This is a genomic window from Ruegeria sp. HKCCD6428 (genome assembly GCF_013110595.1).
In the GTDB taxonomy this organism is placed as follows: domain Bacteria; phylum Pseudomonadota; class Alphaproteobacteria; order Rhodobacterales; family Rhodobacteraceae; genus Ruegeria.
In genome coordinates, this window is the sequence record NZ_WVQX01000002.1 from 57,672 (window position 1) to 173,014 (window position 115,343).

The 115,343-nt window shown below is 57.7% G+C and carries 95 protein-coding genes and 1 pseudogene (2 of these 96 cut by a window edge); 41 read left to right on the forward strand and 55 right to left on the reverse strand.

What is annotated here, in order from left to right:
* The 3 genes in view from GS620_RS05645 to GS620_RS05655 are tightly spaced (each overlapping or abutting the next) and all read left to right on the forward strand, a layout consistent with a single transcriptional unit that may run on beyond the window.
* On the forward strand, positions 1-559 hold the final stretch of the coding sequence (locus GS620_RS05645) for a TolC family protein (RefSeq protein ID WP_171614552.1). Its footprint begins 785 nt before the window's first position; 559 of the gene's 1,344 nt are visible here — the last part of the coding sequence; its start codon lies off the left edge, out of view; the stop codon is at positions 557-559.
* Positions 556-2,703, forward strand: a complete 2,148-nt coding sequence (locus tag GS620_RS05650; protein ID WP_253283807.1) for a type I secretion system permease/ATPase — start codon at positions 556-558, stop codon at positions 2,701-2,703. Before GS620_RS05645 ends, GS620_RS05650 begins: the two co-directional genes overlap by 4 nt.
* On the forward strand, positions 2,687-3,997 hold the full coding sequence (locus GS620_RS05655; RefSeq protein WP_171614554.1) for an HlyD family type I secretion periplasmic adaptor subunit: 1,311 nt from the start codon (positions 2,687-2,689) through the stop codon (positions 3,995-3,997). Before GS620_RS05650 ends, GS620_RS05655 begins: the two co-directional genes overlap by 17 nt.
* Positions 3,998-4,139: 142 nt before the next feature.
* On the opposite strand, the gene GS620_RS05660 is transcribed toward GS620_RS05655, so the two are convergent.
* The 3 genes from GS620_RS05660 to GS620_RS05670 all read right to left on the reverse strand — a co-directional run bounded on the left by GS620_RS05660 (position 4,140) and on the right by GS620_RS05670 (position 8,397).
* Entirely contained in the window at positions 4,140-4,841 is a 702-nt protein-coding gene (locus tag GS620_RS05660; RefSeq protein ID WP_152460491.1) for a response regulator transcription factor, read from the reverse strand.
* Positions 4,841-6,706, reverse strand: a complete 1,866-nt coding sequence (locus GS620_RS05665; protein ID WP_371809784.1) for a PAS-domain containing protein — start codon at positions 6,704-6,706, stop codon at positions 4,841-4,843. The genes GS620_RS05660 and GS620_RS05665 overlap by 1 nt, the downstream gene beginning before the upstream one ends.
* A gap of 158 nt (positions 6,707-6,864) precedes the next feature.
* Positions 6,865-8,397 (reverse strand): alkaline phosphatase family protein, encoded by a 1,533-nt coding sequence (locus GS620_RS05670; protein WP_171614556.1) that lies wholly within the window; start codon positions 8,395-8,397, stop codon positions 6,865-6,867.
* A 260-nt stretch (positions 8,398-8,657) separates the two neighbouring features.
* Between GS620_RS05670 and GS620_RS05675 the strand changes: the two genes are divergently transcribed.
* The 4 genes from GS620_RS05675 to GS620_RS05690 are packed head-to-tail and all read left to right on the forward strand — an operon-like array spanning position 8,658 to position 12,574.
* On the forward strand, positions 8,658-9,782 hold the full coding sequence (locus GS620_RS05675; RefSeq protein ID WP_171614558.1) for an MlaE family lipid ABC transporter permease subunit: 1,125 nt from the start codon (positions 8,658-8,660) through the stop codon (positions 9,780-9,782).
* Between the two features lies 1 nt (position 9,783).
* Entirely contained in the window at positions 9,784-10,599 is an 816-nt protein-coding gene (locus tag GS620_RS05680; RefSeq protein WP_171614560.1) for an ABC transporter ATP-binding protein, read from the forward strand.
* A gap of 5 nt (positions 10,600-10,604) precedes the next feature.
* The gene (locus GS620_RS05685) at positions 10,605-11,921 is read left to right on the forward strand and encodes an MlaD family protein (RefSeq protein WP_152460494.1); all 1,317 of its coding nucleotides are present in this window, start codon (positions 10,605-10,607) and stop codon (positions 11,919-11,921) included.
* Positions 11,918-12,574 carry an ABC-type transport auxiliary lipoprotein family protein gene (locus GS620_RS05690; protein ID WP_152460495.1) on the forward strand — a complete coding sequence of 219 codons (657 nt, stop codon included), beginning with the start codon at positions 11,918-11,920 and terminating at the stop codon, positions 12,572-12,574. Before GS620_RS05685 ends, GS620_RS05690 begins: the two co-directional genes overlap by 4 nt.
* Before the next feature lie 86 nt (positions 12,575-12,660).
* On the opposite strand, the gene GS620_RS05695 is transcribed toward GS620_RS05690, so the two are convergent.
* Complete coding sequence (locus GS620_RS05695; protein WP_171614562.1) at positions 12,661-14,241, reverse strand: FMN-binding glutamate synthase family protein; 1,581 nt, start codon at positions 14,239-14,241, stop codon at positions 12,661-12,663.
* Between the two features lie 249 nt (positions 14,242-14,490).
* Here GS620_RS05695 and GS620_RS05700 point away from each other — a divergent pair, with 249 nt between their 5' ends.
* Together GS620_RS05700 and crcB are read left to right on the forward strand one after the other, a co-directional pair.
* A complete protein-coding gene (locus tag GS620_RS05700; RefSeq protein ID WP_171614564.1) occupies positions 14,491-14,859 on the forward strand; it encodes a CrcB family protein in 369 nt (122 codons plus the stop codon).
* Entirely contained in the window at positions 14,856-15,218 is a 363-nt protein-coding gene (crcB, locus tag GS620_RS05705) for a fluoride efflux transporter CrcB (RefSeq protein ID WP_171614566.1), read from the forward strand. The genes GS620_RS05700 and crcB overlap by 4 nt, the downstream gene beginning before the upstream one ends.
* Here the strand turns inward: crcB and GS620_RS05710 are convergent.
* From GS620_RS05710 to GS620_RS05735, 6 genes are read right to left on the reverse strand one after another with little or no spacing between them, the layout of a single operon-like run.
* Complete coding sequence (locus GS620_RS05710; protein WP_171614568.1) at positions 15,215-16,738, reverse strand: DHA2 family efflux MFS transporter permease subunit; 1,524 nt, start codon at positions 16,736-16,738, stop codon at positions 15,215-15,217. The two genes, crcB and GS620_RS05710, sit on opposite strands and share 4 nt — an antisense overlap.
* Entirely contained in the window at positions 16,735-17,718 is a 984-nt protein-coding gene (locus GS620_RS05715; protein ID WP_171169921.1) for an HlyD family secretion protein, read from the reverse strand. The genes GS620_RS05710 and GS620_RS05715 overlap by 4 nt, the downstream gene beginning before the upstream one ends.
* A 34-nt stretch (positions 17,719-17,752) precedes the next feature.
* Positions 17,753-18,079, reverse strand: a complete 327-nt coding sequence (locus GS620_RS05720; RefSeq protein ID WP_224856200.1) for a cytochrome o ubiquinol/quinol oxidase subunit IV — start codon at positions 18,077-18,079, stop codon at positions 17,753-17,755.
* On the reverse strand, positions 18,072-18,704 hold the full coding sequence (locus tag GS620_RS05725) for a cytochrome c oxidase subunit 3 (RefSeq protein ID WP_171614570.1): 633 nt from the start codon (positions 18,702-18,704) through the stop codon (positions 18,072-18,074). Before GS620_RS05725 ends, GS620_RS05720 begins: the two co-directional genes overlap by 8 nt.
* Entirely contained in the window at positions 18,701-20,791 is a 2,091-nt protein-coding gene (locus tag GS620_RS05730) for a cbb3-type cytochrome c oxidase subunit I (RefSeq protein WP_171614572.1), read from the reverse strand. The genes GS620_RS05725 and GS620_RS05730 overlap by 4 nt, the downstream gene beginning before the upstream one ends.
* Positions 20,788-21,747 carry a cytochrome ubiquinol oxidase subunit II gene (locus tag GS620_RS05735; RefSeq protein WP_371809774.1) on the reverse strand — a complete coding sequence of 320 codons (960 nt, stop codon included), beginning with the start codon at positions 21,745-21,747 and terminating at the stop codon, positions 20,788-20,790. Before GS620_RS05735 ends, GS620_RS05730 begins: the two co-directional genes overlap by 4 nt.
* A gap of 184 nt (positions 21,748-21,931) precedes the next feature.
* Between GS620_RS05735 and GS620_RS05740 the strand changes: the two genes are divergently transcribed.
* From GS620_RS05740 to GS620_RS05755, 4 genes and pseudogenes are all read left to right on the forward strand, one after another.
* Complete coding sequence (locus tag GS620_RS05740) at positions 21,932-23,167, forward strand: lytic murein transglycosylase (protein WP_371809785.1); 1,236 nt, start codon at positions 21,932-21,934, stop codon at positions 23,165-23,167.
* A 661-nt stretch (positions 23,168-23,828) separates the two neighbouring features.
* Entirely contained in the window at positions 23,829-24,722 is an 894-nt protein-coding gene (galU, locus tag GS620_RS05745) for a UTP--glucose-1-phosphate uridylyltransferase GalU (protein ID WP_171614575.1), read from the forward strand.
* 63 nt (positions 24,723-24,785) lie between these two features.
* A pseudogene (locus GS620_RS05750) lies at positions 24,786-26,201 on the forward strand (mannose-1-phosphate guanylyltransferase/mannose-6-phosphate isomerase).
* A 170-nt stretch (positions 26,202-26,371) separates the two neighbouring features.
* Positions 26,372-27,442: a DUF2793 domain-containing protein gene (locus tag GS620_RS05755; RefSeq protein ID WP_171614577.1), complete on the forward strand. Its 1,071-nt coding sequence runs from the start codon at positions 26,372-26,374 to the stop codon at positions 27,440-27,442.
* A gap of 256 nt (positions 27,443-27,698) precedes the next feature.
* Here the strand turns inward: GS620_RS05755 and GS620_RS05760 are convergent, their stop codons facing one another.
* The 4 genes from GS620_RS05760 to GS620_RS05775 all read right to left on the reverse strand — a co-directional run bounded on the left by GS620_RS05760 (position 27,699) and on the right by GS620_RS05775 (position 31,606).
* The gene (locus GS620_RS05760; RefSeq protein WP_253283808.1) at positions 27,699-28,445 is read right to left on the reverse strand and encodes an outer membrane protein; all 747 of its coding nucleotides are present in this window, start codon (positions 28,443-28,445) and stop codon (positions 27,699-27,701) included.
* Between the two features lie 17 nt (positions 28,446-28,462).
* Entirely contained in the window at positions 28,463-29,572 is a 1,110-nt protein-coding gene (locus GS620_RS05765) for an HlyD family secretion protein (protein WP_171118017.1), read from the reverse strand.
* A 143-nt stretch (positions 29,573-29,715) separates the two neighbouring features.
* On the reverse strand, positions 29,716-31,380 hold the full coding sequence (locus GS620_RS05770; RefSeq protein ID WP_171614579.1) for a sulfatase-like hydrolase/transferase: 1,665 nt from the start codon (positions 31,378-31,380) through the stop codon (positions 29,716-29,718).
* Between the two features lie 4 nt (positions 31,381-31,384).
* Entirely contained in the window at positions 31,385-31,606 is a 222-nt protein-coding gene (locus GS620_RS05775) for a hypothetical protein (protein WP_171614581.1), read from the reverse strand.
* A gap of 57 nt (positions 31,607-31,663) precedes the next feature.
* Between GS620_RS05775 and GS620_RS05780 the strand changes: the two genes are divergently transcribed.
* A complete protein-coding gene (locus tag GS620_RS05780) occupies positions 31,664-32,611 on the forward strand; it encodes a helix-turn-helix domain-containing protein (protein ID WP_171614583.1) in 948 nt (315 codons plus the stop codon).
* Positions 32,612-32,771: 160 nt separating this feature from the next.
* Here the strand turns inward: GS620_RS05780 and GS620_RS05785 are convergent, their stop codons facing one another.
* The 8 genes from GS620_RS05785 to GS620_RS05820 form a co-directional block, all read right to left on the reverse strand.
* A complete protein-coding gene (locus tag GS620_RS05785) occupies positions 32,772-33,761 on the reverse strand; it encodes a HupE/UreJ family protein (protein ID WP_171614585.1) in 990 nt (329 codons plus the stop codon).
* On the reverse strand, positions 33,758-34,588 hold the full coding sequence (locus GS620_RS05790) for a peptidyl-prolyl cis-trans isomerase (RefSeq protein ID WP_171614587.1): 831 nt from the start codon (positions 34,586-34,588) through the stop codon (positions 33,758-33,760). The genes GS620_RS05785 and GS620_RS05790 overlap by 4 nt, the downstream gene beginning before the upstream one ends.
* Before the next feature lie 157 nt (positions 34,589-34,745).
* Entirely contained in the window at positions 34,746-36,668 is a 1,923-nt protein-coding gene (locus GS620_RS05795; RefSeq protein ID WP_171614589.1) for a DUF3604 domain-containing protein, read from the reverse strand.
* Positions 36,669-36,867: 199 nt separating this feature from the next.
* Positions 36,868-38,016 carry an energy transducer TonB gene (locus GS620_RS05800; RefSeq protein ID WP_171614591.1) on the reverse strand — a complete coding sequence of 383 codons (1,149 nt, stop codon included), beginning with the start codon at positions 38,014-38,016 and terminating at the stop codon, positions 36,868-36,870.
* Positions 38,013-38,390 (reverse strand): biopolymer transporter ExbD, encoded by a 378-nt coding sequence (locus GS620_RS05805; protein ID WP_152460515.1) that lies wholly within the window; start codon positions 38,388-38,390, stop codon positions 38,013-38,015. Before GS620_RS05805 ends, GS620_RS05800 begins: the two co-directional genes overlap by 4 nt.
* A gap of 4 nt (positions 38,391-38,394) precedes the next feature.
* Positions 38,395-38,760, reverse strand: coding sequence for a biopolymer transporter ExbD (locus tag GS620_RS05810; protein ID WP_253283809.1), 366 nt, complete (start codon positions 38,758-38,760; stop codon positions 38,395-38,397).
* Positions 38,753-39,418, reverse strand: coding sequence for a MotA/TolQ/ExbB proton channel family protein (locus GS620_RS05815; RefSeq protein WP_152460517.1), 666 nt, complete (start codon positions 39,416-39,418; stop codon positions 38,753-38,755). The genes GS620_RS05810 and GS620_RS05815 overlap by 8 nt, the downstream gene beginning before the upstream one ends.
* Positions 39,415-39,843 carry a hypothetical protein gene (locus GS620_RS05820; protein ID WP_152460518.1) on the reverse strand — a complete coding sequence of 143 codons (429 nt, stop codon included), beginning with the start codon at positions 39,841-39,843 and terminating at the stop codon, positions 39,415-39,417. The genes GS620_RS05815 and GS620_RS05820 overlap by 4 nt, the downstream gene beginning before the upstream one ends.
* Before the next feature lie 654 nt (positions 39,844-40,497).
* On the opposite strand from GS620_RS05820, the gene GS620_RS05825 reads away from it, so the two are divergent.
* Complete coding sequence (locus GS620_RS05825) at positions 40,498-41,325, forward strand: FecR domain-containing protein (protein WP_253282476.1); 828 nt, start codon at positions 40,498-40,500, stop codon at positions 41,323-41,325.
* A gap of 57 nt (positions 41,326-41,382) precedes the next feature.
* Positions 41,383-43,614 carry a CHASE2 domain-containing protein gene (locus GS620_RS05830; protein ID WP_253283810.1) on the forward strand — a complete coding sequence of 744 codons (2,232 nt, stop codon included), beginning with the start codon at positions 41,383-41,385 and terminating at the stop codon, positions 43,612-43,614.
* A 108-nt stretch (positions 43,615-43,722) separates the two neighbouring features.
* Here the strand turns inward: GS620_RS05830 and GS620_RS05835 are convergent, their stop codons facing one another.
* From GS620_RS05835 to GS620_RS05860, 6 genes are all read right to left on the reverse strand, one after another.
* Positions 43,723-44,718, reverse strand: coding sequence for an ABC transporter ATP-binding protein (locus GS620_RS05835; protein ID WP_171169942.1), 996 nt, complete (start codon positions 44,716-44,718; stop codon positions 43,723-43,725).
* Complete coding sequence (locus GS620_RS05840) at positions 44,715-45,749, reverse strand: Gfo/Idh/MocA family protein (RefSeq protein WP_152460520.1); 1,035 nt, start codon at positions 45,747-45,749, stop codon at positions 44,715-44,717. Before GS620_RS05840 ends, GS620_RS05835 begins: the two co-directional genes overlap by 4 nt.
* The gene (locus GS620_RS05845; protein ID WP_171118042.1) at positions 45,746-46,585 is read right to left on the reverse strand and encodes a carbohydrate ABC transporter permease; all 840 of its coding nucleotides are present in this window, start codon (positions 46,583-46,585) and stop codon (positions 45,746-45,748) included. Before GS620_RS05845 ends, GS620_RS05840 begins: the two co-directional genes overlap by 4 nt.
* 10 nt (positions 46,586-46,595) lie before the next feature.
* Positions 46,596-47,510, reverse strand: coding sequence for a carbohydrate ABC transporter permease (locus tag GS620_RS05850; protein WP_171169949.1), 915 nt, complete (start codon positions 47,508-47,510; stop codon positions 46,596-46,598).
* Between the two features lie 63 nt (positions 47,511-47,573).
* Positions 47,574-48,824, reverse strand: a complete 1,251-nt coding sequence (locus tag GS620_RS05855) for an ABC transporter substrate-binding protein (protein WP_171614593.1) — start codon at positions 48,822-48,824, stop codon at positions 47,574-47,576.
* Entirely contained in the window at positions 48,821-49,744 is a 924-nt protein-coding gene (locus GS620_RS05860; protein WP_171614595.1) for an N-acetylmuramic acid 6-phosphate etherase, read from the reverse strand. The genes GS620_RS05855 and GS620_RS05860 overlap by 4 nt, the downstream gene beginning before the upstream one ends.
* A gap of 158 nt (positions 49,745-49,902) precedes the next feature.
* Between GS620_RS05860 and GS620_RS05865 the strand changes: the two genes are divergently transcribed.
* From GS620_RS05865 to GS620_RS05885, 5 genes are all read left to right on the forward strand, one after another.
* A complete protein-coding gene (locus GS620_RS05865; protein ID WP_171614597.1) occupies positions 49,903-50,790 on the forward strand; it encodes a BadF/BadG/BcrA/BcrD ATPase family protein in 888 nt (295 codons plus the stop codon).
* A complete protein-coding gene (locus GS620_RS05870; protein ID WP_171118052.1) occupies positions 50,777-51,532 on the forward strand; it encodes a GntR family transcriptional regulator in 756 nt (251 codons plus the stop codon). Before GS620_RS05865 ends, GS620_RS05870 begins: the two co-directional genes overlap by 14 nt.
* A gap of 12 nt (positions 51,533-51,544) precedes the next feature.
* On the forward strand, positions 51,545-52,573 hold the full coding sequence (locus tag GS620_RS05875) for an SIS domain-containing protein (RefSeq protein ID WP_171614599.1): 1,029 nt from the start codon (positions 51,545-51,547) through the stop codon (positions 52,571-52,573).
* Positions 52,570-53,703 carry an N-acetylglucosamine-6-phosphate deacetylase gene (gene nagA / locus GS620_RS05880; RefSeq protein ID WP_171614601.1) on the forward strand — a complete coding sequence of 378 codons (1,134 nt, stop codon included), beginning with the start codon at positions 52,570-52,572 and terminating at the stop codon, positions 53,701-53,703. Before GS620_RS05875 ends, nagA begins: the two co-directional genes overlap by 4 nt.
* Positions 53,704-53,884: 181 nt before the next feature.
* Positions 53,885-54,757: a bifunctional allantoicase/(S)-ureidoglycine aminohydrolase gene (locus GS620_RS05885; protein ID WP_171614603.1), complete on the forward strand. Its 873-nt coding sequence runs from the start codon at positions 53,885-53,887 to the stop codon at positions 54,755-54,757.
* On the opposite strand, the gene bhcR is transcribed toward GS620_RS05885, so the two are convergent.
* Complete coding sequence (bhcR, locus tag GS620_RS05890; RefSeq protein ID WP_170345222.1) at positions 54,735-55,583, reverse strand: HTH-type transcriptional regulator BhcR; 849 nt, start codon at positions 55,581-55,583, stop codon at positions 54,735-54,737. The genes GS620_RS05885 and bhcR overlap by 23 nt on opposite strands.
* Before the next feature lie 169 nt (positions 55,584-55,752).
* On the opposite strand from bhcR, the gene bhcA reads away from it, so the two are divergent.
* From bhcA to bhcD, 4 genes are all read left to right on the forward strand, one after another.
* Positions 55,753-56,943: an L-aspartate--glyoxylate aminotransferase BhcA gene (gene bhcA / locus GS620_RS05895; RefSeq protein WP_171614605.1), complete on the forward strand. Its 1,191-nt coding sequence runs from the start codon at positions 55,753-55,755 to the stop codon at positions 56,941-56,943.
* Positions 56,943-57,911 (forward strand): beta-hydroxyaspartate dehydratase BhcB, encoded by a 969-nt coding sequence (gene bhcB / locus GS620_RS05900; protein ID WP_171615285.1) that lies wholly within the window; start codon positions 56,943-56,945, stop codon positions 57,909-57,911. Before bhcA ends, bhcB begins: the two co-directional genes overlap by 1 nt.
* Positions 57,912-57,938: 27 nt before the next feature.
* A complete protein-coding gene (gene bhcC / locus GS620_RS05905; protein WP_171614607.1) occupies positions 57,939-59,102 on the forward strand; it encodes a 3-hydroxy-D-aspartate aldolase BhcC in 1,164 nt (387 codons plus the stop codon).
* 116 nt (positions 59,103-59,218) lie between these two features.
* Positions 59,219-60,184: an iminosuccinate reductase BhcD gene (bhcD, locus tag GS620_RS05910; protein WP_171614609.1), complete on the forward strand. Its 966-nt coding sequence runs from the start codon at positions 59,219-59,221 to the stop codon at positions 60,182-60,184.
* Positions 60,185-60,350: 166 nt separating this feature from the next.
* On the opposite strand, the gene GS620_RS05915 is transcribed toward bhcD, so the two are convergent.
* From GS620_RS05915 to puuE, 3 genes are read right to left on the reverse strand one after another with little or no spacing between them, the layout of a single operon-like run.
* Entirely contained in the window at positions 60,351-61,775 is a 1,425-nt protein-coding gene (locus tag GS620_RS05915; protein WP_171614610.1) for a uracil-xanthine permease family protein, read from the reverse strand.
* Positions 61,776-61,828: 53 nt separating this feature from the next.
* On the reverse strand, positions 61,829-62,314 hold the full coding sequence (locus GS620_RS05920) for an ureidoglycolate lyase (protein ID WP_171614612.1): 486 nt from the start codon (positions 62,312-62,314) through the stop codon (positions 61,829-61,831).
* Positions 62,311-63,723, reverse strand: coding sequence for an allantoinase PuuE (gene puuE, locus GS620_RS05925; protein ID WP_371809775.1), 1,413 nt, complete (start codon positions 63,721-63,723; stop codon positions 62,311-62,313). The genes GS620_RS05920 and puuE overlap by 4 nt, the downstream gene beginning before the upstream one ends.
* Positions 63,724-63,869: 146 nt before the next feature.
* Here puuE and uraH point away from each other — a divergent pair, with 146 nt between their 5' ends.
* Positions 63,870-64,223, forward strand: a complete 354-nt coding sequence (uraH, locus tag GS620_RS05930) for a hydroxyisourate hydrolase (protein WP_171118073.1) — start codon at positions 63,870-63,872, stop codon at positions 64,221-64,223.
* Positions 64,224-64,228: 5 nt separating this feature from the next.
* Here the strand turns inward: uraH and GS620_RS05935 are convergent, their stop codons facing one another.
* Positions 64,229-65,149 (reverse strand): LysR family transcriptional regulator, encoded by a 921-nt coding sequence (locus tag GS620_RS05935; protein ID WP_152460538.1) that lies wholly within the window; start codon positions 65,147-65,149, stop codon positions 64,229-64,231.
* Between the two features lie 100 nt (positions 65,150-65,249).
* On the opposite strand from GS620_RS05935, the gene GS620_RS05940 reads away from it, so the two are divergent.
* Complete coding sequence (locus GS620_RS05940) at positions 65,250-66,482, forward strand: urate hydroxylase PuuD (protein ID WP_171614615.1); 1,233 nt, start codon at positions 65,250-65,252, stop codon at positions 66,480-66,482.
* A 53-nt stretch (positions 66,483-66,535) separates the two neighbouring features.
* Here the strand turns inward: GS620_RS05940 and GS620_RS05945 are convergent, their stop codons facing one another.
* Positions 66,536-67,438: a LysR family transcriptional regulator gene (locus tag GS620_RS05945; RefSeq protein WP_171229400.1), complete on the reverse strand. Its 903-nt coding sequence runs from the start codon at positions 67,436-67,438 to the stop codon at positions 66,536-66,538.
* Positions 67,439-67,593: 155 nt separating this feature from the next.
* Between GS620_RS05945 and xdhA the strand changes: the two genes are divergently transcribed.
* The 8 genes from xdhA to GS620_RS05985 all read left to right on the forward strand — a co-directional run bounded on the left by xdhA (position 67,594) and on the right by GS620_RS05985 (position 79,992).
* A complete protein-coding gene (gene xdhA / locus GS620_RS05950; protein ID WP_171614617.1) occupies positions 67,594-69,057 on the forward strand; it encodes a xanthine dehydrogenase small subunit in 1,464 nt (487 codons plus the stop codon).
* 15 nt (positions 69,058-69,072) lie between these two features.
* Positions 69,073-71,391, forward strand: a complete 2,319-nt coding sequence (xdhB, locus tag GS620_RS05955) for a xanthine dehydrogenase molybdopterin binding subunit (protein ID WP_171614619.1) — start codon at positions 69,073-69,075, stop codon at positions 71,389-71,391.
* A 3-nt stretch (positions 71,392-71,394) separates the two neighbouring features.
* Positions 71,395-72,273 carry a xanthine dehydrogenase accessory protein XdhC gene (gene xdhC / locus GS620_RS05960; RefSeq protein ID WP_171614621.1) on the forward strand — a complete coding sequence of 293 codons (879 nt, stop codon included), beginning with the start codon at positions 71,395-71,397 and terminating at the stop codon, positions 72,271-72,273.
* Between the two features lie 43 nt (positions 72,274-72,316).
* Positions 72,317-73,918, forward strand: a complete 1,602-nt coding sequence (locus tag GS620_RS05965; protein ID WP_171614622.1) for a xanthine/uracil/vitamin C permease — start codon at positions 72,317-72,319, stop codon at positions 73,916-73,918.
* 515 nt (positions 73,919-74,433) lie between these two features.
* Positions 74,434-76,530, forward strand: coding sequence for a hydantoinase/oxoprolinase family protein (locus tag GS620_RS05970; RefSeq protein WP_171614623.1), 2,097 nt, complete (start codon positions 74,434-74,436; stop codon positions 76,528-76,530).
* Complete coding sequence (locus GS620_RS05975; RefSeq protein ID WP_171614624.1) at positions 76,530-78,194, forward strand: hydantoinase B/oxoprolinase family protein; 1,665 nt, start codon at positions 76,530-76,532, stop codon at positions 78,192-78,194. Before GS620_RS05970 ends, GS620_RS05975 begins: the two co-directional genes overlap by 1 nt.
* The gene (locus tag GS620_RS05980; protein WP_171614625.1) at positions 78,191-79,258 is read left to right on the forward strand and encodes a histidinol-phosphate transaminase; all 1,068 of its coding nucleotides are present in this window, start codon (positions 78,191-78,193) and stop codon (positions 79,256-79,258) included. The genes GS620_RS05975 and GS620_RS05980 overlap by 4 nt, the downstream gene beginning before the upstream one ends.
* Positions 79,255-79,992, forward strand: coding sequence for an Asp/Glu racemase (locus tag GS620_RS05985; protein WP_171614626.1), 738 nt, complete (start codon positions 79,255-79,257; stop codon positions 79,990-79,992). The genes GS620_RS05980 and GS620_RS05985 overlap by 4 nt, the downstream gene beginning before the upstream one ends.
* 191 nt (positions 79,993-80,183) lie before the next feature.
* Here GS620_RS05985 and GS620_RS05990 read toward each other — a convergent pair whose 3' ends face one another.
* On the reverse strand, positions 80,184-81,539 hold the full coding sequence (locus tag GS620_RS05990) for an MmgE/PrpD family protein (protein ID WP_171614627.1): 1,356 nt from the start codon (positions 81,537-81,539) through the stop codon (positions 80,184-80,186).
* A 246-nt stretch (positions 81,540-81,785) separates the two neighbouring features.
* Here GS620_RS05990 and GS620_RS05995 point away from each other — a divergent pair, with 246 nt between their 5' ends.
* Both GS620_RS05995 and GS620_RS06000 read left to right on the forward strand, forming a co-directional pair.
* Complete coding sequence (locus GS620_RS05995) at positions 81,786-82,673, forward strand: LysR substrate-binding domain-containing protein (RefSeq protein WP_171614629.1); 888 nt, start codon at positions 81,786-81,788, stop codon at positions 82,671-82,673.
* A 373-nt stretch (positions 82,674-83,046) separates the two neighbouring features.
* Entirely contained in the window at positions 83,047-84,351 is a 1,305-nt protein-coding gene (locus GS620_RS06000) for a UDP-glucose/GDP-mannose dehydrogenase family protein (protein WP_171205842.1), read from the forward strand.
* A gap of 72 nt (positions 84,352-84,423) precedes the next feature.
* Here the strand turns inward: GS620_RS06000 and GS620_RS06005 are convergent, their stop codons facing one another.
* Complete coding sequence (locus GS620_RS06005; protein WP_171614631.1) at positions 84,424-85,425, reverse strand: sterol desaturase family protein; 1,002 nt, start codon at positions 85,423-85,425, stop codon at positions 84,424-84,426.
* 107 nt (positions 85,426-85,532) lie between these two features.
* Here GS620_RS06005 and GS620_RS06010 point away from each other — a divergent pair, with 107 nt between their 5' ends.
* Positions 85,533-86,423 carry a LysR family transcriptional regulator gene (locus GS620_RS06010; RefSeq protein ID WP_171614633.1) on the forward strand — a complete coding sequence of 297 codons (891 nt, stop codon included), beginning with the start codon at positions 85,533-85,535 and terminating at the stop codon, positions 86,421-86,423.
* On the opposite strand, the gene GS620_RS06015 is transcribed toward GS620_RS06010, so the two are convergent.
* The 3 genes from GS620_RS06015 to GS620_RS06025 are packed head-to-tail and all read right to left on the reverse strand — an operon-like array spanning position 86,396 to position 88,781.
* The gene (locus GS620_RS06015) at positions 86,396-87,484 is read right to left on the reverse strand and encodes a helix-turn-helix domain-containing protein (protein ID WP_371809397.1); all 1,089 of its coding nucleotides are present in this window, start codon (positions 87,482-87,484) and stop codon (positions 86,396-86,398) included. The genes GS620_RS06010 and GS620_RS06015 overlap by 28 nt on opposite strands.
* A gap of 38 nt (positions 87,485-87,522) precedes the next feature.
* Positions 87,523-88,260, reverse strand: a complete 738-nt coding sequence (locus tag GS620_RS06020; protein ID WP_171614637.1) for a hypothetical protein — start codon at positions 88,258-88,260, stop codon at positions 87,523-87,525.
* Positions 88,257-88,781 carry an RNA polymerase sigma factor gene (locus GS620_RS06025; RefSeq protein WP_216597837.1) on the reverse strand — a complete coding sequence of 175 codons (525 nt, stop codon included), beginning with the start codon at positions 88,779-88,781 and terminating at the stop codon, positions 88,257-88,259. The genes GS620_RS06020 and GS620_RS06025 overlap by 4 nt, the downstream gene beginning before the upstream one ends.
* A gap of 96 nt (positions 88,782-88,877) precedes the next feature.
* On the opposite strand from GS620_RS06025, the gene GS620_RS21940 reads away from it, so the two are divergent.
* Positions 88,878-89,816 carry a cytochrome c family protein gene (locus GS620_RS21940; protein WP_253283811.1) on the forward strand — a complete coding sequence of 313 codons (939 nt, stop codon included), beginning with the start codon at positions 88,878-88,880 and terminating at the stop codon, positions 89,814-89,816.
* Positions 89,817-90,245: 429 nt separating this feature from the next.
* A complete protein-coding gene (locus GS620_RS06035) occupies positions 90,246-92,030 on the forward strand; it encodes an ABC transporter ATP-binding protein (RefSeq protein WP_171614639.1) in 1,785 nt (594 codons plus the stop codon).
* Between the two features lie 338 nt (positions 92,031-92,368).
* Here GS620_RS06035 and GS620_RS06040 read toward each other — a convergent pair whose 3' ends face one another.
* The 10 genes from GS620_RS06040 to GS620_RS06085 all read right to left on the reverse strand — a co-directional run bounded on the left by GS620_RS06040 (position 92,369) and on the right by GS620_RS06085 (position 107,458).
* Positions 92,369-93,322: an ABC transporter ATP-binding protein gene (locus tag GS620_RS06040; protein ID WP_171170018.1), complete on the reverse strand. Its 954-nt coding sequence runs from the start codon at positions 93,320-93,322 to the stop codon at positions 92,369-92,371.
* Complete coding sequence (locus GS620_RS06045) at positions 93,319-94,296, reverse strand: ABC transporter ATP-binding protein (RefSeq protein ID WP_171614641.1); 978 nt, start codon at positions 94,294-94,296, stop codon at positions 93,319-93,321. Before GS620_RS06045 ends, GS620_RS06040 begins: the two co-directional genes overlap by 4 nt.
* 4 nt (positions 94,297-94,300) lie before the next feature.
* Positions 94,301-95,203 carry an ABC transporter permease subunit gene (locus GS620_RS06050; RefSeq protein WP_152460560.1) on the reverse strand — a complete coding sequence of 301 codons (903 nt, stop codon included), beginning with the start codon at positions 95,201-95,203 and terminating at the stop codon, positions 94,301-94,303.
* Positions 95,203-96,210 (reverse strand): ABC transporter permease subunit, encoded by a 1,008-nt coding sequence (locus tag GS620_RS06055; protein WP_152460561.1) that lies wholly within the window; start codon positions 96,208-96,210, stop codon positions 95,203-95,205. The genes GS620_RS06050 and GS620_RS06055 overlap by 1 nt, the downstream gene beginning before the upstream one ends.
* On the reverse strand, positions 96,210-97,304 hold the full coding sequence (locus GS620_RS06060) for a Xaa-Pro peptidase family protein (protein WP_171331520.1): 1,095 nt from the start codon (positions 97,302-97,304) through the stop codon (positions 96,210-96,212). The genes GS620_RS06055 and GS620_RS06060 overlap by 1 nt, the downstream gene beginning before the upstream one ends.
* A gap of 68 nt (positions 97,305-97,372) precedes the next feature.
* Positions 97,373-98,956: an ABC transporter substrate-binding protein gene (locus GS620_RS06065; protein ID WP_171614643.1), complete on the reverse strand. Its 1,584-nt coding sequence runs from the start codon at positions 98,954-98,956 to the stop codon at positions 97,373-97,375.
* Positions 98,957-99,254: 298 nt separating this feature from the next.
* Entirely contained in the window at positions 99,255-101,312 is a 2,058-nt protein-coding gene (locus GS620_RS06070; RefSeq protein ID WP_253283812.1) for an adenylate/guanylate cyclase domain-containing protein, read from the reverse strand.
* A gap of 185 nt (positions 101,313-101,497) precedes the next feature.
* The gene (locus GS620_RS06075) at positions 101,498-103,474 is read right to left on the reverse strand and encodes a DEAD/DEAH box helicase (RefSeq protein ID WP_171614645.1); all 1,977 of its coding nucleotides are present in this window, start codon (positions 103,472-103,474) and stop codon (positions 101,498-101,500) included.
* Positions 103,475-103,862: 388 nt separating this feature from the next.
* Complete coding sequence (locus GS620_RS06080) at positions 103,863-106,244, reverse strand: 1-deoxy-D-xylulose-5-phosphate synthase N-terminal domain-containing protein (RefSeq protein ID WP_171614647.1); 2,382 nt, start codon at positions 106,242-106,244, stop codon at positions 103,863-103,865.
* Positions 106,245-106,258: 14 nt separating this feature from the next.
* On the reverse strand, positions 106,259-107,458 hold the full coding sequence (locus GS620_RS06085; RefSeq protein ID WP_171614649.1) for a methionine gamma-lyase: 1,200 nt from the start codon (positions 107,456-107,458) through the stop codon (positions 106,259-106,261).
* Between the two features lie 115 nt (positions 107,459-107,573).
* Here GS620_RS06085 and GS620_RS06090 point away from each other — a divergent pair, with 115 nt between their 5' ends.
* Positions 107,574-108,026: an Lrp/AsnC family transcriptional regulator gene (locus GS620_RS06090; protein WP_171229376.1), complete on the forward strand. Its 453-nt coding sequence runs from the start codon at positions 107,574-107,576 to the stop codon at positions 108,024-108,026.
* A 326-nt stretch (positions 108,027-108,352) separates the two neighbouring features.
* Here the strand turns inward: GS620_RS06090 and paaZ are convergent, their stop codons facing one another.
* From paaZ to GS620_RS06120, 6 genes are all read right to left on the reverse strand, one after another.
* Complete coding sequence (gene paaZ, locus GS620_RS06095) at positions 108,353-110,383, reverse strand: phenylacetic acid degradation bifunctional protein PaaZ (protein WP_171614651.1); 2,031 nt, start codon at positions 110,381-110,383, stop codon at positions 108,353-108,355.
* Positions 110,384-110,502: 119 nt separating this feature from the next.
* Positions 110,503-111,690 (reverse strand): cytochrome P450, encoded by a 1,188-nt coding sequence (locus GS620_RS06100; RefSeq protein ID WP_171614653.1) that lies wholly within the window; start codon positions 111,688-111,690, stop codon positions 110,503-110,505.
* Positions 111,690-113,042 (reverse strand): TRAP transporter large permease, encoded by a 1,353-nt coding sequence (locus tag GS620_RS06105; protein WP_171614655.1) that lies wholly within the window; start codon positions 113,040-113,042, stop codon positions 111,690-111,692. Before GS620_RS06105 ends, GS620_RS06100 begins: the two co-directional genes overlap by 1 nt.
* Positions 113,042-113,545, reverse strand: coding sequence for a TRAP transporter small permease (locus GS620_RS06110; RefSeq protein WP_152460571.1), 504 nt, complete (start codon positions 113,543-113,545; stop codon positions 113,042-113,044). The genes GS620_RS06105 and GS620_RS06110 overlap by 1 nt, the downstream gene beginning before the upstream one ends.
* Positions 113,546-113,602: 57 nt before the next feature.
* Positions 113,603-114,622, reverse strand: a complete 1,020-nt coding sequence (locus GS620_RS06115) for a TRAP transporter substrate-binding protein (RefSeq protein WP_171614657.1) — start codon at positions 114,620-114,622, stop codon at positions 113,603-113,605.
* 70 nt (positions 114,623-114,692) lie between these two features.
* A protein-coding gene (locus GS620_RS06120) for an FAD-dependent oxidoreductase (RefSeq protein ID WP_171614659.1) crosses the window boundary here: on the reverse strand, positions 114,693-115,343 show its 3' end. It continues 1,383 nt past the right edge of the window; 651 of the gene's 2,034 nt are visible here — the last part of the coding sequence; its start codon lies off the right edge, out of view; its stop codon occupies positions 114,693-114,695.

Genomic DNA, 115,343 nt, shown 5'->3' on the forward strand with positions numbered 1-115,343 from the left:
CAGCCCTCAGATCCGCAGGGCGGATGCCGGCTTGCTGGCAGCCAAAGCCGAATGGTCGGCCGCGCAGGCACGGCGCAAACCGAACGTTCGGGTCGCCGCATTTGCCAACCAGGATGACACTCGGGACGCAAATTTTGGCGTGGATCTTTCTTTCAACTACGAGCTTGACAGCACCGGCCAACGCCGCGCCGCCATCGCAGCAGCAGAAGCCAAAGTAAAAGAAGCGGAGTTCGCGAGAGAGCAATTGGTTCGCGAAATCATGCGGGAGCTGGGCTTTATTCGATCCGATCAAAAAGCAGGCGCAGAACGGCTGCGCGCGGCCCGTATTGCGGCAACTGCCAATGCCGACAGTGTTACTGCATCCCGCGCACAGTTCTCGATTGGGCGTCGCAGCCTGATCGAAATTCTGGACGCTCAACGCGATTACGTAAATGCGCAAGAACGCCTGATTCTGGCCGAACAGAGTTATTTTCTGACCAACTACGCGGCACTGAGCCTTACCGGAGACATTCTGGACCTGCTCGGACTTTCGCTTGGCAATTGGAACGAGGTGAAATGAGCACGTTGAAATCAATGCAGGACCGCGCTCGTTTGACATGCTACGAAGCCTGCCTTCTGAATATTGCCGCGACGCTTGAACGCCCTCTGACCCTTGCAACGATCCAGGCGTCGCAGACCGGTTCGGACGGGGATCTGACTGTTCGTGACATCCTCTCGGTGGCGGAAAACACAGGTCTACAGGCGGGCTATGGCGCGCGGCGCATCACTAGTTTTGACGAAGCATTGGCTCCGGCCTTGTTGCTGATGACCGAACACAAGGCGGTTGTGTACCACGGTCGCGCAAAAAACGGTGCCTTGCTGGTCTATGACCCGGAACTTGGTGAAGGAATCGGTGAAGTTTCAGAAGAACAGCTGGCCAAATCATACACCGGTTTCGCGGTCTTGTTTCGGCGAAATCATACAGATGAATTGGACACCGGTCACACGGCTTACCGAGGTCATTGGTTTCGCGCGGCGCTGTCCGCCAATCGATGGACTTACATACAGGTTGCTCTTGCTGCGGCACTGGCAAACCTTCTTGGCTTGTCGACCTCAGTTTTTATCATGGTTGTCTATGATCGCGTGTTGCCCAATGAGGCAACCGAATCGCTCATTGCCTTGACGGCGGGGGTGGCCTTGGCGCTGCTATTTGACTTCGCGCTAAAATTGCTGCGAGCAGCGTTCATCGACAAGGCCGGGCAAAAAGCCGACTTGCTCATGGGGCGGCGAATTTTCGACCACGTTCTGAACATCCAGATGAAGTCACGCGCGGGTTCCACCGGCGCCATGACAAATACCATCCGTGAGTTCGAGACCCTGCGCGAGTTCTTCACGTCCGCAACGCTTGTTGCCGTCGTGGATCTGCCGTTCATCGGGTTGTTCGTATTTGTGATTTACCTGGTCGGCGGACAACTGGCATTGGTCCCGGCTCTGGCCGTGCCTGTGGTTCTGCTGACAGGTTTGGCCGTACAGCCGCTTCTGTCCCGCATGGCAGAAAAGAGCCTGTCTGACGGACAATCCAAACAATCGGTCCTCGTAGAAGCTCTCTCGGGCCTTGAAACGATAAAGACAACGGCCGCGGGCCGACAAATGCGTTCCCGATGGGAGCAGGCGATAGAACGGCAATCCTCGCACGGTGCTCAGAGCCGGGCCGTTACACAATTTGCTCTCAACCTCACCGGTTTTACGCAACAAGCGGCACAGGTGTTGATCGTATTTTACGGTGTTTTTCTGATCACGGACGGTCAGACCAGCATGGGCGCTTTGGTTGCCTCGGTGATGCTGACAGGGCGGGCGCTGGCGCCTTTAGGGCAGCTGGCACAGACCTTGACAAGGCTTAACCAAGCCCGAAGTGCATACCGAAACCTCAACGCGTTGATGATGGCGGAAAGCGAACGCCCACAAGGCCGAACGTGGGTGAACCGGCCCCATTTCAAAGGGGCGATCGCCTTCAACAACGTGTATTTTTCCTACCCTGATCAGGGGGAAGATACCCTGCAAGGCGTTTCATTCACGATCAAACCGGGTGAAAAAGTGGCGATCCTGGGTCAGATTGGCTGCGGGAAAAGCACCATCGCACGTCTTTTGCTTGGATTGTACGCGCCGCGTGTAGGATCTGTCACATTCGACGGCCTTGATATCCGCCAGATCGATCCTGGTGATCTGCGACGCAATATCGGATCCGTCCTGCAGGATATATGGCTCTTTTCCGGATCAGTCCGGGACAATATCGCAAGCGGTGCAATCCGGCCAAAAGATCACGAACTGATCGAAGCAGGCCGCGCCGCCGGGGTTGAGGATTTCGTGGCTAACCATCCCGGGGGTTACGATCTTCAACTCGCGGAACGCGGCGAAGGCCTCTCTGGCGGACAGCGGCAAGCCATTGCTCTGGCAAGGGCACTCATAGGCCGTCCGCCGGTTCTCCTGCTGGATGAACCAACAAGCGCGATGGATGTCAAAACCGAAGCCCAGGTAATCCAACGTCTGAAAGAATGCACGGCAGAGTCCACCATGGTTGTCATTACACACAGAACCAGCCTGTTGGAGCTTGTTGACAGAGTCATCATCCTTGAACACGGGAAAATCGCGGCGGATGGCCCCAAAAGCATGCTGACGCAACATGTTCGTCGGACAGGGAGGCACCTGAATGTCGCAGCATCCTGATCTGGCCACCCTGGCGCGCGAGATGCAGGGACGCTCTCCTGTTCGGAGTTCCTTGCTGCTTTTGGTGATTCTGCTCTGCCTGATCGCCGCGCTATTGTGGGCGCATCTGACCGAACTGGACGATGTCACGCGCGTGGACGGCCGGATCGTGCCTTCCGGAGACATCCAGCTGATCGAAGCCACCGAGCCCGGCGTATTGCAGTCATTGCACGTGCGCGAAGGCCAACTGGTCGAAAAAGGTTCACTGCTGATGGAACTGGAAACAACCCAAATTGACAGTCAGCTCAGTCAGGAACAGCAACGCGCGTTTGGGCTGATGGCGCGCATCCAACGTCTTCGGTCCGAAATTGATGGGACACAACTGGATTTCGATGTTCAACTGATCAACGGCGCGCCTACCGTCGTGCAATCCGAAACTGCACTGTACCAAGGCCGGCAGGCTGAGTTGGAGGCAGAAATAGCCATCCTGGAGCGTCAGCGTCAGCAAAAACAGCGAGAGTTTGAGGAAGGCCTGGTCGATCAAGTGACGGCAGAAGAAACCCTGGTGGTCCTGGCCGAAGAGAGGGCCATCATGGCGCCGCTGGTCGAGCGTCAAATGGAGCCTGCAACAACATTGCTTGCGTTGCGGCGGAGTGAAGCCGAATGGCGCGGTCGCAAGGTGCGGGCAGAAGCTGTGACCAACAGGTTGCAAACGGGCTTGGACGAAATCGATGATCGGATTCAAGCGGTGCGAAGCCGGTTTCGCAGCGCCGCGCTGACGGATCTGGCGCTTGCTACTGCCGAGCTGGCTGCCTTGCAACCCGCCCTGCCCGCTTTGCGCGACCGGGCGTCAAGGGCACAGGTTCGGTCTCCGGTACGCGGCATTGTAAACCGGATTCATCGCTCCACCATCGGCGGTCTCGCCCGCAGTGGAGAGGACCTTGTTGAAATCGTGCCGCTGGACGACACATTGCTGGTTGAAGCCTATGTAAAGCCTGAGGATATCGCGTTTTTGCACGCTGGTCAGCCTGTGAAGGTCAAAATCACGGCTTATGACTTCGCACGATACGGGGCGCTGGATGGTGAAATCATCCGCATCGGTGCAGACACGGTCACACGATCAGAGCGGAATGACGAAGAGGTCTTTGTGGTCGAGATCCGAACCAAAAGCACCATGCTTGATGGGAATGGCATAGCGGTCGAAATCATACCTGGAATGATTGCCGAAGTGGACATTCTGTCTGGCCGCAAAACAGTGCTGGATTATATTCTGCAACCGGTTGTGAAGATAAAGGATCAGGCATTGCGCGAATGAGCGATAGGGTAATTGGGGACAGACGTGTCACTTCCGATACGGAAATCACGGTGTCAGCAGCTTCAGCACGGAAGGCTCGAAAGGGTTGAACAGGCATGGAAAACAACTCATCTGACCAAGTCTCGGCCGGTTGGATCTGCGTCTACTTCCAACCGACATCACCCAAAAATATATACCCCGCCCCGTAGATCGTCTTGATCAACCGCGGGTTCTTGGGGTCCTCTCCCAGCTTGGTACGCAACCTGGAAATCCGAACATCCATCGCCCTGTCAAAACTGTCTCCGGCTGCGCCGCCCAGGGACTCCTGCATTTGTCCCCTGCTGATCAGCCGCTTGGGGCTTTCCAGAAACAGCCGCAGGACTTCCCCCTCTGCATGGCTGAACGGCGTTTCGTCACCTGATTCACTTTCAAGCACGTATCGGTCAAAATGTGCGGTCCAGCCGTTGAATTCCGCCGTATCCGAATGAGAGGTCTGAGTGCGGGGTGTTCTTAATCTTGCCCTGATCCGCGCCACGACTTCCGCAGGGTCAAACGGTTTTGTAATATAATCGTCTGCCCCAAGTTCCAGCCCCGTAACACGGTCCTGCACCTGCGCGCGCCCCGAAATGATGATCACGGCCGCGCCTTGTTCCAACGCCAGACGATGAACCAACGCCAGCCCATCCGTATCCGGCAATGACAGGTCGACCAGACAGACATCGGGCGTCACACGGTTGAGCGCAGCCTCGAATTCTCGCGCGCGGGAAAAACTCTGCGTACGGAAACCGGCATCCTCCAGAGCGTCCGTTAGGATGCGCCGGATTTCGGGTTCGTCATCGAGGATGGTAACCAGCGGTTGCGTCATCAGGCGGCCTCGGTTTGGATCAGGGCTGACAATTGAGCCTGCGAAAATGGTTTACGCAACACCGGGGCCAAGGCAAGGGCGCGCTGGTACAACGGGTCCGAACTGGGCAGCGATGTCATAAGGATACATGGCAATCCCGGCTTCACCTGCCGCAAAATGTCCAGACCGGTACCACTTCCTTCGAGACGGATATCGGACAGGACCAGAGAAATGTCTTCAACGCTGTTTATCAACGCCAGCGCTTCATCTACCGAATTGGCCTCGATGACGGCGAAGCCCAGCTCTACCAGCATATCCCGAAACTGCCCCCGCAGATCTTCGCTGTCTTCGACCAGAAGTACCAGACCGTCTTGCACGGGCGGAGCTGGCCGATAGGGCAACCGCAAAACGACGGATGCGCCTGATGGCGTGTTCTTGAGGTTCAGATCGCCCCCGGCCAGCTTGACAGTGTCATACACCATGGGCAGTCCAAGCCCCGACCCGTCGCTTCCCTTGGTGGTAAAGAACGGGTTCAGCGCCTTTTCCAGCGCCTCAGGTGTAAAGCCCGGGCCGGTGTCCGATACGGTGATTTCAACCCAGATTTCTCCGATGGTATGCGCGCTGATTGTAATCTGGCCCGAACTGCCGCAGGCATCCCGCGCATTCAGCACCAGGTTCAGCAACGCATCCTGCACCATTCCCGGGTCCAGCATCAAAGCCCGGTCGGGCAAAGTGTTGACCACCGACAAACCGACGCCGCGCGGCAAGGAAGGCGAGGCCAATATTCTCAGGTCTTCCAGCAGCGCCTTCATGTCCGTGGCCTGAGGATGTGGCGTTCGGTTCCCGGTCATGTCCGCAATCCGATTCAGCAATTGCCCACCCCGACGCGCCGTTTGCTGTGTCGCGGCAACCAGCTCATGTGCTTCATCCGACAGGTCCATTTTGTTCAGTTTGGACTGCATCCCAAGGATGATCGTCAGCAAGTTGGAGAAGTCATGAGCCAACCCACTGGTCATCTGGGCGGCCATAGCTCGGCGGCGCGTTTGCTGCAAAACGACGCGCGCCTGCGTTTCTTCGGTGATATCAACCGACATTACATATACGCCACCGGCGTCATCCGGCGTGAATGAAACGCGGATACGGCGGGAATCCTGATCCTCGTTGAACTCGAATACGGAGGTTTCTCCGTCATAGGCTTTTGCCAGATGCGCTTTGACCCGCCGATACGCGGCGGCACCAAGCGCTTCGGATATGTGAAGCCCAAGAATCTCCGACGGACGTCCGGGCAGGACCGCGCTCAAACGGCGGTTGGAGTAGTCATATCGACCAGTGCGATCCAAATGCGCGATATGAGCCGGCATCATTTCGGTCATCATGCGTGTGCGGGCTTCGATTTCGGTCAGCTCGCGTTTGGCCTCTTCCAATGCCTTGATCGTGGCCGCAAGCTTTCGGTTGGTTGCTGACAGTTCTTCGGCGTGGCCGAGCAATTGTTCCGACAGTTCTTCCGATCGCGCCCGCAGCAGGTTTTCTGCACGCCGGGTGCCGGTTATGTCGGTATAGACCGCAACCCATCCACCCTGCGGCAGCGGCGCGCCTTCTATCGAGATAACCTGCCCGTTGGGCCTTACGCGTTCCATGTAATGAGGCTCAAACGCCAAAGCCTGCTCGACGCGCAGGTTCACCATTTCTTCCACACTTTCTTCGTCACCGTATTCGCCACGGCTGGCGAGAAAATGGATGGTATCCCGAAACAAGGCTCCGCGTTCGACCAGCTCGTCCGGCAGGTCGAACATTTCCTTGAACCGACGATTGCTCAGCACCAGTTTCAGGTTGCTGTCATAGATCGAAAGCGCCTGACCGATGAGATTCAGTCCGGCAGTCGTCATCGCCTTTATGCGCTGTTCGGTGATGTCCAGGTTCGTCTTCTCCACACCCCATGGGTACCATCAGAATTGATGCGCCGGTAGTGGAATTGATGAACGACAAAACGTCCCATGCAACTTGCCTGATCCAACTGAAAAGAGGACGAAAGCGGGCAGTGATCCTAATACCTGGAACGGGACTTCGCGCCTTCGGACGTGATGGAGTGCAACGACAAGGTATGATCCATGTTTCGCATCCGATGGCGCAGCATCTGTCTGCCCAACCGGGCAAGATCGTCCGCAAACTCGGGGTTTTCCGCAAGATTTTCGAATTCTCCCTGTCCCTGGTGGTCAAACAGGATCGGCGGGAGGTCAGCTGCAAATTCGATCAACGTGAATCGTTCGTCCCGCAATATTCCCAGACATGAATCACTGTTGCCCGTTCCCAACCGCTGTTGCCAGACGGTCGGTTCTTCGGGTTCCGAGAAATCCAGCTCGCTGAAGGAATAGCTGCGCCAGTCATCGGGAACGTCGCCATGCAACAAGGGTAGCAAAGACCTGCCATCCATGGCGTTTGGAACTGTCTGCCCAATCCAATCAAGGATTGTCGGCGTGACATCAATTGATTCGGTAGGAACGGTGACTTTTGCGCCGGCCCGTGCCTCGTTCCCCGGCAGGCGTATCATCAACGGTGTGTGATAGGCCGCATCGTACACAGTCATTTTCCCCCAGCTGTACCTATCGCCCAGCATTTCGCCATGATCAGCCGTTATGATCAGCATGGTATCGTCGTATTGCCCGCTGTCCTTGAGATACTGAACAACGCGCCCGATATGGTGATCGACCTCGGTCGCCAATCCCAGATAAACGGCGCGCAAAGTGCGTATATTTTCATCCGTTGGCTCAACATCAGCAAAGCCATGAACAAACTTTTCTGCCGTATAGGCGTCCAGCTTTGGCCCGAAAAACGGATGAAGCGCCTTCTCAGCGGCTTCGCTCGGCAATCGCTGCGGCAGCGGTATATCCGCCGGATCGTACATGTCGTTATACGGAGCAGGCGCAACCAAAGGTGGATGCGGACGGATGTACGTCAGATGAGCAAACCACCCCTGGCCACGATGAGGTGCAATACCGTCCAGAAACGCATCGGTCAGGAAGGCTGTGTCGCTGTGTTCCGCCCGATACATGGCCGGGTCGTTCAGCCTGGGCGTTTGACCATCCGGAGAGACAGGCTTGTAGACATCCCAATATGTATCGAACGTGTAGCCTTTCTTCATCAAATACGATTGCCAGGGGTATGACTCTTCCAGGCGCATTTCGACAACTTCAAGGAACCCGTTCATCGATTGCTCGTAAGATTTGAGCACGGGGTCGTTGGGATCATGGACTCGGGGGTCGGCAGACGTATCGGTGTACCCGAACAGCATCGGCATATAACCCGCCTTTCGCATTTCCGTGGCGATGTTCGGCGTATCATGACGCAGCGGCGTACCATTTCGCACGGAACGATGGTTCATCGCGTATTGGCCGGTCAAAATCGATGCGCGGGATGGCCCACAGGGGTTGGTGACAGAGAAGTGGCGCGTAAAACTCACCGCTTCGTCCATGAAAGCCCGCAGGTTCGGTAGCTTCACGTGCTCGGCCAGAGCGCCGTTCAGGCAATCTGCCCTCAATTGGTCGATGATGATGAACAGAACGTTCTTGGCGTTATGCATACCGACTTCTCCGAATTCCGCACCCAGGGTTCCGCAGCGGAATGTGTCCCGCTTCCGATCTTCGCGCAACCGATTAGTCGAGCAGCCCTGCGATTTCTTTTCCGGCCTGACTTGAACCGATAAAAAACGTTCCTGGTGTCCAGTTACGCTTGCTCCAACTCATGGTCCGGCGTGACGCCAAGACCATTCTTTGCGGCAAAAACCGGGTCACATGGCACAAAGTCATTGCGGGCATTGAATGTTTTACTTCACATGGCACCATGACGCAGCCAACGATAACATCAGAGCGCGACGCCAGCGGTAAACAAGTGCGCATTTCTGGTGAGTTGCTCACACAATCCCTGCAAACCGTGGAGCGTGATTTTGCGGCGGTCAAACCTTGCGGGGGCAATGTCATTTTTGATCTGTCCGGCGTCGAAGCACTGGACACGGGCGGAGCCTGGCTGGTTGCAGACCTGGGCCGGAGGTTCACGTCAAACGGTGCCACGCTGGAAATTCAAGGCGTGAAACCCGCGCATGCGGCGCTGATAGAAACCGTGACCCGCAGTATCCCGGACAAACCCGGCAAGCTCGAGGACCCTCGTGGATTTCTGGACTGGGTTGCTCATGTGGGTCAGGGCACATTCGGAGCCTGGAAGGATACCCTGTCGATCCTCGAATTTCTGGGCCTCACCCTGCACCGCTTGTTTCGGACCCTGATCATGCCGTGGCGCCTGCGCAAAGCGGCCCTTGTCACTCATATGGAGGAAACCGGGGTCAAAGCCCTTCCCATCGTGGCCCTGATGGGTTTTCTGATCGGTGTCGTGCTGGCCTTTCAGGGTGCGACACAATTGAAACAGTTCGGGGCCGAAATCTTTGTGGTCGAACTGATTTCGATCTCGATTCTGCGAGAGCTGGGAATTTTGCTGACCGCCATTATCGTCGCCGGCCGCTCGGGTTCGGCATTCACGGCCTCGATTGGTTCGATGAAAGTACAGGAAGAGATCGACGCCATGCGAACACTGGGCCTTGACCCGATCGAGGTTCTGGTTATTCCGCGTGTGTTGGCGTTGCTGATCATGCTGCCCATTCTTGGCTTTGTCGCAGATATGGCCGGCCTATTCGGCGGCGCCCTGATGAGCTGGATCGATCTGGGCGTAAGCCCGGGCATGTTTGTCACTCGTCTGAAAGAAAACACCGATGTCTGGCAACTTGCAGTTGGCTTGATCAAGGCACCGTTCTTTGCATTGGTCATTGGGGTCATAGCCTGCTGGCAGGCCTTGCAGGTCAAAGGGTCGGCCCAGAGTGTGGGGCAGCGCACAACCGCATCGGTCGTGCAATCCATTTTCATGGTGATTGCAATCGACGCATTGTTTTCGATTTTCTTTTCCGAAATCGGAATCTGACATGAACGATGGCGCTCAACACGAAACGGAACAGAACGCATCGCAGCGTGACGCCGTAATCCGCGTTCGCGGTCTCAGAAGCCAATTCGGAACGCAGGTGGTTCATGACGATCTGAACCTTGATGTCTGGCGCGGCGAGGTTCTGGGCATCGTTGGCGGGTCCGGAACCGGAAAATCCGTTTTGCTTCGTACGATTGTGGGTCTGAACAAACCAGCCGCCGGCAGTATCGAAGTGCTGGGCGTGGATGTCTTGAACGGCCCTGAAGAAGATCGCCGCAGGATCGAACGCCACTGGGGCGTGGCCTTTCAGGACGGCGCGCTGTTTTCATCGCTGACCGTATTGCAAAACGTGATGGCCCCACTTCGAGAACATACGGGCATCAGTGAAAAGCTGATGGAATCGCTGGGTGCGTTGAAGATCAGCCTTGTGGGTCTGCCCCAGCTGAGTTGCGGCAAGTTTCCATCGGAACTGTCGGGCGGCATGCGAAAGCGCGCCGCCCTGGCGCGGGCACTGGCGCTTGATCCCGAAATCGTTTTTCTGGATGAACCGACCGCCGGATTGGACCCGATTGGCGCGGCTGCATATGATGAACTGATCGGCGAGTTGCAGCAGGCACTTGGGTTGACTGTTTTCATGGTCACCCATGATCTGGACAGCCTTTACGCCATCTGTGACCGAATTGCAGTGCTTGCAGAAAAACGCGTGCTGGTTGAAGGTCCGATTGAGGATATGACCAAAGTGGATCATCCTTGGGTGCAGGAATATTTCACAGGCCCCCGCGCCCGCGCGGCGCAACAGAAGGGTCAGGACAGGTAAAGGCGATGGAAACCAGAGCAAATTACATCCTGATCGGCGCGTTCACCCTTGCGGGGCTGTTGGGCGTATTCGGCTTTTTCCTGTGGTTGGCGAAATTCGAAGTGACCCGCCAATACGCTTATTACGATGTATTGTTCGATAATGTCTCGGGGCTTTCGGCGGCGGGCGGGGTGAATTTCAACGGCCTTCCTGTTGGGCAGGTGATCTCTCTGAACCTGGACGAGGACGATCCCTCCAAGGTTCGCGTGCGAATAGAAGTGGATGCAGATATTCCGATCACCGAAGAAACGATCGCCCAGCTTCAATCGCTGGGTGTTACCGGCGTCGGTTACGTTGAACTTACCGGCGGGTCACCGACTGCCAAAAGGCTGCCGCAGGACAGCGTGATCAAAAGCAAGCGCAGCACCATCCAGTCATTGTTTGAAGGCGCACCAAAAGTGCTGGACGAGGCCGTTACACTTCTGGAAAGCCTGAACAAGGTCGTCGACGACAAGAACCGGCAAGCCGTGAGCAGCATTCTGGACAACCTTGCCTCTGCGACCGGCCGGCTGGACAAAACACTGACAAGCTTTGAATCCGTGGCCAGCGACATTGGCAGTGCAGCCAAGGATATTGGTGAATTTTCAAAACGTCTGGACCCTTTGATCGAAACGGCGGATACGACCCTCAAGACCGGCACGGAAACGCTCAATTCGGTCAAGTCCGCGTCCGAGTCAGCCAGGGCCGCGCTGGACGAAGCGAAAACGACGATCGAAACGGCAGACCGCATCTTGCAGCAAGACGTTCGACCTTTCATCGAACGCGGGTCCCAACTGGCCGAACGGTTGACCCTCTTGTCGGATGAAGGCAGCGTCACGCTGGGGATCGTGAACGAGACCGTGTTGAACGCCAACACGACACTTGGTTCGATCACATCTGCAATGGACACGGCCAAAGGTGCGCTGTCTTCGGCGGAAACGGCCTTTGAATCAGCCAACCGCGTCATGGAAGAAGACGTGGCGCCCGTTGCGGAAGATATCCGGAAAGCGGCCAACCAGGTCACCGAAACAGTCTCGAACATCACCGGTAAAATCGATCAGATTTCAGACGATGTCCTGAGCGCTTCGAACTCTGCCTCAGAGCTGTTGGGGACAATTGACGGCATCGTGCAGACCAACCGCCGGCAGGTGTCAGACTTCCTGCGCGTGGGTCTGCCGCAATTTATCCGCTTCGTCGAAGAATCCCAACGCCTGGTAATCAGCCTCGACCGTCTGGTGGACAAGGTCGAACGTGATCCTGCGCGGTTTCTGCTGGGCACCCAAGCATCGGAGTTCCGTCAATGATCAAGCCTGCAATTGCAATTCTGACGTTTGCATTGGTCGGTGGATGTGCCGGGTTGGGCACTTTGAAACAAGCCGCAAAACCCAACGATCTGTATCTGTTGACACCCAAAAGCACGTTTTCGTCGGCGCTGCCGCGAATACAGAAACAGATCGTTGTTGAAGAGCCAACGGCAACCGCCGCGGTGAACACGGATCAGATCGCCATTCAGCCCACCCCGTTTCAGGTTCAGTATTTGCCACGGGCGCGTTGGGTGGATCGCGCGCCTCTGATCGTTCAGACGCTGTTGATCGAAAGCTTTGAAAACTCTGGCAAAGTCGCTGCCGTTGGCCGGTCGACGGTTGGTCTGCGCGCTGATTACGTGATCGCACCGGACCTGCGCGAGTTTCAGGGCATTGTTGTCGCGGATCCCGAGAACGGAGACAAAATCCGTATCGAAGTGCGGATGAACATCAAGGTCATCGATGAATACGACGACAAGATCATCGCTTCGAATTCGTTTCAGGAAAATGTCGTTGCCGCAAGCGACCAGACATCAGATTTGATCAAAGCGTTTGATTTGGCCTTGGGGCGCGCGATGCGGGATTCCGTTGAATGGAGCATTCGCAGGATCAACACGCATGTGGCCAACAATCCCAGATCGAACCCCAGTTGAGTTAAGCCACATGTCAATACGGTGAGCGCGGGCGCAGTTCGCCCACGCCTGTTCTGGGTGAACGGTTGCTAGTAACGGATCGGGTCTCAGAAACGAGATGCCGAAGCGCGTTCCCAATCCGCCGCGAATTCCTCGGGAACCACATCTGCCAGCAACGCACCATCCTCCAGATAGGTGTAAAGCTCGCCATAGGTGCGCTCATGCTCGTCCGCCGTGCGCCGCAAAATGTCGCGCGGATGCAGCTCGGACACTTTTTCCTTTCCCATCGCACCCAAGAGTTCGCGGAAACTTTCCAGTGTCGCGTCGTGATACCGGTGAACGCGCCGCCGCTTTTGCGGGATGTTCACCGCCCGCCCGCGAACTGGATCCTGGGTGGCGACCCCGGACGGACAACGGTTGGTGTTGCAATGCAAGGCCTGAATGCAGCCCACCGCAAACATCATCGCCCGTGCCGCATTGCACATATCCGCACCAAGCGCGAATTTCTCGACCATGTCGTATCCGGTCGCCACTTTGCCCGCACAAATGATCCGGATCTTGTCGCGCAGCCCAACGCCACGCAGGCAATTGTTTGCAAAAATCAGCGCCTCGTTCAGGGGCATGCCCAGACGGTTGGTGAACTCGACCGGGGCCGCGCCGGTACCCCCTTCTGATCCGTCAATGGTGATGAAGTCCGGCAAAATTCCTGTCTCGAGCATGGCCTTGCAGATCGACATGAACTCGGACGGGTTGCCAATACACAATTTGAAGCCGACAGGTTTGCCGCCGGACATTTCGCGCAGATGCTGAACAAAATGCATCAACCCCGAAGGCCCTTCAAAGGCACTGTGAGTTGGGGGGGAAATCACATCCTGATGCTCGGGCACCCCGCGGATTTCGGCAATTTCGGCATCGACCTTGGCAGCGGGAAGAACGCCCCCATGCGCAGGTTTGGCACCTTGGGACAATTTGATTTCGATTGCCTTGACCACATCCTTTGTGGCCCTTTCGGCAAACTTGTCCTTGTCAAACCCGCCTTCCGGCGTTCGACATCCAAAATAGCCCGTCCCAATCTGCCAGATGATGTCGCCGCCTTCGGCCAGGTGGTGAGGAGACAACCCGCCTTCACCGGTATTGTGGGCAAAGCCTCCGTCCTTTGCCCCGCCGTTCAGCGCGCGGATGGCGTTGGCGCTCAGCGCGCCGAAGCTCATGGCAGAAACATTGAGACGCGAGGCGCTGTACGGCTTCGTGCATTGTGGCCCGCCCAACATGACGCGATCTTCGCTTTTGTCCACATGTTTGGGCGCAAGCGAATGATTTGCGCGGTGATATCCAACCTCGTTTATGTCGTATTGCGTTCCGAAGGCCTGCGTATCCATCTGGCCCTTGGCGCGGGAATAGACCAGCCCGCGTACGATCCGGTTGTAAGGTCGGCCGCTTTCGTTGGTTTCAACGAAATACTGTCGAATTTCCGGGCTGACGAATTCAAGCATGTACCGGAAATGCCCCAGAACCGGATAGTTGTTCAGAACATTGTGCTTGGTAGTCAAAACATCATAAAGGCCGATGACCGCGTAGGGCACCAAGATGACCAAAAGCCAATGTACGGGCGGCCAGAAGAACCCCAACAGCAACACGAGCGGCAGGCAGACATAGCTCAGAAAATAGTAGATCCTGCGTACAATCATGTTCCTGTCTCCTCGTGTTTCCGACCGGCAGTTGCGGGTTCCAACAGCACTCAACGTGAAACAGATTGATTTTTAATTGCAAGCTTTCGAGGGAATTTATCCGCCCAAAGACGAAAACGTGAAAGTGCGTTACGGTGGCTCAACAGTTGAACAGGGTGTCGCCAGTGGATATGCCACGCATACCAGAAGACGACAGGCATTCACTTGACCAAGACGCATTCCCAACACCGACGCGACCGAAAGAGCCTTATGTTTCTCGCCGTCTTTGCCGGAGGGGCGCTGGGATCGTTGTTGCGCGAAGTTTTCGCGCTGGAAATCCCCGGCCTCAGTTTCCTCACGTCGACCTTCGGCATCAACGTGGCGGCCTGTTTCGTCTTGGGGTGGCTGTATTCAATACGCCACAAGGTGCACGCGCATGTGCTACATCTGGGCGCGGTCGGATTTTGTGGTGGGTTGTCCACCTTTTCATCTTTTGTAGCTGATCTGGAACGTATTGCCGAAAGCGATCTGTGGGCCGTGCCGTTTGCTGTTGGGTTGGAAATCGCTTTCGGCATTGGCGCTGCGCTGGTCGGAGAGAAGCTGGGCAACCATTTTCATTCCGAGAGGTCACCGTCATGAATGACCTCTATCTTCATGCGATGTTCGGACTGGGCGGAGGCCTGGGGGCGGTCCTACGTCATTGGCTGGCTTTGAAAGTGCAGCACGATTTGCCCTTTTCAACGTTGATCGTAAATGTACTGGGCAGCCTGCTGCTGGGGATCTGGATCGGCTATCTGGGCGGCCCTGTCGACATCCCAGAGGATCAAAGACGGCTGGTCTTTGGATTCTGCGGCGGGTTTACCACCTTCTCCAGCTTTGCCTATCAGTCTCTTGAACTTCGGCGCGAGCGGACTCTGGTTCTGGCAGCTGGCAATATCCTGATCAGCCTGGCGCTGTGCTGGTTTGCCCTGTGGCTTGGGCTGACCTTGACGCGCTAATGCACATGAGCGGCAACATGTGACCCGGGCTTCGGAGCGCGACAAAAGAAAAGCAATGGAATAGTGGCCAAGGCAAGCAGACCCAGATTGTTGAACACGGTCAAATAGGAAATCATCTCGGCCTGCTTCATGATTTCCTGGCCCAGAATGGCAGCACCTTCAGCGCTGTCTGGCGCAATGCCAAGCGGGCTCAGATACGCCTGCGCTGCGGGGTTGTAGGGCGTCACATTCTGGCTGAGCACCGCCGTATTGGTCTGCAACCCGCGTACAACCCAGGTGCCGACCAGCGAGATGCCAACCGACGATCCCAATTGCCTTGTCACGTTGAACAGACCAGAGGCTTCGTCCTGCCGGCCTTTACTGATGCTCTCGAAAGCCAGTATCGACATCGGCACGAACACAAGACCCATCCCGAGGCCGCTGATGGCCCCCGGCCAAGCGAGCTCCCAAAAACCGGCATTGAGGTTGATGGCCCCCATCATGAGATTCCCGACCGCCGTCAGCAACAGACCGATGCCCGCCAGCAGGCGCGGATCAAAGCGGTTTACCAGAACTGCGCCGGTCAGAACCATGGACAGCCCTGCGGTCAGGCCACGCGGAATGAACAGATGGCCCGACGCGATGACTGGGAAATCCAGCAGACTTTGAACAAGCGTCGGCAAAATCGCGATGCCCCCGAACAGAGACACGGCAAAACCCGCGATGATCAGATTGCACAGGGCAAAGTTTCGATCTGCGAACAGACGCAGGTCCACAACCGAATTGCGAGAGGTCAACGCGTGAAAAATGAAACCAAACGCCCCGATAACTGCTGCGATCACGGCCACCTGGATGACGCGGGACGACATCCAGTCCAGTGTCTCGCCTTGATCCAGAACGAATTGAAGGCACCCGATTCCAAGAGCCAGCAGAGCAAGGCCTTTCCAATCGATCTGAACCTCCTCGGTTTTGTCTTCCGGCAATTCTCCGGCCAGCAGAAGTAGTGCAAGGGCCGCCACGGGAACGTTGACAAAGAAGACCATCCGCCAGGAAAAATATTCGGTCAGGATCGCACCGACCGTTGGCCCCAGAACCGGCGCCACCACGACGCCCAGACCGAAGATGGCCATTGCCTGTCCGCGCTTTTCCCGCGGGAAGGCATCGAACAGAATGGACTGGGACAAAGGGATCAGGAAAGCGCCGAACATGCCCTGAGCCAGCCGAAAGGCAACGATGACCTCAAGGCTCCAGGACATGCCGCACATCATCGACATGACGGCAAAACCAGTCACCGCCGTGAGGATCAACCGTCGTCGGCCCACGCGTCGGGCGACGAACCCTGTCAACGGCATGATGACCACCGCGGAAACGATATAGCTGGTCAGAATCCATGTCGCCTGATCGGTCGTCGCCCCGAATGCGGCCTGGATATGCGGCAACGCCACATTGACAATCGTACTGTCCAAGACTTCCAGAATGGCGCTGAGAACAACGGCGATCACGATCACCATGTTCACATGGCCGGACGCCGCAGGGGTCATTTGCCGTCCACCGGACCTGTTGTATCTATGACAACTTTGCTGCTGCCTCCGACACGCAAGGGCGCATCGGTCGGGTCAAGCTCGATCCGAACCGGAAATCGCCGGGTGACCTTGACCCAATTCCCGCTCGCGTTTTCCGAGGGCAACAAGGAAAACGTGTCCCCGGACCCTCGCCCGATTGACGCCACCTTACCTGTAAGCGTCGTCCCAGGGAGCATATCGACACGTATCGTGACTGGCTGCCCCGGACGAATGCGCGTCAATGCGGTTTCTTTGAAGTTCGCGTCCACCCACCAATCGGACGATTCGACAATCGAAAATTGCGGGGCATTGGCGGACACCGAGGATCCGGGGCGAAGGGTCAGATTGGCGATCCATCCGTCGGCCGCGGCATGGATCTTGGTCCAGGCAAGGTTGGTTTCCGCTATTTCAAGCTGTGCCCGCGCAGACAGGATATCATCCTGTTTCGCCTGCAACCCACTTTTCAATGCCAAAAGGCTGGACTGGCTCGTCGTCAACCTAGCAGAGGCTTGGGCGAAATCCGAGGCCGTCTGATCCAGCGATGCCTGTGCGACATCGCCTGATGCAAACAGGGCTTTCGCACGTTCAAAACTCTTCAATGCAGTATCGTAGGCCGATTGGGCGCTGTCCACCGAAGCCTCTGCGGCCGCAATCTGTGTGGAATAGGATTTGGCCTGTTGTATCGCACTGTCCAGATTGGCTTTGGCTGCATCCACCGAAGCCTTGAATTGAGTGTCGTCGATCGTGAAAAGCAGATCGCCGTTTTTCACTGGCTGGTTTTCTATCACATGTACATCGGCCACCTGCCCTGTCACCTGCGCAGCGACATAAATGATGTTCGCGCCCAGATATGCATCCTGAGTGGACGGGTAGCGCTCTTCGTGCCTCCAGAACAGAACAAGACCGACTGTAATTGCTGCAAGTATCAAAGCCACGGCTGCGATTTTGAGTGGCTTCATTTTCGTATCCCTTTCTGCACACGACCCATGAGCATCACATCACATGCATGTGCATTCGTATTGCCAGATTGCCCAGCACCCAGACCGTTCCAAAAATCATGATCAACAGAACCATCGTGGAAAACAGAACCAGATGCAGGTCTTCACGACTGCTGCGCCGGCGATCGATGTGCAGGAAATAAACAAGTTGCAGAACAAGTTGGGCCAGACCCAGCAATCCAATTGTCAGGTAAACACCGGGGGTTTCGATCCCAAACAGATGGGCCACGCCGAAGGTCGCAAAAGTCAACAGCAGCGAACCACCGTATCCGATCACATAGCGCCGACGCTCGCGACGGTGCATTTCAGAGCGCTTATCCATAGGTCAGACCTCCGAAAAAAACGATGGTGATGATCCCGATCCAGATCAGGTCCAGAAAATGCCAGAACAGTGCCAACCGCACCACACGCGAGATAATGACGTCCGTCATCCCTTTCACGCGCAGCTGAATACCCAGAACGATCAGCCACAGGCACCCTGCGGCGACGTGCAGACCATGCAGCGGAACAAGTCCGAAGAAGGCCGACAAGAAACCGCTGCGCTGCGGAATGCCACCTTGTTCCGCCATGGCCATGAAATCACGCACCTCCAGCACCAGGAAGCTGATGCCCAGAAAAAGCGTGACGCCAAACCACAAGACAATGCGAGCGCGCGACAGATTGTATTTCAGCGCCAGCATGGCAAGGCCAACCGTCAGGCTGCTTGTCAACAGGATGAGCGTCTGCGCAAAGACGCTTTTGAGATCAAACAGCTCGTGCGGGCCGGGACCACCGGCCTGTGCATCGATCATCGTGATGTAAATCGCAAACATCAGGCCGAAATAGACCAGGTCGCTCATCAAAAAGACCCAGAACCCGAAGGTGACGACCTCGGTCGCCTTGTGAGCACTCGCGTGACGTTCCCCCAGGTTGATACCCGGATAGCTGTGGGTGGGCGCGCGCTTCATGTCACCGCCTCCAGATCGGGGCGGGCGAGGCCGCGATTTTCCGGAGACGTCTCGAAATCGCGATCCACCGCCTTTTCACCGTGAACCAGTGCGAGCCAGGCTTCGTGATCCTTGCGCACTTCTTCCGCCGGTATGGTCAGCTCGGTACTGTCGTCGAACGTCCATACGATCACCGCCAGGATCATCAGAACCGTCATCAATGCAGCCAACCACCAGATCCACCAGACCAGCGCGAACATCCAGATACCACTCATGACACACAGAACGAAGCCAATGCCTGTATTGCGCGGCAAATCGATATCTTCATAGGCGTCAGGCTTTGGGTAGGCTGCCCCCTTTTCCTTTGCTGCCGCAAAATCATCCCGGTCCGTAACGGTTGGGATGATCGCAAAGTTGTACGGCGGCGGCGGCGACGGTATAGACCATTCCAACGTCCGCCCATCCCATGGATCTCCAACGGGAACGCGGGTCTTTTCGCGGTCGCGAATGCTGACCCAAAGTTGGATCAGAACCGAGAGCAACGCGCAGGTAATCACCAGCGCCCCGACGATCGCCACCATCATGAAGGGATGGAAAGATGGGTCATCATAGCTGAAAGAACGGCGCGGCATCCCCATCAGCCCGACGAAATAAAGCGGCATGAAGGTCAGCAAAAACCCTAAGGTCCAGAGGGCGACGGTCACACGGCCCCAGAATTCGTTCAGGCGAAAGCCGAAAGCCTTTGGAAACCAGTAGTTATAGGCGGCCAACAGCCCAAACAGCACACCCGGCAACAGTACGTTGTGGAAGTGGGCCACCAGGAACAATGTATTGTGCACCTGATAATCCACGGTCGGATTGGCCAGGATCACCCCGCTCAGGCCGCCAATCACGAACAACATCAAAAATGCCAATCCGTACAGCATCGGCACCGAGAACCGGATGCGCCCCCGCCACAAAGTCGCCATCCAGTCATAGACTTTTACACCGGTGGGAATGGCGATCAGCATCGTTGCGATACCAAAAACAGCGTTGATCAGGGCGCTCTGCCCCATGGTGAAGAAGTGGTGCAGCCAGACGGTAAACGACAAAACCGCGATAGACATCGTAGCGATGACGAGCGAGTTGTAGCCGTAGAGCCTCTTGGCCGAAAAAGTCGCAAAAACTTCGGAGTAGATGCCGTAAGCGGGCAGAACCAGCAGGTAAACCTCGGGGTGGCCGAACAGCCAGAACAGATTGGCGTAGTTCATCATATTGCCGCCGAGGTCATTGGTGAAAAAGTGGAAGTCCAAATAGCGGTCCGCAGCCAGCAAAAGCGCCGCGACGCCCAACGGCGGCATGGCAAAGACGATCAGGATCGAACTGCATATGATGGTCCAGCAATACATCGGCAGCCGCATGAAGGTCATGCCCGGCGCGCGCATCTTGTAGATCGTAACGGCAAAATTGATACCGGTAAGCGTCGTGCCGACGCCCGAAACAACGATCGCCCAGATCCAGTAGTCCGGCCCAACGCCGGGATTGAAGGCGGCCCCGGTATAAGGTGGGTACGCCGTCCAGCCGCCGGTCGAGAACCGCCCCACGACCAGCGAAACCATAAGCATCATGCCGGAGGACACCGTCAGGCCCAGACTGATCTGGTTCAAGCGTGGGAACGCCACATCCCGCGCCCCGATCATCAGCGGGACGACATAGTTCGCGATGCCAAAGACAAAGGGCACCGCGACAAAGAAAATCATGATCGTGCCATGGGTACTGAACAGCTCGGCGAAATGTTCGGCTTCCAGGAATCCGTCGCCCGGGCCGGCAGCCTGCTGCGCGCGCATGACAACGCCTTCCAACACGCCGCGCGCCAGCATGACGATGGCAAAGACGACATACATGATCCCTATCTTCTTGTGATCAACACTGGTCAGCCAATCGCGCCAGAGGGGCGTCCACAACCGAAACCAGCTGAGCAGGCTGACCACGACGACAACGCCAACCAAGACGATTGCGGCCGCGGCGTTGGCAACGATCTCATTCGCGTTCGGGTTCTGGATCAACCCTGTGATCGGAAGCGCATCCCAGTTGAGGCGGCCGAGGAATCCTGAATAGGACGGCGTCATTGCTGCACCTCCTGCCCGAAGGATGCCGTTCCCGGCTGTTGATCCACCGGCAGTGCTTTGCCGCTGTGATAGCGGTGCAGGATCATTTGAAACAAATCTTGTTCCATCGTGAAGTACAGCGCGTCCTTTGGCATCTTGTCGGTGCCCAGCGCCGCCTGCACCTCATCCCTGTCTGTCCGCATCGCGAGCATCTGATACGTTTCCGGGTCCAGTCGGATACCATTTTCGCGGACTTCCCGGGCCCAGCTTTCAAACTCATCACTGTGCATGGCAACGGTACGAAATTTCTGTTTGGTAAAACCCCGCCCGTTGTACTGCGTGTTCTCGCCTTGCATGACCTCGGGGACGTCCGCGACCAGATGCAGTTGCGTGGTCATTCCCGGCATCGCGTAAATCTGGCCTGCCAGCGCAGGGATCATGAAGGATTGCATGACGGTATCGGTGGTCAGCGTCATGGCCACTTGCCTTTTGGTGGGAATGCCGAACTCGCCCACACTGGCGATACCAAGATCGGGATAGATGAACAGCCACTTCCAATCCAGCCCGACAACCTGCACTCGCAAGGCCGGGTCTTCACCAAATGTCGACGCATACGGATCAAGCCGATGGGTGGCCTTCCAAAGGTAGAACGACAGGAGCGCCACAATCACAACGGGCACACCCCACATGAGGAATTCCAGTTTCGCGGAAAAATCCCAATCCGGTCGATAGGCTGCGTGACTGTTCCTTCGGCGGCGATATCGAAACGCGATCAACGGCACCAGTATCAGGACAGGGATAACAGCCACCATGATCAAAGCGGTCGCCCGCAGCAGATGCGTTTTCTGGATGGCGGCAATGGGTCCTTGCGGATCCATGAAACTGTCGCTGGCGGAAACCATGTGCGGCATCGACACAATCAGGATCACCGCCATCGCAAGCAAAGGGATTGGATTGGGCGTTTTTACTTGTGCCACAACTGACTGCCCTTTCCTCAAACAAATTTTATTCGACTATCCACAAGTGCGTGAATTTTCTCAAGAGTTTTTCAAACCACAAATTGCCCAAGTCTAACCCGATTCAACTTCGGGTATATAGAACCAAGGATGCGCGGTATCTTCCCGTTGACTTGCAAACCCAACCGGGACAGACAAAATGAAGATGCGTATTCTGGTATTCTCTTTCGGGTTGATCCTGCTCTTTCAGCCCTCGTTGGCGCAGGATCGTGCGGCGATCGAACGCCAGTTTCAGTCGTGGTTGCAGGAAACCGTTTGGCCCCGGGCAAAGGCCAAAGGTGTGACACGCGAGACGATGCAACAAGCCCTCTCTGACGTGACCCTTGACTGGAAATTGCCGGATCTGGTGCCACCGGGAAGCGCGCGCAAAACTCCGAAGGTCCAGAAACAGGCCGAGTTTGGCTCACCCGGTCGCTATTTCAATCCGGGGTCGGTACAAGGCGCAACGTCAGCAGGACGTAAAATGGCACGGCGCCATGGCGCAACTCTGGCGGCGGTCGAAGCCGAAACCGGCGTTCCTGCCCGCATTATTCTGGCGATCTGGGGAAGAGAGAGCGGATACGGACAGGTTCCGATCCGGCATGATGCTTTCAGGGTACTGTCGACCAAGGCCTTCATGAGCACCCGTGCAGACTATTTCACAACCGAACTTGTTGCCGCCCTGCAAATCGCAGAGGCAGGGCACCAGCCCGCCCGGCAAATGAAAAGCAGTTGGGCTGGCGCTTTGGGTCAGCCTCAGTTCATGCCGTCCAACTACTTGTCTTATGCTGTCGACGGCAACGGCGACGGGGCGGCTGATATTTGGGGGTCACCCGAAGATACGATTGCTTCAATCGGAAACTACCTCATGAAGCACGGCTGGGTTCCTGCACGGGACTGGGGATTCGAGGTTTTCGTACCCCAAAATGTCTCTTGCGCTTTGGAAGGCCCTGATCAGGGGCGACCTATTCAGGACTGGGTTGAGATGGGGGTACGTCGCTTCTCGGGCAAACCCTTTCCGGCCCATGAGCTGCGTGGTGACGGGTATCTGATGATGCCGGCAGGACGATATGGTCCAGCTTTTCTGGTTACGCCAAACTTCTACGTTCTGAAGGAGTACAACAAAAGCGACCTGTATGCCTTGTTTGTCGGCCATGTTGGCGACCGTATTCAATACGGAATCGGCGATTTCAATGACGCTTGGGGAAAGGTCGGCGGGCTGTACAGATCCGATATTGCCAAGATGCAGCAGGCGTTGGAACAAAAAGGGCATGATGTCGGAGGGATCGATGGGCTGCCGGGGTTCAAAACGCGTCGTTCGATAGGTCGATGGCAAGAGACCGTGGGCATCGAACAGACCTGCTTTCCGGATGCGCTGATGAAAACAAGCCTGGCCCCGTGAGGCAAACCAAGGTGTCCAGCCGACTCTGACATCCGGCCTGCTCATCGATCCGATGTGCAACAATCAGGCGTTCCCAGAACCTATCTATGGAACCGCGTGACAATTGTTGCCCATTCGAGAACAGAATTTGAAAGGGCAAATCAAAAACTCGGATGCGTTGAACAAGGCGGTCAGCCGCCCTTTTGCCAAGGAAGATACTCTGTCCGTCTGCACCCTTTGACGCGGCTTGTCCTTCAAGCCGTTTGCTTCCGAAAAGAGGGTTGTGGGCGACTTTGGGCGGGTTGCGGTTTTCCGCATGGGAAAACCACGCAAAAATAACATGATACGCGGCGCGGCAACCCGGTCGGGTCGGTTCGTGGAACGCCATGATCTGCAAGACACGTCGCGAAGAACAAGCCTACGAATTTTTTCTTGATGGACCGGTGGTGATGTGTCCCGCTTTACACTGTGCAGTCAGCCAATGATCCAAGCGCGTCGTACATAAAGGTTATATTGATACCGCATCAGACCGGGCTTTTGACTCCTCCTTGGCAAGGTGGCACGATTTGACTGATAGCAGCCTGATCCATCAGGCATCATTGATTGACAGGGTATTGCAGCCTATGAGGACATTCCGGACATTTCCTGTACTGCTGGCAAAACTTGATAATTGAGAGGCACCATGACACGCAAAGTTACCAAAGCGGTTTTTCCAGTAGCGGGCATGGGAACGCGTTTTTTGCCAGCAACCAAATCCGTTCCGAAAGAAATCATGACGCTGGTGGATCGTCCGCTGGTGCAATATGCAATTGACGAGGCCCGTGCAGCCGGGATCAAGGAGTTCATTTTTGTAACGTCGCGCGGGAAATCCGCGCTGGAAGATTATTTCGATCACAACCTGGTGCTGGAGCAGGAGTTGAGAGCCAAAGGCAAAAACAAGCTTCTGGACGTGCTGAACAAAACGAATATGGAAAGCGGCGCGATCGCTTATATCCGCCAGCACAAAGCTCTGGGGCTGGGACACGCGGTCTGGTGCGGCCGGCGGCTGATCGGCGACGAACCATTTGCCGTCATGCTGCCTGACGATGTCATCGCCGCCGACAAACCCTGTCTGCAACAGATGATCGAGGCCTACGAAGAAACCGGTGGCAATATGGTCGCAGCGATGGAAGTTCCGAGGGAAAAGACAAGCTCTTACGGCGTGCTCGATGTTGGCGACAATATCGGGTCTGTCGTCCCCACCAGAGGCATGGTTGAAAAGCCTGACCCATCAGAGGCACCATCCAATCTGGCGGTCATCGGCCGGTATGTGCTTCGGCCGTCCGTTTTGAACAACCTCAACGCAAAAAAAACCGGAAGCGGCGGCGAAATCCAGCTGACCGACGCCATCGCCCAGGACATTGCCGCCGGAGTGCCGGCCTACGGTTATAAATTCGATGGTCAGCGTTTTGATTGCGGTTCAAAATCAGGCTTTTTGCAAGCCACCGTTGCTTTTGCTCTTGCCCGCGAAGACCTGCGCGATGATCTGAGCCAATATCTGAATGACATTGTCGCCACGGGGAAAGCTGCTCAGTAGTCACAGATTGTTTTACTTGACTAAAAACAAGGCACGTGCGTGACCAGTACAGTCTAACCCGTCATTCTTTGCGGAGGCTCGGGAACACGTTTGTGGCCCCTGTCACGCAAAAGCTATCCCAAGCAATTCGTTCCTCTGGTCGGCGAAACAAGCCTGTTGCAGAATTGCGCGGAACGGATGCTCGGTCCTTCTCAGGCACCGTAAGCAAAGCCACTTGTTCTGACCAACGAGGCTTTTCGCTTTATTGTCCCGGAACAATTGATGGCCGTCGGAATTGACCCCGGGCCAATTCTGATCGAGCCCGAAGGTCGAAACACCGCCCCCGCTGTTCTTGCCGCAGCCTTGTATCTGGCGGCGCGAGATTCCGATGGCATCATGCTGGTGGCGCCGTCTGATCACGTGGTTCCGGACATGGACGCCTTTCATCAAGCCGTTGCCGAAGGCGTACGGGCAATAAGTGAACGGCGCGATCTGGTAACTTTCGGCATCACTCCGACGCACCCGGAAACCGGATACGGCTATCTCAAACTCCGCCATCCGCCGGATACGACCCATGAGGCTGTCCCATTGGATCTTTTTGTGGAAAAACCTGACCGCAAAACGGCCGAGGCGATGCTGTCGGATGGCAGCTATCTTTGGAACTCGGGGATCTTCCTGTTTGCAGTTCGCGATATCCTGGCAGCCTTTGAACAGCACGAGAGCGAACTGATCCCGCCGGTTCAAAAGGCCGTTTCCGAGGCAAAAACGGATTTGGGATTTCTTCGACTGGACCCAGCGGCATGGGCGGGTGTGGAAGACATTTCAATAGACTACGCAGTGATGGAAAAGGCCCTGAACCTGAGCGTGGTGCCTTATTCCGCTGGCTGGTCCGATGTCGGAAGCTGGACCGCGGTTCAAGAGCTGTCGAACCCCGATGAAGACGGTGTGGCGACCAACGGAGAAGTAACGGCAATCGACTGCCGCAATGCACTGATACGGTCCGAGTCGCCGGCGCAGGAAGTCGTGGCAATGGGTCTTGAAAACGTAATCGCCGTTGCGATGCCCGATGCGGTTTTGGTCGCGAGCATGGACAAGGCCCAGGACGTGAAACAGGCCGTTGCAGCGCTGAAGGCCAAGGGGGCGAAGCAGGCAGAATCCCTGCCGGTGGATCATCGTCCGTGGGGCTGGTTCGAAAGCCTTGTGATCGGAGATAGGTTTCAGGTCAAACGCATCCATGTTCATCCTGGCGCGTCGCTCAGCCTGCAATCTCACAATCATCGTTCCGAGCATTGGATCGTGGTTGAAGGCACGGCCAAGGTCACCATCGATGATCAGGAGCGTTTGGTAACCGAAAACCAATCCGTCTATATCCCACTGGGAGCGACACACCGAATGGTAAACCCCGGGAAAGTTCCCATGGTTTTGATCGAAGTTCAGACTGGCACCTATCTGGGTGAAGACGACATCATCCGATACGACGACATCTACGCCCGAGATTGACTCTCGGGCATTGCTCTGCACGGGAACGCCCATCGGCGGGTTTCCCGCAGACATCAGAATCTTACCAAAATCTTCCCTGGGCGGTCGGCCCGGTCAGACAGGATTGACGCGCTTTGCGGCAGGGTAGCGCGCAACCGAAGCTTCGGACCGACGCCACAGGAGGACCCCCCGTGTCACAAACATCCCCCCGATTGAACCTGCCCTTGCTGCAACCGGCACAAGCGCAAAAACACGTTACCCACAACGAAGCCCTGAGACAGCTCGATCTGGTCGTGCAACTCTCGGTACGGTCAACAGATTCTGGGACACCTCCTGTTGTTCCCGCGCAAGGCGAAGTTCATGCTCTTGGAGCCAACCCGACCGGGGACTGGGCAGGACATGCCGGTGAACTTGCCGCCTGGCTGGACAACGCCTGGCATTTCGTTACCCCCGACATTGGCTGGCGCGCCTGGGATGAAGCGGCCGGAGATCTGAAATTCTGGACAGGAACAGCCTGGGCCCCCCTGCCTGTCAGCACTCAGAACCTGGACGGAGTCGGGGTTGCGACCAATTCAGACAGTACGAACCGTTTGTCCGTTCGCAGCCCGGCGACCTTGCTGAGCCACGAAGGCGGCGGGCATCAGCTGAAGATCAACAAAGCCAGCGCAGGTGATACCGCGTCGCTGTTGTTCCAATCGAACTGGACGGGTCACGCGGAAATGGGACTGTCTGGCTCAACCGAATTTTCCATCAAAGTGTCTCCTGATGGAGGCAAATGGACTGAAGCGATGACCTTTGATCCCGTAGCCGGAACCGTGTCGGGGGCAGCTGTTCAGGCCGATGCCAGCGATACGACTTCGGGCCGACTGATGCGCGCCGACTACGGATACGGCCCTGGAAACCTTCTTGGAACAGTGGCGGAAAACGCAGGTGTTCCGACCGGCGCTGTCATTGAGCGCGGCAGCAACGCCAACGGAGATTATGTGCGGTTTGCCGACGGCACTCAGATCTGTACGGCCACGCTTGCGCCCGTGGCGTGTACGACTGCTGAGGGTGCTCTTTTCAAAAGCGGCCCAATAACCTGGGATTTTCCGGCTGACTTTTCGACGCCCCCGAACCTGAACGGCACCGGAGGCGTTGCAACCCGATTTACCGGGTTTGATACACCTTCGTCGTCCCAATCGACATTCATTGTCTTCTCGGCGATCTCGGATGCGGCAGCCTTGGCGCCATCCGTCACAGCAATTGGTCGCTGGTTCTGACAGGCAGGGCCGCCTGGATACCGGAACAGGCGGCCAATCCGACCGCAGATCGGTTGAGACCCGTTCCGCGTTTACCCGCGCCACCGGGTTTGCAGCCCTTCATCACGCCGAAAAGCAGGATGGTTGCTGGAACCCCTGCTCGCGAAACGCGGCAAACAACGCCTAAAAAGAGGTTTGCACACACCTAACATGCACGCCCCCCCGACTGACGTCTCGTACCAAGTCGAATCCCAAAACAGTATTCGTTTTCAATCAATCAGAACCGGTAGGTCGCCCCGATCACCGGCCCGGACTGATGGAACTCGAAATCATTGCCGCCGATCTCATGGTCGAAGGCGATATAGCGATATCCGCCGCGGATCACCCATCTGTCATTGATGGCATAATCCGCCGTCAAAAGAACCTGCCACGTTTCGCTGTCACTGCGGAAGCCGCCATAATCAACGAACCCGGTTCCCGTCCATTTGTCGGAAAAAACGTAACGTATTCTTGCGCCAATGACCGGGTCTACCCAATCGTCGTCAACAACGGTCGTGCGCCCAGGTGCCGAAGCGGACGTTAGTGTGAAATTGGTTTCGGTACTGAACCATCTGAAACCACCGGCAATGTCCAGTTGAACGGAAGGATCTTCATAGACCCGATAGGCCACGTACCCACTTAGGAACTGGGTGGTGAATGATGTGTCGAGAGTGGATCCAGACGGACCGGCACCACTGTTGCTGAAGGATAGATTTGTATAATTGTAGTCAGCAAGCAGGCTCCAACGCCCATTGGATGCCGCAAACGCGCCCATAAAGGCGAAATCCAGGTTGCTCAGAGCGTCAGAGAAACTCAACGTGCCGTCCAATGTTCCTGACGGGGTTTCGATAGACGTTTCCGTTTCAGGCATGAAAAGGTAAATCGTCGCTTCATGGGACCAATCGCTTTGCTGCGCGGAAGCGGTTGTGCCAAACGCCGCAACCAAGGCCAAACCCGCGCCTTTCATTGCCAGTTCTGTTTTCATCTCGTCCCTCCAATGTTTCAGATGTAATTCAGCTTTTTGGTGATCCAGAACAGGATTTCCGCCAACACACTGATTGCGCCCGCCTTGTCCGTAATTACCAGTGCCGTGCCAGAAGTCCCGAATGGAAAATCTTCGATATTGATCTGGTCCGGAACTTCGATCAGCACCGGATAGCTGGACACGCCAGCCAGATCGCGCAGTGAAGGAAGGCCCGTGCGCGAGTCAACAACGCCCTCTGCCGTTCCTACGGGCAACGATATGACGGTCCCAGGTATTTCGCCGCCCGGCTGGATTCGCAGCGCAAGGCGGATCTGGTCGCCTACGGAAACGTTCATGCGACTTGATTGGGGCAAACTTGCGATCAGATGGCGGTCATCGGGGACAACAAAAGAGATCGCCCCCTGTGCGATAGATACACGATTTCCGGGACGCAGAGAAACGGCGGTGACAAAGCCGTCTTCCGGCGCGCGCACGACTGTTTGCTCCAAATTCCAAAGCGCCTGCGCCAAAGCCTGCTCAGCCTCGACCACGCCGGCATCAATGCCGTCGATCTTGGCGGCAATCCGCCGCTCCAGACCGGCTTTGCGCGCCTCGGCCGCGCGCAGGCTTGCGGACAATTGATCGATGGCAGACACGGCTTCCTGCAACTGGAAGGTCGTCGATGCCCCCCGCTTCTCAAGATCGACAATGTCGTCACGGCGCTGGACGCCAAAGGTCAATTGCGCGGTGAGGGATTCAATGTCGGCTTCCGCCGCTGCCAGGTCGGACTGTAACTGATCTGCCGCAGAACGCGCAGTTTCAAGACTGGCTGTCAGCCGGGCGACTTCGATCCGAAAAGGTGTATCGTCAATCCGGAACAGCGGATCCCCTTTCGCAACCCGCTCGTTGGGGCGAACCGAAACGTCAACAACAGTACCTGACACATTGGGGGCAATGTTGGTGGCAACACCCTGCACCGAAACAGGCCCTGTCGGTGTGGTGTGGTTGAGGGCACCGATTACAACCAGAGCAATGATTGCGGCACCCCCATAGACGACAGATTTCCAGAACCGGTTCCATGGAAGCAGCCCCAGCTTGGAAAACACCACCCAGATCACTCCGAAATAGAGACCTAAGACAATAAGCATATGTTTACTCCATCGCGCAGAGCTGCTGATACCAGCGGGGCGCAATATTTGTTTCGGATGCGGCTAAGAAGTACGCCAACGCTTGCCCTATTTGCGTGTCGATTTCGCGGCCGCGCATTTCTGTTGACGCGCGCGGCCTTGTTTCATTGTTGCGCCGAAGATCGTTTGACCATGAAAGCCTCAACTGCCTGTTGCGTTTCCGGCCGCAGGTTTTCAATTCCTTCATACGGCATTCCTGTGGCCGGGCCAGTATCGGGGAACAGCTCTTTTCTCGCCATGTGACGTCCCAGAATGCGGACGAACTCCTGCCCGCCCCAAGCACCAACTTCGGTCGAAACCGGGTATTTTTCGTGGGTGTCGCGCATCACATCAAAGAAATCTGCAATGATCGCGTTTTGACCCGGCCCGGGCAGGTTGAGCTTCAGCTTGTCCTTGACGACCGCCTTTGGGGTACTCACCGAATAGATGATCACGTGATCACGCCGACCTTTGCTTTCATCTTGAAACAGGATCGAGGCAGATTGATCCACGCCATCAATCAACCGGTCTCGGGGAATATGCTGAACCGCGCCGCCCAATCTAGCCAGCGTCGTATAAAGATCAGACACATGAATAATGTTGTTGATCATGCTGTCTGGTTCAATCAGACCCGGCCACCTTATGAAAGCGTCCACGCGAACCCCGCCTTCGGTCGTATCGCCTTTGCCTCCGCGAAAGACCATTGGCGTAAAACCGGATGCCGGTGAATACTTGGTGAAATGGCCGTTGTCGCCCATCAACACGACAATCGTATTATCTGTCACGCCAAGCTCGTCCATGCGCGTGAAGATTTCGCCCAAATACGTATCCAACTCTTGCAGTTTGTCGGCGTACAGACCTCCATTGACGCTTTCCGGTCCGTCACGCCCGGCCCGCGTGTTGTCCAGCGGGATCATCGGCCAATACTGTAGGAAGAAAGGCTCAGTACCGCCGGCCAAGCGTTCCAGTTCACTCAGGGTTTTGTCCTGAAAAGCTTGGTTCATCTCGTCATACTTGGCTGCGTTCCAACGCTCACCCGGCTCCATTCGGATCTCACGAACAGGTCCGCCGGCATTTCCTTCGATCACCGTGGCCATGGCCGATGCATCGGGGCGGAACCAGTCGTCGATCGTGTAATCGTCGACAAAATCTGCGATACCAACCGAAACCTGCTCGCGGATTGCATCGTCATTGAAAATCGTCAACTGGCCCTGTTGATGAACGGCGTGCTGCGCATAGTCGAACCCCTGGTTCATTGCCCAGCTCTCGGCAATGTCACCCATGTGCCACTTCCCGACATGCGAGGTTGCATATCCTTCGGCCTTCAATACCTCGGCAAGCGTTACTTCCTCTTCGGGCAAACCGAAACCGGCGATGTCGACGGTCGTATCACCCATTCCGATCCGAACCGGCAGACGACCGGTCGTCTGGGCCACACGTGTCGGGGTGCAGGATGGCTCTGTATACATGCGCACCATGCGCATCGCTTCGTCAGAAAAATCGTTGATGTTTGGGGTGCTGATGCCGCGTACCGCGTTCAATTCTGGGATACCCATATCCCCAAAACCGATGTCATCGACCAGAATACTGATGATGTTCGGGGGGTTGCCACCGTTCTCGTCTCGAAATGCCGCGAGAGCCTGATCAACGGCTGTATCGTCCTGTTCCCAGGCATCCTTGTTCTGGGCCTGTAGGATATAAAACTCGGAATCATGCGCAATGGGTGCATCCTGCGCGTAGGCAGGTGCGCTGATCGCCAGAGAACCCAGCAAAAACAACTTGAGATCCATTTCTTTAGGTTTCCTTTTTCCTTGGGTTTTCTTCTCGCTCCAGACCCTGTGCGATAAGATCGTGGGTGACACTGGAAAGCGTCTGTCCGGTTAAATCCGCAAGACGCGTAAGCCTGTGACGCTGTGAGGGTGTAAGAAGGGTCACGATCCGTTCCGACCGCACTTCTGCTTTCGGAAGCGGAGGGCGACCACGTTTGGGCGCGGCAAGCGGATCGGGCAATTTCATTTGAACATATTCCTATGTTTCGACTAAGCTTTTCATGCAAACTACAGGGGAGATATTTTGCACCGCATCAAAAAATCGACAAAACTAGACTTGGCCCCGCCCGAAGCGCCCCGGTTTTTTGCGGCCACTTTCCGTGATCCGAACCAAATCGCCGCAATATCCAAATGGGATATGGATTTCCGCCAGATCGAAGACGGCGAAATGCAGGCGGATTTCAAGGTCAGATCCGGCCCGCTTATTTCCGTTATGAAGTTTGGTTTCTCGCGGCGTGTGCACCAGATCGGCGCGTCTCCGAAGGGCCACATCACCTTTGGCATCCCTACCCATTCAAGACTGACGGACTGGAACGGTACCAGCATCGAAACGCCACCGTTTCTGTCCTTCGGCAGCGGCGATGAGTTCGACTGTATCAGCGACAGCGGGTTCGGCGGATATACGATGACCGTTGAAACTGAGAATGCGATGAAAATAGGCGAGAAGCTGGGGATCGCAGTCTCTGATACGGAATTCGGGGCATTTTTGTTACCTGCAACGCCACCTGATCGCTCGGCTGCGCTTTTGAACGACATTCAGACTTTGTTGGCGAACCCAAATTCGTCAGAACAGGGCGAAGCCCATTTGATCGAAGCGATACTGCGGATCGCTTTGGGGGGCGGGGCGGATCGCAGGGAGCCGCGGATAAACCGAAAAGCTCTGGCACTTGCTGCGGCCATTGATCGGATGACGGCGACCCCGGACGAAAACGTCCCCATCAGCGAGATCTGCGGGGATATCAGTGTGTCATTGCGCACATTGGAACGCGCGTTCAACGAAAAATTCGGTATCGGCCCAAAGGCCTATTACACAAGGCTCCGCCTTAACAGGGTTCGCAGCCTGCTTGCAGAACAAGGCAAAGATCTGTCAATTTCTGACGCCGCAAACCGATATGGCTTTTGGCATATCGGGCAGTTCTCACAAGATTACAAAAAGTGTTTCGGCGAATTGCCATCGGCCACTGTCGATTGAAAACACTTGGCTTTGTGCTGTTTATGACCATGGCCTTTCATCGAAGCAAATCCGAAACCGCGCAAAAGCTCAGCAGGTCAGGCTCGGGCCGCATTCCATTTCAGGCACATGCGCCGTCATGATTCACAAAATCTTGCTCAACTCGCAACTTCGCCGCTGTTCAAAAACCGCTTATGCGATCTATCAGCCAGTACATTGACACTGAGCCGATCCCATACGCGGTCAAGACCGTGGCATGTTTGCCAACCGGACGCGCGATCAGCCGCCAGGTTGCCATCAGAAGAGCCAAGGCAGCAATAAAACTCAGCTGCCCGGCTTCGACACCGAGGTTGAAGGCCAGCAATGCCGCGGGAATATCGTCAGGGGGCAACCCGATATCAGCCAATGCCCCTGCAAAACCAAGGCCGTGCAAAAGCCCGAACCCGAAGCAAACGATCCAGGGTTTCTGTTTTGAAAGCCGGAACCGTCCTTCGCCACCTTTGACGATCTCCACCGCTAGAAAAACGATGGACAGTGCGATAACGGCCTCGACCGGTGGTCCGGGAACATTCAAAACGCCCATCGTTGCCAGCGCCAAGGTTATTGAATGCGCAAGTGTGAACGCTGTTACGGCTCCGACAAGTTTCCATGGATCGCGGACCAGAACAAACAGCGCAAAGACAAACAGAAGGTGATCCCAACCTTCCAGTATGTGTTCAAATCCCAACTGGGAATATGCGGCAAACACTGACCATGTCGACTGTTCAGAAGGTATGATTTGAACATTGATATCCGGTGTAAAACGAAGCGTAGTAGGTTGCGCATCCTGGGGATGCACACGCGCCAGCACGTCGTTTCTCTGAGTCTCAAGGCCCTCAATGGCAATGGGTTGGCCCGCGATACCCGCCTGGCATTCGACGACCCAGGACGAAACCCACCCTCGACCGTCGGAAATGGGATCCGGGCCACGCGCCGGAGTGCAGCCATCTGGCAAAATTGCGTCAATCGCCATCGGTTGGCCATTCACGTCGGGCTTTCGCCAATGAACGCTCCAAGTGTCAGAGGCAATCTGACGAATTTCCAGATATCCAGGATCAAGCGCGTGCGCAGCAGCGAAATTTGCAGGCCACACAAACAGCAGCGCAAACAGGAAGCAGATCAAGGTTCTCATTTGGCCGGGCCAGAAAGATCGGGGGCCACAATCTCGTATTTTTCGGCCAAAGACTGATATTGCGCTTGCGCCAGATCTTCACTCATCGCGCGGCGCCAGTCCCGCAGTACCGTATTGTGAATTTCAGCAAGTGGCGGTGTTCGGCTGGGCTCGACAGCAACGACCTCGACAAGGTGGATACCGTAACCTGACCGGATCGGACCCGTCCACTGACCTGTTTCGACCTCTGTGATGCTTTTTGAAAACCCTCCTCCAAAGACCGACTCGACAACCCGCGTCGCGGACAACGGCATTGACGCCGGCAGCAAGGTCGAACCGCCCAGATCGGGAATGTCCTGCTTGGCGCGCAGGCTGGCCAGGGCTTTCTCGATTTCGGCCTCTCCGGGCTCCTCTCCAAGAAAGACCTGATTAAAGGCCACCATGACAGGCGTTGCATAGCGTTCCGCGTTTTCCTGAAGAAAAACCTCCAGATCTTCGTCATTCGGAACGATGGAAGTGGCAATGGCTTCGGTCAGATAATCCATTTTTTGGCTCAGCCGGGTCCTTATCAAGGGATCTCCGCGATCCAGACCAAGTTGTCTTGCCTCCCTGACCAGAACCTCTTCACGAATGGATGCGTCGACCAAAGCCTTCAGTTCCGCATCGCTTGGAGGGCGTTTCCACTGCGCTTCGAAACGAGCAGACAAAAGCGCAACGTCATCCTCGTCGAGTGTTATTTTCTCAAGATCTTCAACGCTCTCGCTTTCCGGTGCTGCAATATGGAACCAAACAAAAATTGCCGCCCCAATCAAAAAAAAATGGAGCAAAGGTTCTTTCAGTACTCGCATCAAGCCTCCTGCGTGAAACGTGGCCAGATTGTTTGTTCAAATGTTGGCGTCATCGGGTCGGGTTTTGCATGACGATGCCCTCCGCGTGTTACAGTAACGCGGAGGACGCACCGAGGTAAGGTCATTGACTCGGCTTGTGTTCCAATCGCAGAACGGATCACTCTGCCGGGGTGTACCAGATCGGGGACGAATAGGCGCGTTCCTGATGCGTAAGCACTGCATCCTCGGGCAATTCGATACCATATCTCAACTTGTCGTACAGGATCCAACGCGGCGTTGGAATTTCGATGGCGCGGACGTAGTAAAACGCGCGTGCATTCGGATCGAAATCCGGGTCTGACCATACGGTGACAAGTTCGGCCGTTCCGATTGTGTTGGTCCAGCTGGCAGTCTCCACGTCCACAGTGTTTCCAACCGCAGGGACTTTGCCGTTTTGATCGACCTCGCGGTTATCCGACCATGCGACGTCGTAGACCTTCTCCTGCAAGGCACCTTCAGAATCGAGCCATCCCTTTATCACTTGAACACGGTCCAGATTGGCACCAACCGGGTCGCGCAGAGCGGCAATCAGGAAGCTTGGCGCAGCCTCACCCTCGCGCGGGCGCAGGTCCGAACCCATTGGCACCCCTTTGGTATAACCAACATTGGCTAGGAAACGGGTTTCAACATCTGCTTCACTGAAATCCCATCCGCCAAAGAACCGCAGACCAATCCTTGGCCCCGTCGTTGCATAGGTTTCGCGGCGCTTGAACGCGTCAAAGATCGCTGCGCGTGTATTCTCGGTAGCCCAGACGGCCGTGTATCCGGAGGCGACAAGCAAATCGCCGGGAATTTCACCAAGGTCATTGGCTATGAACGGATGCTTGATACGCGAGGCTGAGGGTTCGACGCTGACGGATTTTCCAAAGAAGTTGTCTTCTTCGGCCGTGGCCAGAGAGGTATGGCTGTCCGTCGCACCCCCCATGCCGAATTTATAGGGGTTCACGCCAAACTTTTCTTCCAGCATCAATCCGCGTTTCAATGCCTCTCGGGCGTATTCTCCGGCCAGCATGTCATCGGTTTTCAACTCGGTTATGTCCAGATTGCCGACGTCCCAGTTCTCGTAATCGGCAAATTCGTCATCCGGGCTCAGGAAAGGATGCGCTTCACCGTCGCCCTTTATCTGGGTGACTTCGTAATGGGGCTCCCATTTTGCGCGGTCCGCGACATATTCCTCGTCAACCTTGCCGCCGTGATACGTGTCTTCGGTCGGGAACATCCACCCATTCGACAGGTTCCCGTTATGGGCAAAGGCAACTGCACGCCCCCCCGTTTTTTCCTGATACTCTTCAAGCCAGGCGTAAAGCGCCTTTGGATCCGTATCACCGTAGGGCGGTTGCGTGACCGGCGGCACCATTTGAAGCGCCCTGATTGGACCATCGCGCAGCATGACATTGCGGTGCAAGTTGAATCCTTTCGGTACCGAGGTCCATTCAAAGCCGATGAAAGCGGTAAAGGTGCCGGGGTCATTGTGCCGCTCTGCCGCCAGAACGATGCTTTCCCAGGTAAAGGCAAATGCATCGGCACCGGGGCTGTAGGATTCCAGCAGGATTTCCGGCAGTGTCATTTGCGAAAAATTGGTGATGATGTCGAAAGCCGCTTTACCGGCTTCTTCCCCGCCGGCCTTGTACCCCTCGTACCACTCCAGTCCTTTGGGATCAGAAAGAACGCCCGGCTTGCCAGCCTGCAAATCCGGCGCGAACCCCATCAGGTCCGTGTGATCCGTGAGAACCATCCAATCCAATGGTCGTGACAGTCTTACAGGCTGACCTGTTGAAGAAATGACCTGCTCACCCTTGGCGAAACGCCATGCCTCATCCGGCAGCAAGGTGTTCCCGAAAGCACCCGCATCCAGCGAAAGCCCGGTGTGAAGGTGAGTGTCCCCCCATAATGGGCGTTCAGGAAATGTGCGTTGGGCGTAAGGGGAATAGGGCTGATCAGAAAACAATCCCTCGGCAGCATCTTCGCTGGGTACGGCGTCGGCACCAACAACAGCAGGGACCAATACGAGTGAGATTATGCAAGCAGATTTCCGAAACAAAGTGACCTCCCAGTTCAGGAATACTTAGCTGTGAGGGCGAATTTCATCGCGCCATTATTATATTCCCATTTTCTTATATCACATTCTGTTGGCCAAAGGGTTATTTTAATCTGAGAGCTGCAAACCCGCGCAATCAGGGAATTCGGCGAAAGCCCATAGGGTGATCGCTAATCGTGTTCACCTGACAAGACCCGTCGGATCATCTTATCTGATAGTAAAATGAAAGCTTCCGGCTGACGCCCCCAGGCGGGCGCGGGAAAGGTGCGGCGGTTCGAACCTGTTCTTTGGCTGCGCGCTCTATTTCCGGCGAGCCAGAGCTTTCGACGACATCAACCCAAGCCAATGAACCATCCGGGTCAATCTGGAAAAACACCCGCGCATAGCCACGACCGGCAACGTAAACGATTGGCGCCCTGTTCAGATGAACAAGAACCTGACCCGCATAGTTCGTGGTGTCCGAATTTCCCGGCCCCCGCCCGCCTGAACGGGTGCCGCCCCGGTTTTGTCGGAAGGCGTCGACACCCTCTCTTTGATACGTCGCCAGAGGTGATTCAATCGTCTGTTCCGGAAATCTCAGAGCATCAAAGTTGCTTGACGGATCCAACGCACCCCGCAGAGTGGGTTGCGGGCGTCGGTCTGGAAGGCGAGGCCGCAATGACGTGGCCACGGCCTGTTCGGATCCGTCCACGCTTGCATCGGGTACGGTCAGTTCGGCGTCGTTATCCAGAGGTTCCGACGCTTCTTCCGGTATTACAGGTTCAAGTGGGGACGTGTTTTCCGGAACAACCGGAGCCACCTCGACCGGTAACGCGGCGATCTGTTGCTGTTCCTCGGACACCGGTTCTTCGGCAGAAGAAGGCTCAACCGGAGCAACCGCCTCTTCCTTCGGCACCTCGGGTGTTTCGGCCAACGCTTCGGGCCTTGCCGACACAGCGCCTTCAGCTTCGGCGGCTTCGCCTTCGTCCTCCAGGTTCTGGTCTAAAGGGTCCACGACAACCTCATCCGGCGCCCTCGGCTGGATAATAGTTGAATCCCCGGTATCGGGCGTGAACGTCTCTTGCGGATTCGGCGAGGCCACGCGGGCATCACTTGTCGGAACTTCTGCCTCCTGCGGCTGGGTTGGCGGTTCCACCGGAGGGGTTGGCGGTTCATCCGGCGCAGGCGGTACGGGTTCGATCGTGGTATCGGCCAACTCTTCGAACGCGTTGCTGAGTTCGATCGTGTCGGTACCGGTTTCCCCGGAAGCCGGGTCTGACAAATCTGGTACCGTGACAATCAGGCCGATCAGATGCACCAGTACGGAAATCGAAATTGCAATGATTGCAACAAAAACGGACCGCCTGATCATTCGAGGGCCTGTTCGGTCACCAGAAAAACGGTTGGCGCACCCAACCGGCGCAAACTGCTGGTGATCTCCATCAATCGAGAGGCCGACGCATTCCTGTCTGGAACGATCCGCACGGGCCCCGAGTCATGCGCGGCCATGAAAGCTTCTGCCTCGATCGGATTGCCGCGAAAACTCAATGTCCCGTCCCGATGAAGAACAAGCGCATCCGGCGGCTCGCGACCGTCAAGATCCGCAGTATTCACCAGATCCAGATCGGGATCCAATGGCGGTGCAATCGTACCCGTAATCAGAAAAAAGATCAGGATCAGAAAGACGACGTTGATCAGCGGAATTGTGGAATCGCGATTTCGACCGGGTCGGATGTAACGGATCATTGCCTCACTCCAACACCCTGACTGTCAAACCTTCGCGCCCGCGCAAAGGGACAAGCAGGTCCACAAGGCGTTGCGCGGTTGTCCCGGGATCAAGGCTTACCAGCACCTGACCGGCCTGGACCTGATCGAACAATTCCTCAAGCGACAGGGGTTGGCCGTTCAGGACAACACGTGTGGGGCCAAGTTGCACGAAAAGGCGCTCGGGCGGTGCAGCGTCGGCATTCCCGCCTGTGGCGGCGCTGCTCAACTCGATCTCGCTGAACCGCGAAAACGTTGAGGACAGCATGAAAAACAGCAAAAGCAGAAAGATCACGTCGATAAGCGGCGTCATCGACATGCGACGCCGCACAAAAGGTGCAGTGTTACGCATGTTCTGGGGCGACCGGGACCTGTGCCGCCGCTTCCGTGCTTTGGATGGAATGACCGGGAACCAGAACCGTACGCAAAGCCTTGTCCGCAAAAACACGCTCGCGTGCGGTTCGGCTTTCAAGCCAGGACAAAACCATCGACGTCGGCATCGCAACGGCCAGACCCACAGCCGTGGTGATCAGGGCCACCCAGATCCCGCCGGCCAAAAGTGACGGATCAACCGATGATCCAGCGGTTTGCAAGCTTTGGAATGCACTGATCATACCCAGAACCGTACCAAAAAGACCCAGCAAAGGAGCCAACTGCGCCACGGTGTCCAGCAAACGAAAACCACGTTCCAGCCCGGCAAGCGCCAAACCCGCTTCGGCATCCAGCCGGTCATCGGCCCCCGGAACACCAGATGCGTTCATCGCCGCGCCCACAATAGGGGCAAGATAACTGCTGCTGTCCGCCAGCCTGGCGCGCGCGGCACTGTGATCTCCTGCGTCCCAGGCCGCCAGAGCTTCAGACAGCACCTTGTGCCGCCCGACACCGCAAGCTGCAAATTGCCAGAGTTTGTAGAGGGTGACCGCCAGCGTCAAAACCGACATGGCGATCAGTATCGCCACCACCGGCCCGCCGAGGTCAAAAATCTCACGAAGTGCAGCTATAGGACTCATCCCAACAACTCCATTTCCACCCTGCTGCTCAGCGTCAGGGTGCTGTCGCATATGTCACTTTCGGTACCATCCACGACGCAGGAGTTCGCGCCGTTGATCAAGGCTTGTCCAACTGTGTCACATGTTCTGTTGGGAAGGTCGAACTGGCGCACCCGGGGCCGGTCGGCGGGCAGATCGCGAAAATCGAACAGAGAAAGGTTCAACACACCACCTTCGGTGTCGAAAATGACGGTTTCGAACACGGCACCGTCGATCGGCTGCCCGGTTTCATTCTTGACCAGAAACGTCAACCTGCACGCGCTGGCGACATCCTCGGCCGAGTTCAGCTCCACAAAGAGCCGTGCAGCGGAATCGGATTGTGCAGACGCTGTGGACAGCAAACAGCCAGAAAACATGGCCGCGACCATAATGCGACGAAACAGCATGAACAGACTCCGTGTTGCAGCGCTGGAACAATCGGGCAGCGACCGTCAGCTTGCCCATCTGCGTTTCTACCCGAGGGACATGTCACATTAAAGAGCCGCGAAGGGTGGCAAAGCAAAAGGGTCGTCAGCGCGTGTTGATATACGTACGTTCACGGCAAGACATACGGTGCGCAATCAGAATTTCAACTGCGCACAAAGCTGCTCCGCGCATCTGGACAACCAGCAAGTTGATGTCGGATCTAATTTGAAAAGTCGCACTTTTTCCAAACAGGTGCTTAAGCCGCAACAAAAAGCGTGAAACTGCGCTCGATCCAGTCTTCACAGAAAATCACTCAAAGCGGTTTTTGAACGTCGTTTTCACTTAATTCTTGCTAAAAGCGCGAAAAATAATGCATATTTGTCTACATTTTTAATGCATATGAATAATAATAACGTGTTTTTTTAAGAGGCAAGCGTCGAGCACAGCGCGGTTTCCGTGCTTTAAAGCCCATTGGGGGAAGGGGTTCGAGTTTGTCGTTGTTAAAGATTGTAATGGTTCTTTGCGTTGTCGTGGCTATACCGTCGCAGACCATCGCCAACATCGGAAAAATTATTAGCGTCAAACAAGGCGCCCAAGTTGTTCGCGCGGGAAAAGCACAACCCGTTTATTCAGGAATGGAGGTTGCGTCCGGCGACGCGCTCAGCACTGATCAGACTGGCGTAATCCAAATCGTTTTTGTGGATGACACCAAGATTGCCATTGGCCCCAACGCACGCATGGTTCTGGATGTGTCCATGTTGCGAAATAACCGCAAAGCCAAGAGCTTTGCCGTTCAGGCTTTGGGTGGCAGTTTTCGGTTTATTTCCGGTAAAAGCCGAAAGAGAGCTTACTCGATCAGGACTCCCTCGGCGACAATGGCCGTGCGCGGCACCACCTTCGACATGTGGATCGTGTCGGAAAAACAAAGCGCGATGCTTGTCCTGCAAGGTACGGTCCGCATGTGCGGCAGTCAGGGCGCGTGCAGATCTTCGGGGCGTCAATGCAGCATGTTCGCAACAAGCGGAGATGGAGGAGTAGGACGGCCTGCCGATCAGGCGCAATACGAACAAGCGCTGAAAAGCGGGTTTCCATTCGTTCAGTCCCAGGAAGGGCTGCTGCCCCCTTTGCAGGTACGGGTTGAAGGGTGCTCAGGTGATGGAGCGCCCATACGGCGCATCGAGACAGACCGGTCGGAAGCCCGTAGGGACCCTCCTCAGCAACGCGAAGCGCAGAATACGGTCACTGGCCCTTCGCCTTCCGCGAACAATGAACCGGCAAGAGAAGAACCGGACCATGCAGAACCCGAACGCGAAGAACCAGAGCAGGAAGAGCCCGACAGAGAAGAACCGGAGCAGGAAGAACCTGAACCGGAAGAACCTGAACATGAGGAACCCGAACGGGAAGAACCGGAACCTGAGGAGCCCGAACGGGACGAACCAGAGCGGGAAGAAACTGATCCGTAATTGCTCGGGAATTGCTGTTGAACACGCAGTTCCAGTTCCATTTGTCTGGAGGATGGTTTGAGCGACAAGCTGCGGAAATCCAGGAACGGGCGATGGGCCTTCCGCCTCGTGGGGCTGGGTCTGATCCTTTTGGGTTGCTTAATCCGGGCGTGGGATCCGTACCCGGTTCGAATGACGCGCCTGATCTATTTCGACGTTTTGCAAAGATTATCCCCGCGGGAGTTCAATCCCGAACTCCCCGTGCGCGTCGTGGATATCGATGAGGCCTCGCTTGCCAGCTTTGGACAATGGCCCTGGCCCCGCACTTTGGTTGCGCAGTTGGTTCAAAATCTGGGTGACTACGGCGCTGCGACGATTGCGTTCGACATGCTGTTTGCCGAACCTGACCGGTATTCGCCGTCTCGCCTTCTGAATGATCCATCGCTGGCGGGCGTACTGACTGTGGAACGCCATGCCGAAAAGCTGGACAACGATGTCTTGCTTGGGATGGAAATGGCCTACTGGCCCGTGGTGCTGGGCGTGGCCGCGCGATTGTCGGCCAAAGGTGAGCCCATTGCGGCCAAGGCCGGAATCATTGAATTCGGGGAAAGCCCCGCCGAGGGGCTGATCTCGGTTCCGCATTGGACGCCGATCGCGCCACCATTGGATCGGGCGGCGGCGGGTGTCGGCGGGGTCAATGTCTCGCCCATCGGAGGAACCGGCATCGTAAGACGGGCGCCGGTTCTTTGGAACGGTCCGGACGGTCCGCTGCCAAGCCTTGCCGTCGAAGCCCTCAGGGTCGCCCTGGGTGAGACCAGCATTTTCGTGGAAGGCGCGCCTGACGAGGCTGGCATCATGCTGGCCGTCGAAATCGCCGGATACCGTTTACCGACAACCGAGAATGGCGAACTTTGGCTGAAATACCGGCGGGACAGCCCCGACCTTTACATTTCAGCCAAGGATGTCCTGGAAGGTACTGAAGACCCCGGGCTGCGATCCGAAATCGAAGGAAGAATAATCCTGATCGGAACCTCCGCTGCCGGTTTGTTCGATATTCACCAGACGGCGCTTGGCGAAAGCGTCCCCGGTGTTTCAATTCATGCCCAGATGATCGAACAGATTCTGACCGGTGATATGCTCAGCCGGTCTGACGTGACCGCAGCACAGGAACTGCTTGCCTTTGCGTTTCTGGGGCTTGTGGTGATTGCGGTCATGTCCAGCCTTGGTGCCATCGCATCCTTCATCGCCGGTGGCATAGCCGCCGCAGCCGTTCTTGCCATCAGCTGGCTGGTTTTTCAAAACCAATCCATCCTGTTCGATGCCACCTTTCCTCTGATTGGAGGCATCGCAAATTTCGGTCTGCTGGCGGGGTATCTTTTTGTTTCGACCGAGCGCGAAAAGCGCCAGATTCGAAAAGTCTTTTCGCATTACGTGGCCCCGGAAATCCTTGATGAAATGGAGAATTCGGGCCACCAGCTGCAATTGGGCGGAGAAAGTCAGGAAATCACCGTGATGTTTTCGGATATCCGGGGATTTACCGCTCTGTCCGAGTCCGCGTCGGCAACGGAACTTGTATCCTTGCTGAACGCGCTGTTTTCCAAGCTTGGAGATCAGATCCTGCATGAGCGTGGCACGATCGACAAGTTCATCGGTGACGCCATCATGGCCTTCTGGAACGCGCCTTTACCCGTCACGGACCATCCATGCCGCGCAGGGCTTGCCGCGCTCAGGATGCGGCGTGCCTTGGCACAGTTCAATGCATCCGAGATCATGCGGAACCGAAAGCCGATAGCGCTGGCAACCGGAATCGCCACGGGGCAGGCCTGCGTCGGCAACATCGGATCGCAAAAACGGTTCAACTATACGGTTATCGGAGACGTCGTGAATGTTTCGGCACGGATCGAACAATGCTGTCGAACGGTCGAGTATGACATAATCGTCTCAGACGCGGTGTATCAAGCCGGTCGAGATGATCTGGCATTTCTGCAGGCAGGCCATGTTGACCTGAAAGGCAAAGCCAACCCAGAGCCCGTTTTTGTTCTGGTCGGAGATTCCGCTTTGCGGAAGACGGACGCGTTCCAGGAACTCGTTGCACGGCACGGTAAGTTGATCGCAGCATTGAGAACCCGAAAGCCTCAGGGCGACATCCTGCGCATGTGTCAGCATTGCGAAGAACTTGCCGCAGATATCGAACCCGGATTGCGCCAGTTCTATCGCGCTTTGGCAGGTCGCGCGGCCGATTTCCGCGCGGTCTCATCATCCGGGCCGGTCATGTTCACCCGATATACCAGAATAGCCGGTGGTGTTTAGGTGGCGCTGCAAGGAAATGACGGCTGAAGGATCCTTCAAACCCCATCACAAGGCTTCTGCGATGGATACAGCCTGACTTAGGCCCCCAAAGCCCTGCGTCAGTGAGTGTCACGCGAGACGCGCACCCTGGGCGTCGAAGCGATAGACCCTGCCTGGAGAATATCCAAATCGGATGCTCTGACCGGCTTCAACCTGATGCTGCCCGAACAGGCGCGCGGTGATCTGGTGATCCTGCATCATGGCAATCACGTTGGTGTCACCGCCCAAATGCTCGACATGGGTGACGTTTGCGACCACCGGACCGTCGTCAGACAAAAACAGGTCTTCCGGCCGGATACCCGTTGTAATGTCTGCGCTTTCGCCGATCATGCTGGCAGGAAAGAAATTCATCGACGGCGCCCCAAGAAAACCGGCCACGAACTGGTTGGCAGGATTGTTGTAAAGCTCCATCGGGCTGCCGACCTGTTCCACACGCCCGTCGCGCAGAACGACGATTTTATCGGCAAGAGTCATTGCCTCGGTCTGGTCATGGGTCACGTAGATCATCGAAGCGTCAAGCTGACGGTGCAGGTTCGCAATTTCCAACCGTGTATTCATACGCAGAGCCGCATCGAGATTGGACAGAGGCTCGTCGAACAGGAACAGCTTTGGTTCCCGGACGATGGCACGACCGATGGCGACGCGCTGGCGCTGACCACCGGACAGTTCGGAAGGATACCGGTCAAGGTAAGGTTCAAGGTTCAGCATCTTGCTTGCCCTTTCGACACGCTCATCGATGACCTGCCTGCTCTGGCCCTCCTGTTTCAGCGCCAATGACATGTTCTTGCGCACGTTCAAGTGGGGATAGAGAGCGTAACTCTGGAACACCATCGCGATACCGCGTTTCGAAGGCGGGGTGAGATTCATGAGCTCTCCGCCGATGCGCACTTCGCCCGAAGTCACATCCTCGAGCCCCGCGATGACACGCAGAAGGGTGGATTTGCCACAGCCCGAGGGGCCGACGAAGACGACGAATTCACCCTCGTCAACGTCGATGTTGATATCCTTGAGGACCTCGACGGTGCCGAAGGATTTGTTCACGTTTTGCAGCGTCAGGGCGGTCATGTGCGTGCCTCTTTCAGCGAAATGGGTTGGCCGGTACGGATGCTTTCATCAGCGGCCAGGCAGATGGCCAGCGATTGCACGGCATCGTTCATGTGGCGGGTCAGATCGATATCTTCGGCGATGGCGCGCAGCATATAGGCTTGCTCGGCATCGCAGAGTTGCTGATGGCCGGGCTCATCCGGCATCTCGATTATCCGGTCGCCGTCAGGGCGGTGGACCAGAAGGCCGCCAACCTTGGTGTGGCCGTCGATATCCGCGGATGCGCCCTTGTTGCCATCCGTGATTGAAACCGATCCGTTGGGTGACACGATATCTTTCACGAAAAAGGCGGTCTCGGACATCATCGGGCCCCAGCCGGCCTCGTACCAGCCGACCGAGCCGTCTTCGAAAATCACCTGAAACTGGCCGTAATTGTACATGTCTTCGGCAATCTCATCACTCAGGCGCAGGCCCATGCCATGCACGCGGACGGGATCGGAATCGGTGATCTGGCACATCACATCGACGTAATGCACGCCGCAATCGACGATAGGCGATGTCGTCTGCATCAAGGCCTTGTGGGTTTCCCATTCGGCCCCGCTGCTTTGCTGGTTCAAGTTCAGACGGAAGACATACGGCCCGCCGAGATCGCGCGCCTCCGAGATCAGTCGCATCCATGACGGGTGGTGCCGCAGAATATATCCGATCACCAGTTTCCGGCCGGTTTCCACTGCTTTTGCGACCACGCGTCTGGCGTCCGCAACCGTCGTGGCCAGTGGTTTTTCAACAAAGACATGCGCACCTGCTTCCATTGCGGCGCAGGCGAAGTCTGCGTGGCTGTCGGAATAGGTTGCGACGACGACCAGATCGGGGTTTGTCTCGGCCAGTGCCGCCTGAAAATCCGAAAAGGCCGGATAGCCTGACAGGTCGTGATGGTCTACTTGACCTGTGCGATTGACCAGCCCCACGATCCGTGCGTCGGGGTGACGATGATGGGCCAAGGCATGGCTCAGACCCATGTTGCCAAGACCAGCGATCAGAACCCGGGTCATTTGACAGCTCCTGAGGTGATGCCACGGATCAGCTGGCGCGAGAAGATCACGTAGAGCACCAGAACCGGCAGGATCGCCATGCTGAGCGCGGACAGAACCGCGTTCCAGTCGGTCACAAACTGGCCGATGAAGACCTGGCTGCCCAACGTCAGGGTTTTGGTCTCTTCAGCGGGTGCCAGGATCAAGGGGAACCAGAGATCGTTCCAGATCGGGATCATGTTGAACACGGCGACGGTTGCCATGGCAGGTCGGACCAGAGGCAGCACCAACCGGAAAAAGATCGTGTATTCCGAAAGCCCATCGATGCGCCCCGCATTCTTCAGGTCATCACTGACCTGACGCATGAACTCGGACAGGATGAACACCGCCAGCGGCAAACCCTGTGCCGTGTAGACGAAGATCAGGGCCCAAAGCGTGTTCACAAGCCCTGTGGCGACCATCATCTCCAGGATCGCCACGGTGCCGATGCGGATCGGAATCATGATCCCAAGCGCCAGATAAAGCCCCATCAACATGTTGCCCTTAAACCGGTATTCGCTGAGGGCAAAGGCGGCCATGGCGCCGAACAGAAGGATAAAGGCCAGTGAAACCACGGTGACGATCAGCGAGTTCTGAAAGTAGAGAAAGAAATCCCCCTGCTTCATCACCGTCTGGTAGCCGATCAAGGAAAAGCTTTCGGCATCAGGCAAGGCAAGCGGCTCGCGAAAGATGGCACGGCGCGTTTTGAAGCTGTTGATGATGATCACGAAAACCGGAAACAGGGCGATCAGAGTGTAAAGGATCAGCGCACCATGCATTGCGACGGTGTTCAGTGGATTCGAGCGTGCCTTGTTCATTGCAGAGCCCTCACAGCTGATACCGGCGCATCCGGGTCTGGATGCCGAAAAGGTAAATGCAAACACCCACAAGGATGATGGCGAACATGGCGCCGGCAATGGCGGATCCCATATACGGATCACCCAGTTGCAGCTGGAAGCCAAAGAACGTGCGGTACATGAAAGTGCCCAGGATGTCGGTCGAAAAATCCGGCCCCGCCAGAGCGCCCTGAGAGACATAGATCAGGTCAAACGCGTTGAAATTGCCCACGAATGTGAGGATCGAGATGATCCCGATCGAGGGCAGGATCAGCGGCAGTTTTATTTTCCAGAAAGCCGAAGCTCCTGTGATCCCGTCGATCTCTCCGGCTTCAAGAATTTCTTCGGGGATCGACAGAAGGGCCGCATAGATCAGCATCATCGGGATGCCGACAAATTGCCAGACCGAGACAAGCGCCAGAGTTGTCAGCGCGTATTCTTCCTTGCCCAGCCAAGGCGCGAACAGGGATTTCAAGCCAACCGCGTCCAACATCGAGGGCGCAATCCCCCAAAGCGGAGACAGGATCAGTTTCCAGGCAAAACCCACGATCACGAAGCTCAGGATCGTCGGAATGAAAATGGCCGACCGGTACAGTGCGGCAAAGCGCAGTCTCGGGTGTGACAGGATCGCGGCCAGAGCGATTCCGATGGGGTTCTGCACCAGCATGTGGATCAGAAAGAACCAGAAGTTGTTGCCCAGCGCATTCCAGAATTGCGCGGACCAGAGCGGATCAAGGAACAAGGTTCGGAAATTCTCCAACCCCACATACACACGCGCCTGATCGACTTCGGTAAACAGCGCAAGGCGGAGCGTGTTGAACAAGGGCAGGATCATCACCGCCGTGTAAACCAGCACCGCAGGTGCAAGAAAAACGGCGATGTGCCAGCGTATGCGGCGGGTCTGCATGGGGATCTCCGGGGAAAAGGTGCCGGACGCGACGGGCCGCGTCCGGTGAGAGTGGTTCAGGTCTTACTGATGCGGTGCGTACCAGCTGGCCAGCCCGTCTTGCAGTTTCTTGCCCAATGCCTCGGGGCTTTCGGTGCCCTTGATGGCTGCAACGGATGCACCCCAAGTCTCGTTTTCGAGGTTGGGCGTGCCACGTGACAGGATCTGATAGGTCGAACGGATGGTGCTCTCGCACTCATCCCGCCATCCGACAATTTCCTTGGCAAGGGGGTCTTCCAGTTCAACCGGAGTATTGGACAGAGGGAAGAAACCGGGAACCGCATTGCCGAAAATGCTGGCGAATTGCGGGCTTGCGACCCAGGCCAGGAAAGTGCGGGCAGCCTCCTGGTTTTCACTGGCAGCGTTCAGACCGATGCCGATATCTGTATGGTCCGAGATATAGCAGGTGTCACCGGCATTTTGGACCGGCGGCTTGAAGGCGCCCATCTCAAAATCTGCCTGCGTGTTGAAACCTGCAATCTCCCAGCTGCCCGCCGGGTAAATTGCAGCGCGGCCCAAAGTGAACAGGTTCTGGCTGTCGGGATAGGTCTGCGCCTCATATCCGTCACCCAGATAATCGGCCCATTTCGCCAAAGTGGCAAAAGGCGCGACCCACTGAGGGTCGGTCAGATTCTGCTCGCCCCGGATCAATGCCAGACGGCCTTCTTCACCCTTCCAGTAGTTCGGGCCGATATTGTTATAGCCCATCGTTGCGGCTTCCCACTGGTCATTGGTGCCCATTGCCATCGGAATATAGGTGCCGTCTTCCTTGATCTTGTCCAACACTTCAAAGAATTCTGCCTCGGTGGTCGGAACCTCCAGACCCAGTTCGTTGAACGCATCCTTGTTGTAGATGAAACCGTGGATCACCGATGCCATCGGAACACAAAAGCTGGCCGACCCATCGTCTGTCTGCCACGCCGATTTGGCTACGTCCGAGAAATTGTCCATCGCATCCAGATCGGACAGGTCGGTCAGATGGCCCGCTTCGTACAGCGCCAGAGAAGCATCGAACGGGCGGCAGGTGATCAGATCACCGGCGGATCCGGCTTCCAGTTTGGAGTTCAGAACCGCGTTGTACTCCGCCGGGGCTGAAGGCGAGAAAACAACTTTGATACCTGGATTGGCCGCCTCGAATGCAGGGATGATCTTTTCCTGCCAGAGAGCGAGATCATCGTTGCGCCAGCTTTCGATCGTCAGCGTGGCGTCTTGTGCATAGGCGCTTGTGACCAGCGCCGTGCTCATCAGAGCCAGGCTCAGAACTTTGCGTTTCATTTGGTTTCTCCCAGGTTGCTATGTTCGTTATCTTCATTCAGCCGGTTCATCGCATGACGCAGACGGCCATTCGTTTTAGCCAGTCGCTTTTGTGCATCCTCTGCCGATGCGGCACCTGCGGCGAAAAGTGCCGCGCACTTAAGGTTCCCATCCGCAGCCCTCAGGGCATCATCAGCACGTTCAGGTGATACACCGGTAAGCTGGCACACGATTACGTTGGCGCGTGCGCGCAGTTTGTCATTGTCCGCCCGCAGATTGATCATCATGCCATCCTGAATATGCCCAAGCTCAATGGCCATCAGCGTCGACAATGTATTCAGGGCTATTTTCTGCGCAGTGCCGGCCCCCATCCGGGTTGAGCCCGAGATCAATTCCGGAGGGGTCGCAAGCAGAACCGCATGGTCCGCCAGTTGCAACAATTGCGAGCCCGCGTTGTTTGCAATCCCGATCACAGGCGTCCCCCGGTCGCGCGCCAGTTTTGCGGCGGCGACGGTATAAGGCGTGGTGCCGCTGGCCGAGACCGCGATGAGCGTATCATTGGCAACCATATCCGACACCTCTTGCGCCAGCCCATCAACAGCGTCCTCTACATCCCCCGGCATGTCTGCCGTGGTCGGCATTCCACCCGCCATATGAATACGGATCTGCTGCGACGGGATGGAAAAGGTACCGCCAAGCTCCAGCGCGTCCGAGGCCGCCATGAGGCCGGAAGACCCCGCCGCAATATACCGAAGCGTGCCGCCCGACCGGATCGTCTGGGCCATGGCCGTCGCCCCGCTGCAAATCGGGCCAAGCGCATCAAGCACTGCCGTTGCCGCTGACACCTGCGACCGCGCCAGCAGGCCGGCCACTTCGGCCAGCGGACGCGTATCAAGCCCATGCGCATCCTGATGCAATTGTTCTGTCGCCGGCGTAATCAAGTGATTCTCCCCCAAGAACTCTCGATATCATACCTTTTAAATACCATTAGTCTACCATTTATTTTTTTCCATATTTTTGGTTGATATAGCATGAAATTCGCCGCTTTGGTCGCAATTAGGACTTCAAAACACGTAAAAGGTATTATAAAGGTCTGTATATGGTAAAGTCATCAAAACCCATGTTCCTGGCCGCCGACGGGGGCGGAACGCGCTGCCGCGTCGCCGCTTTTGTCGATGGCAAAACACACAGAGTCGAAGTCGGCGCGGCAAACGTGTCCACGGATTTCAAGGCCGCCTGCATCGAACTGCGGCGCGGCCTGGAAGCTCTGGCCGTTCAGACGGGCCGTTCGCCCGAGGAGCTTGCGCAAGCGCCCTGCTATCTGGGCCTGGCCGGGATAACAGGTGACGCGATTGCCCGGAAACTTGCGGCGGCATTGCCATTTCGGCACGTCCGGATCGAAGATGATCGCGCAGCAGCTTTGCGCGGCGCATTGGGGGCCAGAGACGGGTTTGTCGCACATTGCGGTACCGGTTCTTTTGTCGCCATGCAAAGGGGTGGCACGATGAAGTTTGCCGGCGGGTGGGGCCCTGTTCTGGGCGATCAGGCTTCCGCGCAATGGGTTGGCAAACGGGCGCTGGCCAGGACGCTGGAGAACGCGGACGGCACGACCGGCCCTTCGGCATTGGCGCAGGATCTGCTGTCTCGATTTGGCGATGCCGCAGGAATTGTACGGGCCGCCGCCGACATGACGCCATCGGACTTTGGCGCCCTCGCCCCGCTTGTGACCGAGCTTTCCAATCGCGGGGACGACTTGGCCAGATCCATCCTGCGGGACGGTGCGGGCTATCTGATCGACGTGATGAAGAAATTGGGCTGGAACGTTGGCCTGCCCGTTTGTCTGACCGGCGGAATCGGCCCCCTTTACGCGCCGTACCTGCCTGCGGAAATGCAATCTGCTCTGGTCCAGCCCGCGGGCGATCCACTGTCCGGCGCACTTGCATTGGCACAGGCGTATCTGGAGGAAATCGAACATGAACATAGCTGATTTCCTGCGGCCCGAAGGATGGTTGGGGCACAGCTCGGGCCCGCGCTATGTACAGCTCCGTCAACGGCTTGAACAAGGGATCAAGGACGGCATCCTGCCTCCCAACAGTTCGCTGCCCCCTGAAAGAGAAATTGCCGAGATCACCGACCTGTCCCGTGTGACCGTGCGCAAGGCCATTCATGAACTGGTGCGCAAAGGTGCAATCGAGCAACGGCAGGGGTCTGGGTCTTTTGTTCGCGAACCCGTCGCGAAGGTTGAACAATCGCTGTCCCATCTGACATCGTTCACCGAAGACATGGAGCGGCGCGGGCTCAAGACGACCTCGACATGGCTGGAACGTGGGGTTTTCCTGCCATCCCCGGAAGAAATGATGGCATTGGGCTTGTCGGCAAATGAACAGGTCGCGCGTATCTACCGCCTGCGAGAGGCAGGAGGACGCCCGATGGCGTTGGAAAAAGCGGCCCTTCCGCTCGATATCCTGCCGAACCCCACCGAAGTGACGGGGTCGCTTTACTCTGTTCTTGAACAATCTGGTCTGCGACCGGTGCGCGCGATCCAGAAAATCTCGGCCATCAACCTCGAACCGCCCGAAGCAGAGCTTCTGGATGTTGCGGAAGGTACGGCCGGGCTTCGGATTCAACGCACCTCATATCTGCAAAGCGGGCGGGTCGCTGAATTGACCCGCTCGATCTACCGCGGTGACGCCTATGACTTTGTGGCCGAGCTGCGCCTGTCAAATTGAAAGCCTGGGAAAATGCCTGACACAACCACTCAGATGCGGCGCGAGATCGATGAGATTCCCGACGCCGTAGACCGCCTTCTGACCGAAGGTGCAGATTTGATCGCGCAAACCGCCAACGAGATCCGGGCCAGCGACCCGCGGTTCCTGATCTCGGTGGCGCGCGGATCCTCGGATCATGCGTGCAGCTTTCTGAAATATGCCTCGGAACTGCTGCTTGGTTTGCCGATGGCTTCGGTCGGACCGTCGGTGAAATCCATCTACGGGGTCGACATGCGGTGCGAGGATGCAATCTGCATCTCGGTCTCACAATCCGGTCAGAGCCCGGATATCGTGCAGCTCACGCAGTCGCTCACATCCGGCGGAGCTTACTCGGTTGCGATCACGAACAACCCTGCCTCTGCCCTGGCCGAGGCGGCTGCGGCAACACTACCCATTCACGCGGGCCCCGAACTGAGCGTGGCGGCGACAAAGACATTCGTGACGTCTCTGGTCGCCGGGTTGTGGCTGATTGCGCAGGTGAAGCGCGATGATCACCTGCTAGGCGCAATCCATGGTCTGCCCGAAAGCTTGTCGACCGCAATCGCCTGCGACTGGAGCGCCGTGGCAGACGCGGTTGATGGTCGCTCTTTGTTTACTTTGGGGCGCGGCCTGTCTTTGGCCATTTCCAACGAGGCCGCGTTGAAATTCAAGGAAACCTGCCAGATCCACGCAGAAAGCTATTCGGCGGCCGAGGTTCTGCACGGCCCGGTTTCCATCGTGGATCAGGGCTTTCCCGTGCTTGCTTTGTCGTCCGGGGATGCAGCAGAGGACAATCTGGCCGAAGTTGCAGACGCACTTGCGTCCAAAGGCGCTGTGGTTTTCGCCACAACTGGTCGCGTGAAACACGCCACAGAACTGCCGCATGTCCGGACGTCCCATTGGATGACGGACCCGATACCGACAATCGCCGCGTTTTACGGAATGGTGGAGAAGGTGGCCACACAACGCGGGATCGACCCGGACACACCACGCCATCTGAAAAAAGTGACGGAAACGGTATGACCAGTTCCACCATCACCTTTGCCGGCGGCCCGATCTTCGATGGCACTGAATTGCGTGACGGATATGCCGCACGGTTCAGAAACGGTGTGCTGGATGCGTTGGTCCCCTTGGATCAGATCGCGCAGGACGACCAGATCGAGGACCTGCATGGCGACATCCTCAGCCCCGGCTATGCTGATTTGCAGGTGAACGGCGGCGGGGGCGTGATGTTCAACGATGATCCATCGGTTCACACGCTGACCCAAATCGCCCGTGCTCATCGCGCGCTGGGTGCCACTCGCATCCTGCCAACCCTGATCACGGACACGGCCGAGAAAACCCGGGCCGCAATTGATGCCGCCATCAAGGCCGTTCAGACGGGTGTTTCCGGTATTGCGGGCCTGCATCTGGAAGGTCCGCACCTGTCTGAGCGGCGCAAGGGCGCACATGATGCTGCGTTGATCCGCCCGATGCAGCAAACCGATCAGGAAATTCTGATCGACGCTGCAAAACACCTGCCTGCTTTGATGGTCACGCTGGCCCCCGAAAGCACAACCCTGCAACAGGTTGAAGCACTGAAGCGCGCGGGGGTGATCGTCTCTCTGGGGCATACGGACGCGCCTTTTGAAACCTGCCTGGCGTTTTCAAGGGCCGGGGCGCAGTGCGCAACGCATCTGTTCAATGCAATGAGCCAGCTTGGCAGCCGTGAACCGGGACTGGTCGGCGCGGCTCTATCCTGCGGGTCGTTATCGGCGGGCTTGATCGCGGATGGCATCCACGTTCATCCCGATACGATGCGGATTGCCTGGGCCGCCAAACGCGGACCAGGGCGGATTTTCCTTGTCAGCGATGCGATGGCAGTCGCCGGAACGTCACTGAGCAAGTTTCAGTTGGAAGGACGCCGCATCCGGCGGGAAAACGGCAGGCTGACTTTGGAGGATGGCACTCTGGCCGGGGCAGACTTGTGCCTGACAAAGGCGGTGCGGGTTCTGACGGAACAAGCAGAGATCCCCGTTCAGGATGCACTCGCCGCAGCGACAAGCGTTCCGCTTGGGATGATTTCCGGTAAAAGCACAGGACTGAAATCTGACCTGTCGCAGGTGATACGGATTGCCCCGGATCTGTCCGGGGTCAGACCGGTGCAACCCTGACCCAATCCTCGTTGATCCGACCGGCTGCGCAGCGCGCGCGATGCCAATGCTGCATGCGTTTGTTGGCGGCCGAATTCTGATTTTTCAAATCTTCACGAATAGAGCTGTCAACTTTTTGCGGGTGGTCCGCCCCGATCCTTCGGCGCATATTTCAGGCATATGACATTTTTCAGGAGCATGCATGACCGCCAAGTATTATTCTCCACACGGTGGGCACCCTGGTCAGGAGCAATTGCTGACTGACCGCGCCGTATTTACTGACGCTTATGCAGTGATCCCAAAGGGAACGATGCGGGATATCGTGACCAGTTTTCTGCCGTTTTGGGACGACACCCGCTTATGGGTGATATCACGCCCGCTCAGCGGCTTTGCTGAAACCTTTTCGCAATACATCATGGAGGTTCAGCCCGGCGGTGGCTCTGACCGGCCCGAGACCGATCCCGAAGCCGAAGGCGTTTTGTTCGTGGTCGAAGGTACAGCGACCTTGACGGCCGACGGCGCGACCTACGAGCTGACACCCGGCGGCTATGCCTACCTGCCCGCTGAATGCAACTGGACCTTACGAAACCGAGGCGGTGAGACCCTGCGCTTCCATTGGATTCGAAAGGCTTATGAAGCGGTGGAAGGGCTTGACCGCCCGGACGTTCTGGTTCTCAACGAAAATGAGATCACGCCGACGCCGATGCCCGGAACCGACGGAAAATGGGCCACGACGCGCTTTGTCGACCCAAGTGATTTGCGGCACGATATGCACGTGACCGTGGTGACTTTCGAGCCCGGCGCCGTCATTCCTTTCCTTGAAACACATGTGATGGAACATGGTCTGTATGTTCTTGAGGGAAAGGCCGTCTACAGGCTGAACAATGATTGGGTAGAGGTCGAGGCCGGCGATTACATGTGGTTGCGCGCATTCTGCCCGCAGGCCTGCTATGCAGGCGGGCCGGGTAAGTTCCGTTACCTGCTGTACAAAGACGTGAACCGACATATGGCATTGCGGCCGGGGCCAGCGGCTTATCCGCAGCACCGGCGCCTCAGGACAGCGGCGCAGAAATAGTCCCGCCGATGGCCAGAGTTAACTGATGCGCCGCCTCGATGACGGGGCGGCTTAGGCGCACGATTTCGGCTTCGCTGACGCGGCTTGTCGGTCCGGATACTGAAATCCCGGCAACCGCCTCTCGGTTGGTATCGAAAACCGGCGCAGCGATACAGCGCATTCCCGCATTCTTTTCTTCATTGTCTATCGAGAAGCCCTGTGCCCTGACCTTGGCAAGATCTTCTTTCAGCGCGGTCGGGCTTGTAATCGACCGGTCCGTGAAGGCCCGCAGTTCCGTCTTGGCCAACAGCCGGTCCAGCCGATCTTCATCCATATATGCCAGCAGAGCTTTCCCGATGCCCGATGCGTGCATCGGAGACAGCGTGCCCGGAGGGAAAAACGCCCGGATGCTGGCATGGGTTTCCACCTGGCTCAGGAACAATACCATTCCTTCTTTCTCGACCCCCAGGTTTGCGGTCTCGCCGGTGGCCTCCATCAGCTTTCGCATCACGGGTCGGGCCCGGTCCACAAGGCTGGTGCGACGCAGGAAGCGCGAGCCGATCACGAACGCACGAGGACCGATGTGCCAGACCTGCTCGTCATGATCGAACTCGACAAGGCCCCTGCCCTCTAGTGTAACGAGAATTCGGTAAACTGTGGCGGGCGACTGGCCCATTTCGTCGGACAGCGCGGTCAACGCCTTGCCCTGCGCTTCACTCAGATACTCAAAAACTTCCATCGCACGGTCGAGAGATTTGATCGTGTTTTGCGCTGTCTTGTCGTCCCATCCCCGTGGTCTTCCACGGGCTCTTCTGCGGACTTCGCGAGTATTGTCTTGAGAATCCATAAAAACCCTTTGATCATTCGTGAAAGCCTAATTCATCATATGAAAAATATAAGACACTGACAATAATATATTAAATCTTAATAACCAAATTTTGAAAAGCATTTTCAAAAATATATCGGGCTGAGCGAGGGACGCTTATTGTGTGGTCAACGACGGAAGGAGACCATCCATGAGCTTTCAAAACCCCGTTTTCATCCCGGGCCCGACCAACATCCCGGAAAGCCTACGCAAGGCTTGCGACATGCCCACCATCGACCATCGCTCGCCGCTGTTCGGGCAAATCCTGCACCCCGCGCGCGCGGGTGTTCAGAAAGTCCTGAAAAGCAACAGCGCCGAAGTCTTCATCTTTCCGTCGACCGGAACAGGAGGCTGGGAGACCGCGCTGACCAACACCCTGTCGGCTGGTGACAAGGTTCTGGCGGCGCGCAACGGCATGTTCAGCCATCGCTGGATCGATATGTGCCAGCGTCACAGTCTGAATGTCGAGATCGTCGAAACCCCTTGGGGCGACGGGCTGCCAGCCGATCGTTTCGAAGAGATTCTGACCGCCGACACAAGCCACGAAATCAAGGCTGTTCTTGCCACGCATAACGAGACGGCAACCGGTGTGAAATCGGATATTGCCGCTATACGCAAGGCGCTGAATGCCGCCCGTCACCCTGCCATGCTGTTCGTCGATGGTGTTTCATCGATCGGGTCCATGGATTTCCGTTTTGACGAATGGGGTGTTGATGTGGCCGTCACGGGCTCGCAGAAAGGGTTCATGTTGCCTGCGGGCCTTGCCATCGTCGGGTTCAGCCAGCGGGCAATGGGTGCGACCAGCACAGGCACCCTGCCCCGCACCTTCTTTGACGTGCACGACATGGCGAAGGGTTATGCCAACAACGCCTATCCTTATACCCCTGCTGTTGGCTTGATGAATGGCCTCAACCAGGCCTGTGATATGTTGCTGAGTGAAGGTTTGGAAAACGTCTTTGCTCGGCATCACCGTATTGCCGAAGGAGTACGTGCCGCGGTGGGCGCGTGGGGGCTGGAGCTTTGCGCAGCGAACCCGTCGGTATTTTCTGACACCGTCAGCGCGATCCGCACGCCAAACGATTTCAACGCCACCGACATTGTAACACACGCGGCCGAAAAATACGGCGTTGCCTTCGGTGTCGGCCTTGGCGAAGTCGCGGGCAAGGTATTCCGCATCGGACATCTGGGAAGCCTGACGGATGTCATGGCCCTGTCCGGGATTGCCACCGCTGAAATGTGCATGGTCGACCTGGGCCTGAACATCCATCTGGGCTCGGGGGTAGCGGCAGCGCAGGAATACTATCGCGGTCATCCCGGTGCAGTTCAGAAGGACGCCGCATGATGAAGGACTGCAACATGTACATCCCGACCTACGAGGACATGCTGGCGGCACATGATCGGATCGAGCCCATTATCCGCCGCACCCCGGTCCGCACATCAGACTATCTGAACGAGCTGAGCGGTGCACAGCTGTTCTTCAAATGTGAAAACTTCCAGGAACCGGGTGCCTTCAAGGTGCGCGGGGCAGCAAACGCCGTGTTTGGCCTTGACGACGAACAGGCCAGGAAAGGCGTTGCAACCCATTCTTCGGGCAACCACGCCTCGTGCCTGTCCTATGCGGCGATGAAGCGGGGCATACCGTGCAACGTCGTCATGCCGCGCACAGCGCCGCAGGCCAAGAAAGACACGGTGCGGCGCTATGGTGGGAAGATCACGGAATGTGAGCCCTCCACCTCGTCGCGCGAAGCGACCTTTGCCGAGGTTCAGGCGGCCACGGGCGGCGATTTCGTCCATCCCTACAACGATCCGCGGGTGATTGCCGGGCAAGGCACCTGTTCGCGCGAGTTCATCGAGCAGACCGACGGTCTGGATGCAGTTGTCGCACCTATCGGCGGCGGTGGCATGGTGTCCGGCACCTGTCTGACACTATCGACGCTCGCCCCGGAAACCGCGATCATCGCGGCGGAACCGGAACAGGCCGACGATGCCTATCGCAGCTTCAAGGCCGGCCACATCATCGCGGATGACGCACCCAAGACGATTGCCGACGGGCTGCTGGTTCCACTGAAAGAGCTGACCTGGCATTTCGTGTCGAACCATGTCTCTGAAATCTACACGGCCTCAGAGCAAGAGATCATCGATGCGATGAAACTGACGTGGAAACACCTGCGGATCGTGATGGAGCCATCTTCGGCCGTTCCGCTGGCCACGATCCTGAAGAACCCGGACGCATTCAAAGGCAAGCGTGTCGGCCTGATCATAACCGGTGGCAATGTCGATCTGGACAGGCTGCCCTGGCTGAACGCGTGACATCAATCCCGACATAGGAATACGGAAATGAAAGATATGACCAATCTCGACGAATTCGAAGTAGGCTTTGACATTCCGGCCAAGCCCGGAATGGATGAAGCTGATATCCAGACCCCCTGTCTTGTGCTGGATCTCGACGCGCTTGAACGCAACATCAAGAAGATGGGCGACTATGCCAAGGCGCACGGCATGCGCCACCGCGTGCATGGAAAAATGCACAAATCGGTAGACGTGGCCAAGTTGCAGGAGAAGATCGGAGGCGCCGTGGGCGTCTGCTGCCAGAAAGTTTCAGAGGCCGAAGTGTTCGTGCGCGGCGGCATCAAGGACGTTCTGTTGTCGAACCAGGTGCGTGACCCCGCCAAGATCGACCGTCTTGCCAGCCTGCCAAAGCTGGGCAGCCGCATCATCGTCTGTGTCGATGATCTGGACAATGTCGCGGATCTTTCAGGCGCAGCGGTGGATCACGGAACACAGTTGGAGGTCTTCGTCGAAATCGACTGCGGCGCTGGCCGGTGCGGTGTGACGACAACATCCGACGTGATCGAAATCGCCAAAGCGGTCGAAGCCGCCGAGAACCTGAAATTCACCGGCATTCAGGCCTATCAGGGCGCAATGCAGCACCTCGACAGCTATGAGGCGCGCAAGGAAAAGCTCGACACCGCAATTTCGATGGTAAAAGACGCGGTTGAAGGCCTCAAAGCCGAAGGCATCGAATGCGAATTGGTCTCGGGCGGCGGCACCGGCTCATATTACTTCGAATCCAACTCGGGCGTGTACAACGAACTGCAATGCGGGTCCTACGCCTTCATGGACGCCGATTATGGCCGGATCCTGGACAAGGACGGCAACCGGATCGATCAAGGCGAGTGGGAAAACGCATTCTTCATCCTGACCAGCGTCATGAGCCACGCTAAGGCGGACAAGGCGATCGTCGATGCGGGCCTCAAGGCGCAATCGGTGGACAGCGGTCTGCCCGTTATCTTCGGCCGAGATGATGTCGAGTACATCAAATGTTCGGACGAACACGGCGTCGTGATGGACCCGAACGGTGTGCTGAAGGTCAACGACAAGCTCAGGCTGGTTCCGGGGCACTGCGACCCAACCGCAAATGTACATGATTGGTATGTCGGCGTTCGCAACGGCAAGGTCGAGACCGTCTGGCCCGTATCCGCCCGCGGACGCGCTTATTGATCCGAACTTGCTCTGTTTGGGAGGGCTGGCTCGGAAGCAGCCAGACAGCCGCCCGCGTGTATGCTCTCCTTCCGGCGGTGGCACGCGGGCGCACGAATGTTTGATTGGAGAATGAAATGCTGATCGTACCCGAGCGTGAGATCGCTGACCTTATGACCCGACAAGCGGCTTTTGACGCGGTCGAACAGGTCTTTGCCGCAATGGCGTCCGGCGACGCCTACAACTTCCCTGTCGTGCGTGAAGCCATCGGGCACGAAGATGCACTGTACGGCTTCAAAGGGGGGTTTGACCGCGCCGGCCTGACGTTGGGACTGAAGGCGGGCGGCTATTGGCCGAACAATCTGGAAAAACGCGGGCTGATCAACCACCAGTCCACCGTTTTTCTTTTCGACCCCGACACGGGCAAGCCATCTGCGATGGTCGGCGGGAACCTTCTGACGGCCCTTCGAACGTCGGCAGCATCTTCGGTATCGATCAAGCATCTCGCACGCAGGGACGCCAAGGTCATAGGCATGATAGGCGCTGGCCACCAGGCAGCCTTTCAGCTTCGCGCGGCACTGGAGCAGCGCGCCTTTGAAAAGGTCATTGGCTGGAACTACCACCCTGAAATGCTGCCGAATATCGAGAAGGTCGCCAATGAAGCCGGCGTTCCGTTCCAGGCGGTCGAGCTTGACGAAATGACTGAGGCGGATGTGATCATTTCGATCACTTCGGCCTTTGCGCCATCGCTGATGGCGAACCATGTCAGCGCCGGAGCTCATATCGCCTGCATGGGCACGGACACTAAAGGAAAACAGGAAGTCGAAGCCGCCCTTCTGGCCAGGGCAAGCGTGTTCACGGACGAAGTCGCGCAATCCGTCAGCATCGGTGAAGCGCAGCACGCGGTGGCCGAAGGCCTGATCCAAGAAAGCGATGTGGCGCAGCTTGGCGCGGTCATCAACGGCACCGATCCGGGCCGGATATCAGACAATCAGATCACGCTGTTCGATGGCACGGGTGTGGGCCTTCAAGATCTTGCGGTCGCCGCGTCCGTGGTTGACCTCGCCGTTCGGAAAGGGGTCGCGATCGAGGTCGATTTCTGAAGCCAGACGGCGACACCTTCTTGGGCATTGTCTCGGCGGTCCTTTTGGGCGGAGAGCTTTTGACAGCAGATCTCCATTAAATGGTGACCAAAAAATGAAACGCGGCGCGCCAAGGCGCGCCGCTTCATGTTTTTTCCAGGAAGATCAGTGTATCAGGCCGAACGCATCAGACGTGGTCGTCTTGCTCGATGGACCCAAGACCATGTCCGGCCATGCCGCCCGAGACCTCTTCCGTCGCTTCGTCGGAAAGTTCTTCGGGAAGCACCAGATTCAATACAATGGCGATGACGGCGGCGGGCAGGATTCCTGATGTCGCCAGAACCTTCAATGTGCCGGGCAAGTATTGCAACGCGTTGGGTTCCAGCTGCAAACCCAGCCCAAGGCTCAGGGCGATTGCAAAAATCACCATGTTGCGCCGGTTCCAGTTCACGTCCGACAGCATCGAGACCCCTGCGGCAACAACCATGCCGAACATCACGATCACGCCGCCGCCAAGAACCTCGATCGGAATGGACGAGATTATCGCCCCGATCTTGGGAATAAGCCCGCAAACGATCAGGAAAACCGCGCCGATGGTCACGACCATGCGGCTCATGACTCCGGTCATGGCAATCAACCCGACATTCTGGCTGAACGACGTGTTGGGCAGCGCCCCAAACAGGCCAGAGATCGCAGTACCAAGACCATCTGCATAGGTCGCGCCCTGTATTTCCTTGTCGGTGGCTTCTCGGCCAGCGCCCCCTTTGGTGATACCGGATACGTCCCCAACGGTTTCAACGGCGGAAACAAAAGACATTGCACAGAAACCGATGATGGCCGCGACCGAGAACTCAAGACCAAAATGCAGGGGGTTCGGCAGAGCAAAGGATGCCGCGTTGCCGACGTTGCCCAGATTCACTTGGCCAAGCAGGAAGGCCACGGCGTATCCGACCAGCAGTCCGATCAGAACCGCCGACACCGACAACATGCCCCGGGCAAAGAATTTCAGGCCAAGCGTGACCACGATTACGGTTCCGGCCATGAACCAGTTCAAACCCGAGCCATATTCCTCGGTACCTATGGCGGGCACACCGCCGGCGGCATATTGAATGCCGACTTTGACAAGGGCCAGGCCGATCATGGTCACCACAAGGCCCGTAACCAGCGGCGGAAGAGCAAAGCGAATACGTCCAATGAACAACCCGAGGAATGCGTGGAACAATCCACCAACAACGATACCGCCCATCAGAACGGCAATGGCGTCGACGCCCTTTCCAACCACCAGCGGGATCATGATCGGGATGAAGGCAAACGATGTTCCCTGTACGATCGGCAACCGGGCACCGACCGGGCCTATGCCAACAGATTGAAACAACGTGGCGACGCCCGCGAAGAACATCGACATCTGGATCATGTAGATCATCTGCGGGAAATCGGGGCTGTTCGAGCCAAAGCCGAAACCGGCCGCACCGCAAACGATAATGGCTGGCGTGACGTTGGACACGAACATCGCCAGTACATGCTGGATTCCAAGCGGCACCGCCTTCAACAGCGGCGGAGTATAATTCGGATCGCGGAGTTGTTCCGGCGTTCCGATGGATGCATCTGACATTTGGTCTTTCCTCCCTTGAGGTTCGCAGCCGGCTCCTCTTCCGGCAACGCGCCTCATTCTGTGATTTCAAAAACCTCCTCGAACCAATGCTCTTCGAGGTTGGGCCCGGCCCCAATTCGGTCGACCACCGCAAAAAGTCCGGGCGCATGAAGCGGGGTCAGAACGCCATGCCAGGTGTTGCGATGATAATTCACTCCCTGTCCGGGCGCTGTTTTGAAGGCGATGGGCCGCCCGGGTGTTCCGTTTTCATCCGGGGCCACAACCACGACAAATGGCTTGTCCGACAAAGGCAAAAAGGCTTGGCTGCCATCCGGATGGCGTTCAACCATTTCCAACTTGATCGGCAGGCTGAAGGCTTCGGACTGAAACACACTGATACCCGCGCGCCCATCGTGGAAATCCAACACGGCCCGGTCGTGATAGCGGGCGCATTTACCCTGATTAATAAGCTTGTCCACCTGGCCAGCCGCTTCGATGACATCGCCGAAAGGTGCAAATGCCTCTGACGTCAAGGGGCGGAGTTTCAAGGCAGCCGTCATTGCGCGAACTTCTCGATCAGGCGCAATTCGGCAATGCGCTCGACCTGATGGCAGGCTTCGGCAAATTCGCTGTCGCGGTCATTGTCGATGCGACGGCGAAAGGCTTCCAGAATGCTGGCTTTGGTGTTGTCTTTGACGGCAATGATGAAAGGAAAGCCGAACTTGGTCGTGTAGGCTTCGTTCAACGCCGTGAACGTTGCGCGTTCTTCATCGGTCAGCATGTCCAGACCCGCACCGGCCTGTTCCGCGGTGCTTTCCTTGGTCAGGCGGCCGGCGGCGGCCAGCTTGCCCGCCAGGTCCGGGTGGGCTGTCAGTACGCCAAGGCGCTGCTCGGGCGAGGCGGAACGGAACACACGCGCCAGCGCGTTGTGGACACCAGCGGCATTGTCATGCGTCGGGCCCAGTTCCAGTTCATACGCACCTTCGGCAATCCACGGGCTATGCTCGAACACGCCGCCGAATTCCAACACGAAGGTTGGTCGATCCATTTCGGACGGGGTCAGCCGTTGCACCGGTGGGTGTTCCCTGGCCCAGTGGTCGGCAATCTGCTCGCGCGTTGCGAACCAGACACCGTCGTGGTTTCTGAAATAATCAAGTGCGCGTTTCAGCGCCATGGCGCGACCCGGGCGACCGATCAGACGGCAGTGCAAACCAATCGAGAACATCTTGGGCGCGCCCGCCTCACCCTCGGCATAGAGCAGGTCAAAGCTGTCTTTCAGATAGCTTTCGAATTGTTCCCCATTGGTGAACCCAGCCTGGATTGCAAAGCGCATATCGTTGCAGTCCAGTGTATAGGGCATGATCAGTTGATCCTTGCCCCCTGCCTTGATCCAGTATGGCAGATCGTCGGCGTAGCTGTCGGCGATATAGGCAAAGTCGCCTTCCCTGGCGGCCAGTTCGACCGTATTCATCGAACAGCGGCCGGTATACCAACCACGGGGCGGCTGACCTGTAACCTCTGTGTGCAGGCGGATTGCTTCGCGGATCTGGGAACGTTCTTCTTCTGCGCCCATGTCCTTGTGTTCAATCCACTTCAAACCGTGGCTGGCGATCTCCCAACCGGCATGCTTCATCGCCGCAACCTGTGCAGGTGCACGCGCCAAAGCAGTTGCAACACCGTAGACTGTAACAGGCAGATCCTGCAAAAGGCGATGCACGCGCCAGAACCCCGCGCGGCTGCCGTATTCATAGATCGATTCCATGTTCCAATGCCGTTGCCCCGGCCAAGGGGCGGCTCCGGTGATCTCGGACAGAAACGCTTCGGATGCGGCATCGCCGTGCAGAACGTTGTTTTCACCGCCCTCTTCGTAATTCAGCACGATCTGAATGGCGATTTTGGCGTCGTTCGGCCAGTTTGCTTTGGGAACTTGCCCACCGTAACCGGTCATGTCTCGTGGATAAGGCTTCACATCGGTTTCCTTCTTCTTGAATTGATCAATACCCCAGATAATCAAAGATGTTTTTCAAAAAATGCAGAAAGCAGCTTCCCGCAGACTGCCTTTGCTCCTGGATGCGAAATCAGACTAGTAACTGTATAACTTGAGGAGTAGCGCAAATGACCGGTTACCTTACAACACATGTTCTGGATACGGCCCGGGGGTGCCCCGCCGAAGGATTGAAAATCGAACTGTTCCGCATTGAAGGTGCAGACCGCCAGTTGCTGAAAACTCTGGTCACCAATGACGACGGCAGGACCGACGAACAAATTCTGCCCGAAGCAGAGTTTTCAACAGGTGACTACGAACTTGTCTTCCATGCCGGGGATTACCTTGATGCCTGCGGCACACCACCTGAAAACCCGCGCTTTCTGAACGTCATCCCGATCCGGTTTGGAATGTCCGAACATTCGCATTACCACGTGCCTCTGCTGCTTTCGCCCTTCGGGTACTCGACCTATCGCGGCAGCTGAGCGACCTACCGGGCCGTATTTGCCGCCGCAATCGACGACCCGATGCGTTCGATTATGAATTCCATGAAAAGCCGCGTTTTTGGGTCCTGCATACGGCGGTGCGTAAACAGACATGCCATCTGAATCGGTTCTGGCGGCGTCTTTTCCGCCACCGGAACCAGTGTCCCGGCCTTGAGATGTTGAGCGATCTCAAAAATCGGCTTCAACGCGATACCATGTCCGCCAAGGGCCCAGTCTGTCAGCACGTCGCCATCGTCTGACTCGTAGCGCCCGGAAACCCGGAACCGTTTTGGCCCCGTATCGGTCCTCAAGAGCCATTGAAACTCGGTCGCGCCCGGGAACCGCAAATTGAGACATTCGTGCTCATCAGCGATCAACGCGTCCCCGCTTTCGGGCATCCCGCGCTTTTTGATGTATTTCGGGGATGCACAAAGCACTCTTTCGACATCCGCGATCTTGCGAATACGCAGGTTGCTGTCCTCTGGCTGACCAAGAAAAAATGCCAAGTCCAGACCTTCGGTTGTCAGATCTACCTTTCGGTCGGTAAGCCTTAACCGAACGTTCACCTCGGGGTACTCGGCAAGAAACTTCGGGACCTGCGGCGCAATCAACCGACGCCCGACCCCCAAAGGCGCCGCGACATAGAGTGACCCTTTCAGGTTTTCGGTAAGATTGACGATCTGGGCTTCGGCACTTTCGACTGCTTCTAGGATCTCTGCCGCGCCACGATAGAAAGATTTTCCCTGCTCGGTGGGGGTCAGGCTGCGTGTCGTGCGTTGGAACAAACGCACGCCAAGATGCTCTTCCAATTGCGATATACGCGCCGACGTGACGGCTGGCGAAACCCTCAGATCACGGCCCGCGGCGGACATGCTGCCCAATTCATAGACCCGGACAAAGGTTCTGATGTTATCAAGGTAGGACATTTTTTTGCATTTTTTGATACTGCTTGGTCTTTACCAGCAATACCAGAACAAAACACACTCGCATAGAGTAACCGGAAGAAAGAATCTTAGGAGCAAAGCCATGTATGACTTGGCCGTGATGTGGGAGTGGATCGCCTTTTCCGTCCGCTGGCTGCATGTGATCACCGCGATGGCGTGGATTGGGGCGTCATTCTACTTTATCGCGCTGGACCTCATGCTAAAGCCGAACCCAGCCCTGCCGGACGGGGCCTACGGCGAAGAATGGGAAGTACATGGCGGCGGCTTCTACCACACCGTCAAATATCTGGTTGCGCCCTCACGCATGCCCGAGCACCTGACCTGGCACAAATGGCAGAGTTACACGACCTGGCTGTCAGGTGCGGCGTTACTCATGATCATATACTGGGTCGGGGGCGAGCTGTTCCTTCTGGATCCAACCAAAGTGGACCTGGCGCTGTGGCAGGGGATTCTGATTTCCGGCGGATCACTGACCATTGGTTGGCTGCTCTACGACCAGATGTGCAAATCCAAGCTGAGCGATCACCCGACCGTTCTGATGCTGCTTTTGTTCGTGATCTTGGTGATCATGTCCTGGGGTTACAACCAGATCTTCACCGGTCGTGCCGCGCTTTTGCATCTTGGCGCCTTCACTGCGACGATCATGACGGCCAACGTGTTCTTTCAGATCATGCCGAACCAACGGATCGTGGTCGAAGACCTCAAGGCCGGTCGGACACCTGATGCCAAATACGGCAAGATCGCCAAGGTACGATCCACGCACAACAACTATCTGACTTTGCCGGTCGTGTTTCTGATGTTGTCGAACCACTATCCGCTTGCTTTCGGCACCGAGTATTCCTGGATCATCGCCAGCCTGATCTTTCTGACGGGCGTCACCATCCGTCACTATTTCAACACGATGCACGCAACCGGGAAAGGCCCGCACTGGACCTGGGGCGTGACGGTTCTGCTAATGGTCGTGATCGCCTGGCTGTCGTCGGTGAGAAACACCGAGACATGGGAAGACGCCGAAGCGCGCGAGCTGACGCCATACGAGCAGAAATATGCGTCCGCCGCGGGCTTCGAAGACGCCTATGACACGGTCTTGGGCAATTGCTCGATGTGCCACGCCCGCGAGCCGGTGTACGGCACCATGAAATGGGCCCCGAAGAAAGTTTACCTTGAGACACCCGGCGATGTCGCCCGACATGCTGACCAGATCTATCTGCAAGCCGGGATCAGCCACGCAATGCCGCCACCATCAGCAGTGCAAATGGATGAAGAGGCACGCCAAACCCTCATCGCATGGGTGCGTGAAGTCAGAAACCAATAGTCGCCTGCGCGCGAAACCATGACAGCGAACCGGGCCGTGATGCCCGGTTTTCTTTATGCGAAAAAGCGTTTGCTGTGTTGCGCGATATGTTCGACAAACAGGCGCACCTTGGGATCTTGCAGCTTTTTGTGCGGATAAAGACACCCGAAAATCGTTGGCAAGGGGGGCGTCTCGGGCAGGACCTCGACCAGCCGCCCATCCTCGAGAAACTCCCGCACGTCAAAGCGCGGCTTGTTGACGATCCCACGACCGGCCAAGGCCCAGTCGGTCAGGACATCACCATCATCCGCGTCATATTTACCGCCAACTTCAAGCTTTCGCGGTCCCATGTCAGTGCGAAGGGTCCAATAGTATTCCGGAGACCTTGGATAACGCAGCAACAGGCAGTTATGGGGCATGTGCAGCAAATCATCCGGTGTTTTGGGCGTCCCAAACTGCGACAGGTAATCGGGCGAAGCGCACAGAACACGATCACAATCCGCGAACTTCCGCAGTTTCATGGTTGAATCGCCGGGTTCACCAATGAAAAAGGCGATATCCAGACCGTCGGCCAGAATGTCTACCTTGCGATCAGACAGACGCATGCGAATCTCTGTTTCCGGGTAGCGGTCAGAAAATTCCGGCACCAGAGGCGCAACGATTCTGCGCCCGACACCCAAAGGCGCGGTGATGCGGATCGCCCCCCGAGGCGCGTCGGAAAAGCTGGCGACACGCGCTTCGGCGTGATCAAGCGCCAGCAGGACCGCCTTGGCTTCATCGTAGAAAACCGTCCCCACTTCGGTTGGTGTCATCGACCGGGTGGTTCGGTTGAACAGCCGCACACCCAGATGGTTTTCAAGCTCTTTCAACCGTTTGCTGGCCACCGCCGGGGTCAACCGAAGATCACGCCCGCCAGAGGTGATGCTGCCCAGCTCCATCACTCGGACAAAAACACGCAGACTTTCGATGTAAGACATTGGATCCTCCCAGCAGCGAAAGAATGCGCCATGGCCCCATCTTTTTCAACGATCTGTTGAAAGTATTTGCCGTTTGCAGCGATTTTCCACCTCAATCTTTGCTCCTATGGTTCCACTGACCACCCTCCGGAAGGCAGGGGCAGAGGGAGAATTCCATGACGCATCGCACCGACATCCGATTTGTCCTGAATGGCCGGGACGTGTCCGTCGCAAATGTTTCGGCAGACCAGACGCTTCTGGATTTCCTGCGGCTGGACCGCCGGCTGACAGGTACCAAGGAAGGCTGCGCCGAAGGCGACTGCGGTGCTTGCACCGTTCTTGTCGGGCGGCTTGGTGACGCTGGTCTGACCTATGCTCCGGTCAATGCCTGTATCCGGTTTCTTGCCTGCGTCGATGGCTGCCATGTGGTCACGGTTGAACACCTGTCCGGCCCCGATGGTCGCCTGCATCCCGTTCAACAGGCGATGGTCGATCACCATGGCAGCCAATGCGGGTTCTGTACGCCGGGCTTCGTCATGGCCCTCTATGCGCTTTGGATGCAAACTCCGAAACCGACCGAAGTGCAGGTTGAAACCGCATTGCAGGGCAACCTGTGCCGCTGCACCGGGTATGAGCCGATCATCCGAGCGGCCATTGCCGTCAGCCGCTACGGCACCCCGGCATCTGATCATCTGAACACCGAACGCGAAACCATGACCGCGCGTCTGGCGGCCCTGAAGGACGGGCGGCGCGTGGTCTCCGGACCCGAAAACAACCTGAGCATTCTGCCATCCAGCGTCGATGATCTTGCCGAATGCCTGCAAGCATATCCAAACGCAACGATCGTGGCCGGAGCCACCGATGTGGGCCTGTGGGTGACCAAGTTCCTGCGCGACATTGGCCCCGCCATTTTCACCGGTCATCTCGAAGACCTGAAAACAGTCGAAAGACAGGGGTCTCTCCTCCTGATCGGTGCCGGCGCCAGCTACACCGATTGCCAGGACCTTCTGTCTGAACACCTGCCACACCTGTCCTCCTACTGGGATCGCATCGCAGGGTGGCAGGTGCGGAATTTGGGAACCGTCGGTGGAAACATCGCCAACGGCTCACCCATCGGGGACACGCCGCCGGTTCTTATCGCGCTTGGCGCGGAAATCACTCTGCGGCGCGGTTCCGAACGCCGAACCCTGCCTCTGGCTGACTTCTTCATCGACTATGGCAAGCAGGACCGTCTGCCAGACGAATTTGTCGAAAGCATCCGCGTGCCCCTGCCCCGACCCGATGATCTGGACGCGGCTTACAAGATTTCCAAGCGCCGAGACGAGGATATTTCTTCCGTGGCCGCCGGACTGCACATGAGCGTCACAGACGGGATCATCAGCGATGTGCGCATTGCATTCGGGGGCATGGCCGCCACGCCTAAACGCGCATCGACAGCCGAGGCGGCGCTGAACGGCCAACCCTGGGCACGCGAAAGTTTCGAAGCCGCCGCTGAAGCGCTGGCCGAGGATTTCTCACCTCTCACAGATTGGCGCGCATCATCGGACTATCGGATGCTGACCGCCCAAAACCTGCTGCGCCGGTTCTTCCTTGAAAACGACCACGCAACCGACACCCCCGTTCAACTGACTTGTGCCTGATCAGGAGACGACAACATGAAAGACAACGTTTCCATCATTGGATCGGCTCACACCAGTGTAAACCATGACAGTGCGGTCAAGCACGTCACAGGGCAGGCCGACTACACGGACGACATTGCGCTGCCACAAGGCGCGCTGCACGCGTATCTCGGCGTTTCAGACGTCGCGCACGCCAAGCTTCTGGGTATCGATTTCAGCGACGTTCTGGCAACGCCCGGCGTGGTCGGTGTGCTGACCGCTGATGACGTGCCGGGGGCCAATGATATCAGCCCGACCCACCTGAACGACGAACCGGTTTTCCCGACCGACGCCATACAATTCCACGGCCAGCCGTTGTTTGCCGTGATTGCCGAGACCCGCGACATCGCGCGCCGCGCTGCGGAACGGGCAAATATCGAATACGAAACCCTGCCCCACGCGTTGGACCCGATCACCGCGCAGAAAGCAGGATACCCGCATGTCACAGCGCCCCTCAAGCTGGAGCGGGGAGACGTGGCACCGGCTCAGGCGGCCGCGCCCAACCGGATCAAAGGCCGCATGAGCGTTGGCGGTCAGGATCACATGTACCTTGAAGGTCACATCGCCTTTGCGATTCCCGGCGAAGACGACGACGTGGTGGTGCATTGCTCGACCCAGCACCCGTCCGAGGCGCAGCACATGGTGGCGCATGTCCTTGGGGTGCCGTCCAATGCGGTCGTGGTCAACGTCCGTCGCATGGGTGGGGGGTTTGGCGGCAAGGAAAGCCAGATGAACCTGTTCTGCGCAGTGGCGGCCATGGCTGCCAAAAAGTGGAACCGCGCCGTCAAAATCCGCCCCGACCGGGATCAGGACATGACCGCAACCGGCAAACGCCACGACTTCGTGATCGACTATGATGTCGCCTTTGACGATGAAGGTCGCATTCAGGCGGTCGAAGGCAGCTTTGCCGCGCGCTGTGGCTTTTCGGCAGACCTGTCCGGCCCCGTGACCGACCGGGCGCTTTTTCACGCGGACAACGCCTATTTCTATCCGAATGTGCGTCTGAACAGTCGCCCGATGAAGACCAACACCGTATCGAATACCGCGTTTCGTGGGTTTGGCGGCCCGCAGGGCGTGATCGCGGCGGAACGGATGATCGAAGAAATCGCCTATGCCACGGGGCAGGATCCGTTGGATGTGCGCAAGTCCAATTTCTATGGCACCACGGACCGCAACGTGACCCCGTATCACCAAGAGGTCGAAGACTGCATTCTCGACCGGCTGGTCGGAGAGCTGGAAGAGACCTCGGAATACCGCCAGCGCCGTCAGGACATCATCGCGTTCAACAAGACATCGCCGGTTCTGAAAAAAGGCATAGCGCTGACACCGGTCAAGTTCGGCATTTCTTTCACTGCGACCTGGTACAATCAGGCCGGTGCGCTGGTGCATGTCTATAACGACGGGTCGATCCACCTGAACCATGGTGGCACCGAAATGGGCCAGGGTCTGAACACCAAGGTTGCTCAGGTCGTGGCCGAGGCCTTCCAGGTCGATTTCAACCGGATCAAGATTACCAAGACGACGACTGAAAAAGTTCCCAACACCTCGGCCACTGCGGCGTCCAGCGGGACCGACCTGAATGGCATGGCGGCGTTGAACGCAGTCGAACAGATCAAGGAACGTCTGGTGAAGTTCGCATCCGAGACCTGGAACGTCTCGCCAGAGGAAGTGGTCTTCCACGCCAATCAGGTGCATATCGGCCAAGACGTTCTGGCCTTCGATGCATTCATCAAACAGGCCTATCTGGCGCGCGTGCAACTGTCGGCGGCCGGGTTCTACAAGACGCCAAAAATCCACTGGGACCGGGCCAAAGGACAAGGCCGCCCGTTCTATTACTTCGCCTATGGTGCGTCCTGTTCAGAGGTCGCGATTGACACACTGACCGGTGAATACCGCGTGGATCGGACGGATCTGCTGCACGACGTCGGACGTTCGCTGAACCCTATGCTGGACAAAGGTCAGGTCGAAGGCGCATTCATTCAAGGTATGGGATGGCTGACCACTGAAGAGCTTTGGTGGGACGATGCCGGCCGCCTGCGCACCCATGCTCCGTCGACATACAAGATCCCGCTCGCGTCAGACCGCCCGCGCATCTTCAACGTGAACCTTACCGATTGGTCGGAAAACCGCGAGCTGACCATCAAACGCTCCAAGGCCGTCGGTGAGCCGCCGTTCATGCTGGGAATTTCGGTGTTCGAGGCCCTGTCGATGGCCGTTGCCTCGGTCGCTGATTACCGGGAATGCCCCCGCCTTGACGCGCCGGCCACGCCCGAACGTGTGCTCATGGCCGTCGCGCGGCTGCAAGCCGGGTCCTGAGCCATGGTTGCCCCGGGTTCTCTGAACGAATTTCTGTCCGCGCAGCATAGCGTGATCCGCATTGCGTTGACCCGAGTCCGCGGGTCTTCGCCGCGCAATGAGGGGACAGAAATGTTCGTCGCGCCCGGGGCGTTGTGGGGAACCATAGGCGGTGGACAATTGGAATTCCTCGCCATCAACGCCGCGCGGGACATGCTGCGTGACGGTGCGTTGCATCAGGATCTGGACGTGCCACTTGGCCCCGAGATCGGGCAATGCTGCGGCGGCCGGGTCGAATTGAACCTGTCCCGCATGCGTGCGTCCGACAAATGGGCCGCGACGGAACGCGCGGCCCGGAACGAAGATGCTTTGCCTCATGTCTATGTCATGGGGGCGGGCCACGTGGGGCGTGCCCTCGCCAATCAGTTTCAGCATCTGCCGGTGCGCTGCATCCTCGTCGATACCAGACCCGAAGAGATCGCGCTTTGCGCCGCTGATGTCGAAACCCGGGTCAGCGCGATTCCCGAAGCCGAAATCTGGCGCGCGCCCGCAGGCAGCGCCTTTGTCGTTCTGACCCATGATCACGGGCTGGATTTTCTGCTGACGACCGCCGCGCTGGAACGAAATGACGCCGCTTATGTGGGGATGATCGGTTCCGCCACAAAGCGGGTAAAGCTCAGGAACTGGGCGCAGAAACACTGTGACGGACAGTCCATCGAACATTTGAAATGCCCCATTGGGGCTAGCGGTAGCCGCGACAAGCGGCCCAGCGTCATCGCCGCCTTCGTGGCGGCCGAAGTGATGGCTGAATTGACCTCTGAAACTGCCGCGACCGCCCTGACCGGGGCAAACCAGGCACCCCTGCGGGGCCATCATCACGACCGGAAAGGGAGATCGGCCTGACACCTGTCGGGCCAAACCGGTCACATCAGAGGAGGAGACCGTCATGGACGGGAGGACCTATGAATACAAGCTGTTTAGCCGCAGCGATTTCAGCGCTTTCTGGGCGCTGTTTACCGACAACCTTGTCAACTTGCTGATCCTGTCCGGGGTCTGCCAATTCGTGTTTCAAATGCCTGCGGACATCGTCTTTGGCCGCATCGTTCCCGGCGCCGCCATCGCGATTTTGGCCGGTGTCGCTATCTACACTTACCTCGCCAAATGGGCGGCAAACGCGCAGGGCAAAGACGTAACCGCGTTGCCCTACGGCATCTCGACGCCGGTTATGTTCGTCTACCTGTTCGGGGTGATCGGACCCATCTACTGGGCGACAAATGATCCAATGCTTGCCTGGCAAGTGGGTATCGGCGCCGGGTTCATGGGCGGCATCGTCGCGGCTCTGGGCGCCGTGGTTGGGCCGTATCTCAAGCGGATCACGCCACGCGCGGGGATGCTGGGGACGCTGTGCGGCATTGCCCTGGTCTTCATCGGCTCTGTGCCGCTGGCCGAAGTGTTCGAGAACCCCATCATCGGCTTTACGTCGCTGCTGTTCATCCTCTGGGGGTTGATCGGCCGTTTCCGCCTGCCGGGCAATGTTCCGGCCGGCCTTGTCGCGATTGCTGCCGGTACCGTGATCGCCATTCTGCTTGGCGAGTCCAAAATTGATGTCAGCGGCATCGGGTTCTACCCGCCGATCCCGTATTTCGGTGACCTGATCTCCGGTGTACAATATCTGTTCGCCAACCCTGAGCTGTTCCTGGTGCTGATCCCCGTGCAGATCTACAACTTCATCGAAACGATGAACAACGTGGAATCCGCCGAAGCGGCAGGCGACCATTACCCTGTCGGGCTCTGCCAGGTGACGGACGGCGCAGGCACGATGCTGGGCGCTCTGTTTGGTTCGCCATTCCCGACAACCGTTTACATCGGCCATCCAGCCTATAAACGGTTGGATGCCCATGCGGGGTATATTGTCGGTGTGGCCGTTGTAGTTGCCGCCGCCGCCTTTCTGGGGTTCCTGTCCTTTCTTGCGGGGCTGATCCCGATCGCCGCAGCCGCACCGGTACTGGTGTTTGTATCAGTCAGCCTGATCACCAACACGGCCTGGGCTGTAAAACCGATGCACATGGCCGCGGTATCCTTTGCAATCCTGCCCCATATCTCGGCCTTCCTTATGGTCAAATGGGGATCGTTGATGAACGCGCTGCGCAGCAGCGGTGTCGAAGGGTTGCCATCCTTGGGAGATCCTGATCTGACCTCGGCCCTTCTGATGGAAGGGGCTCATTACGAGGGGCACCTTGCCCTGAGCCAGGGGGCGATCATCACCGGTCTCGTCTGGGGTGCCATCGTGGCCGATGTGATTGACGGGCGCTTCCGGATGGCCGGCGCGTTTGCTGTCGCAGGTGGGCTGATGTCTTCGATCGGCATCATCCATTCCTACACGCTACAGATGCCTCAGTTCGACGGGATAACCATCGGATATCTGATCATCGGTGCGTTCCTGTACGTCTACCCGGTGTTCGCCTCCAAAGAGGATCTTGAGCATCGTATCATCGTACCGGACGAGCCCGACCTCATCGATGACGACTCACCCGCTCAACAGGCCTGATCGGCAACGGGGCAGTCGCATGGCTGCCCCAAAAACCATCCCTTCCCGTTCAATCGCGGCCGTTCAAGAGGCAGAGTTTGCCCTACGGTCGCTTGTTGATCTTTCTCTCGCCTATCTCCGAGCAGGGCATTTGGTTCGCACAGGTCTTGCAGAGGATCACCCTTGTGAACCACGCATCTGCGCCGCCTGGGCATCTTCCAACACGAACACGGGCGCCGCATCGGCTGGGTCACACAAAACAGACGACCACAGGTGATGTGCGCGGGGTCAAGACCCTCACCCGCAAGCCCCGCAATCGACCAGGCGTGACGAATTTTGTCGTTTGCAGGCTTTTGTGTCGCTTTCCGGCTTGTTGCGGCATGCTGGTATGAACAAGAATACCTGCTGATGAACAATTGTTTTCCAAATCCCATGGACCGCCGTGCCACCGGCTGTGACCTTGTGATCCCAGCCTGATCTCAGGGCCTCTGGCCCTTACGCATCACGCTGTGACTACGGATTTTTCGGATAACCTCATGACAACTCAAACGCTGCGCCTGGCCATCGATATTGGCGGCACGTTCACGGATACGGTTCTTGTCTCTGGCGAAGAGACGATACTTGCCTCGACCAAAACCCTGACCACACATCACAACCCCGCCGACGGAGCCATGCAAGGCGCAGCGCGCGTAATGCAACAGACAGGGCACCGTCTGAGCGAAGTCACCGGTTTCATTCACGGCACCACGCTGGCCACCAACGCGCTGATCGAAAAACGCGGCGCGGTCGTGGCAACCGTGACCACCGAAGGGTTCAGGGACATTCTGGAAATCGCCTACGAGCGGCGCTATTCGCAATACGACATCAATCTGAACAAACCTGATCTGCTGGTGCCGCGTGAGCGCGCGCTGACGGTCCGCGAGCGCGTTTCGGCGGATGGCAAGGTATTGATTCCGCTGGAAGACACAGCCATCGACGCGCTGTTGAAGGACATCGACGCCAGCGGAGCGGAAGCCATCGCCGTCTGCCTGATGCACGCATATGCAAACCCCGAGCACGAGCGCAGGCTGCGCGATATGCTGGCGGACAGGCGACCCGATCTGACCATCTCGATTTCGTCGGACGTCAGCCCCGAAGCGCGCGAATTCGACCGGCTATGCACGACAGTCGCCAACGCCTATATCCAGCCTCTGATGGCAACGTATCTGGCCCGGTTTGTCGAACAATTCGAGGCCCGGGGCGTCACCTGTCCGATCCTGATGATGACAGCGGGTGGTGGAATGTGCACCATGCGAACCGCCGCGCAGTTTCCGATCCGGCTGGTGGAATCCGGCCCCGCCGGTGGTGCCATTCTGGCCGCCCGCGTCGCCGCCCGCGCCGGTCTGGATCAGGTTCTGTCCTTTGACGTCGGCGGCACCACCGCCAAACTGTGCCTGATCGACAACGCCCGTCCTCAGACCTCGCGCCAGTTCGAGATTGCCCGCGCCGCACGGTTCATCAAAGGCTCCGGAATGCCGGTACGTATACCGGTCATCGAAATGATCGAGATCGGCGCCGGAGGCGGTTCGATTGCCGGGGTTGACCGGTTGGGGCGGCTGACCGTGGGGCCAAAATCAGCCGGATCCGAGCCCGGCCCCGTCGCCTTCATGCGCGGTGGAACCGAACCCACGGTGACGGACAGTGATATTGCACTGGGATATATCGTACCCGACACGTTTGCCGAGGGGCATATTCAGCTTGATCCCGACGCTTCGAAACGGGCGCTAGGCCGGGTGATCGGGTCAAAGCTGGATCTGGATGCCGTAGGCGCCGCCGATGGCGTCAGCCGCATCGTCGACGAAAGCATGGCCAGCGCGGGTCGGATGCATGCGGTGGAATCCGGCAAGGACCTTGGCCCACGAACAATGATAGCATTTGGGGGCAACGGGCCATTGCACGCCAGCCGGGTCGCGCGATCCGCCGGGGTCAGCCGCATCGTGATCCCACCCGATCCCGGTGTCGGATCGGCCGTCGGTTTCCTGTTCGCTCCGGTGTCTTTCGAGATCGTCCGCTCGCGTTATACGTTGCTGGGCAGCATGGACCTGAACGGGATCAACACGCTGTTCGAAGCCATGAGTTCCGAGGCCAGAGAGGTCGTCTTCCAAGGGGCCGGCGATGTCCCGACCCAGACGCTGCGCACTGCCTTCATGCGCTACCACGGACAAGGGCACGAGATCGAGATCACCCTTCCCGACCGCCCCCTGACCGCCGAAGATATCGAGCCGCTGACCGCTGCATTCGAACAGGAATACCGCAAGCAATTCTCGCGCCCAGTGCCGGGGATGCAGATCGAGATCCTCAATTGGGCGGTGCGGGTCGCGACCTGTGACAGCTTCGTGCCGGCGGTTCCTGAAACGCCCCGGTTGAAGACAATCTCGGCGCCGGAAACCCGTCCGATCACCTGTGACGTGGACGGAGTATCGAAACCAGCGGCCTTCGTTGCCCGAGCGGATCTGAAGCCCGGCGACCACCTTCACGGCCCCGCATTGATCACCGAACCGCAGACAACCACGCTCGTATCCGCCGACTTCTCGGCGCATGTGGATGCCATTGGAAACCTCGTCCTCGTTCAGGACCAGAAAGGAGGCGCATGATGTCGTCCGATCTTTCACACGATCTTTCGCCCGCCCGATTGCAGGTGATGTGGAATCGTCTGCTGGCCGTGGTCGAAGAACAGGGCCAAACCCTGATCCGCGCCGCCTTCAGCCCGATCGTACGCGAATGTGGTGACATCTCTGCCGGGATATTTGACGCCGATGGCCGGATGCTGGCGCAGGCCGTGACCGGCACACCAGGGCACATCAACACCATGGCCGAGGCGGTGCAGCACCTGCGCCGGGCTTTCCCGGTTCAGACCATGAAGCCGGGCGACATCTACATGACGAACGACCCATGGCTTGCCTCGGGGCACCTGAACGATTTTCTGCTGATGATGCCCGCATTCAAGGATGGCAAGGTGGTGGGCTTTACCTCCTGCACCTCGCATCTTGTTGATCTGGGTGGGTTGGGCATGGGCCCCGAAGGTTCCGACATCTATGACGAGGGCCTGCTGATCCCGCCCTGCAAGCTGGTTGAACAGGGCACTCCCAACGCTTTGCTGCTGGACGTCATCCGCGCCAACAGCCGCGAACCCGTCGCCAATGATGGCGACATCTATGCACTGATCGCCTGTTGCGAAGCCGGGGTTGCAAGGCTGCTGTCGATGATGGAGGAATTTAGCCTCGACGATCTGGAGACGCTCGGCTCGTACATCATCGACACGTCGCGCCGCGGCACGCTGGAGGCCATCGCCGACGTGCCCGAAGGTGTCTACAAGAATGTTCTGAAGATGGACGGCTATGAGAATGAGCTGGAGCTGCACGCCACCCTGACTGTAAGGAAGGACGGCATGCATGTGGATTTCTCGGGCACCTCGGGCTGTTCGCGCAAGGGCATCAACGTGCCGCTGAACTATGCCACCGCCTATACGGTGTTTGCCTTGCGCTGCATTGTCGGCGCGGACATTCCCAACAATGCGGGATCGCTGGAGCCGTTTACCGTTGACGGGCCAAAGGGCTGCATCCTGAACGCGCAGCGCCCGGTGCCGGTTGCGATGCGGCATACCCTGGGTCAGGTCACGCCCGATCTGGTTCTGGGCTGCCTGCATCAGGCCCTGCCCGATGCGGTCCCGGCCGAAGGCGCAAGTTGCATGTTCGACTTGCCCATGCGCCACGCACCCGAAGTGGCCCGTGACGGCGGTCGCGAATTCGCGGTGGAACCCGTGCACAATGGCGGAACCGGCGCGCGACCTCATGCCGATGGTCTGTCGGCCACGGCCTATCCGTCGGGCGTGTTCGGCAGTCAGGTCGAGATCACCGAAAGCGTCGCACCCGTGACGATCTGGCGGCGCGAACTGCGCCCAGATTCCGGCGGCGCGGGCAAGTATCGCGGCGGGCTGGGGCAACGGATCGAGATGACCTCGTCCAACGGGGCGCCCTTTATCGTGTTCCTGTCGGTCGAACGGCTGAAATACCCGGCGCTTGGCCGTATGGGCGGCAAACCCGGCGCCCCCGGTCGCATCCGTTTCAGGGACGGTGCAAAAGATATTCCGGGTAAAGGAGAATTGCGGGTGGAACACGGTGATTACCTGATCTTCGATACACCGGGCGGCGGCGGCTTTGGCGACCCTGCCGAACGCGACCCGGATGCGCTGGCGCTGGACATCAAACGCGGGTTGGTAAGTGCGCAAGGCGCCAGGATTTACAGGGGTGACGCATGATCCGACCGGTTCCTTACGTTGGCGCCATGGCCGCTTATGCGCTGGCTGATCCGAACGGCGCAGACACGGTTTCACTGGCGCAGAACGAAAGCGCCTTTCCCGCAAGCCCCGCCGCCGTTGCGGCCGGGCAGGCAGCGCTGGCGGATCTGGCCCTTTATCCTGATCCGGAATGGGCCGAAATGCGCGCAGCCATTGCCGAGGTGCACGGGCTCGACCCCGCGCGCATTTTATGTGGGGCGGGCTCGATGGAACTGATTGGCTGTCTGATCCGCGCCTTTGCCGGGCCGGGCGATCAGGTGCTGGGCACACAATATGGCTATGCCTTTGTCGCCTCGGCCACAGCACAGGCACAGGCCGAATATGTGGCAGCGCCCGAGGTCGATTTGACCGTATCGGTGGACGCGCTTCTGGCCGCTGTCACACCTGCCACCCGCATCGTGTTCGTCTGCAATCCGGGCAACCCCACCGGCACGCTGATCCCGAATGACGAAATTGTCCGCCTGCAATCGGATCTGCCTGGCGATACACTGTTGGTGGTGGACCAGGCCTATGCGGAATTTGCCGATGCCACGAACGATCCTGCGCAGATCTTTGCGCTGGTGGATCGGGGCGATACCGTGATCACGCGCACATGTTCCAAGGCCTACGGGCTGGCGGGGGCGCGGGCCGGCTGGGGCTGTTTCCCAAGCGAAATCTCGGGCGAGGTCCGCAAGCTTTTGAATCCCAACAATATCTCGATTGCCTCGCAGGCAGCGGCGGCGGCGGCGATACGGGATCAGGCCCATATGCGCAACGTGGTCGCACGGACAGCCGAAATTCGGGACCGGTTTGCGCAGGAATGCCGCGAACTGGGCCTGAGCGTGCCGGAAAGCCACACAAATTTCGTGCTGATCCGCTTTGCCTCGACCGCGCAGGCACAGCGCGCCGACACGGCCCTGCGGGCGGAGGGCCTGATGATGCGCGGCATGGGCGGCTATGGTTTGTCGGACTGTTTGCGCGCCACGATCTGTGCGCCCGAGGTGATGGACAAGGCCCGCGACATCTTGAAAGGAGCACTGACATGACCGAGACCCGCACAGCCGCCAGGATCGGTGTTCTGGTGCCCTTCACCAACACCAATCTGGAACCGGATATGGAGATGCTGCGACCGCCAAACACCACCATCCATTTCCAGCGCATGGGCGGCTATGACGTGGATGAAATTCCCGGCTCGGATCAAATGGCAGGCTTGGGCGCTTCGGATATCAGCCACGATCTGCGGATGATCTCGGGGGTGCGGCCCGATGTGGTGCTGTACGGCTGCACCTCGGCCACCCTAACCCATGGGCCGTCTTTCGACGCTGTGCTGGCGCAACAGATCAAATCGGAATCCGGTGCGCTGTCGCTGACCGCGGCCGGATCATTGATCGCCGCAATCAAGGCACTGGGGGCCACGAAGGTCGGCTTTTCCTCGCCCTATCTGGGCGAAATCAACGTACAGGCGATGGATTTCATGGCCCAGAACGGAATCGAGACCGTTCGATGCGCCGATGTGGGCCGAAAGCTGGGCAATTACGGTCAGGGAGAGCTGACCCCGGACGAGGTCTATGAACTGGCCTGTCAGGCCGATCACCCGCAGGCACAGGCCATAGTTCTCAGCTGCACCGACATGCGTTCGGTCGAGGCGGTCGACCGGATTGAAGCAACGCTGGGCAAGCCGGTCGTCACCTCGAATCAGGCGATGATGTTCTGCCTTATGCGGGCGCTGAACCTGCCGCGTCATGACGCGCTGCCAGGGCGATTGTTCGACCTGCTCTGACCGGATCAGGGCGCAAGGCGACAATGTAAAAAAGAAAGCTCACCTCGAACGGGTCTTGGATCACCCAGACTTGCTCCCAGCTCCAATTCAACCTGTGCAGCGGGCGGCAGGGCCTGCATCATCGCCGCCATCAGGATCAAGGGTGCGGATGTGCCGGTCGGAACGTGTTTCAACGGCAGCTTCGGCAGATTTTACGTCTGGTCGGCGGGGGCGTAGATCAACGCGCCAAGGTCTGAGAATTTCGAGCCCGGCGCGCCCAGCCCCAGAACCGCATCACGAATGGCGGCGGCACGGGATGCACCCAGTGATGGTGTCGCAAATTCCATGAATTTGTCGATCACTTCTGCCTCATTCATTGGTGCCTCGGGTCCGCCGCGTGCATGTACGTCGCCCGACTCGAGTATGCGCCCGTCGATCAGAGTGATGCTGACATCGGCGAACCGGCTTTCGGGGAAACGGTCGGAATGGCGTGCGGCCTCTGAAACCGAGATACGCTCGACGATCGAGGCGACCAGCGGGTCGGCCAGGCCCGCACCGGTGATGTTCTCAACTCCGATCCGGCCATGCGCAACCATTGTCGCGACGGCAAATGGCAGCGAATACTGCGCCTTGGACGTATCATCCGGCATGCCCTGGAAAAGGCAGGCGCTTTCCCGAAACGTGTTTACATGAATCGCGGCAATATCGCGGTAAGTCAGGTCGTTTTCACGCATGAGTGCACGGGTGGCATCAATTGCGGCGTGGGCCCAACGGCAGATCGGGTAGGGTTTGACATATTGATGCTCCATTTGCCAGAAATCGCCCAGATCTTGCCAATGGGGGGCAACGTCTGCCGCTTCGATGGTGATGGCCGGCGCCCCGGTAAAGCCTTTCTCGGCCAATACCGCTGAAGAAATGCCAACCAACGCGCCCCAGCCCGAACCGTCATGCAGCATGGTGGGATTGGCGATCTCGCGCATCATCTGGCTGCGCGGGCCATGATATTCGGCGATCCCCATGGCCTGCCGCATCTGTTCGGCCGTCAAACCGCGCAAGCGCGACGCCACGGCCACCACGCCAAGCGCGTTCCAAGCTCCGGATGTGTGATAATCGCTGACAGTGTCATGCAACGAAATGCCCGCGCGTCCCGCGACCTCGTATCCAACGATCACCGCCGCCAACGCTTCGGGGCCTGAAAAATCTTGAACGGTTTCAGCCAATGCCGCCAGTGCGGGAACGACGACAACCCCGATGTGGCCTTTGGTCGGATTGTATCCATCATGTCCGTCCAAATTGTCGGTCTGTGTGGCCGCTGCATAGGCCGCACCCGCGACGCTGACGCGTCGACCGTCGAAAAGCATGCGCGCGCTCAGCCCCGGGTCGCCCGCGCCAAACAGCGCTACCGCACTCTCGCGCGCAATCCGTCCGGCCTGCATCGGCCCCGATCCTATGGTGATCCCCAGCGTATCCAGCAGCATCAACGCCGCTGCCTTGCGTGCGGTATCAGGAAATTCCTGCGCGGCACGCTTCAGCGCAAAATCTGCAACGGTCTCAAAGGTATCTGTCACGGTGTCCAGTCGAGGTTTTTCTTTCGGGTTCCGCTTACTTTCGGGTTCCGGTTACAAGAAAAAGCCTATGTAAGTTTGCGCATAGCGGCACGAAAACAATCATGGGGCAATGGCCCCGGATTATTTGTGACTAGGACCAGATCACATTTCGAGGCAGAACCATACGTGTGAGTCGCTCATGGGCAAGACAGCAAGCCCTGGGCTTATTAATTCTTTGCGATGTGCCTTGCCTGAGAAACGTCCGCCATGATGAATCTTCCACACCTGACCTTTCTGCGCTCGTTCGAAGCGGCGGCACGGCACCTGAGCTTCACCGCTGCTGCCGAAGAGCTGAACTGCACCCAATCTGCCGTCAGCAATCATGTCCGCTCGTTGGAAGAGTTTTTGCAGCGCCCCCTGTTCGTGCGCCATCCCCGGTCCCTGTCGCTGACAGATGTAGGAGAGGCCTATCTGCCGTCAGTGCGCCATGCCCTACAGGAAATCAACGCCGCCACCCAATCGGTCATCGTGCGGTCGCATACCCGCAAGGTGGTGGTATCCTGCCCGGTCAGTCTGGCCGAGAACTGGTTGCCGGATGTGATCCGTGGTTTCAACGCGGTGCATCCCGACATAGATCTGACGGTTCATGGCACTGTCTGGGCTGATGTCGAACCAAATGTTTCGGATATCTCGCTGACGATCAACCATGTCGACGATGTGTCGCCGGACGCCCAACGTTTGTGGGTCGAAAAGCTGGCCTTGGTCTGTGCGCCCGGCTTTCTGGTCGATGGCGCGCCGCTGACCGACCCCAAGCAATTGCAGAATGCACCGCTGATCCACATCCTGGGCCGCCCCTCCTATTGGGAGCACGCGGCGCGGCATTTCGGGTTGTCCGATCTGAGCCAGAAGGGCGGGTTGCGGACGAATGTCTCGAATTTGGCGATGGAAATGGCCGCCAAGTCACTGGGATGCGTCGCCCTGCCCCGGTCGCTGGCCCGGTCCTATGTCGAGCGGGGGCTGCTGATCGAGCCTTTCCGGTTTGATCTGAACAGTCCCTGGACCTATTTCATGCGTCTCAAGGAAAAACCCGTTTCACCACCGGTCCGGCTGTTTCAGAACTGGCTGTTGCAAGCCGCCGCTGAAATGGACAGCTGATCGACCGGTCATTTGCCGGGGCATGTCACGCGGCCCCTATTTTCCCTTGCCAGCCAGCTTGTTGGCGGCGAGAACGCGCAATCACTTCCGCGCGTCATCAATACCCAAGGCAGGGGCTATTCCAGCCATCAACAGCACCCTCTGCGCAACCGAGTTTCGACACCAACCAGTTCTTCCTGATCCTCGGTTCCGCTGAACAAAGCCGGCATGATCGCGATTTCGAAGGGCTTTGCACCATCTGCGCTTCTATTGCCTCAATATCCGCAAGAATCTATGGGATGCATCACGCAACTGCTGACGGCCATTGAAACCGGCGTCAGTTTCTTTGATTGTGCCCACGCCGTCCGTGGTAATTGGTAAGAAGGATTTTTGGATGCGTATTGCAATGATCGGCACCGGTTATGTTGGCTTAGTGTCCGGTGTATGCTTTTCGGACTTTGGTCATGACGTGATTTGCGTCGACAAGGCTGAGCAAAAGATCGACATGCTCAAGGCCGGAGAAGTGCCGATCTATGAACCGGGCCTGGATGTGCTGATGGCAAAAAACGTTGCTGCCGGTCGCCTGAGTTTTTCAACCGATCTGAAAACAGCAGTTGATGGCGCCGATGCGGTTTTCATCGCGGTCGGAACTCCGACCCGACGAGGGGACGGCCACGCGGATTTGACCTATGTGATGGCCGCGGCGGAAGAGATCGCCCAAGCGGTTACCGGTTACACGGTCATCGTCACCAAATCGACCGTGCCGGTGGGAACAAACAGAAAAGTTCAGGAAGTCGTTGCGGCAGCCAACCCCACAGCCGAATTCGACGTGGCCTCGAACCCTGAATTTCTGCGCGAAGGCGCTGCAATCGACGACTTCATGCGCCCCGATCGCGTCGTCGTCGGTGTGGAAAACGATCGCGCCGCCGAAGTGATGGCCGAGATTTACCGACCGCTTTATCTGCGTGACTTTCCGATCCTGACCACCGATCTGGAAAGCGCCGAGATGATAAAATACGCCGCCAACGCGTTTCTGGCGACCAAGATCACTTTCATCAATGAAATCGCAGGCCTGTGTGAAAAGGTCGGTGCGGATGTCAAGGAAGTTTCCCGCGGCATCGGTCTGGACGGACGAATTGGCAACAAATTCCTGCATGCGGGGCCGGGCTATGGTGGCTCTTGTTTTCCCAAGGATACCGCCGCGCTGGCGCGGATCGGGCAGGATCATGCATATCCGATGCAGATCACGGAAACCGTCATTCGGGTGAATGACGAGGTCAAGAAGCGGATGATCGAGAAAATCCGCGACGCCTGCGACGACCGCCTTAACGGCAAGACGGTGGCGGTTCTGGGTGTCACTTTCAAACCCAACACGGACGACATGCGCGACGCGCCATCACTGTCCATCATTCCCGCTTTGATCGGCGGAGGAGCCAAAGTGCGCGTCGTCGATCCGCAGGGCAAAGCGGAAGGCGATGCGCTATTGCCCGGGGTCGAATGGTGCGACGATCCCTATGCAGCGGTCCAAGGGGCTGACGTTGTGGTGTTGCTGACAGAGTGGAACGAGTTCCGCGCGTTGAACCTGACCGAGCTGGCCGGTTCCATGAACTCTGCCAGAATGGTGGATCTGCGCAATATCTATTCAAAGTCACAGGCGCTGAAATCCGGCTTTGAAACCTATGTCGGCGTTGGACGCTGAAGGCACCCCGCCTTTTGGATCAAACACGCCCACCGGACCCGCTTGGGTCCGGCAGGGATCTGCCTTCACGGGCTATTCGGTGGCCCAGATCTTGCGGCGGCGTTCCTTGACCATTTCATTGCCTTCATCGGTGCCGTCGTGGAACGTGTTGAACCATTCGTCCCAAGGGGTTTCCCAAGTGCCGTAGTTGCAGTCGAAAAACCGATGGTGCAGCTGATGAAAGAAATCCCCGACCTGAAACTTGGCCTTGTTGCCGAACTTCACGTGCTCGAACCCGGCATGAGAGGTCGGAGCGCCGATGCCGTGATGGAACAGCAGGAAAACGGCGTGGATCGGATGCGACGGCAGCAGGAAGAAGATCATCGTATCGAACATCAGGAAAAAGCTCTCGACCGGATGCATCGCAAGCCCCGACCAAGGGCCGGTGTTGATGTTGCGGTGATGCCAAGCGTGGACTTTTGTATAAAGCACACCCACATGCAGCAGCCTGTGCAGCCAGTAGAAATGGAACCCGGCCCAGATCGGCACAAAGACGGTCATGGCGATGAACCAGATCGGGTTGCCGTCTAACGTGATCATCGTGATCCAGCCATTGGCATAGGAATACAAGATCAGACATTCCCAGAACGTCCAGAACGTCAACGCCGGGCCCAAGGTCCAGAACATGTTGTCCCAGACCTGATTTTTGAAAGTGAACACCTTGGCGCCCTTCATCATCGGGCGCATGTCATAGCGGAATTCGTCCTGCTGCGTGCGGAACCTCCAAAGGGCCAGGTGCAAGCCGCCTGCGACCACCATCAGGATACAGAAATTGCGGAACCAGATTTCCGCAACCCAATCCCAGCCGAAGGTCTCGACCCTGCTCAGTGAAGGCGTCAGATAGGTCCAGGTGATGACCGCAAAGACCAGCAGCAGCGCCCGCAATGCAAGCGGATTCCAGCTTTGCAGCAGGTATTTCAACGCGGCCAGAGGTTTCATCGGCCAATCCCAATAGGGCGCGGTCTGAATCGGCAGTTGAGGCGTGTAATTCCAGATCTTGCGCTTGGCTCGTGGCGGCAGGGCGGGGTCTGACATAGAAGGCTCATTTCATCTGTTCACTGATCACAAGCCTAAGGCGGGGGATCAAAAGCTCAGACCCAATTGTCTTGCCGGTGAGGCTAAGTTTTGCTTAGCCTGTCGGAATGAACACCCGCGTCCCTTCCCTCAACTGGCTACGCGTATTCGAGGCTGCGGCCCGAACCGAAAGCTTTGCCCGTGCCGCGACCCAGTTGAACATGACGCCTGCCGCCGTCAGCCAGCAGGTCAAAGCGTTGGAGACACGGCTGGGCACTCCGTTGTTCCACCGCCACGCGCATTCGGTCACGTTGACCGAGACCGGGCGCGCCTATCTGCCGTCGGTACAGCAATCCTTGCTCATGCTGGAAACGGCAACCGCGGGTCTGTTCGGTGAAACCCGTGAGCAAAGGCTTTACGTTCAGTCGGTGCTGCTGTTTGCACATGGCATTCTGGCCGGGGGTGTTCCCGGATTTCAGGCGGCGCATCCTCAGATCAACCTTTCGCTTTCGACCGGCAATGTCGTGTCGGATTTTGCCAATCGGTTCACTGACCTTCAGATCGTGTTTGGCAACCCCGCGCTGTTTGGCTCGGAAAGTGACGAGTTGATGCGCGAACATCTCTATCCCATCGCCCCACCCGCGATTGCTGCCCGGATCGAGACGGCAAAGGACTTGTTCGACTTCACCTTGATCGAAGTTTCGACCCATCGGGCAAGCTGGCCGCATTGGTTCGAACACCAGCGGCTGCCAGCGGGCCGGGCACGGTACTTTTTTGCCGACAACTCGGTGATGGCGGCCGAGCTCTGCGCCAGCGGATGCGGCATTGCCTTGGCGCGCGCGCCCGCGTCAGATCGGATTATGAAGCTGTCGGGTTTGGTTCCCTGCCTGCCAGACATCTCATGTCCGGGGCAGGAAGCCTATCATCTGGTCTACCCTTCCCGAACGGCGCTGCGCCCGGCCGCGCGTACGTTTCGCGATTGGCTGATGGATTACAGCGCCGCCGTCCAGACGCGGTAACGCCCCTGCCCGGTGACCTCGCGAACCAGACCCCGCTGCGCGAACAGGTCGAAATTGCGCTGTACCGCCGCGCGGGAAGCCTTGGTCAGGTCTTCGGCCAAGGGCGCGGATACCATGGGCCAGGCCGTCAATGCATTGATCAGCCGCGGTGGAGTGCGGCCGCTCAGATCCTGCGTGACGTCTTTGGCTTTCGCCTCCCACGCGCTGATCCGATCCAGATGCAGCAACGCCGCAAGGGCAGCCTGCCCTGCGCCGCCGATCCATGCGCTCAGTTTCTCCGAAGGATCTCCCGAGCCGCGCAGCGCGCGCGGCCCGGACAAGGCCAAGGGCATGAACAGCGCACCGCCACGCCCCATGGACGCTGCATGACGCGCGGCGATGACGGCGGCTTCCGTGTCCTGCCCGATGCCTTGTGACACCGCCCGCCACGCATGAAACGCAATTGCCGACTGCGTGACAGGATGCAACCCTTCGGCATTTTGCATGACCTCGGCCAGATCAATGATGGATTCCGGGGTCGCGTCGGCCCCCTGAGCCAACCGGTCAAGAAACGCGGTCAGACCACGTTCCCAACCGCCGGCGGCAGGCGGCGCACCCGAACTCAGGCGTCGCACGGCCCATCCGGCCCGAAACAGGGCCTGCACGTCATCATGAGTCGCGCCGATGCGCAAGCCGGTCCACAAAGCCAATCGATCCACGCTGATCCGGTCTCCGGTCCACCACCCCAGATCGGACGTCTCCATCAATGCCAAGCGGTGCGTCCAGCCCTCGGGGCCCGCTCGCAACCGTTCGTCCAGCGCACCAAAAGTCAGGGCCAGATCCGCAAGTTCCGCAGAAAGGTCGGACTGCGCAGCCCGCCAATCGCGCGGATCGAACAGCAGGCGCTGCTCGCGTCGCGGCCCGGGCAGGAAAAAACCCTCGTCTTCCTCGACTTCATCCGGCGGCAAGAACCACAGGTCGTCCTCTTCGGACGGATCGCCGTCATAGATGCTGGCGGGGCCAAGATCTTCGGCCTCGTCTTCAGGAAGGGGCAAGGGTTTCTTCGACGTCATACCCCGCATTCTTCGGACATTACCGTTGGTTCACAAGGGGTATTCCGTCAGCCCGCAAAGGTTCGGGTCAGAACATCCAGTTTGCTGCTCAAATCGGTCTGCGGAGAGCTGCCCAGCAGCATGTAACCGTAACCATCCTGCGCCCAGGTCGCTGTTGCCAAACCGCTCAGAACGGCCTGTTTGACCTCTGCCTTCGGGGCGTTCGGCCCCTGGCGGATAACACAGAAGGCAAAAGGTTGACCCTGCTCATCGGCGAAAACGACCTGAACCAAGGGCTTTCCCTTGAACGAAAGAACCTGTGCTCGCTTCAACTCCAACCCTGGCAGGGAGTCCAGCGCTTCACGGTTCAGAGACCTGCCAAGTGCTGCCTCGGCCATCGCGAATTGTTTGTCCAGCGATGCCTCGGAACTGTCCAGCGAGACTATCGTCTCGGGCACATAAAGCGACTGATAGATCGCTGCCTGCTGCGCCCAGCCCAGTTCTGCCGGGCGCGTCGCCCAGAACGTCAGGGCGACGGCTGCAACCCCGACGCCCGCGGCCACGGCCAGAAGGCGCAGAAACCCGCCATTGGTGTTTCGCGCCACGGGTTCCGGCAAATCGACCTTCGGCGCCGCGGTGGGCAGTGTCTCAAAGACCTGCCGAACGACAGGCGCAAACGGATCCAGCGCCATCAGGCGGCGTTCAAGCTCGACATCATCCTCAACCGCGGCCTCGATGGCGCGGCTCTGAGCCTCATCCAGCGTGCCTTCCAGATACGCCAACAGCGTCTCGTCGGAAAACGTCATTTGCCACTCCGTCGCGCGGCGTCTGCCGCCTCAAACTGCATCACGGTTTTCAGTTTCCGCCGGGCATTCGATAGCCGGCTCATGATTGTGCCGATGGGAACGTCCAGCAATGCAGCGGTTTCGCGGTAGCTGTACCCTTCGACGAACACGAGCATGACCGTTTCCCGCTGCGCTTCTGGCAGCTGCATCACTTGGGTAAACACTTCAGCCGCAAAAATATTCGTTTCTGAATCCGGCAAAGTTGCGACCAGTTCCGATTCTGGGGTCACGGACAGCGCCTGTGCCCGCCGGACGGAACGAGACCGCACTTCGTTCAACCAGATTGACCGGCAGATCGTCATCAGCCAACTGTCCAGACGATCATGCGACGTTACCTGATGATGCCGCTCGAGCGCACGCAGGCATGTGGCCTGCACCAGATCGTCCGCCACATCCGATGCCCCCGACAACGCCAGAGCAAACCGCCAGACGCGTCTTGAGTGCATCTGTACGGCGTCACGAACGGCCTGTTCGGAAGTCATCTCGGCACTCATCGAATAAAACGCGACCTGTGTGTGTTTGTCAGAAACGGACCCGGCCCGCAGGGCCAAAACTGACATAAACCGCGGAGGAAAGAAATGAAACTTCAGTTGAAGGCAGTCACGTTTGCGTCGGCAATTGTTGCAACACCCATATGGGCAGCGGGTTGGACACTGGAGTCCGATCGCTCGCATCTGGCCTATGGAACGATCAAGAAAAACGCGGTGGGCGAGGTCAACAGCTTCACCAGCCTGAGCGGACACGTGACGCAGGAGGGCGTGGCCGAAATCGAGATCGACCTGTCCTCGGTCGAGACCAACATAGAAATTCGCAACGAACGGGTGATCGAATTTGTATTCCGCCAAGCACCCACTGCGCGCCTGACGGCCGAATTCGACATGGCGAAGGTTGCAGGGCTGGCCGTGGGTGAAACCACCACTCTGGATGCTGCTTCCGTGCTTTCGCTGGCCGGCACGGAAGTTGAGTTTGACGCGGAAATGTTCGTCGCACGCTTGTCCGAGACGTCAGTGCTTGTTTCGACAAACGACATGGTGTTTCTCAGCACCGAAGACGCCGGTGTCAACGCCGGCGTGGACAAGCTTATGGAATTGGCAAGCCTGCCCGGCATCACCCGAACGGTACCGATTACAGCCCGGCTGATCTTTCACACGGATGAAGAACAGGCCGCGACGGCATCGGAAGCCACAGAGGTTGTTGCTGCCGCAGCTGTTCAGGGTGACGCGACGGCCGGCAAAAAGGTGTTTCGCAAGTGCAGCGCCTGCCACAAATTGAAAGAAGGCCGCCATGGTGTTGGCCCGTCCCTGCACGGCATTCTCGGCGCAAAGGCCGGTCAGGCCGAGGGATTCAAGTATTCGACAGCGCTGGAAAGTTCCGACATCGTCTGGACCCATGAAACCCTGAGCGCATTCCTGACGGATCCCAAAGGGTATCTTCAGGGCAATCGAATGCAGTTTCGCGGCCTGAAAAAGGACAAAGATATTGTTAACCTTCTTGCGTATTTGCAAGAAGAGGGGTGACGGCAACACCCAAGAGACCTGCTGAATTTCGATTTCACGCAACCGGCCCCGGGATCGGATACGATGCTTGTGCCCGTCCCCTGTCTGGTTTCGGATCAACACGTGTTCAAAGTCAGGAATTACAGCCTTCTATCAGCGGATTCATGCCGGACATACGACTCGTTTGTGGCAAAACAGCCCGTATTTTAAGGCGTTTTTTGCGGATCCTGTCGCGCCACCAACCCTGCCTGCGCCCGTACAAAGGGGCAAATCGCGGTTGTTGTTGCGCTTTCCAACTCTTGTCCGATCGTCAACCAGCCATTATTTAGCGGGCGTACAGCTCAGATGGTCGGGATGGGCCGCTCTGCCGCAGCATGGCATCTGTCCTTTAGGCCCGACAAGATATAGGTTAACTGAGCGTGCGCACAGTTTCACGATTTGGAGAACGCAATGATAAAGCGCGCCTGGAACAAGTGGCGATCAGGCTATATGGGCCGCCTTGTAGGTGAAAGCTTTTACGCGCAAGGCAAGCTGTATGGTATTGCGGTTCTGGCAATGATTGCCGTGGCGGTCACCACGGCCGGCTCCGCATATATGATGGAATTCATTGTCGATGCCATGACCAGCCCCGACTTGCAGGGTTGGGTACATTTGATTGCGCTGGGGGTTGTCCTCCTGTTTCTGGTCAAGGCGGTCGCATCCTATATTCAGGCTATCTTCCTTGCCCGCGCAGGCAATCGGATCGTGGCGGAACAGCAGGACAAGGTTTACCGTAAACTGCTCAGACATGGGGTCTCGTTCTTTTCGACCAATGAATCGTCGGACCTTCTGATGCGCACCACCCATGGTGCGCAGGCGGCCAGAAACCTGATCGATTTGCTGGTCACCGGGTTTGTCCGCGACACCCTGACTCTGGTCGGGCTGATTGTGGTCATGGTGTATCAGCAGCCCGTTCTATCCGTCTTGTTCTTTGTCGTGGGTCCGATTGCCCTGTTGGGTGTTCGCTATCTGCTGAAGAGCGTACGTACGATCATGCAGGCCGAATTCAAGTCGCTGGCAGAAATTATTCGGGTGCTGCAAGAGACCTCGGCAGGGATCAAGGTCATCAAGGTCTTCTCACTCGAAGACCGGATGATCAACCGCATGGACACCGCCATCCGCAAAGTTGAAGAGCGGTCGAATGACATCGCCAAGTTGCAGTCCATTGCCAGCCCTCTTATGGAGTTTCTGGCCGGCCTCGCCGTGGCGGGTGTGCTTTTGGTCAGCACGATGGGAATTGCGGGCACGGAACAACCCAGCGCGGGCCAGTTGATGTCCTTTATCACGGCATTGCTGATGGCCTATGAACCTGCCAAGCGGCTGTCGAAAATGCGCGTTCAGATCGAAACCTGCATGGTTGGTATCAGCATGTTGTTCGGCCTGCTGGATCAGGACGACACGATGGTGGAAAGTCCCGAAGCCCATGACCTGATCGAAGGCCCCGGCCAGGTCACGTTGCGTGATGTGACTTTCGGCTATCAAGGTGCCGTGCCTGTAATTGAAGATATGAATATCACGTTCGAGGCCGGCAAGACCACCGCGCTCGTCGGTCAGTCCGGCGGTGGCAAGTCCACGTTGTTCGGCCTGATCATGCGTTTCTATGATCCCGATCAGGGCAGCGTTGAGATTGATGGTCAGGATCTACGCGAGGTGAGCTTTGCCTCGCTGAGACGCAAAATATCCTATGTCGGTCAGGATACATTCCTGTTCTCGACATCGATCATGGACAACCTGCGCTGCTCGTCCCCTGACGCCACGGACGAAGAAGTCATAGACGCCGCCAAAGCCGCACATGCGCATGATTTCATCATGGATCTGCCCGAAGGCTACAATACGCAGGTTGGCGAAAACGGCACCTTCCTGTCAGGTGGCCAGAAGCAGCGAATTGCGATTGCCCGCGCTATTCTGAGAAAAGCCGAGATCCTGCTTTTGGACGAAGCCACAAGCGCGCTGGATGCTGAATCGGAATCGCTTGTCAAAAAGGCTTTGGACACCCTGACAAAGGACGTGACCGTCGTCGTCATTGCGCACCGACTTTCGACTGTTCTGGAAGCGGATAAGATTATCGTGGTTCAGGATGGCTCGATTGTGGAACAGGGCAATCTGGACGAGTTGATGAAAAAGAACGGAAGCTTCCGCAATCTGTTCAATCAGCAATTCAAAAAACACGCACCCTCGGCGGAAGTGGCAGAGTAGCCCCTGCATTCGGTCTGGCACATGCCTCCCTTCTCTGGGCAAGACCTGTCCGGAAGAGCGGCGGAGTATTCTCTTCACGCGCGTCCGTGCATCGAAATCATCAAGCCCAAGCCGCCCAAGGGATTTGGGCGGCTCGGGCCGCATCTTGGGAAGTAAACGGTCCGGTATTGCGCAAGGGTTCGAAGATGGCGGTCTTCGACGGTAGCGACACAAACATGTGGCTTGGTCGCCCACGTCGGCGCCTTGGCGGGGTGGTTCTCCCACAAGAAGTCACCGTCGCTTCTATTGCGACCGCCCTGTTTGCCACCCAATCACACCAACGCAGAAACCTACTTGCACTACAAGGGGTACAGACACGCGACCTGATGCGGTTCTCCGGCCAGTTCAGGCAATGTTGCCCTGCACTGATCGGTTGCCAGCCAACATCTTTGCGCAAAGGCGCAACCTTTTGGAATATTCATCGGCGACGGCAGTTCGCCCTCAAGCTTGATCCGTTCTTTTCGGGCCGTGGGATCGGCCCGGGGCGTCGTGGACAGCAACGCCTTGGAATAGGGGTGGCGCGGCGCGGCGAACAGCTGTTCTTTGGGTGCCTTTTCAACAGCACGCCCCAGATACATCACGATCACGTCGTCTGCAAAATGCCGAACCACGGAAAGATCGTGCGAAATGAACAGATAGGCGAGGTCAAGCCGTTCCTGCAAATCCACAAGCAGGTTCAGGATCTGTGACTGGATCGAGACGTCCAGTGCCGAAACCGGTTCATCCAGAACCAGGACCCTGGGATTCAGCATAAGGGCGCGTGCAATGGCGATACGCTGACGCTGTCCGCCAGAGAACATATGTGGATAGCGATCATAATGCTCGGGCCGCAATCCCACCATCTCGATCATGTCGCGCGCTTGTGCCTCGCGGTCTGCGGCGGACATGTCCGGACGATTGATGATCAGCGGTTCCTGCAAGATCTGGCCGATGCGCTGACGTGGATTCAACGATCCATACGGATCCTGGAACACGATTTGCACCGTTTCCCGCATCTTGCTCCACCGCGACGGGGTAATGTCGACACCGTCAATCGTCAGCCTGCCCGACGTCGGCTCTTCAATCATCGTGACCAATCGGGCCAATGTTGACTTGCCACAGCCGGACTCTCCGACGATGGCCAGAGTCTTTCCCGGTTTCAGTTCGAAATCCACCCCCGAAAGGGCCTTCACTGTCGCTGACTTGGACAGCAACCCGCCCTTCACCGTGTAAAAACGGGTCAGATCTTTCGCCTGAACGATGGGGTCGGTCATGCCAATTCTCCGGCCGCAATTTTCTCTACGTAGTGACAACGTGCCTTGCCGAAGGCATCGGCATGAGGGGTCGGTGGTATTTCAGCGCAAGTTGCATCAGCAAACCGGCATCGCGGGCTGAACAAGCACCCTGCGGGGCGATCGAACTGGCCCGGCACAACGCCGGGAATCGTCGGGAGAATCTTGGAGGTCGCGCGCTCGGGCAAAGCGCTCAGCAGGGCGGATGTATAGGGATGGCGCGGCGTGCGGAACAAATCACGCACGGGCTGCTCTTCGACTTTTTGTCCGGCATATTGCACCTGAACCCGTTCGGCGGTTTCGGCCACCACCCCCATGTCATGAGTGATCAGCACAAGGCCCATATCGTGTTCGTCCCGCAACCGAACCAGCAGGTCGAGTATCTGCGCCTGAATGGTGACATCCAGCGCGGTGGTCGGTTCGTCCGCAATCAGCAGCTTGGGCTTGCAGGCGATGGCCATCGCGATCATGACGCGCTGGTTCATGCCCCCTGACATCTGATGTGGAAAGGTGTTCAGGCGGCTTTCCGGGGCCGGGATGCCGACCTGGTCGAACAGCTCAATCGCGCGCTGGTGGCGGTCCTTGCGGTTCATTCCCAGATGGATGCGCAGGGCCTCTTTGATCTGGAATCCCACCGTGAAACAGGGGTTCAGCGACGACATCGGCTCCTGAAAGATCATTGCCATTTCCTTGCCGATGATCTTGCGGCGATCACGGGCCGAAAGACCGGCCAGATCCACCCCCTCAAAGCGCATCTCGTCAGCGGTGATCGTCGCGGTCCAGGGCAACAACCCCATCAGCGCCAGCATCGACACCGACTTGCCCGAGCCGCTTTCGCCGACGACGGCCAGCAGCTCGCCCCTGTCGACCGACAGATCGACACCGTCCACGGCGCGGAACTTGCCCGAGGCCGTGGCGAATTCAACAGTCAGGTTGCGGATCTGCAAAAGGCTCATGCCATCAGCTCCGTTTCAGTTTCGGGTCAAGCGCATCACGTAGGCCATCACCCATCAGGTTGATGGCAAGAACGGTGACAAGAATCGCCAGACCGGGGAAGGTGACCACCCACCAGGCGCGCAGTATGAATTCGCGCGCTTCGGCCAGCATGGTGCCCCATTCCGGAGTGGGCGGCTGCGCGCCCATGCCCAGAAAGCCCAAGGCAGCTGCATCCAGGATCGCCGTCGAAAAGGACAGTGCCGCCTGTACGATGATGGGTGCCAGACAATTGGGCAGCACGGTGATGAACATCAGCCGTGACCTGCCAGCACCGGCCACACGCGCCGACGTGACATAATCCTTCTGACGTTCCGCCAGAACCGACGCGCGGGTCAGGCGCACGTAGTGGGGTTGGAAAACGATGGCGATGGCAATCATCGCGTTGGTCAGCGACGGGCCAAGGATGGCCACCAGCACCAGCGCCAACAGCAGCGACGGGAAGGCCAGAACGATATCCATCACCCGCATGATCAGCGTATCGACCCATTTGGGGGCAAAGCCCGACAGCAGGCCAATCATCACGCCACCCGACACGGCCACACAGACGACGACGATTCCGACAAAGAAGGAATAGCGCGAGCCCATGATCAGGCGCGACAGCATGTCCCGACCCAGCGGATCGGTGCCCAACGGGAAAGCCCAGCTTCCGCCCTCCTGCCAAGCAGGCGGTTGCAGGATATGATCGCGGAACTGCTCGGTTGGGTCATAGGGGGCCAGAAGGGGCGCAAAGGCGGCACAAAAAACGAAGGCTGCAAAAACCCAAAGCCCGATGACAGCGCCGCGGTTTTCGCTGAAGTAGTACCAGAACTCGCGCAGGGCGCTGGGGCGGTCTTCCGTTCTGGGCGGGGTTGAGGATAGTTCGGCCATCACCGCCTCCGAATTTTGGGGTTGATGATGCCATAAAGGACATCGACCAGCAGGTTCACCAGCATCACGATCACCGCGATCATCAGCAATCCGCCCTGAACAACCGGGTAGTCACGGCGAAAGATGCTGTCGACCATCCACTTTCCTATGCCCGGCCAACTGAAGATGGTTTCGGTCAGAATGGCCCCCGCCAGCAAAGTGCCCACCGATAGGCCGATCACCGTAACAACCGGAATCAAAGCGTTTCGCAGCGCGTGCAATCCATTGATCCGCGTTGGTGACAAACCCTTGGCGCGCGCGGTGCGGATGTAATCTTCGCCCAGAACTTCCAGCATCGCCGACCGGGTCTGGCGTGCGATTACCGCCAGCGGAATCGTTCCCAGCACAATCGTCGGCAGGATCAGATGGCGCACGGCTGATCCGAATGCTCCTTCCTGACCCGACAGCAGGCTGTCGATCAGCATGAAGCCCGTGACGCTGGGAAAGTAATACAACAGGTCGATCCGGCCCGAGACCGGCGTCCAGCCCAGATTGCCCGAGAATATGATGATCAACAGCAGCGCCCACCAGAAGATGGGCATCGAGTACCCGACCAGCGCCGAGGACATCAGCGCCCGGTCAAAGAACTTCCCTCGGTTCACCGCCGCGATCACACCCGCGGGCAGACCCAGCGCAACGGCAAAGATCATGGCGCACAGGGACAACTCCAGCGTTGCGGGGAACAGCGAAAAGAACTCATCCCATACGGGTTTCCTAGTGACAAAGCTTTCGCCCAGATCACCTTGAAGCACTCCGGTGAGGTAATCCCAATACTGCTGCAACACCGGCTTGTCGAAACCCAGCTTTTCGACCATTTCCTGATAACGTTCTTCCGTCATGCCGCGTTCTCCGGCCATCACGATGATCGGATCGCCGGGCAGCACCCGGATGAACATGAACGAAATCAGCGTCACGCCCAGAAATGTCGGAACAAACAGGCCAAGACGGGTGAGGAAATAGCCAAGCATCAGCGACCTATGATTGTAAGTTCTTTGGGAAAGCGGGTCAGTGACCGACAGCCATCCCCGGTGACAAGGACGTCATCTTCTATGCGAACGCCGAACTTGTCCAATTCATACAGACCGGGTTCGTTGGTCCAGACCATGCCCGGCAGGATTTTCTGGCTGTTGCCGCGCATGATATACGGCGCCTCATGCACATCCCGGCCCAGACCGTGACCTGTCTTGGTCCGGATACGATCGGCAAAGGGCGAGGCCTCAAGCACGCCTGTGACGGCATCGTCGATGTCATGCGCTGTCACGCCGGGGCGGCAGGCTTCGAACCCGGCTTTGTTGGCGCGCAAAACCGTGTCGTAGACATCCCGGCCTTCGTCCGTGACGTCCTGAACGAAAAAAGTTCGCGTGATGTCGGCCGCAAAACCATGTTTTCGAGCGCCAAAGTCGAACAGCAAAGCGTCGCCTGCCTTGATCCGGTAGTCGGCGCGCGCCTTGCCGTGCGGTCGTGCCGAGTTGTCCCCCGCAGCCACGATGGGGGAAAAGGCCAGCGACTCGGCGCCTTCCGCAAAAAGCGCCTGTATCAGCGCCTGCTCGATATGTTTTTCGGTCTGACCTGTGCGAACACCCGCAATCACACGCTGCAACGCGCGTTCCGAAATATCGATGGCCGCTTGCAGCGCGGCGATATCTTCTTCGGTTTTGATGATGCGAAGGCCTGAGATTTCGTGTTCGCCGTCCACAATCTGCAGATCCGGAATTGCGCGGGTAAACGCGTCTGACACGAAAAACCGCATCACCTGACCTTCGACGGCCAACGATCTGATCGGACTATGCGCTGCCAGCGCGGAAAAGGCGCCGTCATAGCCGGTCTGATCGCGCCAGTCGAACACGGCACCCTCAAATCCAACCAGATCCCATGAGGCGAGTTCCAGATTGGGCACGATCGCCGCCGGATCACCCTGGGCCGGAATCACCACGACAAAAGGCCGCTCGTGGCTCATGAAGGATTTGCCCAATGCGCGGGTGAAATTCGGACCCGGCACCAGGGCCACTGCGTCCACTGACATATCCAGTGCCAATTGGCGGTATTCGGACAAATCCGGCATTCTGCCCGACCTCCTCAATAAGAAAGCCGGAGCCACCACTCTGGTGGCTCCGGTTTGCGAGTGGTGGTTTATTCGACGCTCACACCATAGAAGATGTGACCGCCCAGAGGGTGCACCTTATAGCCTTGCACCTTGTTGCTCATGGGCATGTAAACGACCGAATGCGCGATGGTTGCCCACGGAGCCTGCTCCTTGAACACAACCTGCGCTTCTTCATACAGTTTGGTCCGCTCGGCCTGATCCGTGCTTTGCTTGGCCTTCAGGATCAGGTCTTCGAATGGCTGATGGCACCATTGCGCCCGGTTGGATGCTTCGACACCGTCACAGCCCAGCAATACCGCCAGGAAGTTGTCCGGGTCGCCATTGTCCCCGGTCCAGCCCAGCAGAACAGCACCGTCCCGGTTCAGTTCTTTCGAGCGAGACAGGTATTCACCCCATTCGTACGAGACGATTTCGACGCCCACACCGATCTTGGCGAAATCCGCCTGGATCAACTCGGCCATGCGACGGGCATTGGGGTTGTAGGGGCGCTGGACGGGCATGGCCCAGATTTTCATCGACAGGTCCGAAACACCTTCGGCCTCAAGCATCGCCTTGGCCGCTTCGGGATCATAGGGATCGTCCACGATGGCGTCGTTGTAGCCCCACATGGTAGGCGGGATCGGGTTCTTAGCCACCTGGCCCGAGCCCTGGAAGACCACGTCGATGATCGCCTGCTTGTCGATCGCCATGTTCAGCGCTTTGCGCACCTTCGGATTGTCGAATGGCGCCATGGTGGTGTTGTAGGCCAGATAACCAACGTTCAGGCCCTCTTGTTCCAGCATGTTGATGTCCGGATCATCCTTCATTGCCTGAATGTCGGCAGGGTTCGGATAGGGCATCACATGACATTCGCCTGCTTTCAGCTTTTGATAGCGCACAGATGCATCCGGTGTGATGGCAAAGATCAGGTTTTCGACCTGCGCCGGGTCTTTCCAATACGCATCATTGGCCGCGTAACGGATCACCGCGTCTTTTTGATAAGCCACGAACGAGAAAGGTCCGGTTCCGATGGGTGCCGTATTCAGTTTTTCCGGCGTACCGGCTTCCATCATTCCCGCAGCGTATTCCGCCGACACGATTGAGGCAAAGTCCATCGCCATATTGGCGACAAACGGTGCTTCGGGCTTGGACAGGGTAAATTTCACCGTGTAGTCGTCGATCTTTTCGATGGACTCGACCAGATCAGGCATCCCCATACCCTGGAAATATTCCCAGGTTCCGCCTGACACTTGATGATAAGGGTGGTTTTCGTCTTTCTGACGCATGAAGGAGAAAATCACGTCATCCGCGTTGAAGTCGCGGGTCGGCGTGAACGCGTCATTCGAGTGGAACTTGACGCCCTGGCGCAGCTTGAAAGTGTATTCCAGACCATCATCGCTGGCCTCGACACTTTCGGCCAGGCCGGGGACCACATTGGTCGTGCCCGTTTCAAATTCAAGCAACCGATTGTAGATCGGATGTGAAGACGCATCAAAGGTCGTCCCCGCGGTGTACAGCGCAGGATCGAACCCTTCAGGCGATCCTTCGGAACAATATACAAGTGTATTTGCCTGCGCCACGGCACCCGTCAGGGCGATCGCAGTGGTTGCGGCCAGAAGTTTGAGGTTCATGATTTTCTCCCAGAAAAGGACTTATAAAGACAATCGCATGGCTCTTTATCGCCAGAGCATTCAGTGACAGCACAGGTCGTCGCGATCCCTCTGTCTAATGTATCCAAAATACAAAATCTAATGTCAATAGTGTCTTTCTGCGGATATCTTTGAAGACTCTTTCTGCTATTGCACCCTGATTTCCGGAATTCATTCTCATCTTCGCTGCGAAAACGATACGACGGCCCGAATCCCCCTTCCGCGCACTCAGACCTTGCTGTTCACGGGTGCGGATTGCATGCTCTCATGGCCTGCGCGCTCACGTCTTGTCCGTATGCGTAACCGCACGCCAATCCCCCGAGGGAGGGTTGGTCAAAAGTTTCGTTGCGCGCAACTTCATGGCGACGGACACAGGGTCCCCGCCCCGTATTTTGTCCGCGACCTCAAACGCATCTATCGCCTGCTCGAACCGGCCGGAACGATAATGCGCAAGACCTTGTTCGTAGGTCTCGATCCAATCAAGGGAACCTTCAGAACCGTCGGCCATCGCAATCAGCTCATAGACCACCAGTTCCTCGGTCCGGCCAAAGACCGCGAGCGTGTCCAGCTCTCGGACGACAATTGCGTCGCCTGCTTCGCGCCGGGTCTCGGGGCCGATCAGAATACGCGTGCCATACTCCTTGTTGGCCCCTTCCAATCGGCTGGCCACATTCACGACGTCACCGATCGCCGTGTAGTTCAACCGCTGCTCTGACCCAATGTTGCCAACCAAAGCTTCACCGCTGTTCAACCCGATCCTGACACGCAGGGAATTTCCGGCCTCGTCCTCGATGCCCGCATCTTCCACGGTCACGACAAGATCCAGAGCCGCGCGGCAGGCATTTTCGGCATGGAGCGCATCCTTGCGCGGTGCCCCCCAGATCGCCATGACCGCGTCACCCATGAATTTGTCGATCGTCCCTTCATGGCGCGCGACGGCTGCTGCGGCCGCAGAGAAAAAGGGCTCCATCAACTGGATGATTTGGGGGCCGAGTTTTTCCGACAACCCGGTGAATCCGGTCACATCGCAAAACAACACGGATATCTGCTTCATGTCGCCACCGGGCTGCGTTTTGATGCCCTCGGCGAGCAGCATCTTCACAAGATCGGTCGGCACGTACTTTCGGAACGCGGACAACCCTGCTGCCATGCTGGCCGTTGCCGCAGACAGATTGGCAAGCTCGGACAGGTTTGAAGGCCGGCGTGGAATGCGTTCGACGTCGAAGCGTTCGATCTTGCTCAGATCCTCGGCAATGCGCGCCAAAGGATTGGCCACAATTCGACGGATCAACCAGATTGCCAGGGCGGTTGAGACGATCACGACCCCGATCAGGATATAGATCAGGTCTATCAAGGTTGCATTGATTCCCGACAAAAAGGCCGCCTCCGGAATGACCGTAGCGACGCGCCACCCGTAAAAACCCAAAGGTGTCAGGGCCACCGCATAGGGGACGCCATCGATCACCACGCGTTTCGTCGAACTGCCCGCAGTCTTGCCATCCGGGTCGCCCAACAGTTTTTCCCCCGAGATCTTGGCAACCTCGTACAGCTCACCCTCGCCCATGCGCGCCGGTGTAACTTCGTCCGCTTTTGCGTCGGGAACAGCAATTACTTTGCCATCAGCATCCAGAATAAAGGCGGCTCCGAATTCGCCGGGCTCGAGCGTCGCCAGAAAGCGTGACAAACGGTCGGTTTCGATTGCGACCGCAAGAACACCCTGCCGTGCCCGGTTGACATCGATCGGCCCCGCAAATGCGTATACGGTCTTGTCACTGCCCGGAAGATCGCGTGCTTCGATCCATCCCATCGTGTCCAGAGACATGAAATTGTTGAACCAGGCATGATCACGAGGATCATAGGAGGTCGGAACAAAGGTCCTTTCTTCGAACTGAATATCCCCGGGAATAAAAATGTATCGATCGGTCCGCAGGTTCCGGTCGCGGATTTCCTTGTCGATCTCTATCATCTCAAGCCCGCTGTCGCCCAACCGATGCGATGCGAAAAAGTTGCCATCCGGCCAGCCGAAGAAAATCCAGGAAATATTCGGCTGCGCCTGCAACTGAGACAGAAAGACGAACTCTCGTTTATCGGCCTGCCGTGTTGCGATGACATTCTGTACAAAGATCGTGCGTACCGCCGACCATGCGGCTTCGGCGGATCTGAGGGTTGCCCCGACTTCGATGCGGACCGCGTTTGCAATCTGGCTGTTGATCTCAGCGGCAAGCATGCGGCTGTTGTCACGCGCGGTCGTCCACCACAGCGAATGAACAACGAAGGTCGACACGCCGATGGATACGGCGACCAGCATAGATACAGCAATGCCGACACTGAACCGCATGAAAACCCCGAAAAGAATGTCCTGTACCACAGTATTCGGTTGAGATCGCAGGAAGAGCAAAGCTTAGTTTGCTCCTACCCCGAAAAATCACGCAACTGTTAAGCACATGTGTATGCCGCGACCGAAATCCACGGCACCTGGTCACTTGCCGATGCCCAGAGGACAGACCTTGCGCGTGGCGGAAATCAACTGCCCTTGGGTCCGGATTTGCGACGTTTTGGAACTGCGTTGCCACCCTTGGCGGATTTGACGGCCGCCGCGCGTGCACGATTCTTCTTGCTGTTTGGCTTGCCCTTTGGCGGCGGCGGACCTTTCGGCGCGTCTCCGGCTGGTTTGGAGCGACCTCTCCTTTGCTCGACACTGCCGGGCTTGCGTTTTTTCGGTTTTGCGCCCGAAGCGCTGAACTGGCTTTTTGCGTCGTCATCCGACGCTCGGCGGGTTTCGGTCGCGGGCACGGTCTGGGCAGGCTGAACCTCGGGCTTGGATTGGCGGCGGCGGGCTTTCCGCTCAGCCGGAGAGTTTTCCGTTTTGTGTCCCGAAGGTCCGCCTTTGAACTTTCTTTTGAGACCGGACCGACCGGTTGACGACAGGTCCGGTGCTTTGTCCAACCGCACAAGGTCTTTGGTTTCTTCGATTTTCATCTCTGGACCAATGGCCGTCAGAAAGCGGTCGACACTTCCCTCACTGATTTCGAAATAAGTTACGTCCGCGGCAATCCGGATGGCACCGATGTCGTCTTTTGTCAGATCGCCCGCCTTGCAGATCATCGGCAGCATATGACGGGGGGACGCATTCTGATTGCGCCCTTCGGACAATGAAAACCAGACGCCTGGCCCAAAAGATGCGCGTGGTTTTGGGGCGGCCTGATCGACCGCCGACAGCTCTTCCGGGGCGGAATGGCGCAGTTTGTATTGCCTCAGGTAAGCGGCTGCGATTTGTTCGGGCGTGAAGCGAGCAATCAGTTTTTCAACAGACGGGCGTTCGCTTTCCGTGACCTCGACCTGCCAGTCCTCTGATGCCAGCATCCGAGCCTGATCACGCTCGTTCACCTCGTCGGCAGACGGGGCCGATCCCCATTCTGCTGTCAGCTTGGCAAATTTCAGAATGCGCTCTGCCTTTTTGCGCGATGATGGCGCGACGATCAGGGCACTGACGCCCTTGCGGCCAGCGCGACCCGTGCGGCCAGACCGGTGCAGCAGTGTTTCATGGCTGTTGGGCAGTTCGGCATGGACCACCAGATCAAGGTTGGGCAGATCGATGCCGCGGGCCGCAACATCGGTTGCGACGCAGACCCGGGCCCGTCCATCGCGCATGGCCTGCAACGCGTTGGATCGTTCGCTCTGGGTCAGCTCACCGGACAGGGCCACGACAGAAAACCCCCGGTTCGACAGGCGCGCGGTCAGGCGCGAAACCATCGCTCGGGTGTTGCAGAAAACGATGGCATTGGGGGCCTCGTAATATCGCAGCACATTGATTATCGCGTTTTCACCATCACGCGGCGCCACCGTCATGGCCCGATACTCGATATCCGCATGCTGGGTCAGTTCGCCGACCGTGCTCACACGTTCCGCGTCGCGCTGATACCGCTTGGCCAGATTGGCAATTGCGCGTGGCACAGTGGCAGAAAACAACAAGGTCTGACGATCTGCGGGTGTTTCATCAAGGATGAACTCAAGATCCTCGCGGAACCCCAGATCCAGCATTTCATCCGCTTCGTCCAGGACAACCGCTCGGATAGCTGTCAGATCGATTGAACCTCGATTGATATGGTCGCGAAGTCGTCCCGGAGTGGCCACAACGATATGGGCGCCTCGGGCCAACGCGCGACGTTCATCCCGAATGTCCATGCCCCCGACGCACGAGGCCAGAAACGCTCCCGCTCCGGAATACAACCAGCCAAGTTCCCGTTTTACCTGAAGTGCCAGCTCGCGGGTCGGTGCGACAACCAGCGCCAACGGCGCTTCGGGTTTGCCGAGCGTTTCTTCATCGCCCAGCACCCTGTGCGCTATCGCCAGACCAAACCCAATGGTCTTCCCTGATCCGGTCTGGGCCGAAACCAGCATGTCGCGCCCTTCCAGCTCGGGCTGGGTGACGGCTCGCTGAACCTGGGTCAATGTATCATAGCCCTTGCGCGCTAGCGCATCTGCAATGGTTTGTTTCACGGTGGTGGTTCTTTGTATCGGCCAGGTGATAGGCGCTGTGCGGAATTGCGATCAGCGGATCATCCAAGGGTAAAGACAGCCCCTTATCGGCTGCTATCCCGGTTGTATAGACGGGAAAACGGGCATTTTCGCCGAAAAGCTCCTCATAAGGTAACACCCTGACAGGTCAGACCCTGACGCAACCGCCAGGGCCGGGCCGCGTCAAGCCTAGGTCAACGCGGGAACATAATTCAACATCTTGCCGGCAGCTGCCTGCTGTTGGGCGTCGGAAACATGCACCGGGCACGCATAACCGTGCCGATCATTTCGATGACATCGACCGTCGTCGATGCGACATGGGTCAAACAAGAGCCCGAGCGGGATCGTTCCTGATCTTGTTGGCCCAATCTCAAGCCCCTGTTGCCCGATGAAGTACTCTGCCACGGGTCAAACCACTCACTTTTTCGATGATGGCATCGGCATCAATACAGTGGTGGCGATAGAGATCACCGATCGTTCCTGTCTGGCCAAAATGTTCGACCCCCATCGGAATGGTCTGATGACCGCGCACAGCGCCCAGCCACGACAATGTTGCAGGATGCCCGTCAATCACGGTGACCAGATTGCAGTGCGCTGGCAGACCAGACATCAGGGTTTCGATGTGGGATAGTGCGGCGGGGTTGCCGCGCGACCGCGCGCGTTGTGCAGCCGTCCAACCGGCATTCAGCCGATCCGCGGACGTCACGGCCAAAACGCCGACATCGCGGCGACCCTCGCCGATGATACCGGCGGCCTTGATTGCCTCGGGCGCGACAGCACCTTGATAGGCGATTACAACTTCGCAATTGGGCCCCGGTTTTCGCAACCAATAGGCCCCGTCAATGGCACCCTGCCGAAACTCGTCATCCACGCGTTTGCCGGGCTGCTCAATCGGGTTGGTCGTCAGACGCAAATAGACGGAACCGCCGGTTTCATCGCGCAGCCATGTGCGCTCGTCCGGTTGTCCTTCACCGTCGCGTTGCAGATAGTCGAAGGCCCATTCCATGATCACCGCCAGTTCATCAGCAAAGGCGGGTTCAAATGCAGCCAGCCCGTCCTGGCTCATGCCGATCAGCGGTGTGCCGACGGATTGATGCGCTCCGCCTTCAGGTGCCAGTGTCACGCCCGACGGCGTACCAACGAGAATAAAGCGTGCATCCTGATAGCAGGCATAGTTCAGCGCATCGAGGCCGCGACTGACAAAGGGGTCATAGACGGTGCCGATCGGGATCAACCGTTTGCCAAACAGGGAATGCGACAGACCCGCCGCTCCCAGAAGCAGCATCAGGTTCATTTCGGCGATCCCAAGCTCGATATGCTGCCCTCCCGGCGTGAATTCCCATTTCGCCGTCGAAGGGATCCGGTGTTCTATGAAGGCATCGGCTTGCGTGGATCGGGCAAACAGCTTGCGCCTGTTCACCCAAGGCCCCAGGTTCGTCGTGCCGGTGACATCCGGAGAGGTTGTCACGATGCGTTCGGTCAACGGGCCATCACCTTTTGACAGATCGTCAAGGATCTTGCCAAACGCCATCTGGGTCGAGATTTCACGGCTGGTGTCGACCTCGATCCTTGGCACGTCCAGCTTGTCATCGAAATAGCGGCGCGGACCCTTGGCAAAGAACGGTGCCCTGGCCAGAAAATCCTTGAATGCGGCGGGGTCCTGTACTGTCGCAAGCGGCTCCCATTCCTCGCCGTCTGGCACGCCCATATGCGACTGCCACGCGGCGAACTGGCTGTTGTTCATCAGCCCGCCGTGATTGTCCTTGTGACCTGCGATGGGGGTGCCCCACCCTTTGACGGTGTAGGCCAGGAAACAGGTCGGGCGATCATGATCGATGGCGGCAAATGTCCGGGCCATGGTCTCGACGCAATTGCCGCCAAGGTTTTCCATCAGCGCCGCCAGCTCTGCGTCCGTCCGCCGTTCAATCAAGGCAGTCACATCCCCCTGATCCCCCAGATCGTCCATCAAGCGCTGCCGCCAGACTGCGCCCCCCATGAAGGTCAAAGCCGAATAATCCTGATTGGGGCACGCATCGATCCAGTCGCGCAGGCGATCGCCACCCGGTTCTTCAAAGGCCGCGCGTTGCAGAACCCCATATTTCACGCGCACGACATCCCAACCGAACGCATCGAAGATCTTTTCAATCCGTTCGAACAGCCCTTCGCGGACGATGCCATCCAGGGATTGCCGGTTGTAGTCAATGATCCACCACGTATTGCGCAGGTCGTTCTTCCAGCCTTCCTGCAATGCCTCATAGACGTTGCCTTCGTCCAGTTCTGCGTCGCCTACAAGGGCCACCATCCGCCCCATCGGAGCATCCGAGCCCCAGCTTTTGGCCTTGATGTAATCCTGAATGATCGAAGCAAACGAGGTGATCGCGACACCCAAACCCACAGACCCGGTGGAAAAATCAACGTCGTCGATATCCTTGGTCCGGCTGGGATAGCTTTGCACACCGCCAAAACCACGGAAGTTTTCCATCTTCTCGCGCGTTTGATTGCCCATGAGATACTGCATCGCATGGAAAACCGGCGAGGCATGGGGTTTGACAGCCACCCGGTCTTCAGGGCGCAGGGCCGAAAAATAGAGCGCGGTCATGATCGACACCATCGAAGCAGACGACGCCTGATGGCCACCAACCTTGATCCCATCCACCTTTGGCCGGATGTGGTTGGCATGGTGGATCATCCAATGCGACAACCATAACAGACGTTGTTCAACGATCTTCAACTGGGTGGGATCAATGTGCATGGCGGTCTCCGGGTTCAGGCGGCGCTGCGGGCAGGATAAGGCAAAGCTTGCTCCAGGTCTGCGAGGATATCTTCGACATCCTCAAGCCCGACGGACAAACGGATCAAACCATCGCTGATCCCATGCTCGGCCCGTTCTTCCGGGGTATAGGTCGAATGCGTCATGGATGCAGGGTGCTGGATCAGCGTTTCGGCATCGCCCAAAGACACCGCGCGCTGGATCATGTTCAGACGATTCATGAATTCGATCCCACCGGACAGGCCGGACTTGATCTCGAACGCGATCATGGCGCCGGGTTGGGACATTTGCCGCTGCGCGACATCATGCTGGGCAAAGCTTCTCAGCCCGGGAAAGTAAACCTCGCCGACGGCGGGATGGGCCTCGAGGAAATCAGCGACGACCCCGGCGGACGCGCAATGACGATCCAGACGCAGGTTCAGTGTTTTCAGGCCACGCAGGATCAGCATCGCGTTGAAAGGGGCCATGACCGCACCGGTCATATCCTTCATTCCGACCAGGCGGATTTCGGCGATCTGTTCGGCGGTGCCGACAACCAGACCAGCGACCACATCGCCATGCCCGCCGAGATACTTGGTGGCAGAATGCAGAACGATATCCGCCCCGTGCTCGATCGGGCGGGTCAGATAGGGGCTGGCATAGGTGTTGTCGACGACAACCGTTGCACCGACCGAATGCGCGATCTCGGCGCTGGCGGAGATGTCCACCAAGCGCATGTTCGGATTGGCCGGCGTTTCGAAATAGACAACGCGGGTTTTGTCGGAAACGGCGGCTTTTAGGTTCTCTGGGTCTGTCATGTCGACATGGGTGATCGTGACCCCCCATTTCGCCAGTCCGTGGCGCATGAAGGCGAAGGTGCAGCCATAGAGCGTTTTGTCTACGATGACTTCGTCCCCCGGCGACAGCAGGGTCCAAAGCACTGCCGTGATCGCCCCCATTCCGCTGGAAAGGGCCAGTCCGGCCTCGGCCCCTTCAAGCACGGCAATGCGTTGTTCCAGAAGGTCACATGTGGGGTTCGAAATACGGCTGTAGATATGACCTGCGCGTTCACCGGCAAACATCTCTCCACCAGCCTCTGCGGTTTCAAAGGTAAACGTGGACGTCAAATGCAGCGGTGGGGTAAGGGAGCCGTCATTTTCCAAAGGGTTGTAAGCGTGGTGAATGGCGCGGGTGGCAAATCCGGTTGAACGAGTCATTGCAAGCTCCTGTTTCAAGCTGGCGCCAGTTTGCACCTTTACTTTGGGCTTTTGCTTGCAAATAGTACCAATACTGCGATCCGTATTGGCAGATTCTGCCAAGTTTTAGGTTGAAATGGACGATAAAGACAGACAGATCATTCGGGCGCTGCAAAAGGACGGGCGCATGACGAACCAGGACCTTGCCGACGAGGTGAGCCTGTCTCCGTCGCCGTGTCTGCGCCGGGTCAAGAACCTCGAAGCGCGCGGGATCATAAAGGGTTACAGCGCAGATGTGGACGCCGCCGCATACGGCATAGGCATTACCGTTTTTGTGCGGATCCGGTTGGAGCGGCACAATGAAACGGACGTTCAGAATTTCGAAAAACGCGTTCGGATGATCGACGAAGTTCTTGAATGCCACGTGCTGACCGGGGCGATGGACTACCAGTTGCGGGTGTTGGTATCGGATCTCGAGGCATATGAAGAGTTCATTCGAAACAGAATTCACCCGATCGGTGGGATTGCTTCGATCGACACCAGTTTTGTTTATGGAACGGTAAAGAAGACCGCTGTTTTTCCACCCTGATGGAACGCCCGGCCAATCTGCAAACTCAGGTTGAGGTGCATGTTTAACGGGCGCGGGGATGAGGAGTCACAGCCAACAGATGACGATGGCGACGCGGGCGAGAAGACCTTTGAGCCTCGGTCGCACAGGGTTGCGACGCGCCACCAGCCCTTGATCCTGTCGAACAAGATCTTGACGCGATTGCGCCGCTTGGCGTGCTTTGCAGGCAACCAGCACTGTTTGCGACCCTGGTTTCTGGCACGTATCCCGAAGATCAGACATGTTCACCGCTCGTTTTTTTTCGAACCGTGAACACGCTGACCTGCCAAGTTCAATGGGTTCCGGGCCTAGTAGGCGACCATCGTCAAAAGCTCATATTCCGCAACCATTTCATCATCCTGCTGGGTCAGGGTGACATGCCAGCGGACTTCGCCGTATTCCTCGTTCCGTTTGGTCTTGGCCTTGACCGTCAACCGCACCTTGATGGTATCACCCGCCTCGACGGGCTTCATGAATCGCAACCCGTCAAGACCCGTGTTTGCCAGAACCGGGCCTTCGTTCGGTTCAACAAACAATCCGGCTGCAAATGACAAAAGCAGATACCCATGGGCCACACGGCCCGGGAAGAACGGGTTCCGTTCCGCCGCTGCCTGATCCATATGCGCATAGAACGTATCGCCGGTGAAATTGGCAAAGTGTTCGATGTCTTCCATCGTGATTGTACGGGGCGCCGTGTGGAGGGTCTCGCCAATCGCCAGCTCGTGGAACCGGCGCGTGAACGGATGGGCTGGCCCTTCGACCTCGTTCGCGCCGGGAACCCATTTGTTCCCGATCGCGGTCAGCAGATCGGGCGACCCCTGAATGGCAGTCCTCTGCATGTAATGCTTCACGCCACGCACACCGCCCATCTCCTCGCCGCCACCAGCGCGTCCGGGGCCGCCGTGAACCATATGCGGCAGCGGAGAACCGTGGCCGGTGGATTCCTTCATCGAGTCGCGATTGTTGAAATACAGCCGCCCGTGATAGGCCCCGGCCCCCAGGGCAACGTGCCGTGCCACATCCGCGTCACGGGTTATGACCGACGCCACCAGCGACCCCTGCCCGCGATTTGCCAGTTCGATCGCATGGTCAAGATCGCGATACCCCATCACCGTGCTAACCGGGCCAAAAGCCTCGGTGTCATGGACGCGTCGGGCCGCATCCGGATTGGCACAGTGATACAACATCGGCGGCAGGAACGCGCCTTTTTCGGCATCCGCTCCATCAACCTCAAAATCGTCAGGGTCGCCGAAAACGCGCTCGGCTTCCTGCCCGATGATTGCCGCCTTTTCCAGAACATCGCGTTTCTGACCGTTCGAGACCAGCGCACCCATGCGTGTGGTTTCCAGCCTTGGGTCGCCGATGACCGTTTTTGCCAACCGCGCGGACAGAGCTTCGATCACCGCCTGCACCTGAGGCTCTGGGGCAATGATCCGGCGGATCGCCGTACATTTCTGCCCGGCCTTCGTGGTCATCTCGCGCTGGACTTCTTTGACAAAAAGATCGAATTCCGGCGTTCCGGGCTCGGCATCAGGGCCCAGGATCGAGCAGTTCAGACTATCCTGCTCGGCCACGAAACGAACTGAATTCTCCAGAATCACCGGGTTGGAACGCAGTTTCGACGCCGTTTCCGCAGATCCGGTGAAACTGACCACGTCCTGCATGGTCAGACGGTCCAGCATATCGCCCAGACCACCCGAAACCAGCTGCAACGCGCCAGCAGGCAAAATGCCGGAATCCAGCATCAGCCGGACGCATAGTTCGGTGACGTAGCACGAGTTCGTTGCTGGCTTTACGATGGCCGGAACGCCTGCCAGAAGGGTTGGAGCCAGCTTTTCCAGCATCCCCCAGACAGGAAAGTTGAACGCGTTGATGTGAACTGCCACCCCGTGCAACGGGGTACAGATGTGCTGCCCCAGGAAGGTGCCATTGCGCGACAACTGCTCGACCTCACCGTCCAGATAGACATGTCCGTCCGGCATCTCGCGGCGACCTTTCGAAGCGAAGACGAACATCGTGCCGATACCACCGTCTATGTCGATCAAGTGGTCGGACTGGGTCGCACCTGTGCTGAAAGACAAGTCATACATTGCCTGCTTGTGCTGACCCAAATGAATGGACAACGCCTTGAGCATCTTGGCCCGCTGGTGGAACGTCATCTGCCGCAGCGCCGGCCCGCCGACATTGCGCGCATAGTCCAGCATCCCCTGCACATCCAACGCGCTGTTGCCGGCCGTGGCGATCACCTCGCCGGTGACCGCGCTTGTTATGTTGCGGGCACCCGCACCGGGCGAAACCCATTCACCGGCCGCGAAGCTGGAAATCTGTTGGATTGTCATGAGCGTCTCCTCATTTGTTGTGTGAACTTCGCGCGGCCATATGCCCGTCTCACGAAATCATAATATAAACCGATCGGTCGGTCAATAAATTGGCGAATTGGCAACCCAAACCGAACATCTCAGACTTGAGCTGGCAGTCGCGCGAAACCCCGAAACCGGATGCGCCCGCCCCGTTCGGCGCCGTCAGTGATGCGATAGGTCGGGAATCGCGCAAGAAACCGTCCGACGGCCACGCGACCCTCCATACGCGCCAGGGTCAGGCCGACGCAGGTATGGGGACCTCCGGCAAACGCGTGATGCTTGTTGGGACGTCGATCCAATACAACCTCATCAGGTTGTGCAAACTGCCGCGGATCGCGATTGGCCGCGCCGATACACAGGTGAATGTCCGTACCTGCCGGAATGGTCTGACCGTGGAACATTACATCTTCGGTGGTCAGACGATTGCCAAACTGATTTGGGCTTTCCAGCCGCAGAAACTCGTCCACTGCCGTGTTGATCAGATCTGGATTGGCCAGAAGCTCGGCCCGTTTGTCGCGGTGCCGTTCCAACAGTTCCAATGCGTTGCCGATCAGGTTGGTGGTGGTCTCGTGCCCTGCATTCAGAATGAAGATGCAGTTCTGGTACAGCTCGACCTCGGTCAAGCCACCATCGGTGTCATCCTGCATCAAACGTGTCAGGACATCCGTCGCAGGATCTCCGGGATTGGCCCGGCGATCTTCTATGACATGCCGAAGATAGTCCTTGAAATCATATACCGACCGGTTGCCCCACTCTTCCTGCTCGGGCGTCAATTGAGGTTCCAAAGCGCCCAGAATAGCCAAAGACCAATCCCGCAAAGGGCCACGTTCCGATCTGGGAATGCCAAGCAGGTTGCCGATGATCTCGATCGGGATGGCACCGGCGAAATCCTCGATCAACTCTACCGAGCCCTTGGCCTGCATCTCGTCCAGCAGCCCATCGACAAGTTGAATCAGGCCCGGTTCCATCTGCGCCAGCGCCCGCGGGTTCATCGCACCGACCATGACCTTGCGGACGCGGGTATGCAGAGGCGGATCATTGAACACAAGGCTGGTGGTATGGTGTTCGTACAGCGGGCTGTCGATACCGTATTTGGGGCCGAAAACCGCCTTTTTATCCGATATGAAACGCTCGGTATCCCGGTACACCAGATCCAGGTCGTCATACCGCGACAGGACCACCGAACCATCGGGCTGCCAGCAGACGGGCGTGTCTTCGCGCAACGCGGCGTAGGTTGGATAGGGATCCGTATGAAACCCGTCCGGAAGCGCAGTCAAAGAGAACATCAGTGACCCATCGCTCCCATTTGTTCGGGAAGGACCAGAACCAGCCAAGGCACCAGAACGATTAGAGCCAGACGGAAGATGTCTGCCACCCAGAACGGTGTGACCCCCTTGAAGATTGTTCCGGTCGATACGTCCCCGACCACGCCTTTCAGAATGAACACGTTCAGACCCACGGGCGGCGTGATCAAACTGATCTCGGTCACGACGACGACAACGATGCCGAACCAGATCGGATCATATCCCAATGACGTGACCAGTGGGAAAAAGATCGGAACCGTCAGCAACAGCATCGACAGCGATTCAAAGACGCATCCCAGAATGATGTAGATCCCGAGGATCATCAGGATCACGACGTAGGGCTCCACCTCATATGCGGTGACCAAGGCGATCAACGCTTCGGGCAGACCGGCCAGGTTGATGAAGTTCGAAAAGATCTGCGCGCCGATCAGAACCGAGAACAGCGCCGCGGCGGTGTAACTGGTTTCCTTTAGCACTTCAAAGGTCGACCCAAGGGTCAGCCCGCCGCGCGACAATGCGATCAGGAATGCCCCCATGGCGCCCATACCGGCGGCTTCGGTCGGGCTGAAGGTCAGGTTCAGAGGATAGAAATCGAACGCTCCGTACAAGCCGCCGATCACCAGGAAGAACAAAAGCAACACCGCCCAGACCGAGCGCAGGGCCGACAGGCGTTCGCCCCAGCCGTGGCGTTCACCGGCGGGGCCGGCCTCGGGCCTGCGCCAAACGGTCCAGCGCACCGCGAACAGATAGAAGAGGATGCCAAGTACACCGGGGATGATGCCCGCAACGAAGAGTTTGCCGATCGATGTTTCGGTCAGCAGGCCGTAGATCACCAAAATGACCGACGGTGGGATCAGGATACCCAGCGTGCCCCCCGCTGCAATCGACGCGGTCGACAGCTCATCCGAGTAGCGGTACCGGCGCATCTCGGGCATCGCGACTTTGGACATGGTCGCAGCCGTTGCCAGCGAGGAACCGCAAATGGCCGAAAAGCCGCCGCACGCGGCAACCGTCGCCATGGCGATACCACCTCGGAAGTGGCCCAGGAAGGCGTTTGAAACCGCGTATAACTCGCGCGCGAGCCCGCCCTTGTTCACGAACAGGCCCATGAGGATGAACAGTGGAACGACCGAAAGGCCATAGTCCTGTGCCGTGTCCGTAATCTGGCGACCCACCATCGACATGGCGGCCTTCAGCCCGCGCTCGGACAGAATGCTGCCACCGCGTTCATATGCGAACCCAAGCGTCCCCACGAGGCCCATCGCAAACACGATGGGCAAACGTACCAACACAAGAACCAAGACAAGGGCGAAACCGATCAGTGCGGCAGTCATCAGGCGTGCTCCGACAAGGTTTGGGGGGCAAAAATGTGCAAAAGACCGGTGATGACCATCGCAACGGCCGTTATTGCAGTGAAGGCGGCGATGAACCAGCCGACATAGAAGACAGGGATCGACAGGTATTCGGTGACATCCCCGTAATCCCTTGCACGTTCAGCCAGAACCCAAACGCGCTGAATCGGCCAGATCAGCATGATGCCGGACACCAGATAGACAATTGCATCGCGCGCCCTGCTCAGCCGCAGGCGGGAAAAAATTCCATCGGTCAGATCAACGGCGATTTGCCCTTTCCCGGCCGAAATCATCGGCAGAACCGAGAACACAAGGATCGCCATCAGAATCCGCGTCAGTTCGGTTGCCGCCTCGATCGGAGCATTGAAGACTGAGCGCAGGATGACGTCAAAAAAGGTCATCACCATCAGGATGAACAGCGCCACACAGGCCAGCACCGTCGGAATGATACTGACGCGACGCGCGAAGGTCACGATAGATTGCATGATTGGCCCCCAACGGGTGAAGATGGCTGGCGGGTCAACCCCGCCAGCCCGGCTGCGTTACTGGGCAGCCATTTCGTTAACGATCATGTCATAAGCGGCTTGCGCATCAACACCGGTGCCATTGACCTCTTCGATGACCTTGGCGCGCACATCGGCAGCGATCGCATTGAACTTTTCCAGATCTTCAGCAGAGGCTGCATTGATCGCGTTGCCCTCGGTCTGTTCGGTCGCTTCACGGCCGATCGCGTCGATCTCATCCCAGATTTTACCGATTTCGCGGCTCAGCGGTTCGCCGAAGACCTGTTCTTCCAAAGCGGCCTGCACATCGGCGGGAAGATCCGCAAAAGTGTCTTCGTTCATGATGAACGCAAATGACCCGCGATACAGGCCACCCGGAACTTCATATACGTTTTGCGCCACTTCGGTCAGCTTGAAACCCTTGCGGGATTCAAATGGCATGACCACACCATCAGCAGCTTTCGACGCGAGTGTCTCGTATACTTTCGGCGCAGGAACCTGAATTCCGGTTGCGCCCAGCGCGGTGCCGACATCTCCGCCGACACCACCCGGGATACGCACCTTGAGGCCCGATACCTCGTTGAGGTTGGTCACCGGGCTGCTGGAATGAAGCTGTGCCGGGCCGTGTGTGTGCAGGGCGATCACTTTCACACCGCGATGTTCGTCCGCCGCCTTGAGATACTTGTCGTATGTACGCCAATACGCGACCGAGGCCGCTTCGGCCGAGCCCTCATATCCGGGCAGCTCAATCATCTTGGTGGTGACGAAACGACCGGGCTGGTATCCGTGGAAGATGATCGACGCATCCGCCGCGCCATCCATGATAAGGTCCATCTGCGCCGGCGGCGGGGCAATTCCCAGCTTCAGTTCAGCTGTGACTTTGCCATCGGTGGCTTCTTCGACCATTTCCACGAATTTCGGCCACATCTTCGCGTTGATGCCGTGGGTCGGCGGTGCCCAGCTGGAAATCGTCAGCGTATAATCCGCCGCCAGCGCCACTGTGCCCGAAACGGCCAGTGCGGCCGAGGCCAAAAGAGTGCTCAACTTGGTGAACTTCATGGTTTTGTCTCCTCCCTGTGAAACATGACTCGAGAATGCGTTAATGGTCACTTTTGTAACCATCAACATGTTAATTGTTTTCCAATAGGCCCGCGAGGCGCCACGAACCGGGGCTTTCTTTCGCTACGGTTAGCATATTTGCGGCGCACCGGCTGATGCCGATTTCGTTGCAATAGTTCATGGGTCCTCCTCTCCAGCGGGGAAAGCCGTATCCATGGATTTGAACCATATCGACAGCTTCGGCGTTTTCCGCGATCCCCTCTTCAATGATCAAAGCACCCTCGTTGGCCAAGACCGCCAGCAACCGCGAACAGATTTCCTCGTCCGAAAAATCCCTGCGGGTGATGCCCTGCTGGTCGGAATAAGCTTCGATCAATGCCTCAACTTCGGAATCCCGAACCGGATCGCGACTGCCCTCTTCGTAGCGGTACCAGCCTTTGCCGACACGCTGGCCGAAACGCTCGCGCTGACAAAGCTGGTCCGCGATGGTGACATAACGTTCGTTCGGGGCGCGGTTGGCGGCATTGCGTTTGCGGTTTGCCCAGGCAATTTGAAGACCGGTCAGATCCTGAAGCTCGTAAGGCCCCATCGGCATCCCGAACGCCCGCATTGCACGGTCCACCTGATAGGGAAGCGCCCCATCTGCAAGCAGATAATCGGCCGCGCGCCGATAGGCGGCCAACATGCGGTTGCCAATGAACCCATCGCAGATACCCGACAG

What these genes read in the sequence shown, in the direction of transcription:
- GS620_RS05805 (WP_152460515.1), bottom strand. Translation starts at nt 38,390, where the DNA reads ATGATCCGTTACATCCGACCCGGTCGAAATCGCGATTCCACAATTCCG.
- GS620_RS05815 (WP_152460517.1), bottom strand. Translation starts at nt 39,418, where the DNA reads ATGAGTCCTATAGCTGCACTTCGTGAGATTTTTGACCTCGGCGGGCCG.
- bhcA (WP_171614605.1), top strand. Translation starts at nt 55,753, where the DNA reads ATGAGCTTTCAAAACCCCGTTTTCATCCCGGGCCCGACCAACATCCCG.
- GS620_RS05885 (WP_171614603.1), top strand. Translation starts at nt 53,885, where the DNA reads ATGACCGCCAAGTATTATTCTCCACACGGTGGGCACCCTGGTCAGGAG.
- GS620_RS05730 (WP_171614572.1), bottom strand. Translation starts at nt 20,791, where the DNA reads ATGACGCCGTCCTATTCAGGATTCCTCGGCCGCCTCAACTGGGATGCG.
- GS620_RS05995 (WP_171614629.1), top strand. Translation starts at nt 81,786, where the DNA reads ATGATGAATCTTCCACACCTGACCTTTCTGCGCTCGTTCGAAGCGGCG.
- GS620_RS06115 (WP_171614657.1), bottom strand. Translation starts at nt 114,622, where the DNA reads ATGAAGTTCACCAAGTTGAGCACTCTTTTGGCCTCGGCCGCACTGGCC.
- GS620_RS05660 (WP_152460491.1), bottom strand. Translation starts at nt 4,841, where the DNA reads ATGACGCAACCGCTGGTTACCATCCTCGATGACGAACCCGAAATCCGG.
- bhcC (WP_171614607.1), top strand. Translation starts at nt 57,939, where the DNA reads ATGAAAGATATGACCAATCTCGACGAATTCGAAGTAGGCTTTGACATT.
- GS620_RS05680 (WP_171614560.1), top strand. Translation starts at nt 9,784, where the DNA reads ATGAACGATGGCGCTCAACACGAAACGGAACAGAACGCATCGCAGCGT.
- GS620_RS05965 (WP_171614622.1), top strand. Translation starts at nt 72,317, where the DNA reads ATGGACGGGAGGACCTATGAATACAAGCTGTTTAGCCGCAGCGATTTC.
- GS620_RS05740 (WP_371809785.1), top strand. Translation starts at nt 21,932, where the DNA reads ATGCGTATTCTGGTATTCTCTTTCGGGTTGATCCTGCTCTTTCAGCCC.
- GS620_RS05975 (WP_171614624.1), top strand. Translation starts at nt 76,530, where the DNA reads ATGTCGTCCGATCTTTCACACGATCTTTCGCCCGCCCGATTGCAGGTG.
- GS620_RS05655 (WP_171614554.1), top strand. Translation starts at nt 2,687, where the DNA reads ATGTCGCAGCATCCTGATCTGGCCACCCTGGCGCGCGAGATGCAGGGA.
- uraH (WP_171118073.1), top strand. Translation starts at nt 63,870, where the DNA reads ATGACCGGTTACCTTACAACACATGTTCTGGATACGGCCCGGGGGTGC.
- GS620_RS06035 (WP_171614639.1), top strand. Translation starts at nt 90,246, where the DNA reads ATGATAAAGCGCGCCTGGAACAAGTGGCGATCAGGCTATATGGGCCGC.
- GS620_RS05835 (WP_171169942.1), bottom strand. Translation starts at nt 44,718, where the DNA reads ATGACCGCCCTGACGCTGCAAAACGTGAACAAATCCTTCGGCACCGTC.
- GS620_RS06025 (WP_216597837.1), bottom strand. Translation starts at nt 88,781, where the DNA reads ATGACTTCCGAACAGGCCGTTCGTGACGCCGTACAGATGCACTCAAGA.
- GS620_RS06010 (WP_171614633.1), top strand. Translation starts at nt 85,533, where the DNA reads ATGAACACCCGCGTCCCTTCCCTCAACTGGCTACGCGTATTCGAGGCT.
- xdhC (WP_171614621.1), top strand. Translation starts at nt 71,395, where the DNA reads ATGGTTGCCCCGGGTTCTCTGAACGAATTTCTGTCCGCGCAGCATAGC.
- GS620_RS06060 (WP_171331520.1), bottom strand. Translation starts at nt 97,304, where the DNA reads ATGCCGGATTTGTCCGAATACCGCCAATTGGCACTGGATATGTCAGTG.
- GS620_RS05695 (WP_171614562.1), bottom strand. Translation starts at nt 14,241, where the DNA reads ATGATTGTACGCAGGATCTACTATTTTCTGAGCTATGTCTGCCTGCCG.
- GS620_RS06090 (WP_171229376.1), top strand. Translation starts at nt 107,574, where the DNA reads ATGGACGATAAAGACAGACAGATCATTCGGGCGCTGCAAAAGGACGGG.
- GS620_RS05715 (WP_171169921.1), bottom strand. Translation starts at nt 17,718, where the DNA reads ATGAAGCCACTCAAAATCGCAGCCGTGGCTTTGATACTTGCAGCAATT.
- GS620_RS05670 (WP_171614556.1), bottom strand. Translation starts at nt 8,397, where the DNA reads ATGCATAACGCCAAGAACGTTCTGTTCATCATCATCGACCAATTGAGG.
- GS620_RS05765 (WP_171118017.1), bottom strand. Translation starts at nt 29,572, where the DNA reads ATGCTTATTGTCTTAGGTCTCTATTTCGGAGTGATCTGGGTGGTGTTT.
- GS620_RS05685 (WP_152460494.1), top strand. Translation starts at nt 10,605, where the DNA reads ATGGAAACCAGAGCAAATTACATCCTGATCGGCGCGTTCACCCTTGCG.
- GS620_RS05845 (WP_171118042.1), bottom strand. Translation starts at nt 46,585, where the DNA reads ATGAACAAGGCACGCTCGAATCCACTGAACACCGTCGCAATGCATGGT.
- GS620_RS21940 (WP_253283811.1), top strand. Translation starts at nt 88,878, where the DNA reads ATGAAACTTCAGTTGAAGGCAGTCACGTTTGCGTCGGCAATTGTTGCA.
- GS620_RS06065 (WP_171614643.1), bottom strand. Translation starts at nt 98,956, where the DNA reads ATGAACCTCAAACTTCTGGCCGCAACCACTGCGATCGCCCTGACGGGT.
- GS620_RS05940 (WP_171614615.1), top strand. Translation starts at nt 65,250, where the DNA reads ATGTATGACTTGGCCGTGATGTGGGAGTGGATCGCCTTTTCCGTCCGC.
- GS620_RS05855 (WP_171614593.1), bottom strand. Translation starts at nt 48,824, where the DNA reads ATGAAACGCAAAGTTCTGAGCCTGGCTCTGATGAGCACGGCGCTGGTC.
- galU (WP_171614575.1), top strand. Translation starts at nt 23,829, where the DNA reads ATGACACGCAAAGTTACCAAAGCGGTTTTTCCAGTAGCGGGCATGGGA.
- GS620_RS05840 (WP_152460520.1), bottom strand. Translation starts at nt 45,749, where the DNA reads ATGACCCGGGTTCTGATCGCTGGTCTTGGCAACATGGGTCTGAGCCAT.
- GS620_RS06015 (WP_371809397.1), bottom strand. Translation starts at nt 87,484, where the DNA reads ATGCGGGGTATGACGTCGAAGAAACCCTTGCCCCTTCCTGAAGACGAG.
- xdhA (WP_171614617.1), top strand. Translation starts at nt 67,594, where the DNA reads ATGACGCATCGCACCGACATCCGATTTGTCCTGAATGGCCGGGACGTG.
- GS620_RS05725 (WP_171614570.1), bottom strand. Translation starts at nt 18,704, where the DNA reads ATGAAGCGCGCGCCCACCCACAGCTATCCGGGTATCAACCTGGGGGAA.
- nagA (WP_171614601.1), top strand. Translation starts at nt 52,570, where the DNA reads ATGACCAGTTCCACCATCACCTTTGCCGGCGGCCCGATCTTCGATGGC.
- GS620_RS05785 (WP_171614585.1), bottom strand. Translation starts at nt 33,761, where the DNA reads ATGAGAACCTTGATCTGCTTCCTGTTTGCGCTGCTGTTTGTGTGGCCT.
- GS620_RS05865 (WP_171614597.1), top strand. Translation starts at nt 49,903, where the DNA reads ATGGTAAAGTCATCAAAACCCATGTTCCTGGCCGCCGACGGGGGCGGA.
- GS620_RS06080 (WP_171614647.1), bottom strand. Translation starts at nt 106,244, where the DNA reads ATGCACATTGATCCCACCCAGTTGAAGATCGTTGAACAACGTCTGTTA.
- GS620_RS05710 (WP_171614568.1), bottom strand. Translation starts at nt 16,738, where the DNA reads ATGACCCCTGCGGCGTCCGGCCATGTGAACATGGTGATCGTGATCGCC.
- GS620_RS06005 (WP_171614631.1), bottom strand. Translation starts at nt 85,425, where the DNA reads ATGTCAGACCCCGCCCTGCCGCCACGAGCCAAGCGCAAGATCTGGAAT.
- GS620_RS05675 (WP_171614558.1), top strand. Translation starts at nt 8,658, where the DNA reads ATGACGCAGCCAACGATAACATCAGAGCGCGACGCCAGCGGTAAACAA.
- GS620_RS05825 (WP_253282476.1), top strand. Translation starts at nt 40,498, where the DNA reads ATGGAGGTTGCGTCCGGCGACGCGCTCAGCACTGATCAGACTGGCGTA.
- GS620_RS06085 (WP_171614649.1), bottom strand. Translation starts at nt 107,458, where the DNA reads ATGACTCGTTCAACCGGATTTGCCACCCGCGCCATTCACCACGCTTAC.
- bhcB (WP_171615285.1), top strand. Translation starts at nt 56,943, where the DNA reads ATGAAGGACTGCAACATGTACATCCCGACCTACGAGGACATGCTGGCG.
- GS620_RS06070 (WP_253283812.1), bottom strand. Translation starts at nt 101,312, where the DNA reads ATGCGGTTCAGTGTCGGCATTGCTGTATCTATGCTGGTCGCCGTATCC.
- paaZ (WP_171614651.1), bottom strand. Translation starts at nt 110,383, where the DNA reads ATGACAATCCAACAGATTTCCAGCTTCGCGGCCGGTGAATGGGTTTCG.
- GS620_RS06055 (WP_152460561.1), bottom strand. Translation starts at nt 96,210, where the DNA reads ATGCTTGGCTATTTCCTCACCCGTCTTGGCCTGTTTGTTCCGACATTT.
- GS620_RS06050 (WP_152460560.1), bottom strand. Translation starts at nt 95,203, where the DNA reads ATGGCCGAACTATCCTCAACCCCGCCCAGAACGGAAGACCGCCCCAGC.
- GS620_RS05870 (WP_171118052.1), top strand. Translation starts at nt 50,777, where the DNA reads ATGAACATAGCTGATTTCCTGCGGCCCGAAGGATGGTTGGGGCACAGC.
- GS620_RS05985 (WP_171614626.1), top strand. Translation starts at nt 79,255, where the DNA reads ATGACCGAGACCCGCACAGCCGCCAGGATCGGTGTTCTGGTGCCCTTC.
- GS620_RS05850 (WP_171169949.1), bottom strand. Translation starts at nt 47,510, where the DNA reads ATGCAGACCCGCCGCATACGCTGGCACATCGCCGTTTTTCTTGCACCT.
- crcB (WP_171614566.1), top strand. Translation starts at nt 14,856, where the DNA reads ATGAATGACCTCTATCTTCATGCGATGTTCGGACTGGGCGGAGGCCTG.
- bhcD (WP_171614609.1), top strand. Translation starts at nt 59,219, where the DNA reads ATGCTGATCGTACCCGAGCGTGAGATCGCTGACCTTATGACCCGACAA.
- GS620_RS05700 (WP_171614564.1), top strand. Translation starts at nt 14,491, where the DNA reads ATGTTTCTCGCCGTCTTTGCCGGAGGGGCGCTGGGATCGTTGTTGCGC.
- GS620_RS05665 (WP_371809784.1), bottom strand. Translation starts at nt 6,706, where the DNA reads ATGACGACTGCCGGACTGAATCTCATCGGTCAGGCGCTTTCGATCTAT.
- GS620_RS06105 (WP_171614655.1), bottom strand. Translation starts at nt 113,042, where the DNA reads ATGACTGCCGCACTGATCGGTTTCGCCCTTGTCTTGGTTCTTGTGTTG.
- GS620_RS05800 (WP_171614591.1), bottom strand. Translation starts at nt 38,016, where the DNA reads ATGATCAGGCGGTCCGTTTTTGTTGCAATCATTGCAATTTCGATTTCC.
- GS620_RS05915 (WP_171614610.1), bottom strand. Translation starts at nt 61,775, where the DNA reads ATGTCAGATGCATCCATCGGAACGCCGGAACAACTCCGCGATCCGAAT.
- GS620_RS05980 (WP_171614625.1), top strand. Translation starts at nt 78,191, where the DNA reads ATGATCCGACCGGTTCCTTACGTTGGCGCCATGGCCGCTTATGCGCTG.
- GS620_RS05690 (WP_152460495.1), top strand. Translation starts at nt 11,918, where the DNA reads ATGATCAAGCCTGCAATTGCAATTCTGACGTTTGCATTGGTCGGTGGA.
- GS620_RS05945 (WP_171229400.1), bottom strand. Translation starts at nt 67,438, where the DNA reads ATGTCTTACATCGAAAGTCTGCGTGTTTTTGTCCGAGTGATGGAGCTG.
- GS620_RS06020 (WP_171614637.1), bottom strand. Translation starts at nt 88,260, where the DNA reads ATGACGTTTTCCGACGAGACGCTGTTGGCGTATCTGGAAGGCACGCTG.
- GS620_RS06100 (WP_171614653.1), bottom strand. Translation starts at nt 111,690, where the DNA reads ATGTTCTCTTTGACTGCGCTTCCGGACGGGTTTCATACGGATCCCTAT.
- GS620_RS05650 (WP_253283807.1), top strand. Translation starts at nt 556, where the DNA reads ATGAGCACGTTGAAATCAATGCAGGACCGCGCTCGTTTGACATGCTAC.
- GS620_RS05810 (WP_253283809.1), bottom strand. Translation starts at nt 38,760, where the DNA reads ATGCGTAACACTGCACCTTTTGTGCGGCGTCGCATGTCGATGACGCCG.
- GS620_RS05935 (WP_152460538.1), bottom strand. Translation starts at nt 65,149, where the DNA reads ATGTCCTACCTTGATAACATCAGAACCTTTGTCCGGGTCTATGAATTG.
- GS620_RS05875 (WP_171614599.1), top strand. Translation starts at nt 51,545, where the DNA reads ATGCCTGACACAACCACTCAGATGCGGCGCGAGATCGATGAGATTCCC.
- GS620_RS06040 (WP_171170018.1), bottom strand. Translation starts at nt 93,322, where the DNA reads ATGACCGACCCCATCGTTCAGGCGAAAGATCTGACCCGTTTTTACACG.
- bhcR (WP_170345222.1), bottom strand. Translation starts at nt 55,583, where the DNA reads ATGGATTCTCAAGACAATACTCGCGAAGTCCGCAGAAGAGCCCGTGGA.
- GS620_RS05790 (WP_171614587.1), bottom strand. Translation starts at nt 34,588, where the DNA reads ATGCGAGTACTGAAAGAACCTTTGCTCCATTTTTTTTTGATTGGGGCG.
- GS620_RS05760 (WP_253283808.1), bottom strand. Translation starts at nt 28,445, where the DNA reads ATGAAAACAGAACTGGCAATGAAAGGCGCGGGTTTGGCCTTGGTTGCG.
- GS620_RS05970 (WP_171614623.1), top strand. Translation starts at nt 74,434, where the DNA reads ATGACAACTCAAACGCTGCGCCTGGCCATCGATATTGGCGGCACGTTC.
- xdhB (WP_171614619.1), top strand. Translation starts at nt 69,073, where the DNA reads ATGAAAGACAACGTTTCCATCATTGGATCGGCTCACACCAGTGTAAAC.
- GS620_RS05770 (WP_171614579.1), bottom strand. Translation starts at nt 31,380, where the DNA reads ATGGATCTCAAGTTGTTTTTGCTGGGTTCTCTGGCGATCAGCGCACCT.
- GS620_RS05775 (WP_171614581.1), bottom strand. Translation starts at nt 31,606, where the DNA reads ATGAAATTGCCCGATCCGCTTGCCGCGCCCAAACGTGGTCGCCCTCCG.
- GS620_RS05920 (WP_171614612.1), bottom strand. Translation starts at nt 62,314, where the DNA reads ATGACGGCTGCCTTGAAACTCCGCCCCTTGACGTCAGAGGCATTTGCA.
- GS620_RS06110 (WP_152460571.1), bottom strand. Translation starts at nt 113,545, where the DNA reads ATGCAATCTATCGTGACCTTCGCGCGTCGCGTCAGTATCATTCCGACG.
- GS620_RS05720 (WP_224856200.1), bottom strand. Translation starts at nt 18,079, where the DNA reads ATGGATAAGCGCTCTGAAATGCACCGTCGCGAGCGTCGGCGCTATGTG.
- GS620_RS06000 (WP_171205842.1), top strand. Translation starts at nt 83,047, where the DNA reads ATGCGTATTGCAATGATCGGCACCGGTTATGTTGGCTTAGTGTCCGGT.
- GS620_RS05820 (WP_152460518.1), bottom strand. Translation starts at nt 39,843, where the DNA reads ATGCTGTTTCGTCGCATTATGGTCGCGGCCATGTTTTCTGGCTGTTTG.
- GS620_RS06045 (WP_171614641.1), bottom strand. Translation starts at nt 94,296, where the DNA reads ATGAGCCTTTTGCAGATCCGCAACCTGACTGTTGAATTCGCCACGGCC.